This is a genomic window from Saccharothrix sp. ALI-22-I (assembly GCF_001984175.1).
In the GTDB taxonomy this organism is placed as follows: Bacteria; Actinomycetota; Actinomycetes; order Mycobacteriales; family Pseudonocardiaceae; genus Actinosynnema.
The window spans coordinates 1-115,343 of record NZ_MTQP01000051.1 but is presented as its reverse complement, the minus strand read 5'-3'; the positions used below and the strand labels follow the sequence as shown (position 1 = coordinate 115,343).

Below are 115,343 nucleotides of genomic sequence, written 5' to 3'. Positions count from 1 at the left end.
CGCCCGGTCACCGCGCTGGTGCTGGCCAACCTGAAGCGCCAGCTGCGCGACAAGGTCGGCATGTTCTTCATCGTCGTCATGCCGTTCGTGACGATCGTGTTCGTCGGCATGGCCCTGGGCGGCGGCTCGGCGGACGCGAAGCTGCCGGTGGCCGTGGTGGCCGACACCTCGGACCCGGTGTCCGCCGCCGTGCTCGCCGAGCTGGAGTCCGCCGAGGCACTGGACGTCCGGCGCGTTGAGTCCGAGGAGGAGGTCCGCGACGGTGTCCGCCAGGGCGAGCTGGCGGCGGGACTGGTCGTGACACCGGGGGACACCAGCCTCGACCTGGTCATGAACCAGACCAGCGGCAGCGGCATGGCCGCGCGCAGCGAGATCGACGTGGCGGTCGGCAAGGTGTCGGCGGTGCTGGAGGCGACCCGCGCCGCGTGGGCGGCGGGCGCGTCACCGGAGCAGGCCGACACGTACGTCCGCAAGGCGCAAGAGGAGGCGGTGGCGGTCACCACCACCTCGTCGGGTCGCGGGGAGTCCGCCGAGCCGACCGGCTTCGCCTACACCGCGCCCGCGAACCTGCTGCTGTTCACCTTCGTCAACTCGATGGCCGTCGCCGCCGCGCTGGTGGAGAGCCGCCGCATCGGCATGGTCCGCCGCTCGCTGGCCGCCCCGGTGCGGCGGAGCCGGGTGCTGCTGGGCGAGGCGTTGAGCCGGTTCGCGGTGGCGCTCGCGCAGTCCTTGCTGATCATCGTGGTGAGCCGGTTCCTGTTCGACGTGAGGTGGGGCGACCCGCTGGGCGTGGCGGTGGTCGTGGGGTTGTTCTGCCTGATCGCCACGGGCGCCGCGATGCTGGTCGGCGCCCTGGTCCGCTCACCCCAGCAGGCGCCCGCCATCGGTCCGCCGGTGGGCATCGTGCTGGGCATGCTGGGCGGCTGCCTGTGGCCACGCGAAGTGGCCGGCGAACCGCTGAACACGATCGGCTACCTGTTCCCGCACTCGTGGGCGATGGACGCGCTGCTGGCGCTGTCCCGACCGTCGGCGGGGCTGGGTTCGGTGCTGGTCGAGGTGGCGGTGCTGACGGGCATGGCGGTGGTCGTGCTGGGCGTGGCGCTGGCGGTGTTCCAGCGGCGAGCGCTGGAGGCGGTCTAGCGGTCTAGCGGTCCAGCGTCCTGAGTCGTTGATTCGTCGGCGGTACCGGGCGAGGTTGTCGAGGATCTCGTCGGCGGTCCTGGTCCGGACGAAGGGCTTGGGATCGTCGTTCCAGGCGTCGACGTCGGCTTCGAGTCCGGCGACGCCGCGGTGGGCCGGTCCCGAAACACCTTCGCTGCCGGCGTTCACTGGGGAATCACGTGTGCCATCTTCCGCTGGTGTGACCGCAGTTTTGCGGCCGTACGTAAGGGATTCGCATGACTTAGGGTGGAGGTGACGACAGGGGGCGTGGTGTGGCGGACGGCCGGATTCCGACGGCTCGAGTCATGCTCATCGGCGTGGCCGTGGTGTTCGGCGCGGTGTTGGTGCCTGCTGCGATCAACATCGGTACCGGCGGGTCGCTGCCCGGTCCGCTGGCGGGCTTCGAGCCGTGGGCGTGGCCGGCGGTGGGGATGGGGCTGGTTGTCCTGACCGCGTTGGGCGTGCTGGAGTTCCGGCGCTCCAGTGAGTCCGTACGCGCCTACGACCACCCGCGCAACCGGCCAAACGCGTTGGCGCAGATCGAGAACTACGTGACGCGGCGTTTGGGTCAGACGCTCGCCGAACAGCTGCGTCTGACCCTCGCCCTGGAGAAGGTGGAGTCCGCGGTGTTACCCGCGCCCCTGCTGGTCCAGCCTGTGGACGAAGTCGACATGCCGTTGAACGCGGGCATAACCGATGCGTTTGACAGCTTTCAGGAGACCCAGAAATGCGGCGACCTCCGCCGGTTCGGAAATGAACCATGGAGCTACCCGGTCCACCCCAGGAGTGCGCGCGCCCTTGGTCCCCGACACCCTTCCCCATGCCACAGCGAGGAAATCAGGGTGACACACGAGGTTGAACAGGTCGTCAAACCGGCGACCAGCATCGCTGACCGCCCACTGGTGCAGTTTGGTCTGCATCCGACGTGCCCGAAACCATGCCGAATCGGCGTCCGGCCACGGCTCACCACTATTCAATGGTGTCTCCGCCCATCACAGTCCCTCGCCAACATGAATCCGCTGGACCCCTTCGCCATGTGGACGGCTTTCCCGTCCTCGGACTACTACGAGTCCTCCGCCCCACCCTCGGATCGTCAGCGGACATCGCGCCTATCCGCATCCACCGCGACAACAAGCGGTCGATACGGAGATCCGAAGTGGTTCCCACGTTCACTGTGTTTCGATTGTCGGGCGAGGTGCCCGGCTATATCCCCGCGGCATCGTCACGGTTACGCCGCAGACTTTCACCGTGACCTCCCGAACCGGCGACCTGAACCAGCCCAAGAGTTCCCCGGCCACCACGAACACGTGACCGGGTGTGCACCGCGATCCAGCCCATATCCACCGAATTGGAGCTGGCGGGAGACTTAAGGGATGTGACAACACCGGTTCCTCTCGTACACCTTCCCGTCTCGCTTGCCGGACCCGAACCATTCGGCAGTGCTGGCCCGTCCCGGCGTTGTCAGAGCCGCTTTCCGCCCTCTCCGGCGATTCCCGGATCAGGCTGCCCTCAGCTTCGTTATGCTGCTGCGACAGCACAACGGCGTAGGTCTTTCACCTCCGCTCGAAAACACAGCGCCTCGTGGCGCACGAGGTCGCCTTCCCAGTGTCCGGGCACGGCGCGGTCGTCGGCCTCGGCCGGCCGCTCGGTGATCAGGACATCCGGGGTGACGTGTGCCCATGCCTTCTGCCTCGACCTGGCGCGTGGGACCCGCAGAGCCCGTCCTGTGCGCAGGCAGGCGACGAGCTCGCGTTTGAGAGCGCCGCGACCTTCGACTTAGAGGGCTTGGTAGATCGCCTCGTGGCTGATCCGCATGGACTCATCATCCGGGAAGTCGACCGGAAGTCGCTTCACGATCTGCTCGGGGCTCCACGCCTGGACCCAGGCCCGGTCACCGCGATGCGGCTTGTTGCGGCCCTTCCACGTCGGACCGTCGGGACCGCGCACGGCGCCGTCGGCGTCACGGACCTCACCGGACAAGCGCCGCTGGACGTAGTCGCGCAGCCGCCCGTCGGCGACGAGTCTGGCGACCTTGGGGCGCCTGGCACGCCGTTCGGAATGCCACTGTGCCGTCGACGCCTTGTACTCCAGGTCGTAGGTCCGCGTCGAGGCGTTGCGGCGCAGTTCCCGCGAGATCGTCGAGGCGTTCCGGCCGAGCCGCCGGGCGATCGCGCGCACGCCGAGGCCCTGGGCGCGCAGCAGCGCGATGTCCTCGCGCTCGACGAACGACAGGTAGCGGCCGGAGACCGTTGTGGACAGTCGCGGGTTCACCCCGCCAGCGTGACGGAACCACCGGTAGCCGGACCGTCCGGACCGGAAGCTGGGGAACGCCAGTGCCGCGATCTGATGGGCGTCATACATTGTCTCGACCGGCCCACCGCGCCCGCGATCTCGTAGCTGCCGCGGGCGCGACAAACCGCTTCACGTCCATGGCTATTTCATGCCGGCCCCATGCGATGGCCTACCGCAGGTTTACACGTTGCCCATTGCCTCCGCATCGAGTGCCGTTACCAGTACTGATGCCGCTTCCCGTCGGTATCGGCGATGAAGATGACTGCGTCGGTGCCGTCCAACTCCGCCGGGTTCAGCGGGAGGTGGCCGCGCACGATCGGTTCGCCCGTGCCGATCGACGGGGGGAGCGCGGCGCGCAGGGCCTGTGTCGGGAACAGGGCGCGGCGGGTGGTTGCCTCGGCCAACACGCCTTGGAGGGTGCCCGGGGCGCTGTGGGGGTTGGCGTCGGTTGCCAGGAACACATAACGCTCGCCGAGGGCGAGCCCGACGAGCGCACCAGCGCTCGCCCAGCTCACGTCGTTCTCGCCGACCGGCATGTGGGACTGCGCACGCTGGAGGTGCACGTTGTGCGCGAACACCAGGCTTGGCCCGCGTCGCTGCTCCTGGGCGACGATCGCGAGCAGGTTCTCGGCCATCATCTCGGCGCGCAGGCTGAGCAGGGTCGCGATGCGATCGGGTGCGGAGCGGGCCATGGCCGCGTGATAGCGCAGCAGGCCCTGGGCGGTGCGCGCGTGCGCGACGGCGTGGGCGTAGTCGGTCGGGTCGGCGGGGCGCAGGACGGGTGCCGCGCGGCGCAACGTGCTGGCTAGGTCGTCGGCGATGATGCGCAGGGCGCGAGCACGGTCGGAGTCGCCGATGGACGCTGCCGGGTCGAACATGGCCGCCTGGTTCGTCCAGTCCGCGTCCTCGCCGAGCAGCGCGTCGAGGTCGCGGACCGACTCTGGCCGCAGCGCGACGGGCAGGTAGTCGTTGACCGAGGACAGTGCGTGTCGCGGGCTCGGCGCACCGGAGGACTCCACCGGCGCGTCGAAGCCGTGGAAGCGGACCCGGTCCTGCGGCGCACGGCCGGCGTTGTGCGCGCGGAGCCATTCGACGAGTTCACGGTTGCCCGGCACGGCGCCGAACCCGTGGCTGAACCCGGTCGCGAGCACCGCGTCGACATCCCCCGTTCCCCCGGCCACGTAGTCGTCGACAACGGACGCGGCAAAGACATCGGTCTCCAGCACGACCGACCGGTACCCGCGTTCGACGAGGTGACCGAGGAGTTCGTTGCGCAGCAACGGGAACGCCTTGATCCCGTGAGTCGGCTCGCCGAGGGCGAGCAGGGTCGGCGGCTCGGTCCGCGCGGCGAGCAGCTCGTCGACGGCACGGCCCAGGCTTGCCTGGTCGTCGAGTTGGCGGCCGATCCCGCGCAGTGGTGTGGCAGTGGACATGAACACCCCTTCCGAAAGGAACTGCCCTCAACGCTATCGTTGAAGAATCGGTTGAAGCTTCTGCGGCTTCTACCTCGGTCCGATAGGGTTGAAGCCTCAATCGGAGGTGCACGCTGCGACCCATCGACCTGGCCCGGGAACACGGGTTGTCCGCACAGGCGATCCGCAACTACGACGACGCCGGCGTCCTCCCGCCGACCGAGCGCAGCGAGACCGGCTACCGGCGTTACACGCCCCTGCACGCGCAGGCCCTGCGCGCCTTCCTCGCGTTGCGCCGTGGCCACGGGCACCAGCAGGCGGTGGAGATCATGCGTGCGACGAACCAGGGCGACACCGAGTCCGCCTACCGGCTCATCGACGCCGCGCACGTCGCGCTGCTCGCCGAACGCGGCACCCGCACCGAGGTCGCGACGGCCCTTGGCAGCCTGTCCGCCACGACACCCGGGCCGGTCAACGGTCGACCGCTGACCGTGGGTGAACTCGCGCGTCGGCTCGGCGTGCACCCGGCGACGCTGCGCACCTGGGAAACCGAGGGCATCCTGCGCCCCGAACGCGACCGCGCAACGGGTTACCGCGAATACGGACCGGACTGTGTGCGCGACGCCGAGATCGCGCGGCAGTTGCGCCGAGGTGGGTACCTGCTGCGCCAGGTCGCGCAGTTCGTCGAGTCGCTGCGCGAGGCGGGCGGGGCGGACGCGTTGAGCGCCTTCCTCGACTCCTGGCAGGACCGGCTGACCACGCGCAGCCGCGACCTTCTCGCCGGCGCGGCCCAACTCGACGCCTACCTCACCCTGCTCGATCAGACGTAGCGGCGGCGGCCGACTCCATTAGGGGTGATCTTGTTCGGGTGGCTCGCGATGCCCGCCGAACCGGGAATCCGGCGCCGCACTCGCTAGACTCGCCTGGATTCGACCTGGGGGAGCCGATGAACCGTGAGATCCGGTCGCTGGACGACCTGCTTCGCTTGCTGGACCGACTGTTCGTCGATGACAGCGAGTCGACCGGAACAGCCGACCCCGCACAGTGGTGGGACCGGTTCTACGCCGACCGCGACCGCCCGATCCCCTTCTTCGTCCCTGGTGCGGACGAGAACCTGGAGTCTTGGCTGAACCAGGATCTGCTCCGCGGCGGCCGCGCCCTCGAACTGGGGTGCGGGCCGGGACGCAACGCCCTGCGACTCGCCGCCGCCGGGTTCACGGTGGACGCGGTGGACATCTCGTCCACAGCAGTGGCGTGGGCACGGGAACGCGCCGCCCAAGCCGGTGCGGACATCCGATTCCACTGCGCCGACATCTTCGCCGTCGACCTCCCCCACGACAGCTACGACCTGGTCTACGACTCGGGCTGCCTGCACCACCTCCCGCCACACCGCAGGATCAGCTACCTGGCGCTGCTTGAGCGGTACACGACACCCGGCGGCCACTTCGGGCTGGTCTGCTTCGCGGCGGGCGCGGACGGCTCCCGGACACCCGACCTGCAGCTGTACCGGGACGGCAGCCTGCACGGCGGGCTGGCCTACACACCGGACGAACTGCGCCACCTCTTCGACGGCTACACCGAGATCGAACTACGCCACATGATCGAACAACCACCCGACGCCGACCTGTTCGGCGTGCCGTTCCTCCTCACGGCGCTGTTCCAACGACCACATCACCCGTGATCCGCGCGCAACGACCCCGCTCCGCCAACCGGGCCTGCACGGCACCGGCTCGCCGGAGGACCGCCGTTACGACGTCTCGAACAACCAGCCGTAGCCGCGCACGGACGACGTGGGCACCTGTGCCGTGCGGAGGAGCTTCCACAGGAGTACCTGGTTCGCCGTGAGCACTGGGCGGCCGAGGTGTTGTTCCAGTGCGGCGATGACGCCGACGGTGCGGAAACCGTTGCCGCCCACGAAGACCGCCTCCGCGGTGTCCGGGGTGTGCGCGCGGAGCCAGTCGTAGAGGTCGAGCGGGGTGATGTTGCGCTGGTTGCTCGGCAGCACGCACGAACCGTGGGCGATCACGTCGAACCCCTGGTCGGTGAAGTACTCCACGCCGAGCTGGTCGAGTGCGGCGTCGAACCACGGTGGGTTGAACACGGCGATCCGGTCGGCGCCCAGCACACTCAGCGCCTCGACCGCGGCCGGGCACGTCGCCACGACCGGGATTCCACCCAGAGCCCGCAACCGGTCGACGGCCCGTTCCTCCGCGCGGGCGTCGGCGTACGCCGAACTCGTGAACCCGATGCCGATCGCGGCGACGGGTGCGGCGGACAGCAGGCCGACCGCGTCGTCGATGTGCGGCGGCTCCACGAACGCCAGGACCGGCGCGAGCGGGATCGTGGGGGCCATCACCCCGCCCGCACCCATGGCGCCGAACTCCACCCGCGCGGCGTGCACGCCGACGTCCGGGGGTGCCATCGCGCGCAGCTCGGACTCCGGCCCCACGTCGGCGTGCGGGGTCAGCACCCCGATCCGCGCTCTGACGTCCCACCCGTCCGACTGCCACATGGTTCCTCCGGCACGAGATCCTGCCCGTGCCTGGCGGCTCCCGCCCGTCGGCCCATCCGAACGGGTGACGATCCACAGCCGGCGTGGAGTCCGCCGTTGCGGGTGACCGGGCTGGTTACCCGCAACGGTGAACCGTCTTCTGTGAACGCCCCAAGCGTGTCAGGGCGCGCGGTTTGTCGTGATGGTCATGAACGGTGTGGCGGGGTGTCGGTGACCGTGCCGGCCATGGTGATGTCACTGCCGACAGGCTGGTGCGGCGTGAACCGCAACTGGATCTGCTCGGCTGGTTCGGTTTCGGTGTCGGTCACCGTCGGGACCCTGACCTCCCCGATCAACTGCCCCGGCGAGATGAAGGTGACGACGACCAGTCCTGTCGTGGACAACGGCCGGGACGGTAGCGGTTCCTCCCCGTACGTCCGCTGCCGGAACCACTCGGGGTCGATATCGGTGGTGGACAGTTCGGGCCCGCCGGCCGGCGCGACCGGCACGCCGACCAGGAAGACGGACTCGTCGGCCACCTCGGACAGCGTCACCCTCCACGTCAGGACACCGCCCTCGGCGACGTTGTCGGCGACCGGGGTGACGGTGAGCGTCGGCGCCGGGTCGTCGTTGAGCACCGTGAGACCACCCGCGTAGCGACCGGCGACCGTGCCCTGAACGGCTTTCACCATCAGCGCGCGCCGTGAGTTCAAACTCCAGCGGGTGTTGCCGGTGACCGACATCGGAACCTCGATCCGGTGCCGGCCCGGCTGGATCGTCACCAGCCGCTGGGTGAACGTACGGCCGTCCTCGTTGTTGATGAACAGCCGCACCGAGCCGGGGCCGTCGCCGGACACGGTGATCGGAACCTGGACGGTCTGCGTGCCGGAGTCGCCCTCCTCGACCGTCAGCGTCCCCACGTCGACACGCGGCAGCGCGGCCGGTCGGGGGTCCGGCAGGCCGTGGTTCCAGCCGTACGCGTCGATGAGCCACGCCTGTCCGGTGGCGCTGCGCGGGATGAGTTCCAGCGCGGCGATCTGGCGCAGGTCGACGCCGTGCGACGACAGCGGGACGCGGATCTCCTGCGCCCAGCGGGCGGACATCTGTTCGGTGGCCGGCAGCCCGTCGAGCGACACCGAACCCAGCTGCGCGCGGCGTCCGGTCGTGTCGGTGACGGCCACGTCGAAGCGGTTGGCCACGGTGTTCGGCGGGACGATCAGCCGCAGCGCCAGCTCCCGTGCCCCGGCCAGCGAGACCGCCTTGCCGGGACGCACGACCGCCGGCCGGCCCTCGGCCGACCACTCCAGTGCCACGGCGAACCTGCCGGGCTCCGGCGAGATGCCGCGGAACCTGGTGAAGTGCGGCGATCCCAACCGTTCGGCCGGGTCGACACACGAAACGTCAGCGTCGAACCCGGCCTGCGTGCACATCCGCGCACTGCCACCGGCAGTCGTCGCGTCGTCGGGCACGATGAACGCCGACCGCGCGCCGCCGATGGCATGGCCGAGCACACGCGCCGGGTCGGCCGACGGCGCGCGGACGCCCGAACCGTCGAACAGCGGCAGCACGCGCTGGTCACCCGCGACGAACAGGCGTGCGGCCGCCGCGATGTAGGTGGCACCCGCCGTCTGCTGCTGCGCCGCCGTCAGCCGGGTGGCCGTTCCCGGCGAGCACACCGCGTCGGCGGGGGAGTCCGGGAAGTCGTCGAACGCCGGGGCCTCCGCCTGGCCGGGGGTCCACTCGGTGTTGAAGTAGTTGTGGTTCGCGCCGACGAAGTACAGCGCGCTGTGCAGTGCGGCTCCCCGGCTGACTCCGCGGGTCGCGTCCAGGTACATCTGGCCCTGGAGGTCGTTCACATCACCGTCGCAGCCGGGCAGGATCGTCACCGACGGCACGTCCGGCGCCGGGTTGTGCCCGAAGATCGTCGGGCCGATCAGCAGGTCGCCCTTGATCTTCCAGCGCACCGGGCCGTCGTAGCCGCTGCCCGGGGGTGGCGGGGTGATGCTGTCGGTGGCCGCCCGGTTGACCCCTTCGCCGCCACGGGAATGCCCGACCAGGAACACGTTCGCCAGGTCGGCGGCGGGCGACGCGCGGACGATCTCCGGTGCCGAACCGCGACCGGAACCAGCCCAATCCGCCCACTTCGCCAGGTGCGCGCGGACCAACGACGACCGCGCTCCCGCACCCAGCTCGGGGTCTTGGGCGTCCTGCGCGTTGACGCCGTTGGCCGAGATGGACACGGTCACGTAGCCCTGCGAGGCGAGCAGTTCCTGCGCCTGGAGGTAGCCGAGGTGGCTCGGCACCGGCTTGGTGTCCGCCGGGCACGGCCACGACATCAGGATCTCGTCCGGATTGGCGGGGTTGTAGCAGGTGAAATGCCTGCCGTGCAGGAACAACGCCAGCGGGCGCTTGCCGGGCGCGCCTTTCGGCGCCACGACCACGGCCTGCATCTCGATGGGCGTGCCGTATCCCGGAACGGTGATCGGGTCCAGCGCGTACTCCCCGGTGCGCGTCTGGAAGGGACCGGGCTTGCCGGGGTCGACCCCGGCGGCGGGCAGCGGCGCGGGCACGTTCGCGGGCGGCGTCGTGCCCATGGGGCGTAACGGCTCCTCGGCGTCCAGCCGCCTACCCGAAGCCCGGACCTGGAGCCGTTCAACACCACTGATCCGCGGCCCGTCCAGCGTGTACGACCGCAGGTCGACGGACGGCCGTGGCACCCCGAGCAGCCGGTCACCGTCCCAGAACTCGATCGCCGCGTCACCCGGTGGAATCGGGCGGGGCGCCGTCCACACCAGCTGCGAGCCGGTGAACGTCCACCCGGAGGGCGGCGAACCCACCGCCGGCGCGGCCGCCGACACCGGGGTGATCAGAACTGCCATGAGCAGCGCAGGAACCAACAACTTGATCAAACGCATGCGCAATCCCCCTAGAACTGGCCAATGCAGGAGCAGTTCTAGTGTTGTCGGATATCGCGCCACAAGAGACCAAAGGTTGATTTTTCCTCTGATATAATGCGTTCCGTTGAATTCGCGCGCTCGGCCAGAACACCTTGTGGTGTAAGGACAAATCGACACGCCGGCTTGCCGTGGCCGCCGAGCGCCGTCACCGGTGGAACAGCGTCCGCACCGGCACCTGGTTCAACCGCTCGGTCAACTCCTCGTCGAGCGCCTCGACGTCGAGGGTGTCGAGCAGCGCGATCGCCTCGCTCCACTCACCCGCCCCGCTCAGGAACTCGCCGACCGCGATCACCTCGCGTGCGCCGGGCTGCTGCTCTCGCAGGATCGCGCGCACCAGGGACACGGCCTCGCCCAGCCAACTCCCCGAGTCGGCCAGCGCGATCGCGCAGGCGATGCGGTCATCGACGGCCTGGGTGCCGTCGTACGCGACGTCCCGCAACCGTTCCGCCGCCTCGCGCTCGTACCCGTACTCGGCGAGCACGGCCCACGACCTCGCCCAACACCGCGGTCGGACACCTGCCTCGACCGCACGGCGATTCGCTTCGTACGCCCCGGTCGCGCCACGACGACACATCAGTGTGGTCGCGTCCAAGCGATCACTTTCGCGGGCATCCGCGGCGAGCACGACGCCGGCGCACAAGTCGTTCGCGCGTCGCCATTCGTCGATGCGTTCGAGCGCGGCGGCGACCGCGACGGCGTCGGCGGTGCTCCGTGCCGCCGCGGCCAGTTCGTCGAGAACCGTGACTGCTTCTTCGTGGCGGCCGAGCAGGGAGAGGTGTGCGGCCGCGTCGGCCCGATCAGCGGACGGCTTCTCGACCAGCTCGATGAACGCGTGCAGCGCGCCAACGGCTTCGTCGACCAGACCGACGGAAGCGAGGTTTCGCGCCGCGCCGCTGTAGGCGCCGTCGGCCCACTCCCGCGCGGCCAGCACCTCGCGCCAGCCGCCCAACGCGGCGTCGAACTCCGAGAGCCGCAGGAGTGCCTCGGAGGCCTCCAACTTTTCCGCCGGCGGGGTCGACTCGTCCGCGGCGACCTGTCTGAGCACCTCCGCGCAGTGCTCCGGTCGACCGTATCTGACCAGCAGCCCCGCTGCGGTGACCAGGTCGGCTGGTGAGGTGTCCGATCGCTCGATCACGTCGAGTACCACATCGGCGAGTTCGGTCCGGTCGAACTCGTCGTACAACCATCTGCACGCTTGCAACCGCGCGTTGGCCGGCTGTGCTGTGTCGAGTGCGACAGCGCGATGCGCTGCCAGCTGTTCGGCCGGTGACAGGGTGCTCATCAGGATGTTCCGCACCGAGTGGCGCCAACGGGCGGGAACGGTGCTGCGGCCGTTCAACGCGATCACCGCCTGGTGGACCGTGTCACCCCACGTCTCGTGAGGGGTGGATTCGAGTACCTCCATCGCGTCGGCGAGAGGCAGGTCAGGATGGGTGAGGTACTGGAGGCGCGCTACGGTCCGCCTGTTCCCGTGATCGAACTGTGCCAGGGCTCTCGCAGCGTCGAGGCGCTGATCGACGGTGAGATCACGGGAATACGCCCAATGCCGCAGTTGGTCCACCGCCCACTGGTTGTCGGGCAGCCCGGCGAGTCTCTGAACCGCCGTGAGGCGCACAGAGACGGGTAGGGCGGGAGACTCGGCAACTGTCGTTATCGCATCGAGGTCCGACGCGTCCGCCCGAAACCGCCTCAGGGAGTACAAAGCGTAGCACCGGTCGTGAATGGACTGGTGGCGATCGTGGACCACGGCCCGCAGCGGTGCTGTCGCTTCGTCCAAGAGTTCCAGGTCGACCAGTATCATTGCCGCGTCGGACATGCTGCTGACATCGGCGTTCTCAAGAACCTCACGGAGCAGCTTCTTCGCCGCGGCAGGCGCCTTGAGTTCCAACAGCTTGTCCGCCACCACCGCAGGGTTGATCAACCGCCCGGGCAGCCGCGCGAGCCGCAGCAGTTCGTCGACCGGCTCGACTGATCCGTCAACGAAGCTGAGCATGGTGACGGCGTCGATTCGCTCTGCCGTATCCACGGTCGGGTTGTCCCGGATTGCGGCAAGGACTGGCACCAGGTCGATCCCGAGCGCGTCCAGCTCCCTCAACTGCACGATGACACGGAGCCTGAACTCCGCTGTCGTGCGCGGGTCGAGAGCTGCTTCGGACAGCGCGGCGATGGCCTCCCGCCGGAACCCGAGCCGGGCGAGGCTCTCGGCGGCCCAGCTGAAATCCAGCCTGTCGGCGGTGGGATCGCGGAGTACCTGGTGAAGCAGCGCGTGAGCCTCGTCCACCGCTCCCGCGGTGCCCAACGCGTCGGCGCAGCGGTACCTGTGGAAAGCGGAGAGGGTTGATGACGTCGAGATTTGGAGCAGGTGCTCGATACCCAGGGTGCTGTCGTGACGAGCCAGCATGTCGGCCGCCCTGAGCATCCGGTCGACTGAGTGCTCAGCACCGGTCAGGACGTCGAGGATGATCTCGGTCGCCTGTGCCGCTTCGCCAAGGCGGTACAGGCGTTGGGCGACTTCCAGCTCGTAGGGCGGTGACGTCGCGGACGACTCACTCCTGAGCAGCGTCAAGGCTGAGGAACGGAACCCGTGCTCGTCCAACAAGTCCACGGTAGTCAACAGGAGTCCGGGGCTGGCCCCGAGGTCCTGTACTACCAGTCGCAGCTCCGGGAGGACGTCGTTCTCGCCGGCCCGACGATTGATGGTGAGCACGACAATGACGCGTACCAGCGGATTGATGTGTTCCGCTGCGGCGATCCTGTGCAACAGGTCGTCGTCCAGGTGCGGTGCGACCTTCTTGAAGGTCTCGTGCTTCCCGCCGGCGGGCCGGGAGCGCTTCATGATGCCGAGCGAGGTCACCAGGTCCTCGGCGCAGTCCGCGGAGACCCGCACACCGTCGGCGACGATGGCAGCGGCCAGATTGACTTGCATGTCTCCGCGTCGGAGCAGCCAGATGATCGCCTCGGAGAGGTCGGCGCCCTGAAGTGCCCAGACCCCGGCGAGGAACAGGGTGACGTTCTGCTGGTTGGAGCTGATACCCCGTTCCAGGACGAGCCTGCCTTCCTCGTCGGAGGGGGTGTGCATCGCGGCCGTCCGCACCGCCGTGAAGTACTCCTGGAACGTGTGGTGCGTGAACACCAGTTCTCGGCCCTTCCGGCCGACGAGACCGGTGCGGATCAGCAGGTCGCGTACCAGCTCGCGCCACCGGTTGTCGGTGATGCCGTCCGCCGGTTTCCTGGCCGCCAGGTACCCCAGGGCCAGGTCGAGCAACGAGTGCTCAGAGCCTTCGTGCCGGTCCGCGGCCACGCTCGCGATCAAGTGCTTCCGGTCGCCTATGAGGCCGGCCACCACGTTTTCGGCACCGGGGCACTCCCGCAGCATGTCGCGCAGTTGGTCGGTGACCTTGAGCTTGCGGTCCTGTTCGTGGAGGAGTTTGTCGACGAACTCCCGGTACAGCTGCGTTCGCCCACCCGGGAGCGGGCGCTCGGGGTAGTCCACGTACATGGCCCAGGTCATCGTCGCCAGGAGCGGGGTGCGGCACAACTCGTACAGCGAGCTGCCTGACAGTTGGTCGACGAACCGCTGCGCGTCGGCCGACGAGTCGGCCGAGCCGTGCTTGTCGAAGAGCTTGTCGGCGAAGGCGAGCATTTCCTCGGGGTCGAACGGCTGAAGTTCGTACACCGCGTCACCGGTAGCGGCGAATCCGAGTTCCTGTTCGGTGAGCGGGCGACTGGCGATCGCGATCCGCAGGCAGCTGTCCTCGCCCATCGCGTGGGACAGCCGTGCGAGCAGCTTCCGTCGCGACTCCGGGTCGAGCACCTCGTCGATGCCGTCGACGAGCACCAGCCAGTCCACGCCGGGCATCGGCGCCTGGTGCAGGGCGTACGCCGGCAACGGCTCTTTCAGGTAGTCCACCAGGTCCTGGGAGAGCACGGTGGCCACGGCGGAGGCGAGCGGGCCGGGCGTCTCGGCGAGGCGGGTCGCGGACAGCCGCGCCGGGACGAAGTCCGGTGACGCCTCACCCGGCGCGGGCCGCAGCCACTTCCGCGCCGAGTCCGCCACGATGAAGTTGAACAGGCTCGACTTGCCCGCGCCCGGCCCGCCGGTCAGCACCGCGTTGCGGTGCTGCGTCAGCAGCTTCGTCGCGAGCACGGCTTCGAGCTTGCGCTCGCGGTCCCGCTGCTTGTCGTGCTCGTCGTGCTTATCGGGTTCGCGGCGCTCCGCGGCCTTGGAGGTGACCTTCTGCTCGACGTACAGGTCGATCAGCGGCGGCGCGATGTGCACCGGAACCGCGTACGGGAATTCGCGCGCCTGCTTCTCGGCCGCTTGCAGGTAGTCGAACAGCTTCGGCGAGGGTCTCTCCCAACGCCCCGCGACCAGTTGCTCATCGGTGAGCGCGTCGAGCCAGGGGCGGTCGACCAGGCTGCCCAGCTCGGCGGCCAGGATCGGGCCGTACTCCGCAGCGATCAGGGTGGCGGTCACCAGGCGCGCGCCGAGGTCGCTGGAACTGTCCCTCGACGCGCGCACAAGACCGACGACACCACCGGTTCGCCGGTTCAGCACCGGAGCCCCGCTGAGTCCGGGCTGCGCTTGCCCCTGGGACAGCTTGTGCAGCACGGACCCCGCGGACCGGGACGGCCCTTCGTACCGGAACGCGACCGAGTCCCCGGAGCGGTACGGCCCCTTGGGGTAGCCGTAGGCCCACAGGTCGTCGCCGATGTCGACCACATCGCGCAGTTCCACCCACGGCGTCTCCGGGTAGTCCTCGCCGACCACCCGGAGCAGCGCCAGGTCCGGTCCCTTGCCGTCCGCCCACGGCCTGATCCACTCGGGGACCACCCGGAGGTCGAGTTCCCGGCCCTGCCAGCTGCCGCGGACGGACTCGACCCTGGGTGTGCCGGCCTGGTCGGCGACGACGTGCCCGCAGGTGATCACCAGGCCGGGGGCGACGAAGGCACCGGACCCGAGGTCGGCCTGACCTCTGTCCGGGACCGTGATGGCCACCGTGGCGGCCATCAGCTGCCCTTCGAGCCCTACGCCTCCGGCGCCCATTCCGCGACCACCTTGATGTTGGCCTTGGCCGACCCCTTGACCAGGATCGCGGTCAGCTTGCCGGACTCGACGCCGACCTCACAGCCGAACTCCAGGGTGATCTTGTCGGGCTTGACCTTGTCGAACCCGTGGGCGAGGGCGTTGCTGACGGTTTCGGTGATGGCGGACAGCGAGCTGGTGAAACCGTCGAGCGACAGGGCTCGGGCGGAGACTTCCTCCTCCTCGGCGCCCGCTAGCCGGTCCACCTCCACGTACGCGACCTGGTCACCGACCAGGATCTGCACCCGCTCTTTCCGGTTGCCGTTGTCGGACTCGTCCACCATGGGTTTCCTCTCCGCCTGCGCAATGATCACCGCGCGTACGCTGGTAGTCGCCCATCGGGGCTTACGTGTTACAGCCGGTGACCGCAGGAGGCACTGAGCTCGACCGGCACCTCCGTTCGAGGTTCAGTAGTCCGTGAGGTGTGCCTGCGCGGGGGACGGCGTGTCGATTCCGGGTGAACTGCGGTGGCGGGAAGGCTCTTCACCAGTCCGTGGTGCGTCTTCCTCGATCCGGTTGCGTCACACCGCATTCGTTCCGTGACCGCTGCGCGTGGTGCCACCATCGGTGGCGTCTGGTCCGAACGCATCCCTTCGGACTCCGCGGCGTATCGCCGCTCAATCGTGGAGAAGGATCTATGGAAGCGCAAGAAATTTCGGTCGACGTACTGATCATCGGGTCTGGCCCCATCGGTGCGACGTTCGCCTCCAGACTCGTGGACGGCAACCGGAAAGTCCTCATGATCGATGCCGGGGCGCAGCAGTCGGCGCGGTTCGGCGCCCACCAGAAGAACGCCTTCCTGTTCCAGCGCAACATCGACCTGTTCGTCTCGGTCATCCGCGGCCACCTCAGCACCGTGTCCGTCCCCACGCGCGACGACCCGCCGCTGACCCTGGACCCGTCGGCGTTCCGCTTCGACCCCGAGAAGTACCCCGGCTTCATCAAGAACGGCCAGAACCCCGAGCAGAACAAGCACCGCAACCTGGACGCGTGCGCCTCCACCTACGCCGTGGGCGGCATGGCGACCCACTGGACCTGCGCCACCCCTCAGTTCCACGAGAACCTGGAGCTGAACTGGACTTCCGACACCGGTGTGGTGCACCAGTACCCCATCGGCATCGAGGAGATGAAGAACTACTACAAGACGGCCAAGGACATCATCAAGACCAACAGCACCGCCTTCGACGCCTCGGTGCGGCACCAACTGGTGCGCACCGTGCTCAAGGAGGAGGGCTATCCCATCGAAAGCCTGCCGTTGGCGGTGGAACGGCGCACGGACAACCCGGAGTTCGTCACCTGGAGCGGCACTGACACGGTGCTGGGCGACCTGGCCGACCCGGCCGCGCAGGACGAGAACAGGTTCCGCCTGTGGCCCGAACACCAGTGCACCGAACTGGTCATGAACGCCGATCGCACCGAAGTGCAGTACGCCCGGGTGTGGGACCTCAACGACTGGAACAAGGAGTACCGCGTCGTTGCCCAGCACTACATCGTGGCGTGCAACGCCGTGCTGACGCCGCAACTGCTCCACGCCTCGGGCTTCGACGAGGACCGGCTGCCCGCGCTGGGGCGTTACGTCACCGAGCAGCCCATGTCCTTCTGCCAGGTGGTGCTGCACCAACGCCTGGTCGACGACATCAAGAAGTACCTCGATCCGGACTACGACGGTGCGGAACGCATCGACGCCTACCGGAGGGAGCACCCGCAGGACCCCGTGCCCATCCCGATCAACGAACCCGAGCCCAACCTGTGGCTACCGGTGACGGAGAGCACCCCGTGGCACTGCCAGATCCACCGCGACGCGTTCAGCTACGGTGACCTGGCACCGGACGTGGACCCCCGGCTGATCGTGGACCTGCGCTGGTTCGGGCTGACCCGCCCGCGGTCGGAGAACCGCGTGACGTTCTCCGCCACCGTCAAGGACACCTTCGGCATGCCGCAGCCGACGTTCTCCTTCTCCCTCAGCAAGAAGGAGCGGGCGCAGGCCGGCCGGATGATGCAGCACATGACCGAAGTGGCCTCGTACCTGGGCGGCTACCTGCCCGGCTCGGAGCCGCAGTTCGTCAAGCCCGGCCTGCCGCTGCACATCGCGGGCACCACCCGGATGGGGCTCGACCAGGAGACCAGCGTGGTCGACACGTGCTCGAAGGTGCACGGCACGACCAACCTCTACCTGGGCGGCAACGGGCTGCACCCGTCGGGCAACGCCGCCAACCCCACGTTGACCAGCATGGCGATGGCGCTGCGGTCCGCCGAGGCGATCCTCGACCCCCGTTCCTGCCCCTGACCGTGGAGGTTGCCATGTTCGACCCGCAGCGGGTGTTCCTCGGCATCACCCCGACGTGCTGGACCAACGACGACTTCCAGGACGACGACGATCTCGGCCGCGACATCCCCTTCGCGCGGTGCGTGGACGAGATCGCCAAAGCGGACTTCCAGGGGTGCAGCATCGGGCACAAGTTCCCCAAGGAAGTCGACGAGCTCATCCACGAACTCTCCCGGAGACGGCTGAAGGTCTCCGAGCCCTGGGTCAGCACCTGCTTCACCGAAGACAAGTTCGAAGCCACGTTGGCCGAGTTCCGACGCCGGATGAAGTTCGTGAAGAAGGTGGGCGGCCAGGACATCGGGGTCGCCGAGTTCGGCAACTCCATTCACCTCGACCGCGAGGCCGACCTGGAGTCCCGCAAACCCGTGTTCACCGAGGACCAGTGGAAAGCGCTCACCACCGGGCTCAACGTTCTCGGCAACCTCGCCGCCGGCGAGAGTATGCGGCTGTGCTACCACCCGCACATGGGCACCGGTGTGCAGACCCAGGACGACGTCGAGCGGCTCATGCGCGAGACCAACGACAACGTGCACCTGTTGCTGGACACCGGTCACCTGACGTGGGCGGGTGCGAGTGTCGTGCGCCTGATCAAGGACTACTCGCACCGCATCCCGCACGTCCACCTGAAGAACATCCGCGACGAACCGGTGAGCAGCGGCAAGAACCACAGTTTCTACGAGCACGTCAAGGCCGGTGTGTTCACCGTTCCCGGTGACGTCGGGATCGTGGACTTCCCGCAGATCCTGCGGCAGCTCGACCTCGGAGGCTTCACCGGCTGGCTGGTCGTGGAGGCCGAGCAGGGCACCGACCAAGGCGAGCCGCTGGACTTCGCGCGCACGGCCCGCCGCTACCTGAGGCAGGTGACCGGACTGTGAACCTCGGCAACCCCGGCGTCGACTTCGTCCCGCAACTGGTGGACGCCGACCCGAAGGACGGCTACTGGATCCAGGCCGTGGACGTGGACGGTGACGGCCGGCTCGACCTGGTCACCTCCGGTCTGACCACCGGCCGGGTCTCCTGGTACCGCAACCCCTCCGCGCCGAACGGCCCCTGGCGCAAGCACCACATCGCCGATCTGGACAAACCCGTGGCGCTCGACTGCGGCGACATCGCCGGTGACGGTCGCGCCGACATCGTGATCTGCCACGACTACGGCTCCTGCATGTTCGACTGCGGCGAGCACGACGGCAAGATCTCCTGGCTGCGCAACCCCGGCAGCTTCACCGGTGGCGAGCAGTGGGAGCAGTACCCGATCGGCGACCTGGTCGCGACCCACCGGCTGGCCCTGGGTCACTTCACCGGGTCGGCCGAGAGCGAACTGGTGGCACTGCCGGTGGTCGGCCCGGCCGGCGGCGCCCAAGGCGTGGACCAACCCGTCGAGGTGTCGCTGTACCAGAAGCCCGCGGACGTGCTCGGCCGCGAGCCGTGGCCCAGGACCGTGCTGAACGACACCGACTTCCGCATCGTGCACGGCGTGGTCGTCGACCGGTTCACCGGCACGCCCTACCCCGGCCGGGACTCGCTGCTGCTGGCGTGCGAGGAGGGCATCCAGTGGTTCGGACCCGGCGGTGACGGGACCTGGCACCGCCGGCCGGTGCACCCCGGCGCCCCCCTCCAGCCGCCGCCCGCGGGCATGCAGCGACCGTTCAAGGGCAGCGGCAACCTCACCGTCGGCAGGCTGGGTGACAACCAATGCGGGTACATCGCCGCCATCGAGCCCTTCCACGGCAACACGCTCGTCGTCTACACCCGCCGCCCGACCAGCGACGGGCCCGCGGGTGGGGCCTGGCAGCGCACGGTGCTGGCGGTCTTCGGCGACCCGGAGACGCCGGGGCACGCCGTCGGTCACCACATCGTGGCCGCCGACTTCGACGGCGACGGCAATGACGAGTTCCTCGTCGCACTGCGCGGTCCCGCGCCGTGGCAGGGGGTTCTCTACTACAAGATCGATGTGCGGGACGGCTCCGTGGCCCAGTGCACCAGCGCCACCGTCTCCACCCATTCCGCCGCGCGGATCGCGGTCGGCGATTTCACCGGTGACGGCAGGCTCGACTTCGCCACCACCGGCTACTACACAGCGGGGTACTACCTGGCCAAGGACCCGCGGATCATGCTGTTCCTCAACGAGTTCGGCAAACCGCTGTTCACGTCACCCCCCAGGGCGGTCAACGGCTGATCCCGTGTGCCCGTCCTCCCCGCCGGAGGACGGGCACACCCCGTTCCACGAGGAGGCCTGATGGACCGGCGCACGTTGTTCCGGACATCGTGCGAGAAGTGTCGTACGATCCGACTGCACGTAAGTACGGCATGACAAAAGGCGCCCAACTTGACCCGTAGATCAATTGAGCGCCGCGCATTGCCGATGTGTCGTCAAACTCCGTGAAAGATGACTTCTCGTCCTGAGCGAACCGGCGCCGGGCGGTGCGACGACAGCTTCCGCCGACTTTCTGTGGTCCTCCGAAGCACCGACTTTCCATTCGTCGATGACCGGATGCGAAGACCTGCGGCTATGGGAAAGTCGAATAGGCCGCCAACACGCAATCGCACCCCGCGCCGCACGTGCGCCGAAGGGGCGAACCGGCCGCCGAGGTTCGTGGTGACTCGGCGGCCGGTGGGGGTCAGCGGGACTGGAGGGCGTCCACCGCGACGGCCTGGGCGATCACCACGCGGCGGTCGACGTACGGGTCGGCGATCTGGATCAGGTAGTGGTCGCGGACCCAGGTCTTCTTGTCGACGCTGAACACCGGCTGGCCGTTGCGGGTGAAGTCGAAGTGGTAGCGGAACGGGAACGGGATGTTGTTGACGAAGGGCAGGAAGCCCCACAGGCGGCGCAGGACGGCCACGCCCGCGTTGCGCTCGCTGCCGGTGGCCGTCGGCGCGCCCGGCTGGTCGAGGTGCCAGGTGGAGTTCATCAGGGACTTGCCGAAGTCCTTGCGGAACCCGCCGATGGACTGCCCGTTGCCGTCGGTCACGTCGTACCCGCTGCCGAGGTCGATCACCTTGCGTGCGCGGAAGCCCGCGAGCACCTGGTTCTTGCTGGAGTCGGTGTAGATGGTCACCTGCTCCTTGAAGGCCAACCGCTTCTGCTCGACGAACGCCACGAGCTGCCCCGGCTCGCCGCCGTTGTCGGCGAAGATCTCGTAACGGTTCACCATCAAGGTGACCTTTTGGTGCATGTGCAGCACGTTGTTCGCCTGCGAGAGCATCGTCGTCCCCTTGACCTCGGTAGGACCGAAGTTTCTCACGTGCTCGGACGGGCCCATCAAGGCGTGGCTGTTCAGGTGGGATGTGGCACCGCCACGGTGGAGGTCGAGGGCGAGTGGATATTGCGGATGGGCGTGGTTTCGGCAGCGGCGGAGGGGTGGAGTGCGATCATCGGGGTGCCGGTCCGCGGGCGCTGCGGCCCTTGGGTTGAGGGGGCTGTCGTGCGATTCCGCTGTACGAGGCGACACTGGCCGATGCCGAGCGGGCGCTAGGAGCCGACCACCGCCTGACCAGAACGATTCGCTCAAACATCGAGATCGCAACACGAGACCACGACTGACCCACCGTGCTCATCCCGCCATGGCCCACGACGCGATCGCCCAACGTCCGCACATCGGCTACTTGGAGGCTTGGCGCAGGGTCAGTGGTCGGGCAGGACTCCGGTCCAGGTGCCCGGCGGGACGCTCGCTCGCAGCGGCTGCCATGAGCGTGCGTCGTGTCGCACTCTGACGGTGATGCCGTGCTCCTGGCGCGTCACGCGTGCTCCGCGCAGAAGCAGCCGACGCCGTTTCTGATCCAGTCCTGACCGGCCCAGTCCGGGTGCCGCTCGATCATCAGCGCCTCGACCTCCGCGACTATCGTCTCCTGGGTCATGGCCGAGTCGCGCCGCACCCAGGTCTCATCGCGCAGCAGTTCGAGGTAGTCGCGGACATCAGCCAGCAACCGCGAGCCGGAGATGTCGCCGTGGCCGGGCACCACCACGTCCGGGTCGGTCGCGACCAGGCCGTGCATCACGTCGATCCAGCGCGGCCCCGAGACGTCGGTGTCGTACGGCGGGAACCACGGGAAGATCGGGAACTGACCGGCGTCGACCAGGTCACCGGTGAACAGCACGCCCGCGTCGGGGACGGTCACCACCTGGTCGCCCTTGCTGTGGGCGCGTCCGGTGGCGCGCAGCCGCACGACCCGGCCGCCCAGGTCGAGGTCGTACCCGTCGTCGTAGACCACTTCGGGCGCGACCAGTTCGACGTCTTCCAGTTGCCGCGCGATCGGCGCGCCGAGGCCGCGGAACATCTCCAGGTAGCCCGGCCCCTTGCCGGCCAGGTCCGTGGCCTGCGCGGCGTTGACGAGGTACGTCGCCTCGCCCGCGAAGGCTTGCGCGCCGAACGCGTGCTCGGGGTGGAAGTGCGTCGTGGTCAGGTAGAGCTTGCGGCCCTTGGCGTACTCGGTGGCGAAGGCGAGCACCTTCTCGCCGTTGCGCGGGCCCATGCCGGTCTCGACCACCAGCACGGAGTGGCTGCCGCCGATGACGCCGATGTTGGGCACGAGCTCCACCCCGCGGTTCGGGATCACCACCAGGTCGCGGGCGAGTTCCCGGACCTGGGTGATCTCGACGACCGGTTCGTGGGCGAGAGGTTCGGAAGACATGCCCCGACCCTGCGGCCGGCGCGTGCCCGGCGTCCAACACCGATTCCGCACTCCCGATACCGCGTTGGTATCTTCGCTGATCATGGAGTTCCGCCTGCTGCGCTACTTCGTGGCCACGGCCGAGGAACGGCACTTCGGGCGGGCCGCCGCCCGGCTGCACATGACGCAGCCACCGCTGAGCCGGGCGATCAAGCAGCTGGAGAACGACCTGGGCGTCGTGCTGCTGCACCGATCGGCCACCGGCGTCGAACTCACCCCCGCCGGGAACGCGCTGTACGTGGAGGCGCGCACGTTGCTGGAACAGGCCGAGCAGGCACGCGCGCGAGTAACGGCCGCCGCCGGCGCCGTGACGCTCACCATCGGCACGCTCGCCGACAGCGCCGAAGAGGCCGGCACGCGCCTGGCCGCGACCTTCCGCCGTCGCCATCCTGAGGTCTCGATCCGGTTCCGCGAGGCGGACTTCACCGACCCCACCACAGGACTGCGCAACGGCCTGGTCGACGTGGCGCTCACCCGATTGCCCTTCGACGACACCGGCATCAGCACGCGCGTGCTGCGTTCCGACCCCATCGGGGCCGTTTTGCGTGCGGACGACCCGCTGGCCGGCCGCGACGCGCTGTGCCTGACCGACCTCGCCGACCGGCCCTGGTTCCAGCTGCCGGAAGGCACCGACCCGGTCTGGTGCGCCTACTGGAACGGTGCGACGCCCGTCGGCGAGCGGCCCGCAGGCCCGGTGGTGCGCACCGTCAACGAGTGCATGCGGGCCGTCCTCTGGAACGGCACGGTCGGCATCGCGCCTCTCGCCCACGCCCTGCCCGACGGACTGACGTGGGTGCCCCTGACCGACATGCCCCCGAGTTCCCTCGTCGTCGCCTGGGCGACCGAGCACGAGAGCCCCCTGATCCGCTCCTTCACTCACATCGCCGTTGACACGTACCGGTCGGCGCGGCCGTAGTCGAGCCCGTGCGACCGGCGCCGTCGTCCAGGTCAGGTGGTGAGGCGGCGGGCCAGTCGGAGGCTCAGCGCGGTCAGCGTGAGGGTGGGGTTGGCGGCGGGGGAGCTGGGCAGCACCGAGTTGTCGCAGGCGTAGAGGTTGTCGTAGCCGAGGAACTTGAGGTCGGCGTCGACCACACCGTTGCCGTTCTCGCCCATCCGCAGTGTGCCGACCTCGTGGGCGACGCCGCCGAGCCTGGCCTGGGTGAGGTCCAGGTTTTCGCCCATGATCGGTTCGGCGCCGATCCCCTTCAGCACGGTGGCCGCGATGTCCCGTACCTCGTCGAGCAGTTCCGGCGCCAGGGGGTACGGCTGGACGTGGACCTGCACCGGCGCGGACGGGGGTCCGACGACTTGCAGGCGGTTGGTCTCCACCAGCGGCGCGTTGAACAGGAACACGATCTCGCCGAGGGTCGAGTCGCGTTTCAACTCACGGTGCCGGGCGAGGTTGTCCGGGTCGACGTAGCGGCCTTGGTTGAAGTCCGCGCCGAGTTCGACGACCACGTTGTAGGGGTGCCGGTCGACCGAGGTGTCCCGGTGCCGCGACCACAGCTTCGCCGACGCCTGGACGGCCGCGTGCGGGGAGCCGGCCGGCAACGAGAAGTGGGTGTACCAGATGGGGTGGTCGGTGATGCCGCGGCCGATCAGGTCCGCCGGGTCGTTCAGCTGGGACAGCAGCGCGATCTTGGCCGACTCGATGGTCCCGGCGCTGAGCACGACGGCGTTCGCGCGGTACTCCCGCTGTCGGCGTGCCAGCAGGTCGTAGGCGCTGACGCCGACCGCCCGGTTGCCTTCGGTGATCACGCGGTGCACGGCGTGGTTGAGGTTGATGGTCGGAATCCGCTGCCCCGGATCGTCGACCAGCCGATCCTCGCTCAGCAGGTCCGCGGTGGAGAACATCCCGGCGGGAATGGCCAGCGGTGTGTAGCCCTGGTACTGCACCGCGACCGGGGCGTCCAGGTGGTCGAAGTCCGGCAGCAGGCGGTTCAGCAGCTGCCTGGTGCTTTCCTGGTAGGCGGAGCCGATCGGACCGTTGCGGTTGAGCGCGTCCTCGGCCATCCGATACCCGGTGGTCAGCAGGTAATCGCGGACCGGGGCCGGCCAGCCCTGCAACTCCCAGGCGCCCATCCGCGGAATCAGCCCACCCCAGAACAGCGACCGGCCGCCGAGGTTGAACGCCTGCGCGCCTTGGAAGTCCGAGCCGTCGACGTTGGTGTAGTTCTTGATGCTGAAGTCCGGGAACAGCCCCCACACGCTCTTGTCGAACTTCCCCACCCGCAGCCGCCGGGGCAGGTTCGCCACGTGGGTGGGGAACAGCAGCGACCCGGCCTCCAGCACCAGCACGTCCGCGCCGGCGTCGGCGAGTTGATCGGCGAGCAGCCCGCCACCGATGCCGGAGCCCACCACGATCACGTCGTAGACCCGCTGTCCGTCGAGATTCGGTCGGAAGAACCGCTGCTGCACCTCGCCGTTCTCCGTCACGACCGCGGGGAACGGCACGAACTTCACCTGGTCGGGGCCGAACTCGGCCTCACCACCGGCGGTCGGCCGCACGACGAGATTCGGCCCGTCCATCCAGGTCGTGCCGTCCAGCACGAACTTGAACTCCAGCACCGGTCCGTACCGGGCCTCGTCGAGCCGGAACATCCACACGCCGTCCTGGTACACCCCCGGCACGTCAACGGTCCACCCGTCGATCGCGCTGCGCAAAGCGACCACATCATCCGGCACAAACTCATCCGTGCGGAATCGAACAATAAACATGCGGTATCCCCCCTCAAGGTCGACATCCACCAATACCGGACGTTGCCGCACCGCGCGAGGCGAAGGTCTTGTACTGGCCGGTAATCGCACTAATGGGAAGGTTTGGGGATCGCGTCATGGTAGACGCGAAATATCGTCAGCTTTAACCAAGGCGAATGTGTCACCCATCCAGGTGGTCTTGGCGTCCTCACGTTCCGAGGTCATCGGGCGGACGAAAGATGTGGTGCGGGTGGTGAGTGAGATGACGAGCACGAACGCGGCGAGCGCGGTGAGGGTGCGCGCGATGTTGTAGGCCTCCCACCGCTGGAGGATCTCCGCGTAGTCGGCCGGTGGTGCGAGGATGCGCTCATCCCGGATCAGCACGGTCATGTCGTGGCAGGGTGGGCGTCCGGTGGCGTCGATGACCGTTCGGCAGCTGGGAGCGGCTGACCGGGCACGTTGCGGCGAGTCGCGGACGTCGGTATTCGGCTTGATTCGTTTGCAGGGGATCCGCTGGACGACCGGCCGATACATACTGTGCCCACTTCACGTGGTCGTCGACGTGTCGCCGACGCCGGTCGCCGAGTTGCGGCCACGCGGCGATGAGGGGTGACCGATGGTTGCGACGAATACACGCATTCGGCGGGGCGGCATGGCGCCGGTCGTTCAGGCGCGGTTGGCGCTGTGGGTGTTCATCATCGTCAACGTGGCGATCGTCGAGGTCCTGTTCTTCACCGCCGGCGCCGGCAAGAACGAGATCCTCACCGTCGCCAAGTTCTTCGGCCTGCACGCCGCGCTGATCCTGATGTTGCAGTTGCTGCTGGTGGCCCGGCTGCCGTGGTTGGACCGGCGGATCGGCATGGATCGGCTGACGGTGTGGCACCGGTGGGTGGGTTTCACCCTGCTGTGGACGATTCTCACGCACGCCACGATCGTGGTGCTCGGGTACGCGACGTTGGACAACGCGTCGATGGGGAAGACGTTCCTCGCGCTGGCGGGCGTGCCGGCTTCCCTGTTGGGCATGCTCGCGGCCGGCATCATCGTGGTGATCGGGGCCGTCTCCACGCGGTACGTCCGGCGGCGGTTGCAGTACGAGACGTGGCACGGCCTGCACCTGCTGCTGTACGTGGCGTTGGGTTTGGCGTTCGTGCACCAGTTGCGGGAGACGACGACGTTCAAGTCCTCGGCGTTCGCGTTCGCCTACTGGTGGGCGCTGTGGCTGTTCGCCTTCGGCTCGCTGGTCGTCGGGCGGATCGTGGTGCCGTTGTGGCGCAACTCCCGCCACCAGTTCCGGGTCGCGGCCGTGGTGCCGGAGTCACCCGATGTGGTGTCGGTATACGTCACCGGCCGTCACCTGGAGCAGTTGCCGGCCCGGGCCGGTCAGTTCTTCGTCTGGCGGTTCCCGGGGCACAACCACTGGTGGCTGGCGAACCCGTTCTCGCTGTCCGCGGCACCAGACGGTCGCACGCTGCGGCTGACCGCCAAGGCGGTCGGCACGGCCAGCGCCGGCCTGCGGCACCTCAAGGTCGGGGCCCGCGTGTTCCTGGAAGGCCCGTACGGAGCGTTCACCTCGATGCACCGGACACGACCGGGCGTGCTGCTGATCGCCGGCGGCGTGGGGGTGACGCCCATCCGATCCCTGCTGGAGGAGCACACTCCAGGCGACTTCGTCGTGCTCTACCGGGTGCGCGACGAGCGCGACGCCGTGCTGCTCGACGAGTTGCGGCAACTGGTCGCGGCGCGTCGCGGACGGCTGCACCTGCTCACCGGCCGGACCGGGCAGGGAGTGCGGCCGTTCGAGCCGGAAGCCCTGCACCGCCTGGTCCCCGACATCACCGAACGCGACGTGTACGTGTGCGGCCCGCCCGCCATGACATCGGCCGTGCTGAGCGGCTTGCGCCAACTGAAGGTGCCCAACCTCCAGGTGCACGCCGAGAAGTTCAGCATGGCCTGACGAGTGGTTCCGCCGCTCCCGAAACCGGCAGCAGCAGGGTGAACGTGGCGCCGGAGGCGTGTACGAGCCTCCCACCGTCGGCTTCGGCGAGGCTGCGGGCCAGTGCGAGGCCGATGCGTGACCGCCGTGACCGCCGTGGCTCTCGTGACTGTCGTGGCTGTCGGCGCGGCGGGTGAAGACGGGCTGCCCGGGGGTGATGCCTTCGCCTTCGTCGGACACGTCGATCGCCAGCGCATCGCCGAACGCGGCGACGTCGTCGCGGCGCACGTCGCCGTACTCGATGGCGAGACCGGCGGTGACGCGGCCGGTGCCGGGTTCGTCCAGCAGCGTGCCGGGCCGGTCGCGCGCACGGTCTCCGCCTGGGCGGGGTTGCGGTACATGCCGGTCACTTCGTCGCCACGGGAAGTGAGCAGGCGGGCGAGCGGGCGCACCACACTGCCGGCGGCGCCGATCTGGAACACCTTCACGGTGGTCCTCGTCCCTTCCGGGTCAGGCTGCGAAGACCTGGGAGTCATCGGCGAAGGCCTTGAACTCCAGGGCGTTGCCGGCAGGGTCGAGCAGGAACATGGTCCACTGCTCGCCGGTCTGCCCCTCGAAGCGCACGTAGGGCTCGATCACGAACTCGGTCCCGGCCGCGCGCAACCGGTCGGCGAGCTCGTGGAACGCCGGGACGGTCAGGACCAGGCCGAAGTGCGGCACCGGGACGTCGTGGCCGTCGACCGGGTTGTGCACGCGCCGGGAGCCGCCGGGGGCCAGGTGGGTGACGAACTGGTGGCCGTGCAGGTTCCAGTCCGCCCACGTGTCCGAGCTGCGGCCCTGCGGCAAGCCGAGGACCTCGCCGTAGAAGTGGCGGGCGGCGGCGAGGTCGTCGACCGGCATGGCCAGGTGGAACCGGGGGATCGGGGAGTCGAGAACGGTCATCGTGACCTTCCTTCCTGGGCGCGGGCCCGGCACGTCTCCCGGGCCTTTGTAGCAATGTTAACATTAAGACAATAATGCGGAAGTTAACATGACGACCAGCGAGGGAGGGTTCGCAATCATGGGTGACCAGGGCAGGGTGGCTCCCGCCCGCCGCCGGGGGCTGGCCGACGAGGTCGCCGACCGGATCAGGGAGGCCATCTTCAGCGGGGCCTACGCACCGGGCGCGCAGCTGCGCGAAGTCGAGTTGTCCGGCGCGCTGGATGTCAGTCGTGGCCCCGTGCGGGAGGCGCTGCTACGGCTGGAACGCGAGGGGCTGGTCCGCAGCGCCTGGCACCGGGGTGCCACGGTGACGACGCTGTCGCCCGAGGACGTCACCGAGATCGACAGCCTGCGCGGCGCGCTGGAACAGCTCGCCGTACAGCAGTTGGTCGCCCACGCCTCGGACGACGACATCGCGATGGTCGGGAAGACGGCCGACCGCATGGAGCGCGTCACGGACGTGCACGAGATGGTGCGCTGCGACATCGAGTTCCACGACGCCGTTTTCGCCGCCGCCCGGCACCGACGTCTGCAGGAGGCGTGGGAAGCCATCCGCTGTCAGGTCCACCTGTTCCTGCTGACCCGGATCGGCCGCAGCACGGAGGGCTACCTCGCCGGCATCCCGGACGAACACCGCGAACTCGTCGCCGCCCTCCGGACCCGCGACACCGAAACCGCCCTCGAACTCTTCGCCGCCCACCGCCGCCGCGCCGTCGACGTCGTCGCCGGCACCACCGTCCCGAGCTGACTGGGAATCGACCTACCTCACCGGCGTCCGACCGGCGGCACGTCGGTGCTTTCCGTTGTGGTGGCAGGGGCTTTGCGCCGGCGACCCATGGACCCGCCCGGCCGAACGATCGCGACGGTGCTCCGCGCCGACGACGCAGACGTGGGCGTAGGTGCGGCGGGCGCGTAGCTGCGGTGGCGTCAGCCGGCACCGGTCAGCCCGACTCGGCACATGCTCGACAGTCGTCGACCATCACGCTCGACCGTACGGGTGATGGTCGCGGTCAGGCTAACGGGCCGGTGTGTGTGCCGACGTCATCGGGAAACGGGTCCGGGAGTGGGGGCATGGCCGAGAAAAGTGGGCACACCGTACGTATCGGCGGCAACGTCGACGGCCAGGTCGCCGTCGGGGACAACAACGTGCAGTACTCGCACCGGCCGAGGCCGCGCCGGCCGACGTCGCCGAGCTGCGTGCGCAACTGGACGAGCTGCGGGCGCTGATCGACTCGCCGGAGGGCGCCGCCAAGCTGGACGAACTGGAAGAGGCGCTGAGCGGCGACGAGGCGGACGTCGCGACCGTCGAGCACGTGGACGGCTGGTTCCGCCGCAAGCTGCCGAAGTTCTCGGCGGCCGTGCACCGGGTCGTCGTCGGGCCGATCGTGGCCAAGCTCGTCGAGGCGGGCGGCGACGAACTCGTCGCCGAGTTCACCCGGCGGTTCGGCGGGCCATGAGCGACATCCACGTCGGCGGGGACGTGGTCGGCCAGCTCGTCGTGGGCGACCACAACATCACCGTGTGGGCGGAGCAGTCCGTCGTCACGGTGGTGGCGCACGACGCACGCCCGCAGCCCGCGCGCCGACCGTCGATCCGCCTGCTGCCGCGTCGACCAGGGGCGCTGGGCCGCGATCGGGAGGTGGAGGCGGTGCTGGCGGGGCCGCTGGTGCAACTGCACGGGCCTGCCGGGATCGGCAAGAGCACTGTGCTGCGGCTGGCCGCGCACGCCGCACAGGGCGAGGTCGTGTTCCTGTCCGCTGCCCAACGCTCCGTCGACGACCTGCTCCAGGACGTGTTCGAAGCGTGTTACGACACGTCCGGCCATCGACCGTCCACAGTGGAGCTGCGGCGGCTGTTGTCCGGGATGGACCTGCGGCTGCTGCTGGACGGCTTCGCGCCCACCGACACACCGACCTCCGGCAGCACGGCCGGCAAACGCGCCGTGCTGCCGGAGGTCGTGCTCCTCCGACCCGTTCTTCGGCACCCTCGTGGACCCCGACGCGCGGCTTCCCGGCTGGGAGTCGATGGAGGTCATCTGCGCCTACGAGAAGGACCAGTGGTCGCTGCTGTTCGGCGTCTTCCCCGGCCGGGACGACCGTTCGAGCTACGCGTCGACGCAGGAAGTGGACATCCCTGGCACCGACGAGGCGTGGGTCGTGCCGCCGGCGTCGGAGTCGGACACGGGCGTGCTGGTGGTCACGGTGGATGAGCGGACTTGGAAGGTCCAGTTCTCCGGCACGACGGACGATGCGGTCGCGGTGGCGCGCCGGGTGCTGGGCGTCTGACGACCCACCGCGTCACCCCCATCAAGGTGCAGGCCCGGCCCTCACCGGCCTGCACCCGCACGACCACAGTGGCCGCGGCCGTCCCACGTGTCAGCGCCATCTACCCTCCTCGGGAGGAGCGGACGCGGACCACCCGCACCGCCGGCGACAACACGCATCCGGCGGCGTCGTTCGTTGCACGCAACAGATCGGCGGGCTCGATGCGTTTCGGTGTTGGCCTGTTCGCCCTGTCGCAGGAGTGTTCGTGACCTTCGAGGAGTTCGTCGCCCTACGGCTCGGTGCGCTGATCCGGTACGCCACCGTCGTGACGTGGGATTCATACCTGGCCGAGGACATCACGCAGGACGTCCTCGTCCGGGCCCAAGCCCGGTGGTCGAAGATCGGGCAGCTCGACGCGCCGGAGCAGTACGTCAAACGCATGGTGCTCAACGAGTTCCTGTCGTGGCGGCGGCGCAAGGCGGCGCACTTGGTGCTGCTGCCGAAGGAGACCCTAGATGGCGTGGCGCCGCACGTCCCCGACCGCACCGACGCGGTCGACGACCGTGATCTCACCCGTCGACTGATCGCCGGGCTGCCACCGAAGCAGCGCGCGGCGATCGCGTTGCGGTACTACGAGGACCTGTCCGACGAGCAGATAGCCGAGCTCCTGGGCTGTCGAACCGGAACCGTCCGCAGTTATCTCTCACGAGGGCTGGCCGCGCTGCGCGCCGCCCTGCCGGCCGATCAGGTCAGGACCTAGAGGAGTGCAGGTGAACAGCTACATCGAAGACCTGATCCAGGACGCGGTGCGGCGCCAGGAGGAACTCGCCGGCGACCCGGACCGGATCAGGGCGGCGCTGCCCGAGCGTGCCGCCCGCAAGGTCCGCGTGGACCGGACCTGGAGGCTCGCCGCCGTGGGTGCGGCGGCCTGCGTCGCGGCCGCCGTCGCCGTGCCCACCGTCGTCCTGCGCGACTCCGAGGGCGGAAGCGGACCGGCGGCGTCACCCACCGCGTCGTCCACCGCGTCACCGGCGCCCCGCGCGGGCACGTTCCCGTTGCGGTTCCGGCCCACCTGGCTGCCGCCCGGCTTGCCCGAGCGGTCCCGCAGCATCCCGCTCACGACCGGACCGGATGCCAAGGCGAGCACGGTGCAGACCTGGTCGACCGGGCCCGTCAGCGGCCCGAACCTGAGCTTGACCGCCTATCGCTCGCTGGAGGACAGCGAAGCGCCATTGCCTCCCAATGTGGTGGAAGCGCCCGGCGGGAGTACCTCCCCTCGCTTGCGCGACGTCGACATCAACGGCAAGGCCGGCCGCTACGACGGTGACAGCGTGGTCTGGCGGGTCGACTCGGAGACGAGGCTCTTGCTCACCGCGTCGGGGCTCGGCTTGTCCGAGGACGACCTGCTCCGGGTCGCCCGCTCGGTCCGGCCCGACGACACGCGGTTGCACGTCCCACTGCGCGTCGACCGGCTGCCGGCCGGCGTCGCCCCGCAGTTCGCGACCGTGGACGGCGAGTCGCCGACCTCCTGGGAGGCGAGCATCTTCGCGGAGCGGACGTGGGCCGCCTACGTCTCGGTCCGGGTCGGCACGGTCGACCACGGGGCCGCGGGCGAGGCGGTGACCATCGGCGGCCGTGCCGCCCACCTGGCCGAGCTCGACGGCGACACGTCCACCCAGGGCGGGTACCGGACCGACTGGCGGCTGACGGTCGACCTCGGCGACGGCCGCAGGCTCACCGTGTACGGCGGTTCGGGACTGGAATCGTCGGCCCCCGCGTTGACGCGGGAGGACATGATCGGGATCGGCGAGCAGGTCGAGGTCGACCCGAACCCCGACCTGGGCTGGCTCGGCGGCTGAGCGTGTGACCCGGCCGGTGGGTGGAGCTTCCGGCTCCCACCCACCGGCCGCAGCTCAGCGGATTCCGCTTTGCCGGGTGATGGGTCAGTTGAGGAAGTAGCCGAGGCTGCCTTCGCCGGCTTGGCCCTCGCAGTTGACGTCGTAGGACTCCATGTGGTCACCCGTGCCCAGCACCACGCAGCGGTAGATCGGGTGGGTGTCGGGGGTCGGGTTGTCGTAGGCGTAGCCGAGCAGGCCGACCCGCGTTCGGCCTTCGCAGTTCACGTCGTACGAGGTGAAGTTGTCCCAGTTGACCGCGCAGCGGTACAGCGGGTGGGTGCCGGGGGCCTGCGCGGTCAGGAGGCGGCCCAGGGAGCCTTCCGTGACCGCACCCGAGGGGCCACCGGTCGTGGAGCTGAGGTGGTCGGGGGACTTCCAGTAGCGGATCACGGTGACGGTGGCCGGGCCGCCCGGTGCCGATCCGGTGTAGAGCAGGCGGTTCGGGGAGCCGGCGCGCGGATCGCTGATCTTGTTCGGCGTGGTGGCGTTGATCAGCGCCGCCTGCACGGTCGCCGGCGCGTCGGTCGGGTGCGTCGCCAGGTAGAGGGCGGCGGCGCCGGCCACGTGCGGGGTGGCCATGGACGTGCCGCTGATGGTGTTGGTGGCGGTGTCGTTGCTGCTCCACGCCGACGTGATGGCCTGGCCCGGCGCGAACAGGTCCGTGCACGAGCCGAAGTTGGAGAAGGAGGCCCGCGCGTCCCCGCTGGTCGAGGCGTTCACGGTGATCGCCTGGCTCACCAGCGCCGGGCTGTAGCCGCACGCGTCGGCGGTGGAGTTGCCCGACGCGATGGCGTAGGTGACACCAGACGCGATGGAGTTGCGGACGGCCGCCTCCAGCGGAGCGGTGGCGGCGGAGGCCGTCGCGCCCAGGCTCATGTTGGCCACGGCGGGCTTGACGGCGTTCGCGGTCACCCAGTCGACGCCGCTGACGACCTGGGCGAACGTGCCCGAGCCCGCGCAGTTGAGCACCCGCACGGCGACCAGCCGCACGGCCTTCGCCACGCCGTACTGGCTGCCGCCGATGGTGCCCGCCACGTGCGTGCCGTGGCCGTTGCAGTCGGTGTTGGTGCCGTCGATGGCGTCGTAGCCCCACGTCGCCCGGCCGCCGAACGTCGTGTGCGTGGTGCGGATGCCGGTGTCGATGACGTACGCGTGGACGTTCGCGGCCGTCGTGTCGTAGCTGTAGGACGAGTTCAGCGGCAGGTCGCGCTGGTCGATCCGGTCCAGCCCCCACGACGGCGGGTTCGGCTGGGTGTCGAGGGCGTGGACCAGGGCGTCCTGGCTCACCGATTTCACCGCCGGGTCCGCGGCGAGGCGCCTGGCCTCGGTCTCGCTCGCGGCGACGGCGAACCCGCGCAACGCGTGCCGCCACGTGGCGGTCACCTTGCCGCCGTGCTTCGTCGTCAGGTCCGCGGCCTGGACGGCCACGTCGTCCTTCAGCACCACCAGGTAGTGCCCCGGAACCGCCGTGCCCGCCGCCGCCGGGGCGACGTCCGCCTCCGCCGCGGCGGCGGCCTGCGGGGCGGACGTCACCACCCCGACCGCGAGTGCCACGGCGCCGAGTAAGCCTTTCACGCCAACGATATTGCGCTTCACTCAATCCTCCAACGCGTGAGAGTCAGCCGACTGAGGGTGACAGCGCGAACCCGTCGGACCACAGGCGCGCGAGGGGGCGCTGCGGCAGCCCGAAGAAATGCCACCGCTTTGGCTGCGGTACGGCAGTCTGCAAATTTGGCGCGCACAGTGGTGCATTCGGTGGAATGCGTCCACTCGGGACGGTGCCCGCGCGGCTCAGGCCAAGACGGCCGGCTTGAGCCGCTGCTGACCGAGCCCCGCCTGGTCGCGCCGGCGGCGACGGACCCGCTGGCGGACCGCTCGGACCTGCGCCTGGCCGATCTGGCCGGCCGAATCCTGCCCGATGGAACACCGGCCGACCAAGGCGGCCTCCAGCCCGCTCCCACCACGCTCGGCTCCATGCCCCAGGACCTGGCGCAGATCTTCAACCTCGTCGAGCTGGGCAGCATGATCTGGTTCCCGCCCGCCTCGCTCGCACGACGCCACCCCAGACCCGACATCGCCTACCGGACCGAGCGCGCGCCGGGCACTCCTCAGCGAGCGTGCGCACCTGCTCGCTTTCGAGTTCGTAGGCGTGGCGGCTGCCGACGAGGAAGAGGGACGGCGCAGGGGCCGGTCGGGGTGATCGGCCTGCGCGACCGCTACCCCGACACACCCGCGGCGTGGGCGTCGTTCGTCCACAGCGGACCGTGATGCGGTAGGCCGGCTAACGAGCCGTGCGCCTCGCCGATAGTGAGGTATCCGCCGTCTGTGTCGAAGCGAGGTCGTTGGTGGGGTCGAGCCCGCGCCGTGCCCGTGCCCGCCGTCGTTTCCTGGCGGAGTTGCGCCACCACCCGTGGCGCACGACTCGCCGGCTCACGATCTCGCTCGTCACGTGTCTGCGTCATCCCGGCCGGCTGGTCCGGTCGTTGGCCGATCACTTGGCCGCGGCTTGGCGGCATGTTCGCGAGTGGTCGAGCAGGTGGGCGCTCACCGCGTTGTCCGCTCCACGGCCATGGCGGTCGGCCGAACTGGGCGACTCGGAGCTGCGATGGCAGCGGCCCACTCCGATCGCCTCACGGGACCGCGTGTTGCCGCCTTCCCAGGAAGACCACCGGGTCGTCTCCGCCGAACTACGCCCGGACACGCGGAGCGCCATCACCGTGCGCGCGACCGACCGGGCGCACAAGCCCTTCACCTGGGGCGCGTACTGGCTGTCCGCGTTGATCTTCTGCATGGTCGTGCGATGGCACGTGCGCCGGCCGCGCGGACCCGCCGCGATGTTCGAGTCCGTCGCCGGCCGACGCGCTCGCCGAGCCGTCCGCCCCCTGCCCTACCTGGTGTTACTGGCAGGCGCGCAGGCCGTGACCGACGCTGTCCTGCCCGCCGACGCCCCGGTCTGGCCGGTCATCGCCTGGGCGGCGGACGTCCTGCTGTTGAGCCTGGTCGCGTGGGCGGCAGTCCCCGGTGGGCGCCGCGATCGTGCTGTTCGCGATCGGGCCGATGTGGTGGGACGTCCAGCTGTGGGGCATCTGGTGGTGGGTCTGGGTGCTGGGCGCGGTCGCCATCGCCCTGTTCTGGCTGCTGTGGTCCCGGCTGTGGCCGCCGGTGCTCGACCGCCCCTCCGTCGAGACCGGTGACCTGCGGCTGGAGCACCTGCGGCACCGCGCCAAGCAGTGGTACACCGACCGGCCCGCACGTGCGCCGACGCCCACACCCGCGCACGTGCTGATCGCGGCCGGTCCCGGTGGGGCACCCTCGGCCAACATGGCAACCGCCGTCCGGTTCGCCGCCCTGCCCTCGGCCATCGCCGGCGCGGGGCTGTTGATCACCAAGTGGGTCACCTACCCGCTCCTGTCGGTCGACCAACAGGACTCCGTCGTCCTCGGCCTGATCGACACCGTCGCGTGGGAAGTGGTCGAGTGGCTGCTGGCCGCCGCGGCACTCGGCCTCGCCTGGCAGCACCTCCCCGGCCGGCGTGGCCTGGTCAAGGCCCTACCCCTGGTGCTGACCTACGCCACCACGCCCGTGATCCTCTTCTGGGCCACCCGCGCGTCCGACGGCGTCCCCGACTGGGTGCCGCTCGCCGACGTGGCACTGTTCGCGCTGGTGATGGTGTTCGTCGCGCTCCGCCTGGACTTCGCCGCCCTGGACGGTGTGCACGAGGCTTCGCCCCGATCCGGCCGGCTGCACCGGCTGCTCGACGCCTTCGGGCTCGGTGACCTGCCCCGATGGTCTTTCGGACTGATCACCTTCGTCGCGTTGGTCCTGCCGATCTGGACCGCGCTCACCGGCGGTGAGGCGTCGTTCCCCAGCATCGATCCGGCACAGCTCTCACGTCGCTGAGAGCGGTGAGGCCAGGTCTCATGACCCGGGTGTGAATGGTCATGCAGTGTCGTGCATAATTCGGATCGTGTCCAAGGTGCTCACTTCCCTCCCCGCCGACGAGCGCGTCGGCATTGCCTTCTCCGGTGGCCTCGACACCTCGGTGGCGGTCGCGTGGATGCGTGAGAAGGGCGCGGTGCCGTGCACGTACACCGCTGACATCGGTCAGTACGACGAGCCGGACATCGAGTCTGTGCCGGGGCGCGCCGCGGCGTACGGCGCGGAGATCGCCCGGCTGGTCGACTGCCGCGCGGCGCTCGTGGAGGAGGGGCTCGCGGCGCTGGCCTGCGGGGCGTTCCACATCCGGTCCGGCGGTCGTGCCTACTTCAACACCACCCCGCTCGGCCGGGCGGTCACGGGCACCATGCTGGTGCGCGCCATGCTCGACGACGACGTCCAGATCTGGGGCGACGGCTCGACCTACAAGGGCAACGACATCGAGCGGTTCTACCGCTACGGCCTGTTGGCCAACCCCTCCCTGCGGATCTACAAGCCGTGGCTGGACGCCGAGTTCGTCGGCGAGCTCGGCGGCCGCAAGGAGATGTCCGAGTGGTTGCTCGCCCGCGACCTGCCGTACCGGGCCAGCACCGAGAAGGCGTACTCCACCGACGCGAACATCTGGGGCGCGACGCACGAGGCCAAGGCGCTCGAACACCTCGACGCGGGCATCGAACTCGTCGACCCGATCATGGGTGTGCGGTTCTGGGACCCCGCCGTCGAGATCCCCACCGAGGACGTCTCGATCGGCTTCGAGCAGGGCCGGCCGGTCACGATCAACGGCAAGGAGTTCGGGTCCGCCGTCGACCTGGTGCTGGAGGCCAACGCCATCGGCGGCCGGCACGGCCTGGGCATGTCAGACCAGATCGAGAACCGGGTCATCGAGGCCAAGAGCCGCGGCATCTACGAGGCGCCGGGCATGGCGTTGCTGCACGCCGCCTACGAGCGACTGGTCAACGCGATCCACAACGAGGACACCGTCGCCGCCTACCACAACGAGGGCCGCAAGCTGGGCCGGCTGCTGTACGAAGGCCGCTGGCTGGACCCGCAGGCGCTGATGGTGCGCGAGTCGTTGCAGCGCTGGGTCGGCACGGCGGTCACCGGCGAGGTCACCTTCCGCCTGCGCCGCGGTGAGGACTACTCGATCCTGGACACCACCGGGCCCGCGTTCAGCTACCACCCGGACAAGCTGTCCATGGAGCGGACCGAGGACTCCGCGTTCGGCCCGGTCGACCGCATCGGCCAGCTGACCATGCGCAACCTCGACATCGCCGACTCCCGCGCCAAGCTGGAGCAGTACGCCGCACTCGGCATGGTCGGCAGCCCGCAGGCGTCCTTGATCGGCGCCACCCAGGTCACCCCGACCGAGCTGATCGGCGCGATGCCCGAGGGCGGCGCCGAGGCGATCGCCTCCCGCGGCGAAGTCGCCGACGACGAGCTGCTCGACCACGCCGCCTTGGAGGCCGGCAACGACTGACCGGTCGTCGCGTGCCGGGCCGCGCGTCGCGGTCCGGCCGGCTACGATCAAGGCCGGTCTGCCGAAGGGGTCTGTGTTGAGTCGTTCCGGATCGGTCGGGGTGATGCTCCCCCGCGACCTCGAACCCTCGCAGGTGTTGCCGTTCGCACGGCACGCGGACGAACTCGGGTTCGACGAGCTGTGGGTGGTGGAGGACCTGGGGTTTCGCGGGGGCGTCGCCCAGACCGCGGCGGTGTTGGCGGCCACGACCAGCATCCGGGTCGGCATCGGGCTGCTGCCGGTCGGGGCGCGCAACGCGGCGTTCGCGGCCATGGAGATCGCGACGCTCGCCCAGCTGTTCCCCGGACGGGTCGACGTCGGCATCGGGCACGGCATGCCGGGGTGGATGCGGTCGGTGGGGGAGTGGCCGGCCAGTCCGCTGACGTTGTTGGAGGAGTACCTCCGCGCGGTGATCGCCCTGGTGCGCGGGGACGTGGTCGAGCGGGGTGAGTACGTCGCGTTGGACGCCGTGAGGCTGGAGGCCGCGTGCGTGCCGGAGAACGCGCCGCTCATCCTCGCCGGGGTGCGGGGGCCGCGGTCGCTCGCCCTGTCCGGGCGGGTGGCGGACGGGACGATCCTGGCCGAGCCGACGACGCCGGAGTACGCCCGCGCGGCGCTCAAGCACGTCGACGCGCGGCGGCCTCATCGGCTCGTGGGGTACAACGTGGCCGCCGTCCACGCGGACGCGGGCGTGGCGGTCGAGGCGGTCCGGGCCGGACTGGAGTGGATCGGTGAGCCCGACTGGGCGCCGCACCTGGCCCCGCTGCCGTTCGCGGAGGAGTTCGCGGCACTGCGCCGGGAGTGCGGGAGCCGGGAGGAGTTCGTGCGCCGGCTGCCGGAGGAGTGGGTGCGACAGCTCTCGGTGACCGGCACGCCCGAGGACGCGCGGAAACGGCTGGACGAGCTGTTCGCCGCGGGCGTGGACAGCGTCGTGCTCTTCCCCATGGGCGCAGATCCCCTGCAGGCCGTGGAGCAGTTGGCAGCGGTGCTGTAGGGCTTACGACGTGTGCGCCAGGGCGTGCGACGAGAGGGTGTGGGACGTCGTGGCGTCGGCGGGCAGGTAGACGACCAGGCGGTGGTCCTCGTCGCCGGGCACGGTCAGGCTCTCGTAGGCCAGCCGCAGCTCGCCCGCCTCGGGGTGCCGCCACCGTTCGACCCCCGTCCCGGAGGGCAGCACGGCGGAGGCGCTGAAGCGGCGGCCGAACTCGGTGCCCGCGGTGATCGACAGCTCCTCGGCGAGCACGGCCGCCGCGCCGTCGCCCAGGTCGGCCGCGGCACGCAGGGCGCCGGCCCGTTCGTCGGCCACCCGTTCCCAGTCCGGGAACACCGTGCGCGCCCTGGGGTCGCCGAACACGAACCGCGTGAGGTTGGGCTGGTCGGCGTCGAGCAGACCCACCGGCGCGGCCAACCACCGGAAGCCGGCCGTACTGGCGAGCACGTCGCCCTGCGCGTCGGCGACGAACGCGGGCGTGGGCTCCAGCCGGTCGAGCATCGCCAGCACGGTGGGGCGCACCGGAAGCGGGGCGGTCGCCGGGCACGTCATGCCGCTGCCCGCCTTCACCAGCCGGTGCAGGTGCACGCGCTCGTGGGACGAGAGCCCCAACGCATCGGCCAGCGCACCGAGGACCTGCGCCGACGGGTGCCGGTCGCGACCGCGTTCCAGGCGGGTCAGGTACTCGACGCTGATGCCCGCGAGATCGGCCAGTTCGCCGCGCCGCAGGCCCGGTGTGCGGCGACGCGTGCCGGTCGGCAGCCCGACCTCGGACGGGGTGATCGTCTCCCTCCGGGCACGCAGGAACCCTCCCAGCACGTTCATGGTCGCCGAGTCTAGGTCGCGCCGCGCGGAGAGGGTCCCCGCCGGGGCCTCCCTCCGGTGGCCCCGCCGTTCCAGGCTGTGGGGCATGAACATGAGGTACCGGCTCTTCGGCCAGACCGGGTTGCGCGTGTCGGAACTCCTGCTGGGCACCATGACCTTCAGCGACCCCGCCGAGTCGCGGCGCATCGTGGACGCCTACGCCGACGCGGGCGGCAACGTCCTGGACACCGCGTCGGCCTATGGGCCCAGTGAGGAACTGCTCGGCTCGATCGTCGAGCGCCGCGACAGGTTCGTCATCGGCACCAAGTACACGTTGTCGCGTGACGCCGCCGACCCGAACGCCTCGGGCAACCACCGCAAGAACCTGGCGCTGTCACTGGAACAGAGCCTGCACCGGCTGCGCACCGACTACATCGACATCTACTGGGTGCACATCTGGGACCGGCACACCCCGGTCGAGGAGACCATGCGCGCGCTCGACGACGCGGTCCGCGCGGGGAAGATCCTCTACATCGGCATCTCCGACGCCCCGGCCTGGGTCGTCTCCCGCGCCAACACCCTCGCGCAGTGGCGCGACTGGACACCGTTCGCCGGCCTCCAAGTGCCCTACAACCTGCTGAAACGGGACGCCGAGCGGGAACTGCTGCCGATGGCCGAGGCGCTCGGGCTGAGCGTGACCGCGTGGGCGCCGCTCGCGGCCGGCAAGCTGTCCGGCGCCGCCGACGCACCAGCCGGATCGCCGACCTCGAAGCGGGTGGACCCGGCGTCGCTGACCGAGCGCGAACGTGCGGCGGCCAAGGCGGTCCGGGAGGTCGCCGACGAGCTGGGGGTCCGCCCGGCCCAGGTGGCCCTCGCGTGGACGCGCGGCAAGTCCCGTGCGGTGCTGCCGCTGGTCGGCGTGAGCAGCGTCGCGCAGCTCACCGAGAACCTCGGCGCGCTCGACCTCACCCTGTCCGATGACGCGATCAAGCGGCTGGAGGCGGCGACGGAGTTCGAGCTCGGGTTCCCCGGCGACTTCATCGCCGAGTGCGAGCCGTCCCCGTTCGTCTTCGGCGACACCGCGACCAGGGTCGATCCGCGGTGAGGGGGCCGCTCGGGCCACGGTGTCGTGGCCCGAGCGGCGGTCTGGCCTCTAGTTGAACGGGTCGAGCGTGATGTAGGCCTGCTGCGGGTTGCCGTCGTGGACCAGCGACTCGTGCGCGCCGACGTCGTCGAACGCGAAGCCGTACGCCTTGCCGTCGGCCATCTGGGCGTGGATCTTGCGCGAGTAGTGGTTGGTCACCGCGTCCTGGTAGAAGCCGCTGTTCCCGGTGCCGGGCTGGTTCGGGTTGGTCAGCAGCGTGGAGCGGTTGTAGCCGGCGCACAGCGTCCGCGAGATCGGGCCGCGCACCTGGTCGTTCGGCGCGTCCAGCAGCTTGTGGCAGTACTCGGTCCAGTTGAACAGGCCGGGCGACGCCGTGCTGTCAACGTCGCCCGGTGAACCGCTCACAGCCCGTGGCGGCGGCTGCCCATCACGAGCTCGGCGACACGTGCTTCGGACGCGGCGGAGAACGGGTGGGCGGCGACTGCCCACCGGGTGTCCTCGGTGACGAGATCGGCGTTGATCTGGGCTCCCGCCGCGGCCCCCGCCGCTGCGGCGCTACCGACCTGCGCGAGCAGATCGGTGACGTTGCCCGCGAACCACACCCCCGGCACGTCGGTGCGGCCGGTCGCGTCGGTCGGGATGTGCTCGCCGAACCCGGACGGGTGCTCGGCCGGTAGCAGCCCCAGTGCTGCCAGGAAGCCGGCCCGCGCCACCATCCGCGTCGCGACCGTCACCACCTGGAGGTTGACGACCTTGCCGTCGCCTAGTCGCACGCCGACGATCCGGTCCTCGGCGACTTCCAGGGACGCCACCTCGCCGTGCACGACGTTGATGCCCCGGGCTGCCAGTTGCTCCGCCTGCTCGTCGTCGAGCGGCGGCGTGGTGTGGGAGAAGAACGTGACGTCGGCGCTCAGTTGCCGGAACAGCAACGCCTGGTGCACCGCCATCGGCCCGCTGGCCAGCACGCCGATCGCCTGGTCACGGACCTCCCAGCCGTGGCAGTACGGGCAGTGCACGACATCCCGGCCCCAGCGTTCCCGCAGTCCCGGCACGTCCGGCAGTTCGTCGACCAGCCCGGTGGCCACCAGCAACCTTCGCGCGCGGACCGTGCGGCCGTCGGCCAGCGTCACCGTGAACCCGGTGTCCGCGCGCGCCACGGTTTCCACTTCGCCGGACACCACGTGACCGCCGTAGCCGCGGACTTCCGCCCGGCCTCGTTCCAGCAGCTCGGCCGGCGGCATTCCGTCCCGGGCCAGCAGCCCGTGCACGCCCGAGGCCGGGGCGTTGCGCGGCTTGCCACCGTCGATCACCACCACCGACCGCCGGGACCGGGTGAGCATCAACGCCCCGTTCAAGCCCGCGGCGCCACCGCCGACCACCACCACGTCGTAGCTGTCGTTCAACTGATCGGTCACGACGACCACCTCCACGACCACCATGCGAGCCGGTGCACCGAACTGGCAAGCCGTGTTGCTGTTCTGGCAACAAGGAGGCGTGGGAGAGCATGTGCCAGTCCACCCGGTCGGCCAGCAGGGCCGCTGCGGGCAGGCCCAGCGCGCCACCCACACCCAGCGACGCGCTCATCACCGCGGTGGCCGAACCGAGCCGTTCCGGGGGCAGCTCGTCGCGCATGATGCTGATGCCCAGCGGGATGACGCCCGCGGCCATGCCTTGCAGGACCCGCCCCACGACCATGGGCCCGAGGCTGTCGCTCAGCGCGCCGACGACCGAGCCCACGACCAGCAGCGCCAGGCTGATCAGGAGCATCCGCCGCTTGCCGTACATGTCGCCCAGGCGGCCGACGGTCGGCGTGGCGACGGAGGCGGCGAGCAGCGTGGCGGTGATCGCCCACGCGGTGTCCGCCGCCGAGGCGTTCAGCAGTCGGGGCAGTTGCGGGATCAGGGGGATGACGATCGTCTGCATGAGCGCCACGGTGATGCCCGCGAAGGCGAGCACCACCACGACGGTGTTCGCCGCCGGTGGGGCGGACGGGCCGCTGGTGCGGACACGTGCACTGGACATGGCGGGGCCTCCGTCGGGAGGGGGACAGGACTAGAATTAAATCAGTTGATTGACTTAGGCTAATCCTCCCGGTGCCGCCGGGGAGCGCGACGAGGTCGATGTGGAGGAGGTCACCCGTGAGGAAGACCAAGGGCGGGAGGTTGCCCGCGCGGCCGGTCGGCGACCCGTACTCCGCGATCCGTGACTCGCCCGAGCTGCCTGTACGGTGGTGGTCGTGGTGACGGACGTCGGCAGAACCCCGAGGGCGGAGCAGGTAGGAGCCACTCGGCAGCAGATCCTCACCACGGCGGAGCGGTTGTTCGCCGAGCAGGGGCTGTACGCGGTGTCCAACCGCCAGATCAGCGCCGCCGCGGGACAGGGCAACAACGCGGCCGTCGGTTACCACTTCGGCACCAAGGCCGACCTGGTGCGGGCCATCGTGCGCAGGCACACCGTCCGGGTCGAGTTGCTGCGGCAGGAGATGGTGTCCGCCGCCGCCGGGTCGCGGGACGCGCGGGACTGGGTGGCCTGCCTGGTGCGCCCGACCATCACGCACCTGGCGTCACTGGGCGACCCGACCTGGTTCGCCAGGTTCAGCGCGCAGGTCCTGACCGATCCCGCCTTCCGGGAGATGATGTCCGCCGAAGCCCTCGCCGATGTGTCGTTGCGGCAGGTTCTGGACAACCTCACCGAGCTCACGCCCGACATACCGGACGACGTGCGCGCGGATCGCAGCCACATGATCCGTCACCTCATCGTGCACGTCTGCGCCGAGCGCGAGCGTGCCGTCGCCGAGAGCGCCCTGACGCCGAGGTCCACTTGGGACGAGGCCGCCACGGGGCTCATCGACGCGATCACGGGCCTGTGGACGGCCCCGTGCACCGCCGCCCCTCGGCGCTGATCGACCGGTAGCGCGTCGGCCGGAGGTGTCCCCCTCCGGCTCCGCGCGGTGACCGCTGCCCCGTGACGAAGTGGTGCTTCGCCCGTTCGCCACAAACGCGAGGTTCGTTCCTGTTCGCAATCGGTTCATCACGTTGCGTCGCGGCAGGACGTGGGGCATGCTTAAGTCAGTCGATTGACTCAACTCGAATTGATCACTGAGAGGGGCCCGGGTCTCGGAGGACGAGTCCGGCGGGGTGTTCAACAGCGAGATGGCGACGGTGCTCCCGCAGCACGGCGAGGCGCACCAGCAGTGGCGGCGCCTGCTCAACAGGTACTTCACCGCCAAGCGCATGGCCGCGCTGCGGCCCCAGATCGAGGCGATGGCCGACGAGCTCATCGACGCGATGCTGGAGAAGGGGCAGCCGGCGGACCTCAAGGCGGCCTTCGCCTTCCCGCTGCCGGTGTGGGTGATCTGCGAGATCCTCGGCGTGCCGGACTCGGACCGGGACAAGTTCGCCTACTGGTCGGACACCCTGCTCAGCATGACCCGGTACACGCGGGAGGAGATCGGCAAGGCGCAGGCCGAGTTCGGCGCGTACCTGGCGGGCCACGTCGCGGCCAAGCGCCTGAACCCGGGCGACGACCTGCTCAGCGAGCTGATCACCTACACCGACGCCGAGGGCCGGCCGCTGCCCGACGGCATCCTGGTGGCGGCCGGCCAGGGCCTGCTGGTGGCCGGGCACGAGACCACCGCCAACATGATCGCCAAGATGATGGCGATGCTGCTGTCCGACCGGTCCCGCTGGGAGGCGCTGCTGGCGAACCCGTCGCTCGTGCGTTCCGCGTCGGAGGAGGCGTTGCGGCTCGACGTCAACGCCGGGTTCGGCATGCTGCGCTACATCGACGCCGACTTCGAGATCGGCGACACCGTGGTCCCGGCCGGGACGACGGTGGTGTGCAGCATGGCCGCCGCCAACCGGGACGAGAAGGCGTTCGAGCGTGCCGACGAGATGGACCTCGCCCGCACCCCGAACCCCCACCTGTCCTTCGGCGCCGGTGCGCACTCGTGCCTCGGGCAGGCGTTGGCCCGCACGGAGTTGCAGGTCGTCCTCGACGTGCTGCTGCGTCGGCTGCCGACGCTGAAGCTCGCCGTCGAGCCGGCGGAGTTGAAGCGCGTGGAAGGGCTGCTCGTCGGCGGGTTGCAGGGTCTCCCGGCGGCCTGGTGATCACGCTGACCTGGTGATCGCGGTGCCCGGTCCGTGAGGGCCGGGCACCTCCACGACCCCGGACAACGCGGTCGTCCACCTGAGCCGGTCTCGTCGTAATTTGGCGGCGGCGCGAGAACCGCTCGTCCACACTGGTCCGTGTGCTGCTCACCCTGACCACGACCCACCGCCCGGCCACCGCCCTCAGCCACCTGCTGCACAAACATCCCGAACGGGCGCAGTCGTTCACCACCTCCTCGGGCACCGCGCACGTCTTCTACCCGCGCGCGGACGATGAGGAGTGCACGGTCGCGCTGCTGTTGGAGGTCGATCCGGTCGCGCTGGTGCGCGGGCCCGGCAGCACGCTCACCCAGTACGTCAACGACCGCCCGTACGTCGCCGGTTCGCTGCTGACCGTCGCCCTCGGCTCGGTCTTCCGCACCGCCATGAGCGGCCGCAGCAAGAGCCACCAGGACGTGGCCGCCACCCCGATCCCGCTCACCGTCCGCGTCCCGGTCCTGCCGCACCGCCTGGTGGAACGCCTGTTCACGCCGCTCGGCTGGACCACGCGCATCGTCCCCGTCCCGCTCGGGGACGGCGAGGACTCGCGCTACGCCGACGTCACCCTCACAGGCACCCTCACCCTGTCCGACGCCCTGAAGCACCTCTACGTCCTCCTCCCCGTGCTCGACGGCAACAAGCACTACTGGGTCTCCCAGGACGAGGTGGACAAGCTGTTGCGCGCGGGGGAGGGGTGGCTCGGCACGCACCCGGACCGTGAGCTGATCACCACCCGGTACCTGATGCGCAGCCGTCCGCTGGTGCAGTCCGCGCTGTCCCGCCTGGCCGACGTGGAGGAGCTCGAGCCGGAGGAACTGGACAACGCGCTCACCGAGCCGAAGGTCTCGCTGGCCGTCCAGCGCCGCGAAGCGGTCCTCGACCAGCTCAAGCAGGCCGGCGCACGCACGGTCCTGGACCTCGGTTGCGGTGGCGGTGCGCTGCTGCGCGCCCTGCTCGAACACCCCGAGTTCACCCACATCCACGGCGTCGACGTGTCCTCGCGCGCACTGGCCACGGCGGAGCGCAAGCTCCACGTGGACCGGATGTCGGACCGCCAACGCGCCCGGCTCACGTTGCGCCAGTCGTCGCTGACCTACGCCGACCCGGCGCTGAAGGGCTACGACGCCGCCGTGCTGATGGAGGTCGTGGAACACCTCGACCCGGACCGCCTGCCCGCGTTGGAGCACTCGGTGTTCGTCGTCGCGCGCCCGCGCACGGTCCTGGTCACCACGCCGAACGTCGAGTACAACGCCCTGTTCGAGACGCTGCCCGAGAACCAGCACCGGCACTCGGATCACCGCTTCGAGTGGACCCGCGCCGAGTTCGAGGACTGGACGAACGGTGTCGCGCAGCGGCGCGGCTACACCGTGCGCCACCTGCCGATCGGACCGGTCGACGACGAGCGCGGCGCGCCGACCCAGCTCGCGGTCTTCGTTGTGGGGGACGAGAACTGATGGAACTCAAGATCCCGGACCTGTGCCTGGTGGTGCTGGTCGGCGCGTCCGGCTCGGGCAAGTCGACGTTCGCGCGCAGGCACTTCGCGCCGACCCAGATCCTGTCCAGCGACTACTTCCGCGGGCTGGTCGCCGACGACGAGAACGACCAGTCGGCGTCCGGCGCCGCGTTCGAGGTGCTGCACTTCGTGGCGGGCAAGCGGCTGGACGCGGGCCGCACCACGGTCATCGACGCGACGAACGTGCAGCGGGCCGACCGCGCGCACCTGGTCGAGCTGGCCCGCGCGCACAACGTGCTGCCGGTCGCGATCGTGCTGGACACCCCCGAGGAGGTCTGCCTCGCGCGCAACGCCGACCGCCCGGACCGCGACTTCGGCGCGCACGTCGTGCGCCGGCACCGGATGGCGTTGCGCAAGTCGCTGAAGTTCCTCGGCAAGGAGGGCTTCAAGCGGGTGCACGTGCTGCGCACGCAGTCCGAAGTGGACGAAGCGGTCATCGTGCCGGAGAAGCTGCTCAACGACCTCCGCCACGAGACCGGCCCGTTCGACGTGATCGGCGACGTGCACGGCTGCCGCGCGGAACTGGAGGACCTGCTCGTCAAGCTCGGCTACGCGCTGGTGCGTGACGAGGAGGGACGTCCGGTGGACGCCGTCCCGCCGGCGGGCAGGCGCGCGGCGTTCGTCGGCGACCTGGTCGACCGCGGCCCGGACACGCCGGGTGTGCTGCGGCTGGTCATGGGCATGGTGGAGGCGGGTCACGCGTTCGCCGTGTGCGGTAACCACGAGCAGAAGCTGGTGCGCGCGCTGCGCGGCCGGAACGTGCAGCTCAAGCACGGTCTGGCCGAGTCGCTGGCGCAGCTCGCGGCCGAGCCGGAGGAGTTCCGCGAGCGCGTCGAGCAGTTCTGCGACGGCCTGATCGCGCACTACGTGCTCGACGGCGGCGACTTGGTGATCGCGCACGCGGGCCTGCCGGAGAACTTCCACGGCCGGGCGTCCGCGCGAGTGCGCAGCTTCGCGCTCTACGGCGACACCACCGGCGAGACCGACGAGTACGGCCTGCCGGTGCGCTACCCGTGGGCGACCGAGTACCGCGGTAAGGCGACCGTGCTCTACGGGCACACGCCCACGCCCGAAGCGGAGTGGATCAACAACACCATGTGCCTGGACACCGGTGTGGTGTTCGGCGGCAAGCTGACCGCGTTGCGCTACCCGGAGCGCGAGGTCGTGTCGGTCGACGCGCACGAGGTCTGGTACGAGCCGGTGCGCCCGCTCGTCGCGCCCGAGCCGGACCGTGAGCCGGACGTGCTCGCGCTGTCCGACGTCACCGGCCACCGGTTCGTCGAGACGGCCCACCGGGGCCGGATCGGCGTGCGCCCGGAGCAGGCCGCGTCGGCGTTGGAGGTGATGAGCCGCTTCGCGATCGACCCGCACGCGTTGCTGTACCTGCCGCCGACGATGGCGCCGACGGCGACATCGCAGCGGCCGGATGTGCTGGAGCACCCCGAGGACGCTTTCGCCGAGTACCGGAACGCGGGCGTGCGCGAGGTGATCTGCGAGGAGAAGCACATGGGGTCGCGCGCGGTGATCCTCGTGCGCAAAGACCACGGAGGCGTGATCCACACGCGCACGGGCCGTGCGTTCTTCGACCCGCCGTTGGGCGACGAGCTGCTGGCCCGCGTTCGCGAGGAGGTGACCAGGGCCGGTCTGTGGGAGGAGTTCGACACCGACTGGCTGCTGCTCGACTCCGAGCTGCTGCCGTGGAACGCCAAGGCGGCCGGGCTGATCAAGGAGCAGTACGCCTCGGTCGGCGCGGCGGCCACGGGCGCTCTCGGCGTGGCGGTGGACGTGCTCGCGCGGACCGCCGAGCGCGGCATCGACGTCGCCGAACTGTTGCGCCGCACGGAGAGCAGGCTGGCCAACGCCACCGGCTACCGCGATGCCTACCAGCGGTACGTCCGGTCGACCGACGGGCTGGCCGGGATCGGCATCGCGCCGTTCCAACTGCTCGCCGCACGCGGCCGGACGTTCCACGACCGGGACCACCTGTGGCACCTGGACGTGCTCGGCCGGCTCCAGGGCGACCTGTTCACCCGCACCCGGCACCTGGTGGTCGACACGACCGACGACGAGCAGGTCGCGGCGGGTATCCGCTGGTGGGAGGAGCTGACCGCGGCCGGCGGCGAGGGCATGGTGGTCAAGCCGTTGGCGAACCTGGTGCGCGGCGATCGCGGTCTCGTGCAGCCGGGCGTGAAGGTGCGTGGGCGCGAGTACCTGCGGATCATCTACGGCCCGGACTACACCGAGCCGGAGAACCTGGAACGCCTGCGCAAGCGCGGTCTGGGCGCCAAGCGCTCGCTCGCGATCCGTGAGTACGCGCTGGGCCTGGAAGCGCTGGAGCGAGTCGCCCGCGACGAGCCGCTGTGGCGCGTGCACGAGTGCGTGTTCGCCGTTCTCGCGCTGGAGTCGGAGCCGGTCGACCCCCGGCTCTAGACGCGGACCGTGCCGCGTGCCTGGGGACGGCGCGCGGCACGGACGATCGGGTACACGACCACGATCAGCATGGACAGTGCCGGGATCGACCGCCCCAGCACGAACTCGACGAACACGTAGTCGAACGCGGGCACGGCCAGGCACAACGCGAAACCCCACGGCGGCGCGGCCTTCGGCTTGGTCGGTGAGGCCCACGGCGTCCGCTTGAACGGCTTGGCCACCGACAGCCACACCTGGCAGGCCAGCGCCGAGGCCATCAGCAGCGACCCGACGCGCATCAGCAACGGCGAGCCGTCCGGGTGCAGGTTCGGGCTGAGCACGAAGATCCCCACGTACAGCTGGGTGAACGTGATCACGAACTTCGCCAGCACCCACCAGTGCCGGAAGTAACCCCACACGGTGAGCCCGGACAGCATCAGCCCGCTGAACGCCGACGTGGTGGCCATGAACTGGAGCACTTCGACGTCGAGCAGCACCGCCGCGTCGAACGCCGACAGCCGGTCGGGCGCGGACAGCGCGTAATCCACCACGACGAACAAGGCCAACGCCATGAACATCCAGCCCGTGGACGTGACGACGTGCAACCAGACCAGCAACTTCCGGCTCATGAACAACCCCCACTAGTAGCCGCACTACATATAGTACGGCTACTAGTGGGGTGCTCGCTCAGACCCGGCAGGGACTGCCGCCGGGCTCGCCCGGCAACGCCTCCACGTTCGCCTTCGCCTCACCGAGCACCACGTCGGTCAACGCGGTGTCCAGCGCGAACGCCCGCTGCACCACGTTGGTCGGCGTGGTCGTGGTGTTGTTGAGCTGCAACGAACCGATCAACAGCGGGATGGTCAGCGGCGCGCTGCCCACGGTCACCGCGACCCCGTTGATCCGCAGGCTCGCGATCTGCGACGACCCGGCGAACACCGGGTTGAGGTTCGCGTCGCACGTCACCGACGCGCTCGCCTGGATGACGCCCACCTCGATGTTCACCAGCAGGCTGCTGATCCGGGTGTACTCGATCCGGGCGGTGGACACCGCGCCGTCACCGGGAGCCGGTGGCAGGGCGAGCAGGTCGTCCGGGGTCTGCTCGGTCCGCGCGGTCAACGCGTTGGCCCGCACGCCCAGGATGCCCGCGGACAGGTTCACGTTCGCCACGTTGGCGTAGTCGTCCACGCACGGCACGTCCGGCGGGTTGGCGCGCGCCACCACGATCCCGGCCAGGTTCAGCGCGGTCGCCTGGCAGGAGAACACACCGGTCCGCTCCGAGGTCTTGATCCGCAGGTCCGACAGCACCGGGCTGTCACCGGACGGGTTCGCCGTCAACGTCGCCCGCACCTCGATGTACCGGCCGACCCGCGCGAACTCGACCCCGTTGGCCACCGGCGCGAACGCCTCGCCGGCCAGGCCCGCCTCGGTGTCGGACGTGCGCGCCTCCACCGTGATCGAGGTGCCCGGCGGGACGCTGCCCTCCGCCTCGGTGTTCCAGGTGACCGTGCCCCAGGTCTGCCCCGTGACGCCGCCGTCCTGCACCACCGACCACGTGCCGACCGGCGCGGTGATCTCGCCGAGCACCGATCCGGTCATATCGCTGTAGTTGTACGGCCCCGCGCCCTCGCCGAGGTCCACGGTCAGGTCGACCGCGCCGACCGGGAACCCGCCGCCGCCGACCGGACCGGCGTCCGGGTCGATGCGCTGGGCGTTGTTGGTGGTGAGGTTGGTGACCCACACCTTGCCGTTGGTGTCCACCGCGACACCCGTGGGTCCGGTGCCGCCGGGCAGGGTCACGTTTCCGACGTACGTGCCGTCGGTGCGCAGGTGGCCGACCGTGGTCGCGCCGAACAGCGCGTGCGCCACCCACACGTTGCCCTCGCCGTCGACCGCGACGCCCTGCGCGTTCTCGTTGCCGTGGGGGAAGGAACCGAGCACGGTGCCGTCGGCAGCCAGCTTCACGACCCGGTTACCGGCCACCTTGGTGTGCCAGATCTCGCCCGTTCGAGGGTCCATGCCCAGGCCGTAATCGCCGTGCGTGGTGTCCAGGCACGCGCCGCTGTCCGTGCCGGGTTCGTAGCGCAGCAGGTTCGAGCCGTACCGGGCCGACCACAGCGTGCCCGCCTGGTCGACCAGCCCTCCGTAGCCGCCGCAGCCCAGGCTGAACGGCGCGGTCAGCGGTGAGCCGTCGGCGCCGGAGATCTTCTGGTGCTGGGTGTTGGAGCCGCCGGTCCACAGGTTGTTGTCGGCGTCCACGGCGACCGTGCGGGTGTTCGTGCCCGCGACCCGGCTGTAGGTGATCAGGCATTCGTCGGCCGCGGTGGTGACGCCGCCGTTGTTGTCGGCGCCACCCGCGTTGGTCCACGGCCGGATGTCATCCCGACCGCGTGACGTGGCGTACAAGCCGTCCTCGTCGCGGTCTTCGCAGGTGTTGTAGGCGAACGGGCCCTTCAGGTAGTCGCCCGTCGGGTTGTCCGTGCCGTCGGCGTTCACCCTGGTGCCGCCGAGGATCACGCCGACGCGGGTGACCGAGCCCTGCCCGCCCGTCGCCTCGTCCCGGTTGGACAGCCAGGTGTTGCCGAGCTTGTCGACCGTGGTGCGGGACGGGTTGCGCCCGCGCCCGTTCGGCGCGGACAGCCATTCGCCGACGATCGCGCCGGTGTTCACGTCGATGCGCAGCATCGTGCCGCGCGCGGACGCGGCGACGTTGACGAACGGGAAGAACGCGCTGCGCCGGTCGAGTTGCAGTTGGTCGTTGTTCGGGGAGTCGTGGTTGACGTCCTGGAGCACGCCCTGGTCGAAATCCGCGTCCAGCGTGTAGAGCACGTCCTCTCCGGCTACGGGTGCGGCCGACGCGGTCGACGGCAGTCCGACGGGGAGCAGCAGCGCGCCGGCAGCGGCCAACGCGGTGAATCTTCGTGGGTGACGCATGGATCTGCCCTTCCGGGGGTAGGGGATTCGGGGCATTTCCGTCACGTGACAACCGGGTGTCGAAAGCCGATCGGGGCGTGTTACCGGGCCCGGGTAATATGAGTAGACAATTAGGCAGAAATAGGGCCGGTGGTTCATCCCTTTCCGAACACGGCTCACCCCAACGGCCCACCGGCGCGTTCCGGGCGGTGAATGTCGACGTTGCCGGTGACGTCCGACGGCCCAACACCGTGGGCTGACCGGGCGAATCCGGCCGGTACCGGCCGGAGTGCCGTGCGGCCCGCCCGTTAACCCGCGGGCCACCGGGAATTCGCCCACGTCATCGAACAGGTCTCAGTCGGCGTCCCCGGCTTGACAAACGATCACGACGTCCCGAATCCTCCGCTGGTCTGAACGTTTTGCTCGTGCGCGTAAAAACCTTGTCACCCGAGGAAGGTTCGACCCGTGAACCACACCCGAGTCCTGCGGTCGGTCGGCATCGGCGTCACCGCGCTGGCGCTCGTCGCGGCCTGCGGCACGCCACCGCCCAAGGACGGCGCCGCGAGTGACACCCCCGCGGCCACCGCGAAGTCCGCCGCCGAGTTCGGCGGGCTGGACAAGCTCGTCGAGGCCGCCAAGAAGGAGGGCAAGCTCAACGTCATCGCGCTGCCCCCGGACTGGGCCAACTACGGCGAGATGATCAAGGCGTTCGAGGCGAAGTACGGCATCGCGGTCGACTCCGCCCAGCCCGACGCCTCCAGCCAGGACGAGATCAACGCCGCCAAGCAGCTCAAGGGCGGCGACCGCGCGCCGGACGTGTTCGACCTCGGCCTCAACGTGGCGCTGGCCAACACCGACCTGTTCGCGCCCTACCAGGTGCAGACCTGGGCGGACATCCCCGCCGAGCTGAAGGAGTCCACCGGGCTCTACTACGGCGACTACGGCGGCTTCATGTCCATCGGCTACGACGCGGCCAAGGTGCCCGCGCCGACGTCGGTCAAGGACCTGCTCAAGCCCGAGTACCAGGGCAAGGTCGCGCTCAACGGCGACCCGACGCAGGCCGGCGCCGCGTTCTCCGGCGTGGTGATGGCCTCGCTGGGCAACGGCGGCTCGGCCGACGACATCGCACCCGGCGTGGAGTTCTTCAAGCAGCTCAAGGCCGCGGGCAACTTCCTGCCGGTCGACCCGTCGCCCGCGACCATCGAGTCCGGTCAGACGCCGGTCGTGATCGACTGGGACTACACCAACGCCGCGCAGACCGCGAAGCTCGCGGGCAAGGCCGACTGGAAGGTCGTCGTCCCGTCCGGCGCGCAGGTCGGCGCGTACTACAACCAGGCGGTCAACAAGGACGCGCCGCACCCGGCCGCCGCGCGGCTGTGGCAGGAGTTCCTGTACTCCGACGAGGGCCAGAACATCTTCCTCAAGGGCCTGTCGCGGCCGGTTCGAATGGACGCGATGACCAAGTCCGGCAAGGTCGACGCGGACGCGGCGGCCAAGCTGCCGAAGACCGAGGGCGAGCAGGTGTTCCTGACCCAGGCGCAGTCCGACAAGGCCAAGCAGGTGCTGTCCACCACGTGGGCGCAGGCGGTGGGCTGACCGGTGGTCGCACCCGTCACGACCGCGGTCGGGGATGGCCCGAAAGGGGATAGCACCGGGAAAGCCGCCCCCGGCCGCGGGCCCGGTCGGACGTGGTTGGCGTGGCTGGTCGTGGTGCCGTTCCTGGCCTACGTCGGCACGTTCCTGCTCTACCCGACCGTGCTGGTGCTCGCCGGGTCGTTCCAGGACTCGGACGGCGCCTTCACGCTGGCCAACCTGGCCGACCTGACCCGAGGCGTGTACCTCCAGGCGTTCCTGCGCAGCGTGGAGCTGTCCGCGATCACCGCCCTGCTGGGCGCGGTGTTCGGCGCGCTGCTGTCGTGGGCGGTGGCTGTCGGCAAGCCGGAAGGGCTGCTGCGCCGTGTGGTGGTGGCCGGCGCCGGTGTGCTCGCGCAGTTCGGCGGCGTGCCGCTGGCGTTCGCGTTCCTGGCCACGATCGGCTTCCAGGGCTTCGTCACGCAGTTCCTCCGGGACTCGTTCGGCGTCGACCTGTTCGCCACCGGCGCGTGGCTGTTCGAACTGCCCGGCCTGACCCTGGTCTACACGTTCTTCCAGATCCCGCTGATGGTCATCGTGTTCCTGCCCGCCCTGGACGGCCTGCGTCCGCAGTGGAGGGAGGCGGTGGACAGCCTCGGCGGCTCGTCGTGGACGTACTGGCGGCACGTCGGCGGCCCGATCCTCCTGCCCGCGTTCCTCGGCTCGTTGTTGCTGCTGTTCGCCAACGCGTTCTCCGCCTACGCCACGGCGGCGGCGCTGGTGTCGCAGGGCAGCCCGATCGTGCCGTTGCAGATCCGGGGTTTCCTGACCGGCGAGGTGCTGCTGGGGCAGGAGAACCTGGGCAAGGCGCTCGGTCTGGGCATGGTCGTGGTGGTCGGCGTGGCGATGGGCCTGTACGCGTTGTTGCAGCGGAGGTTCGCCCGATGGCAGCGGTGACAAAGCTGACCAGATCGACCGGACGCGCTGTCGCCCGGTTCGTGATCCTGCTGGTGCTCGGCGTGTTCTTCCTGCTGCCGCTGTTCGCGATGGCGGAGTTCTCCACTCGCGGTGCGGGCGGCACGCGCAGCCTCGCGTCGTGGTCGGGGATCGTGGACGACCCGGACCTGGTCGAGTCGATCCTGGTGTCGGTGCAGCTGGCGGTGGCCAGTTCGCTGGTCATGCTGGTGCTGCTGGTGCCGACCATGACGTGGATTCGGCTGCGGCTGCCGAAGCTGCGCCGGCTGGTGGAGTTCCTGTGCCTGCTGCCGGTGGCCATCCCGGCGATCGTGCTGGTGGTGGGCATGGCGCCGCTGTACGCGTGGGTGAACTACTTCCTCGGCGACTCGCCGTTGACGCTGACGTTCGCCTATGCGGTGCTGGTGCTGCCGTTCGCCTACCGGGCCATCGACGCGGGCCTGTCCGCGATCGACCTGAAGACGCTGGCGGAAGCGGCCCGCGGCCTCGGCGCGTCCTGGGGCACGGTGCTGCTGCGGATCGTGGTGCCCAACATCCGCACCGCGCTGATCGGCGCGTCACTGCTGTCGGTGGCGTTGGTGCTGGGCGAGTTCACCATCGCGTCGCTGCTGAACTTCAACACCTTGCAGGTTCAGGTCAACCTGCTCGGCAAGCGCGACGCGGGCGTGTCGATCGCGGTGTCGCTGCTGAGCCTGCTGTTCGCGTTCGTGCTGCTGTTCCTGCTCTCGTTCATCGGCAGGCGTCGGCGGGACACCGCCGTCGAGGAAGGCTGATCATGGGGTACCTGCGACTGGACGGGCTGCGCAAGTCGTTCGGCGGCCAGACCGCGCTCGACGGGCTCGACCTGGCCCTCGCCGAGGGCGAGCTGGTCAGCCTGCTCGGACCGAGCGGCTGCGGCAAGACGACCGCGTTGCGCATCGTCGCCGGGTTCGAGACCGCCGACGCGGGCACGGTCCTGGTGGACGGCCGCGACATCACCGGCGTGCCCGCGAACAAGCGGGACATGGGCATGGTGTTCCAGGCCTACAGCTTGTTCCCGAACATGACCGTGACGCAGAACGTCGCGTTCGGCCTGCGGCTGCGGAAAGCGCCCGACCGGACCGGGCGGGTCGCCGAACTGCTGGAGCTGGTCGGGCTCGCCCACCTGGGCAAGCGGTACCCGCACCAGCTGTCCGGCGGCCAGCAGCAGCGGGTGGCGCTGGCCCGTGCGTTGGCGATCCAGCCGCGCGTGCTGCTGCTGGACGAGCCGCTGTCCGCGTTGGACGCGAAGGTGCGGGTGAACCTGCGTGACGAGATCCGGCGCATCCAGACCGAGCTGGGCATGACCACGCTGTTCGTCACGCACGACCAGGAGGAGGCGCTGGCCGTCTCCGACCGCGTCGGCGTGATGTCGCAGGGCAGGCTGGAGCAGCTGGACACGCCCGCGGTCGTGTACCGGGAGCCCGCGTCGGCGTTCGTGGCGCAGTTCGTCGGCGTGACCAACGCGGTGTACGGCACGGCCGAGGCGGGTGGCGTGCGGCTGGGCGCGTTCCGGTTGGCCACCGACGCGGCCGAGGGGCTGTCCGGTGACGTCAAGGTGATCGTGCGGCCGGAGGACATCGGCATCGCACAGCACAGCGGTCAGGCCAACGGCGCGTTGGTCGGCAACGTGCTGACGCAGAGCTTCCTCGGGCCGGTGACCAGGCTGTCGGTCCGGCTCGACGGCGGTGAGCAGATCGTGCGGGTGGACCAGCCGTCCAGCCGAGCGGCCGACTTCCCGCCCGGCACGACCGTCGCGCTGGACCTCGCGGAGAACAGGCTGATGGTGGTGGAGGCGTGATCCCGGCCTGACGACCCGATGACGGCTCGGCGCGCTCGTGGCGTTCGTGCTTTCCGGACGGCGCGGCGCTACGGTCGGCGCAGTTTCGTCAACCTGAGCCGTTCGGCTTCGGACAACGCCGAATCGGTCAGCACGCGCACACCGCGGGCACCGATCGGCAGACCGTTCACCGAAGTCACCCACCCGGTTGGCACATCGGTGAACAAGGTGACTTCCGGCGCGTCGGCGAAATGGCCGTAACCCAATACCGTCGACCGGCTCACGCCCGATCCGTTCAACACCACGTAATCCTGGTCGGCCAGGGTCGGATCGGTCACCCACGGCACTTCGTCGCCCAGTGCCCAGCCGCCCACGCCGCCGTAGCGCAGCAGGAACGTGCGGGCGTGCTGGATGGTGATCACGTAGTGGTGGTCGGATTCCGACTCGACCGGGACCGGCGTGCGGGCGAAGGTCAGGCCGTAGGAGACGCCCGCCGTGCGCAGGGTGCGGGAGAACGCCGCCAGGTCGCCGCCGCCGGTGCTGATCGCCCGCGACAGCGTGCACCACGCGCCGGTGGCCGTCTGGTTCGGCAGGCGCGCGCCCGGCCACGGGTCCCGAATGGTCATGCCACCCCAGATGAGGCGCACGGCAGGGTGCGGCCAGACATTGTCGCGCTCACCCCGGTAGAGGGTCATGTCCGGCATGGGAATACTCCTCGCGAGGAATTCGTGAAGAGGAATCACGTCGATCCTACTCGCGGTAGGGCCGACCGCGAACTAATTCACCACCAAGGAGTACAGGTCCGCGAAAATGCGGTTTTAAAAGGGGGGATATGCAATGTTCACGGGCGGTGCGGACGAAGGGGCCCGCCGCGACCGCGCGGCGGGCCCCTCCTGGTGTCTCCAACGGCTAGGCCGTCCGGGCTACCTCGGGAACAGGTCCCGGTAGGAACCCTGCGTCTGCACGTTCAACTCGCCGATGCGGACGAACTTCGCCGTCGCGGTCCGCGGGTCGCGGATGTCCAGCACGTCGAAGCCCTTGGCCATGTCGGACGAGAAGATGTAGCCGTTGTAGTAGTACGCCGACCACGAGCCGCCGCCCGCGCCGTTGGGCAGCGGGCCGCGCTCGAACCAGCCGATCTCCTTGGGGTTGCTGGAGTCGGTGAAGTCCCAGATCGAGATGCCGCCCTGGTACCACGCCTGCACCATGATGTCGCGACCCTGCACGGGGATCAGCGAACCGTTGTGCGCCACGCAGTTCTCGGTGTCGGCCTGGGTCCGGGAGATCTTGTAGTACGAGCGGAACTCCAGCTCGCGACCGTCACCGCGACCGGTGATGTCGTAGATGCCGTCCGCACCGCGCGTCGGGCCGATCTTCTCGTTGCACACCGCCGCGCCGCCGCCGCCGAGCTCGTCGGTGAAGACGACCTTGGTGCCGGCGTTGTTGAAGGTGGCCGAGTGCCAGAACGCGAAGTTCACGTTGTCCTGCACGCGGCTGATCTCGCGGGGCTTCTCCCGGTCGGAGATGTCCCACAGCACGCCGTCACCCATGCAGGCGCCGGCCGCGAGGTCCTTCGACGGGTACACGGTGATGTCGTGGCAGCCGGAGGTGGCGCGGACGTAGCCGTCCTCGATCGTGCCGTCACGACCGGGGTTGCCGCCGTCCGGGAACAGCACGGTCTCGGTCAGCAGCGAGGCCGCCGCCGGGTTCTTCAGCGGCACCTTGACGATGGAGATCAGGTCGTGCGGCGGCTGGCAGTCCGGGAAGGTCGCGCTGGGCCCGTACGACGAGACGTACAGGTAGACGTCCTTGCCCTTCTTGTCCGGCACCAGCGTGTGCGTGTGCGAACCGCACTTGGTCTCGACCGCGGCGACGTACTTCGGGTTCTTCTTGTCACTGATGTCGAAGACCTTGATGCCCTCCCACGCGTCCTTGTTGGTGGCGGGGAGCGGCGTGCTGGAGCACGAGTTGTCGCTGCGTGACGAGTCGGTCGACAGGAACAGCAGGTTGTCCTTGACCGAGATGTCGTTCTGCGAGCCGGGGCACAGCACCGTGCTCACGACCGAAGGCTTGTGCGGGTTGCGGATGTCGTAGATGACGAAGCCGTCGTAGTTGCCGTCGTAGGCGTAGCCGCCCTGGAAAGCCAGGTCGGACCACGTGGTGTTGGCCGTGAACGGCGCGGGCTTCGGCAGGTTGGCCAGCAACTTCACGTTGCGGCTGTTGCGGATCTCGTCGACGCCGGGAATGCCGGTCGCCGGCTGTTCCTGGCTGGAGAGCTGGGCCTCCGAGAGGCCGGCCAGATCGGCGTCGTCCGGAGCCGCGGTCGCCTGAGGCGCCCAACTCAGGACCGACAGGCTAAGCGCGAACGCCCCCAAGACCGCCAGCGGCTTCCTCCGCCGTCGGGTCGAATCGCGTGCTTCCACTTCAGGTTCCCCTTCCACCCAGTGCAGGGCCCGCAGTATCGCCCCTTCGCAACGCTAAGGACTAGGCCCATTCGTTGGGAATCTTCTGGCTTTCGGCCGCCGGGACCCGACGGGTACGTTGGCTGCCGACCGGAGGTCTTAGGGGGTAGTGGGATGCGGATCGTGTTCGTCGCGGTGCTTATCGCCGTCCTGGCGGGGTGCACCGCGCAGGCGGGGGACCAGCCGCCGATCATCGCGCCGCAAGGCCCTGGTGAGCAGGCGCAGACGTTGTCGCCGGACGACATCGGCACCGACCGGTGGGTCGCGCCGAGCGAGGCGGACCTGAAGTACGTGGCCCGCATGATCGTGCACCACAAGCAGGCGTTGGACATGTCCGCGCTGGCGCCGGAGCGCGCGCAGAACGAGACCGTGCGCGGTCTGGCCTCGCGGATCTACGACGCGCAGGGCCCGGAGATCGGCGCCATGGAGCAGTGGCAGCGGCAGTTCGCCGAGAGCGCGTCCACGCACGGTCACAGCGCCGACCTGCCGGACGTGGACCACGAGTCCATGCCCGGCATGGCCACCGACGAGCAGTTGGCCGCGTTGAAGGCGGCCAGTGGCGCGGACTTCGACCGGCTCTACCTCCAGCTGATGATCGCCCACCACGAAGGCGCGTTGCAGATGGCGATCGAGCTGCTGTCCACCGGTTCCGACGTGCGGGTCGAGGAGATGGCCAACGACGTGGTCGCGTCCCAGACCGACGAGATCAACCGGATGAAGGCGATCACCATCCCGTAATGGTGATCACGCTGTTCAGGTGAGGAGTACGAGGTCTTCCGACGGCTGGAAGGTCTCCACGGCGTTGCCCGTCACGTGGCGGGCGATGCCGGCGTTGCGCTTGTGCGCCTCCTTGAACGAGTCCGACGCGACCCAGGCGCGGAAGTCGTCCTCGCTGTCGAACTCATTGACCGACACGTACGGCTGGTCCGGGCGGGTGGGGCGGAGCAACGTGCTGCGGCGCAGGCCGGGAACGCCGGGCAGGTAGGTGCGCATGTTGTTCCTGAAGTGCGCCTCGAACTCCTCGGCGCGCTCGGCGGGGACGAACAACCGGTTGGTCGCGACGAACATCCGACACCTCCGTGGTTCCCGACGCTGTGTAGGGAACTATCCCAACGGCGCGTCGGTAAAGCAAGGGTTAGGATGTGGCGCGTGCCCAGGATCAGCGCCGACACCCTGGCGCAGCACCGCGCGAACCGGCTGCGGGACCTGCTGGACGCGGGACGCGACATCGTCGCCTCGGAGGGCGCGGACGCGCTGACCCTCGCGTCGCTGGCCCGCCGCGTCGGGCTGTCGCGGCCGAGCCTGTACGAGTACTTCCGCTCCCGCGAGGAGCTGGTCGCCGCCATCGTGTCCGACGAGCTGCCGGAGTGGGCGCGCAAGCTGGTCGACGCGGTGCGCTCGGTGGACGGCGTCGAGGCCAAGATCGAGGCCTACCTCCGCACCGAGCTGGAGATCATCGCCGACGGCAGCCACAGCGCCGTCGTAGCCCTCTCCGCCCACACACTCCCCGAATCCGCCCGCACCCAGATCCGCGCCGAACACGAAAAGCTCCTGGCCCCCCTGACCGACGTCCTGGCCGAGGCCGACGTCCCCGCGCCCGCCCTCCGCGCCACCCTGATCCACGGCGCCGTCGAAGCCGCCGCCCGCACCCTCCGCCCCGGCGACCAACCCCACAACGAATCAGTGGTCACCGCCCTGATCACCCAGGTCCTACACGGCCTCACCACCTAAACCACCCCCGCGAGTCCAACCCCCAGCCCCCGAGAGTCGAACACTCAACTCGCGCGTGTCCAACCTTCGGAACGCGCGTGTCCAACGTTCAGAACGTGCGTGTCCAACGTTCGGAACAGCCGAATTCAACGCTCAGAACACCCAGCGAGGGTTCAGGGTGGTCTACGGGGGATCAACCGATCGGTTGATCCGAGATCTGGCCCGCCGAGTGATCCGGACGAACGCCGCCGCGACGACGCTGGACGCATGGCAATCATCGAGGTGGTCGACCTCGTCAAGAGGTACGACCAGAAAGTCGCGGTGGACGGCGTCTCGTTCGCCGTCGACGAGGGGGAGATCTTCGGAATCCTCGGTCCGAACGGGGCGGGAAAGACCACGACCGTCGAGTGCGTCGAGGGGCTGCGCTCGCCGGACGGCGGCACCATCAGGGTCGACGGCCTGGACCCGCAACGCGACCGGGCGCGGCTGCGCACCCGCCTGGGCGTGCAGCTGCAGCAGAGCGAACTGCCCGACCGCATCCGGGTCGGCGAGGCGCTGGACCTCTACGCCTCCTTCTACCGCGACCCCGCCGACTGGCGTGAACTGCTCGCGCGCCTGGGCCTGGCCGATCGCGCCAAGACCGAGTACCGCAAGCTCTCCGGCGGTCAGAAGCAACGCGTCTCCATCGCGTTGGCGCTGATCGGCAAGCCCAAGGTGGCCGTGCTGGACGAGCTCACCACGGGCCTGGACCCGCAGGCACGCCGCGACACGTGGAGCCTGGTCGAGCAGATCCGCGACGCCGGCGTCACGGTCGTCCTGGTCACCCACTTCATGGAAGAGGCCGAGCGGCTGTGCGACCGGATCGCCCTGATCGACGCGGGCAGGCTCGTCGCGGTGGACAGCCCGGCCGGGCTGGTGTCCCGAGTGGACGGTGAGCAGCGGGTCCGGTTCCGGCCGACCACGCCGTTCGACGTCGTGCTGCTGGAAGAGCTGCCCGAGGTCTCACAGGTCGAGAAGCACGGACCGCAGCTCGTTGTGACAGGAACGGGCAACCTGCTGCACGCCGTCACGTCCGTCCTGGCCCGCAACCAGATCGTCGCCGCCGACCTGCGCGTCGAGCAGGCGGACCTGGACGACGCCTTCATCCGCCTCACCGGCCGCGCGCTCACGGAGTAGGGACAATGCTGAAGATCGTCAACACCGAGTGGAAGCTGTTCCTGCGCGAGCCGAGCGCGGTGGTGTTCGCCGTCCTCTTCCCGACCATCCTGCTGCTGGTGCTCGGCGCGATCCCCGCGTTGCGCACTCCGGACCCGACTTTCGGCAACCTGCGGTTCATCGACGCCTACGTGTCCACCCTGGTGGTGATCGCGTTGGCGTTCCTGGGCTTGAACAAGCTGCCCGCCACCGTCGCCACCTACCGGGAGAAGGGCGTGCTGCGCCGCTTCTCCACCACCCCGGTCCACCCGGCACGCCTGCTGATCGCCCAGGTCGTCGTCAACCTGCTCGCGGGCGTGATCTCCATCGTGCTGCTCATGCTGGTGGGCCGGTTGGTGTTCGACATCGACCTGCCGCACCACCCGCTCGGGTTCCTGGCGACGTGCCTGCTGGGCATGTTGTCGCTGTCCGCCCTGGGCCTGCTGGTCGCGGCGTGGGCGCCGAACGCGCGGTCCGCGGGTGGCTGGTCGACCGTGGCGTTCATGCTGGTCATGTTCTTCGGCGGCGCGTACCTGCCCCGGTTCCTGATGCCGGAGTTCCTGATCCGCGTCGGCGAGTACCTGCCGCCGGGCGTCGGCGCGTTGCAGGAGTCGTGGCTGGGCATCGCGCCGGACCCGGTGCAACTCGCCGTCCTGGCCCTGATCACGCTGGCAGCCGGTACGGTCGCGGCGAAGTCGTTCCGCTGGGAGTAGGGGGTGCCCGTGACGGACGCGCTGGACACCTGGGAACGGCGGCTGGACGTCGCCGGGCACGCCATCCCGTACTTCGTCCTGGTGCTGACGACCGCCATGTACCTGGTGATCGGGACGGACCCGGGGCAGACCAAGGCGGTCAACGTCGGCATCGCGGTGGCGACCGGCCTGTGGATGCTGTGGTGGTTCACCCTGCACCCCGGCTGGCGCTCCCGCCCCGGTCTGATGGCGGTGTTCTTCGTCGGTGTCCTGGTGGCGTACGCGGTGCTGGGGCTGCGCGACCCGATGTTCGGGTTCTACTCCTTCGCCGGGTACATCTACGCCATCGAAGTGCTGCCCGGCCGGTGGAAGTTGGCCGGGGTGGCGGCCACCGGTGTGCTGGCGGCGACGTCCCTGTTCGGCGGCCTCCCGCCGGCGGAGGTGGGGCCGATCCTGATCTATCTGGCCGTCGTCCTGGTCATCGTGACGATCGCCTCCACGTTCACCATGCTGGGCCACGTCACGACGGAGCAGTCCCGGCGGCGCAAGGAGATGGTCGCCGAGATGGCGGCGATGATGGAGGAGAACGCGGGCCTGCACGCCCAGTTGCTCATCCAGGCCCGGGAGGCGGGCGTGCTGGACGAGCGGCAGCGGTTGGCGCGGGAGATCCACGACACGCTCGCCCAGGGGTTCACCGGCATCATCACGCAGCTCCAGGCGGACGAGAACCCGCCCCGGCACGTCGAAACGGCGTTGCGGCTGGCGCGGGAGAACCTGGCCGAGGCGCGCCGTTCCGTGCACGCCCTCAGCCCGCCCGCCTTGGAGGGCGCGAACCTGCCGGACGCGTTGGCCGAGGTCGCTGCGGGATGGATGGACCAAACGGGGGTGCCTGCGTCGGTGCACACGACGGGTGCAGCGCGCGCTCTGCACCCCGAGGTGGAAGTGACGTTGCTGCGCGCCGCGCAGGAGGCGTTGACCAACGTGGCCAAGCACGCCGGCGCCTCGCGCGTCGGGTTGACGTTGTCGTACATGGAGGACGTGGTGACGTTGGACGTGCGCGACGACGGCGCCGGGTTCGACCCGACGGTGCGGACGGACGGATTCGGGCTGGTCGGAATGCGGCAGCGGGTGTCCCGCCTGGCGGGCGCGCTGGTCGTGGAGTCCGAGCCGGGCGGCGGCACGGCGGTGTCCGCGTCCGTGCCCGCGATCCCGGCGGAGGTTGCCCGGTGATCCGCGTGGTGATCGTGGACGACCACCCGGTGGTGCGCGACGGGCTGCGCGGGATGCTCGCCGGCGCTGGTGACGTCGAGGTGGTGGGTGAGGCGGCGGACGGCGCGGAGGCGGTGACGGTAGTGCGGGCCGTGCGGCCGGACGTCGTGCTGATGGACCTGCGGATGCCCGGTGTGGACGGCGTCACGGCCATCGAACAGTTGCGCGACTTCCCGACCCGTGTGCTGGTGCTGACCACGTACGACACGGACAGTGACGTGCTGCCCGCGATCAAGGCCGGCGCTACCGGGTACCTCTTGAAGGACACGCCCCGGGAGGAACTGTTCCGGGCGGTGCGTTCGGCGGCCAGGGGACAGGCGGTGCTGTCGCCGTCGGTGGCGACCCGGCTGGTGGGTCAGGTGCGGCAGCCTGCGGCGGAGCCGTTGAGCGACCGCGAGGTGGAGGTGTTGGGCCTGATCGCGCGCGGGTGCACGAACCGCGAGGCGGCGGCGAAGCTCTTCATCAGCGAGGCGACGGTGAAGACGCACCTGGTGCACGTCTACGCCAAGCTCGGCGTGAAGGACCGTGCCGCCGCTGTCGCGGTGGCCTACGAACGCGGTCTGCTGGGCGCTTAGGCACCATCGGGTGCCTCCTCGGTCGTGAAGTTATCCATGGCCCCGGAGCTGTCCACAGCCGGCGAAGAAGTTGGTGCGGAGTCCGGGAATTCCGCCGAACCTGGGCTCATGACCAAGGAACTAGCTCATCTTGTGGACCGGCTCCGGCTAGTAGTCGACGCGGTCGGTCCGGGACAGCCACGCGGTGAACGGCGCGTTGTCCTCGCCCGTGGAGATCTGGTGCACCGGCAGGCTCCACGTGTCGCGGGGCCGGCCGAACAACTCGTAGAACTCGCGATCGTCGAACCCGGCCGCGGCGGCGTCGTGCCGGTCGGCGGCGTAGACGACCCGGTCGACCCGCGCCCACAGTGCGGCGGACAGGCACAGCGGGCACGGCTCGCACGACGACACCAGCACGCAGCCGGTGAGCCGGAAGTCGCCCACGGCCTGGCAGGCCGCGCGGATGGCGACGACCTCGGCGTGCGCGGTCGGGTCCAGCGTCGGGGTGACCTGGTTGGTGCCGGTGGCGATCACCTCGCCGGCGCGGATGATCACCGCGCCGAACGGGCCGCCACCTGCGGCGACGTTGCGCGTGGCGAGCTCGATCGACTCGCGCAGCCAGGCGTGGTCGGGGGAGACGGACGTGGTCATGGGGTGCTCCTCAGGGCGCGCGCGTACCGGCCACGACGAGCGTGGTGGGCGTGGCGGGGGCGGGGATCAGGTGCCGGTGATGTGTTCCGGTCGCACGGGCACGCGGGTCAGGGCGAGGCCGGTGGCGGCGCGGATGGCCGCGACGATGGCCGGGGTGGACGAGATGGTGGGTGGTTCACCGACGCCGCGCACACCGTAGGGGGCGTGCGGGTCGGCCAGTTCCAGCACGTCGATGCTCATGGGCGGCATGTCCAGCACGGTGGGGATCAGGTAGTCGGTGAACGACGGGTTGCGCACCTTGCCGCCCGCGGTCTGGATCTCCTCCATCACCGCGAGGCCGAGGCCCTGTGCCGAGCCGCCCTGGATCTGGCCCAGCACGGCCTGCGGGTTGAGCGCCTTGCCGACGTCCTGCGCGCAGTCCAGCTCGACTACTTTCACCAGGCCCAGCTCCACGTCCACGTCCACCACGGCGCGGTGCGCGGCGAACCCGTACTGCACGTGCGCGTTGCCCTGACCGGTCTCCGGGTCGATGGGCTCGGTGGCCCGGTGCCGCCACTCGACCGTCTCGTCGATCACCTCGTCGCCCAGCAGTTCGGCCAGGTCCACCCCGGTGAGGTCCGTCCCGGCGATGTCCACAGCGGACAGGTCACGGCTGGCGGCGAGTTTGGCCAGCTTCTCCCGCACGGCCGCGCAGGCGGCCTTCACCGCGCCGCCGGTCACGTAGGTCTGCCGGGACGCGGAGGTGGAGCCGCCGTTGCCGATGCTGGTGTCCATCGGCAGGATCGTCACCCGCTCCACCCCCAGTTCGGTGCGCACGATCTGCTGCATGATCGTCACCAGGCCCTGGCCGACCTCTGCCGCCGCGGTGTGCGCCAACGCGGCCGGCTCGCCGTTGATGACCTGCAACCGGACCCGTGCGGTGGAGTAGTCGTCGTAGCCCTCGGAGAAGCAGATGTTCTTGATGCCCACGGCGTAACCCACGCCGCGCACCACGCCTTCACCGTGGGTGGTGTTGGAGACCCCGCCGGGCATGTCCCGCAGGTCCACCACGGTCGACAGCGGCGGCATCGGCTTGTCCTTTACCAGCTTCAGCAGCTGCGCGACCGGAGCGGCGGAGTCGATCACCTGGCCGGTCGGCATGACCGAGCCCTCGCTCATCGCGTTGACGATCCGCAGGTCCACCGGGTCCATGCCCAGCGCCTCGGCGAGCTTGTCCATCTGCGACTCGTAGGCGAACCCGGCCTGCACCGCGCCGAACCCGCGCATCGCGCCGCACGGCGGGTTGTTCGTGTAGACGCCCCAGCAGTCGACGGTCACGTTGTCCACGTCGTAGGGGCCGACACCGAGCGTCGCCGCGTTCGCCACCACCGCGCCGGTGCTGGAGGCGTACGCGCCGCCGTCGAGGTAGATCCGCGCCTTGACGTACACGAGCCTGCCGGTGTGGTCCGCGCCGTGCTCGTAGTACAGCACCGCCGGGTGCCGGTGCACGTGGCCGTAGAACGACTCCTCGCGGTTGTAGACCATCTTGGTCGGCTTGCCGGTGTGCAGCGCCAGCAGGCACGCGTGCACCTGCATGGACAGGTCCTCGCGCCCGCCGAACGCGCCGCCGACACCGGACAGCGTCAGCCGCACCTGCTCCAGCGGCAGGCCCAGGGCCGCCGCGACCTGGGCCTGGTCGACGTGCAGCCACTGGGTGGCGATGTAGAGGTCGACGCCGCCCTCCTCGTCGGGCACGGCCAGGCCGGACTCGGGCCCGAGGAACGCCTGGTCCTGCATACCGACCTCGTACCGGCCGGTGACCACGACCTCGGCTTCCGCGTGCTGGTCGCCGCGCCGGACGGGCACGTGCCGCACGAGGTTGCCGCCGGGGTGCAGCGGCGTGTCGTCGGCCGCGGTCTCCATGTCCACGACGGGGGTGAGCACCTCGTACTCGACCTTGATGCGCTTCATGGCGCGCTGCGCGGTCTCCGGGTGGTCCGCGCCTACCAGGGCGACCGGTTCGCCCTGGTAGCGCACGACCTCCTCAGCGAGCACGGGCTGGTCCTTGTGCTCCAGGCCGTACCGGTTCTGCCCCGGTACGTCCTGGTGCGTGAGCACCGCGTACACACCGGGCACCTGCAACGCCTCGGTCAGGTCGATCGAGACGATCCGCGCGTACGGGTGCGGGCTGCGCAGGGTCGCGCCCCAGATCATGTCCTCGTGCCACAGGTCCGAGGCGTAGGCGAACTCGCCGCGCACCTTGAGGTTCCCGTCGGGCCGCTGCGGGCTGGAGCCGATGCCACCGGAGACGGCGGAGGTCAGTTCGGCCGGGGTGAGGCTCATAGCGTCCCCTTCAGTCGCTTGGCGGCGGCACGCAGGTCGCGCGCGAGGTCGGTTTCGGAGGCGGTGCGCAGCTCGCCGTCGTCCACCACGGTCCGGCCGCCCACCAGCAGGAGCTTGAGTCTGGGCTGCGGTCCGAGGACCAGGGCGGCCAGCGGGTCGTCGATGCCCGCGTGGTCGAGGCCGTCGAGGCGCCACACGGCCAGGTCGGCGAGCTTGCCCGGTTCGATCGAGCCGATCTCCCCGTCACGCCCGAGGCAGCGCGCGCCGCCCATGGTGCCCAGCCACAGCGCCTCGCGGGCGTCCAACGCCTTGGGTCCGCCGCGCTGGCGGGCTTGCAGCAGGGCCTGGTGCAGCTCTTCGACCATCCCGCAGGACTCGTTGGACGCCGCGCCGTCCACACCGAGGCCGACCGGTGCTCCCGCGTCGAGAAGGTCGCGGACCGGGGCGATGCCGGTGCCCAGCCGGCCGTTCGACGTGGGGCAGTGCGCGCTGCCGGTGCCGGTGGCGCCCAGCCGCTTCACCGCGTCGGACGACAGGTGCACGGTGTGCGCGAGCCACACGTCGTCACCGAGCCAGCCGAGGCGTTCGGCGTACTCGGTGGGCGTGCAGCCGAACTCGGCCTGGCACTGGTCCTCCTCGTCGATCGTCTCGGCGAGGTGGGTGTGCAGCCGGACGCCCTTGGCGCGGGCCAGTTCCGCCGCGCCGGTCATCAGCTCGGGGCTGACCGAGAACGGCGAGCACGGCCCGACGGCGACCCGGATCAACGCGTCCGGGCTCGTGTCGTGGTGGTCGTTGACGGCCTGTTCGGTGGCGATGAGCGCGGCTTCGGTGTCCTCGACCAGGTTGTCCGGTGGGAGGCCGCCGTGCGACCGGCCGCGGTCCATCGAGCCGCGGATGGCGTGCAGGCGGATGCCGATGCGCTTCCCGGCGTTCACCAGGGCCTCGAACTGGTCGCCGCCTTCACGCGGGTAGACGTAGTGGTGGTCGGCGGCGGTCGTGCAGCCGGTGGTCGCGAGCCGCGCCAGCCCGGCGGAGGCCGCCGAGTGCGTGATCTCGGCGTCCAGGCCGCGCCACACCGGGTACAGCGTGGTCAGCCACTCGAACAGCGTGGCGTCCTGGGCGATGCCCCGGGTGGCCCACTGGTAGAGGTGGTGGTGGGTGTTGACCAGACCGGGGGTGACCAGGCAGCCGCTGCCGTCGATCCAGGTGTGCGGGCCGGTGGGCTTGGGCGCCTGGCCGGGGCCGACCGCGGTGATCCGGCCGTCTTCGATCACCACGTGACCGAACGCGTGCTCGGTGCCCGCGGCGTCCACCGTGGCCACCGCGACGCCGTCGAGGATCGTCGGGGTCATCGGCTCCCGCTCTCCTGGGCGCCGCTTCCCCGGGGCGCAGCCTTCCGGGTGGCGGCCAGGCGCACCGCGTCCAGGATCTTCTCGTAGCCGGTGCAGCGGCACAGGTTCCCGGCCAGCGCCTCGCGGATCTCCGGGTCGCTGGGCTGCGGCACGCGGTCGAGCAGGTCGTGCGCGGCGACCACGAGACCGGGCGTGCAGAACCCGCACTGCACCGCGCCCGCCTCCACGAACGCCTCCTGGACGGGGTCGAGCCGATCGCCGTCGGCGAGACCCTCCACCGTCCGCACTTCGCGGTCCTGCACCTGGCCCGCGGCCACCAGACAGGAGCACACCGGCGTGTTGTCCAGGTACACAGTGCACGAGCCGCACTCGCCCTGCTCGCAGGCGTTCTTCGAACCCGGCAGGCCCAGCCGCTCGCGCAGCAGGAACAGCAGGCTCTCGCCCTCCCACACGTCGTCGGCCTGCCGCGGCTCGCCGTTCACCGTCACGTTGACGCGCATGTTCAGGCCACCTTCCCGGAGTAGTCCTGCCAGGCCCAGCCCAGCGTGCGGCGGGCCAGCACGGAGAGGGCGTGCTTGCGGTACGCGGCCGAGCCTCGCACGTCGTCGATGGGACTCGCGGCCTCGGCGACGAGATCGCCGAACCGGCGTTTCACCGAGTCCAGCAACGGCTTCGGCGACTCCCACTGGTTCGTGGAGGTCAGCTCGGCGGACAGGAACTCCTCGGCGGCCGACGCCCGGCGCGGCGTGGGCGCGGCACTGCCGACCGCCGCGCCGACCCGGTTCTGCGCGGGGTGCAGGGCGACGGCGAACGAGCACACCGCGATCACCATGGCGTTGCGCGTGCCGACCTTGGAGAACTGCTGCGGCGCCCGCGTGGCGGGCACGTGGACCGCCGTGATCAGCTCGTCCGGCTCCAGCGCGTTGCGCTTCACGCCCAGGTAGAAGTCGGTGGCCGGGATGAGCCGGGTGCCCCTGGTGGAGGCGGCCTCCACGGTGGCGTCCGCGGCGAGCAGCACCGGGTGGGTGTCACCGGCGGGTGAGGCAGCGCCGAGGTTGCCGCCGACCGTGCCGCGGTTGCGGATCTGCGGTGAGCCGACCGTGCGGGAGGCCATCGCCAACCCCGGCAGACGCTCGCCGAGCTCCTCGATGATCCGCGTGTACGGCACACAGGCCCCGATGCGCACCGTGTCGCCGTTGTCGCCGTCCGCGTCCCAGGAGCGGAGTTCGGCGATCCGGGTCAGGTCGAGCAGCGCGGCCGGACGACGGTGGTCGAAGTTCAGCTCCACCATCACGTCCGTGCCGCCGGCGATGGGCACGGCGTCCGGGCGCTGCGCCTTGAGGGCCAGCGCCTCGGCGAGGGTGTCGGGGCGAAGGAAATCCATCAGCTACCTCGGTGGGTGGAGTGCGCGGTGTGTGAGCCAGTACACAGACCGGAGTGGGTGATCGGCTACGGCCGCGGCGCATGAATCCCAGGCTCCTACAGCCAGCGGATTTGTGCTTTCCTACAAACACGATCGGGCGAAGGTAAACGATCGAGATGACGTGGAGGAGGCGCGCGTGTTGCTGGTTCGCAGCCTGCTCGGGATGCCCGAACTCCGACTGCGCCTCATCGGTGGCGCCGAGTCGCTGGACAGGCCTGTGACCAGGCTCTACGGCACCGAACTGCCCGACCCGGCCCGCTACCTGTCGGGTGGCGAGCTGGTGCTTTCCGGGCTGTTGTGGCATCGGACGGCGGCCGATTGTGAAAAGTTCGTGGCTTCGTTGGCGGCATCGGGAGTCGCCGCGTTGGCGGCCAGCTCGCCCGATGTCGGGAAATTGCCCGACGCACTGGTCGAGGCGTGCGAACGGCACGGCGTGCCGCTGTTGGAGGTTCCGGTAGACCTGTCGTTCGCGGCCATCACCGAACGCGTGGTGCTGGAGCTGGCGGCCGAACGGGTGGGCGACGCGGGCGCGTTGCTGGGCAGGCACCGGCGGCTGCTGACCGTGGTCGCCGAGGGCGGCGGGTTGTCCGAGCTGGTGGCGGCCGGTGCGGCGGAGCTGGACGCGCCGTGCTGGGTGCTGTCGTGCACCGGCCACGTCGTGGCCGGGCCCGAGCTGCCGGAGGCGGCGGCGCTGGTCCGGGAGTTCCTGCTGGCCGACCGGCTGCCCAGGGTGGTGCGCGGCACGACGTTGCTGCCGGTGGCCGTGCGCGGGGGCTCCCGGCTGACCGCGTGGATTCTCGTCGTCACCGGCGACCGCACGCAGGACGAAGTAGCCGCCGAACTGGCCAGCCTGGTCGGTGTCGAACGGGCGCGGGTCGTGCAGGGACGGGAGATCGAGAACCGCGCGGCCGGGCCGCTGCTGCGGCAGGTGCTCACCGGTGGCGATCTGGCCGCCCGGATCGCGGCCGTCGGCTGGGACCCGGACGCGCCGCTGCGGGTGTTGGCGGCTTCGGTGTCGGACGGACAGCTCCAACAGGCCGTCGCGCTCGTGGAGGAGGTGCTGGCGTCCGTCACACCGCGTTTCCTGGTGGCCGCCGTCGGAACGGAGGTCTACGCGCTGGTGCCGTCCGGATCGTGGACCGAGGGCGTCAGGTCGGCGTTGCGGACGCTGGAGCCCGGCCTGAGATCGACCAGGGTCCTGGTCGGCATCTCGTCACCGGTCGGACACGCCGGGCTGCGCGGCGCGGCGGAGGAGGCATCACACGCGCGGCGGCTGGGCGAGCGCCGAACCGGCCGGACGTGCGTGGTGGCGGGGGAGGAGATCGCCCTCCACCAACTCCTGCTGGCCGGCGTACCGGAAGAACTGCGCCGCTCATTGCGCCGCCGACTGCTGGGCCCCGTGCTGGACTACGACGCCGAACACGGCTCGGACCTCGTCGGCACACTCCGGGTCTTCCTGGACTGCTCCGGCTCCTGGACCACAGCCGCCGGCCGCCTGCACGTCCACGTCAACACCCTGAGATACCGGGTGGGACGGGTCGAACACCTGCTGGGCGTCGACCTGTCCGACTTCACCGAACGCGTGGACCTGTACCTGGCCCTCCAGGCCGGCTGATCGCACCCGAACCGGACCTGGAAAGGGGCCATCCCCGACCCGCCGCCGCGCGGGTCGGGGATGGCTTCTCCCTCACCTCACCTGTTGCCACGGGACGAGCGTCGGACGCTGTCCGGTGGCGAGGAACTCCTCGATCGCGACGGCGAGGTCGGCGACCGGGATCTCGCAGTGGGTGGGGAAGTTGACCCCGGCGTACCGGGGGCGTTGGCGTGGGCCCTCACCGAGGCTGACCCACGAACCGGTGATCACATCGGTGAACAGCATGGCCCCGCGGTCACCGCGCACACCGACCCACACGTGGTGGTCGGGGCATTCCGTGTGCACGAGCGTGGCGTCCTGGGCCACCGTGAGGCGGTCGAGCAGTCGGTGCACGTCCTCGGTTGCGCGCAGTTCGTCCACACCGGACGCGAAGTTGGCCTGGATCATCGTCCTCACTCCCTGCACTTCCGGCCGCTGTTCACGCACTGGACCAGCCGGTTCATGATCTGCTGGCCCATGACGTTGGCGAAGTCGTCGTGGTCGGAGAACGGGTTGTGCTCCTCCTCCGGGAAGGAGTCCACCGCGTACTGGCCGGCGACCTGCACGTCCCGCGGGATGTTGTAGGTCAGGCTGATCCGCAGCTGCGGCACGGCCTTGAAGCCCTTCGGGCACTTGCCGTTCTGGTCCGGCGCGACGATGTGGTCGCGGTGGTTGGCGCTGTCGGTGTTCTTGCCGTCCCAGCAGCTGTTGAAGTCGTGGATGCGCTTGACCTTGCTGCCTTCCGGGCAGATCGGGTATTTGTTGATCAGCACCTTGTCCTCGAACCCGGTGCAGGTCCACGAGTTGCGCGCGTTCTTCGTGCCGTTCGTGGAGACCTTCGCGTCGCCGTAGAGGATCCGCAGGAACTGCGGCATCGCCTCGACCTTGCCGACCGGGCTGCCGCGGAAGGTGAGGTCCACCTGGGGGCGCTGGATCTCGCCCTCGTTGCCGACCAGCTCGTTCTCGTCGCTGGCGCTCTTGCCGTCACCCTTCTCCGGCGCGTCCGCCTCGGCCTGCTTGGCTTCCTCGGCGACCTTGGCGTCCTTGGCGTCGCCGTCCTTCACCGTGCACGGCGCGAGGCGCTGGAGGTTCTGCGGGCGCTGGCCGACGCGGCCCATGGCGATGGCGATCCGGTCGATCGTCGCGGTCCGCTTGTCACGCAGCGGCCCGAGGATGGCGTTGTTGACGAAGTTCGGGTCCTGGACGTTCGCCGAGCTCTTGAGCCGGTTGTTGGCCTCCGAGATCTGGGTCTTGAGCTGTTCGAGGTTGCGGTCGACCTCGGCCTTGGCCTGGCCGGGCACGTTCTTCAGCTGGCGCTTCACGTCCGGGCACTCGACCTCGGCCTCGGCCGGCTGGCCCGGCTGGTCCTCCTCGTTCTCCCGGTCGATCCGAACCACGGGCCAGAAGTAGGTGGACTTGTCACCGTTGCGGCAGGTGGTGTCGGCGGCGGCCAGGCTCTCGTTGGTGGAGTCGGCGTCCGTCGACACGTTGCCCACGTAGTCGTGCAGGTGCTGTGCGCCGTTGCGCACGCCCGGCTGCGCGATGAAGTTGTCCGGGTTGAAGTGGCCGTTCTCGTTGTTGCCGCAGCTCACGGTGAACGTGCCGGTGCTCGCGCCGCGTTGCGGCTGGGGCACTTTGACGTTCGGCTGCTGCTTCGTGATGTCGACGAACTGGGAGATGTCTGCCCCGTCGGCTTGAGCCGCGTCCGGCTCGCCGGCTGTGCTGATCGCGACGGCCAGGCCGATCGTGAGCGCCAACCCGGTCACGCCGGCAGTCAGCTTCGTGCGCCGGGAGAAGCGGTGCCGCCCCTGGTTTCGCGTCATGGATGTGTCACCTCGTCGTAGGTACGCGCATGTCGTGCGTTGAACCCCGACCGCCGGTGGGCGGTGGACACAGTGGCATACGTACCGCTCCCAGTCCGCGACCTGACCGTTACCTTTTCGTTATCGTTGCCCTACCCCTATCTTTGGCGGCGAACGCAGACCGCTACTCCGGCAACCGCCGACCGCTGTCCCGGCGGTCCGCACGACTACGGATTTCCACCCGCTCGGTGCGGCGAGCAATTGGGCTGTTTCTGTGACACTCGAACCACGTTGCGTACACGAGGAGGAGTGCACGTTGGCGGACGGTGTGGAGAACGTGATGTCCGGCACGGCCCACGGCCCAGTCGTGCAGGCGGGCAGCGTCGGGGAGGTGCACTTCCACGCCCCACGCTCGGAACCGGTGATCCCGTACCAACTACCGCCCGCGCCGAAGCTGTTCACCAGCAGGAATCGCGAGTTGGCCGACCTGGACGGCTGGTTGGCGGCGAACGAGGCGCTGGTGGCGGTGATCAGCGGGCCGGGCGGGGTCGGCAAGACCTCGCTCGCGTTGCGTTGGCTGCACGACAGCAGATCCCGGTTCCCGGACGGTCAACTGTACGTCGACCTCGGTGCCGGCGGCCCGGAAGGCCCGATCACCCCGGAAGAAGTGCTGGAGTGGTTCCTGCTCGCCCTCGGTGTCCCAGTCGAGGACATCCCAGTGGGGTTGGCCCGAAGACAGGCCGCGTTCCGCACTCTCACGGCGGACCGCGCGGTGGCCGTGCTGTTGGACGGAGCGGTGTCCGCCGCACAGGTCAGGCCGCTGCTGCCGACGTCGCCCCGCAGCGCGGTTGTGGTCACCAGTCGCTGGCGGTTGAGCGGACTCGCGGTCGACGGCGCCCGGTTCGTGGAGGTCGGCTCGTTCGACGAAAACGCCTCGTTGGAACTGCTCACGCGTGCTCTCGGTTCGCGGGTCACGTCGGAGCCCGCCGCGGCCCAGGAACTGGCCAGGCTCTGCGGCGGGTTGCCGATCGCCCTGTCCGTCGTGGGCGCCCGCCTGTCGACCAGGCCGCGGCGTTCGCTGTCGAAGGAGGTCGGATCCCTGCGCGCGGGACGTCTTACGGCGTTGACGCTCGACGAGGAGGTGTCCGTCGAGGCCGTGTTCGACCTGTCCTACTTGGAGTTGCCGTCGCACCACGCCCGCGTTTACCGGAGGTGCGGCCTCCACCCAGGCGTGTCGTTCGGTGTGGGTGCGGCTGCTGCGGCGGCGGGCGCACCCGAGCCCGAGGTCCGGCCGGTGCTGGAGCAACTGGTGGAGAAGAACCTCCTCACCGAGATCGGCGATGAGCGCTTCCGCTTCCACGACCTGCTCCGACTACACGCCCGCAGCCTCGCGGAGGGCGACCCCGCCGCCGACAGCGATGTCGTGGTGCGCCGCATCGTGGAGTGGTACCTGGACCAGGCGGTGGCGGCCGATCGGACTGCGCTCCCTTCGAGACCGCGGATCGGTCCTCGCTACGGCGAAGTCGACGCCGCGTTCGCCAACCGCGCGGTGGCGTTGGACTGGTTGGAACTCGAGCGCGGCAACCTCGTGGCCGCGGTGCGAGCGGCGGACCACCACGGTTGGGTGGAGTTGGTCTGGCAGCTGTGCGAGGCGATGTGGAGTCTCTTCCTGTACCGGCACCACTACGAGGACTGGGTATACACCCACGAGTTGGCAGTCACCGCCGCGCGCCGGTCCAACGGTCCCGCTGCCGAAGCCCGCATGCGCGTACAACTCGGCTTCGCGTTCATCGGCACCAGCCGGTACGACGAGGCGACGACCCAACTCGCCGAGGCACTTCGGTTGGCGCGGGAGACGGGCGACCTCGGTGGCCAGGCCACCGCCACGCTGCACCTGGGCCGGGTGTTCCGGTCTCGCGGTGACGTCGAAGGCGCGCTGTCCTACTTCCGTGAGGCGCTCACACTCGAAACAGCACTCGGACGCAGTAGGGGTGAAGCGCTCGCACACCGGCGGGTGGGTGAAGCGCTCAACGACCTCGATCACCACGAGGAGGCAGTGGCCGAGTTCGCCGCCGCCGAGGCGATCATGGAAGGGTTGGGATTGGTGCTCGAACTGGCCCGGGTGCGCACGATGCTCGCGGCCCCGCTCCTGGCGTTGGGGCGAATCGACGAGGCGACGCGTTTGCTGCACTTGGCGCTGCCCGTGATGGCCGAGGTTGGGTCTACCGACTACGTAGCCGACGTGCTCCTGACCCTGGCCGACGTGGCGGCCCGCCGAGGTGATCAGGCTCAGGAGCAAGACCACATCAGGGCCGCCGCCGGGGCCTACACCCGTGTCGGTGAGCCGGTACCGGACCGCGTCCGGCAGCGGCTGGTGGAGTAGACCACCACGTCGGCCACTGCAACCCATCGCGTGGTGGCCAACTCGCCGTCCACCACCACGAACCCGTCGCATGGACCGCCCACCACTCGCCACACACCCGGCGCCTCTGTTCGCACGTCACCCCACCACACGGGGCACCCCCACCGGTGACACGGGCACCGCCCGCGCGGGTTCGGGCAGGTCCATGAGGCGGTACATCGTGCGACGGAGGATCGCCCCGGCCTCACCTGGGCACGAGCTGATCGCCTCCGTCATCCCGGACACGACGGCGGCCGAGTCGAGCGCCGGTTCTTCGGGGTCTACCAGCGGCGCTCGCTGGTAGACCAGGTCGGCGGGGCTGCCTTCGCGCAGCAGCCCGTTAGCGAGTGGGACGACGAGCATCGGCTTGCCGAGCGCTGCCGCGTACTGCGTGCATGAGCCGTGGTCCCCGACGACAACGTCCGCCGCGACCAGGGCGGCGCGCCAGCCCTCTTCGGGTGGGATCACCAGCAACCCGTCCGGCAGCCAGGCGCGTACCTGCCTCGCGCCGTGCACGCTCCAGATGTTCGGGTGCAGGACCGCTGCCACCGGGTGACCGGTGTCCCGCAGCCTTCGGTACAGCTCGATGTGCGCGCCGAACGTCGAATGCGGTGTCCACGTCGAGGCGACGACCACCAGCCGCTGATCGGGCGCGACTCCCAGAGCCCGCCGGTAGTGCTCCCGGTACGGCAGGCCCGCAGTCATCCGGTCCAGGCAGATGTCCCCGGCCACCACGGCGAACGGCTCGGCCTCCGGGCAGGAGGCGCGCAACACGTCGAGTTCGCCCATGTGCGACAACACGATCGCCGATGCAACGACCCGCCCGTCCCTGACCAACTGCTCGCGGCTCAGGCCGTGAGCCGGGAGCGCGTACTCGGACCGCGGTCGCAGCCGCGACTTCAGCGCGCCAACCCCATGCGGCAGCACGAGCACCGGCGCGTTCAGCCGGTCCAGCCCGCGGAAGCTCGCCGCGAGCACCAAATCGAACCGGTGCCGGATCGCTTGGTCCCACGGCAGGACGTGGCCGCCCAACCCGCGGGTGAACTCATCCGTGCCGTGCACCGATCCCTCGACGGTGAACAGCACTTGGACCCGGTGGTCCGCTTCGAGCAGCGGCAGCAGGTCCACCAGTCGGGTCCCCGCGACCACGTGCGGGATCACAACGAGCACCACCCGGCACCCCGCCCGCGTCACCCGGTTCCCCGAGCCGAACCCGATCGGTCCGTTCGTCCAGTGATCTCCGATCACGTCGCCCCTCCGGTTTGTCCTGTCGAACCCCGTCGGCACGAGAATCGGCGACCTCCCTGTCGAAGCACTGTGCGATGGTCTTTCAGAACCCTGAACCGCTGTTCACGACCAAGGTGCACGTGCGGTTCCGCAAAGTTGCGGACAGTGCTGTCGACCGTCTGTCAAACACCTGTCAAAACGCAAATAGCAATCCTGCAACGACAATTGCCCGCTGGTCGTGATCTGTACCAGACTTCGACTGGACGTCAGCGAGGGGTGGCGCTGTGACCTGCTTATTTTCGATCTTGGGCCAAACGCGACTGCGCATCGGCTCCCGGCTGGACCAAAGCTGGGCCGCACCGAAGCCACGAGGGATGCTCGGCGCTTTGTTGACCAACCCTGGGAGCTGGTTCAGCACCTCCGAGCTGGTCGAGTGGATGTGGGCGGAAGACGACAAGCTGCCCCGGAACATGGCGCAGACGTTCTACAGCTACGCCGGTCGGATTAGGCAGGCGTTGCTCGCCATGAACGCTGGAGTGGAATTAGAGAACCGAAAAGGTCGCTACCGGTTGACCGCAGCTCGGGCGAACATCGACTACTTCATGTCTGCCCAACTGCTCGATCAGGCGCGCGATGTCCGGGAACCACGTAACGCGGTGCGGATGATCCGCCGGGCGGTGGAGCACTGGGCCGACGACATTCCGCTCGCCGACCTCCCCAGCGAACCAGCGCACTCGTGGCGTCGACTGGCGCGCGAGAACGTCTGGCTTCCGTTGCAGAACGTGCTGTGCGTGAACCTGTTGGCGGACAACGACTTTCGCGGCGTGATCGCCCACATCGACGGACTGCCCGCGGTCGACTCGACGTACCTCGCGCTGGTGATGCGCCGGCTGGAGGCGATGCACGGCCTGCACCTGCGCAGCGAGATGGACGCCTACTACCACACCATGCGCCGTCGGCTTCAGGATGAGTTCGAGGACTCGGCGGCGGCGACGCTCAAGACGTTCTACGAGGGCTTGGCCGAACCCGCTCGGGTGGAACTGCGTGGACCGAGTCGGGTGGTCGGGGCCCCACGACGACTGCCCCACGACGTCGAGGACTTCGTGGGGCGTGACGCCTTGCTGGCCAAGATCGACGCGGTGACGGGGTGCTCGGTGGGCACGCCCCGTCCTGGTGTGGTCCTGCTCGACGGCGTGGCCGGAGTCGGGAAAACCGCCCTCGTGTCGCACTGGGCGCACCAGGTGGCCGACTTGTTCCCCGACGGTGTGCTGCACTGCGATCTCAAAGGGTTCGCACCGGACAAGGCGTTGGACGCGAGTGTCGTGGTCGACCGCTTCCTTGAAGCGTTCGGAGTCGACGTCGACCACCTCGCCACCGCCGACCGGCGGGCACGGCTGTTGGAGTCCACGTTGCAGGACCGCCGGGTGCTGGTCGTGCTGGACAACGTTCGTAGGCTTCCCCAGGTAGCCCCGCTGCTCCCGTTGTTGCGCGACTGCACCGTCCTCGTCACCAGTCGCAATCGATTGCCCGGCCTGGGACCTCGCGCCTTTCCCGTGACGCCGTTGGGTGCGTCCGACGCTACCCGGATGCTCGAAGCCCGGATCGGCGACCGGGCCGTCCGCGACCGCTGCGCGATCGCGGACCTGGTCGCCCTGTGCGGCGGCTTGCCGTTGGCGATAGAGATCGTCGCCCACCGGATCGCGGCAAGCCCTGGTGCGGAACTCATCGAGTTCGTCTCACAGCTGCGAGACGAGCGCCGGCTGTTGGACCTCGGCAACCACGGTGACAGCGGGGACATCAGTTTGAAGACGGTGTTCTCCTGGTCATACCGCGCCCAGGGCGCTCAGGACCGCAGGGCGTTCCGGCTGCTCGGCCTCCACCCCGGGCCGGACTTCAGCATCGACGCGGCGACCGCGATCCTCGGCACCACCAGGTCGGCCGCGCTGGACTGCCTCGAACTACTGGCCTCGGCGCACCTCCTCGAACAGCCCGGTTCCCTCCGTCGCTACCGATTCCACGATCTGCTGCGCGACTACGCCGAGGAGTGCGCGCGAGCGGACGAACCGGAGGAGCAACGCGATCTCGCCGAGCGCCGACTCGTCGACTTCTTCCTGCACACCGCCAAAGAGGCGGACTCGGTGGCGTTCCCATTCCGGAAAGGCGTCGAGGTGAGCGACCCGGTGGCAGGCGTGCTGCCACTCGACTTCGCCCACGACCGGGCGGCGCAGGACTGGTTCATCGAGGAGCGGGCCAACCTCTGTGCCGTCATCGACCTAGCCGCCCGCAGGGGCTTGCACTCCCGCGTCTCACAGATGGCTCACGTGGCCAGCGACATGTTCCGCAGGTGCGGTTACTACGAGGAGTCCCGCTCGATCCTCACCCTCGCGGTCGGCTCCGCACAACTGGAAGGCGACGCCGACGCCGAAGGCGCTGCTTACAACGATCTCGGCCTGGTGTACTTCCAGCAGTCGGCGTTCTTCGAAGCCCGCAAGCACTTCCACCGCGCGAACATGATCGCCCAGTGGATGGGCAGCCAACGCGGCATGGCGGCCTCGTTGCACCTACTGGCTCGGCTCGACATCGCCGAGGGCAGGATCGATGACGGTGTGCTTCGCTACCAGGAGGTCCTGCGCACCGCCCATGAGGCGAGCGATCGCGAGACGGAAGCGGGCACCCTGCACCGGTTGGGTGTGCTGGCGATGACGCAGAACAACCGCGTGGAAGCCGCGAAGTTGCTCCACCGGGCCCTGGACTTGCGGGAACAGCTCGACAACCTGGCTGGTCAGGCCGACACACTGGGCGAACTGGCCGAGCTGCACCGAAGGCAAGGCGAGCTGCGCACCGCGGAGGACTACGTCAGTCGGGCGATCCGTCTGCACATGCACACGAGGGACCAGGCGGTGGCTGCCCGGGCCTGCCTGGTGTTGGCGATAGTCCGACGGGATCGCGGGGACTTGGACGGAGCGACCCACTGCGCGCGTCGCTCCGTCCAGCTCTACGACCGCGTCGGAAATTCCAAGTTCAAGGCCGAGGTCCTGGTGCTGCTCGGTGAACTGAGGTGGGCGGCGAAAGCTCATGCGGCGGCCATGGAGGGCTGGGAGCAGGCGTTGAAGATCTTCACGGACGCCGGTGACCCCCGTGCCGTCACGTTGGCGGCGAAACTCGACCCGTTCGAAGGCGAACGCACCGTGCCCACCGCCAGGAATCCGCGGTGGTTGGACGAGCGTTCCGCAGCGGAACGCGAGACCTGGCAGTTGTGACGCGCACCGAGGGCGCAAATCCGAAGACGGACGTCCGGTTAGCGTCATGCGGAACCGCATTTTTACGGGTTCCCACATATCGTTTGCGTAGGCCGCTGAGCTGGTTCGGGTGACAAGCCGGTTACCGGAGTGGGTCATGTCCAGTCGGTCCCGTTACAGCAAGTGATCACCCGGATGGGCCAGTTTGGGGCATTCAGAGGTCCTTGCCGGACGCGACATCTGCGACTTGATCACGAGAGTTGATCCCACCTGGACGAGGATCACTCGATCGTGTGTAGTTGCCGGTAGTCTTCGGCTGTTCGGGCGACCTGGGGAATTCCACCCCCCATGGGTAGCTGTCGAGGTGCTCTGCAAGGATTTCCACACCCTCCGGTCGGGGCCGGAGGTCCAATCAGAGGACCGAGCGCAAAGGAAACCCCGAGTGAAGCGCGTTCTAGTGGTACTCACCCTTATGGGTGTCGCGGCGAGCCCGATCGGGACCGACTATTGGTCGATCAACAGCGTCGCGACCGATCGCAGGTCGATCGACAGCGTCGGGACCGACTACTGGTCGATCAACCGCGCTGACGAGATCCCGGTGGTCCGCAGCGTCTGACGCCGTGCTCCGGCCCCAGGGCCTCCCTTCGTAAGGGAAGTCCTGGGGCCGCCGGCGGAGTCGACGTGATGAGCCCGGCGACCCTGTCGGTTTGCTGTAGATCCCCTCGGCCTGCTGTGGATCTCTTTCCGCGCGCCGAGGGCTGCGGAACACTCCGGATCGCTCGCTCACAAGCGAAGAAGGAGTGATCATGTCTCGCACACTCGGTGCGTTGGCTGCCTTGGTACTGGGGGTCTCCCTGGTCACCGCGGCGCCTGCCACCGCTGCGCAAGCACACGCTTTCCCGACCGACTTCCCGCTGCCCGACGGCTTCATGCCGGAGGGCATCGCGATCGGGGCGGTGCCGACCGCGTACTTCGGCTCGCGTGCCGACGGGGACCTGTTCCGGGTCGATCTCCGCACCGGGGTCGGTGAGGTGTTCAGCCAGGGACCGGGGACGCCTTCGGTCGGGTTGAAGGTCGACTGGCGCCAGAGGCTGTTCGTCTCCGGTGGCGCGGGTGGTGACGGGAGAGTGGTCGACGCGCGGACGGGAGAGATCCTCAAGTCCTACAAGTTCGCGAGTGACACGAGCACCTTCGTCAACGACGTCGTGGTCACCGACGACGCCGCGTACTTCACCGACTCGCGCAAGGCCGTGCTGTACAAGGTCGCGTTCGGTCGGCACGGTCGGTTGCCGGAGTCCTTCACCGCGCTTCCAATTTCAGGTGATTTCGTCTTGACGCCCGGCGTGAACAACGCTAACGGCATCGCGGAGACCCCGGACGGCAAAGCGCTGTTGATCGTCCAGAGCAACACCGGTCAGCTGCACCGGGTGGACGTCCAATCGGGCGAAACGGCCGTAGTGGACCTCCAGGGCGAGGTGCTCACGAACGGTGACGGGCTGCTGGTCGAGGGCCGCACCCTCTACGTCGTGCAGAACCGGCTGAACACGGTCGCGGTGTTCTCCCTGGCCAAGGACGGGACCAGTGGAAAGCTCGTGACCAAGATCACTGACTCGCGGTTCGACGTGCCGACGACGGTCGCCTCGTTCGGTCACCGGCTGTACCTGCCCAACGCGCGCTTCACCACGCCGCCCACGCCTGCAACGACGTACAACGCTGTTTCCGTTCCCAAGGTGTGAAAATCAGGGGGCCGGTGCGGAGAAGTTCACATCGGCCCCCTGTTCGTAACCTCACCCGACTGGGTAACCTGATCGTCGCGTCGCGCGAGTGATCGCTGCCTCTTCGTAATAATGATCTTCCGGTGTTATCGTCCTGTAGCTGATCGGGTGAAGAAGAGGCAGTGCTCCTAGTGCTGCGCTGACCAGGCAACAGACGAGGCTGCGGAGCGCTGTGAAGCAGAAGAGCACCACGGAGACGAACTACAAGACGATCCGTTCGCGGCTCACCGGTGTCGTCGTCGTCCCCAGCATCGTCCTGCTCATCATGTGGGCGCTGTTCTCCTCGTACACCCTGTTCGACGGCTTCTACCTCCGCGCCGTCGCGGTCGGCGTCAAGGACGCCTCCATCCCGGCCGTGCAGACCTTCGCCGCCCTCCAGAAGGAACGCGAGCTGAGCATGACCGTGCTGAGCCAGCCCGACCGCGGCACCGGCGACCTGGAAGTCCAGCAGCAGAAGACCGACACCGCGGTGACGGAGATGCGCACGGCGTTCGACGAGCTCGCCGCCTCGGCGCCGCAGGAGATCGTCGACCGGATCAACGCGATCAACGTGCTGCTGGACCAACTGCCGCAGCGCCGCGCCGCCCTCGAAGCGGGACGCGCGTCCAAGGCCGAGATTTACACGTACTACAACAGCCTCCTTGACGGTGGTAGCGCGCTGTTCAGCGTGCAAGCCCGCGTGGTCCCCGACCACGAGTCGATGGAAGGCGCCATCACCGCGGTCGAGTACTTCAAGGCCGCAGACTGGATGTCCCGCGCCACGTCACTCGCCTCCAGTGCGCTCGCCGCCGGCCAGTTCACGTCCGAGGAGCACATCGAGTTCGCCCACCTCGTCGGCGCCTACCACGCCTCCTACGAGTCGAACGCCCCCTACGCCCGGCCGGAAGCGCGCGAGCGCTACCAGTTCATGATCGAGGAAGACCGGTGGAAGCGGCTGGTCGAGTTCGAGGGCAGACTGATCCAGAACGGCCCGAAGCCGTCGAACGCCGGGTCGCTGCAGGAGTGGCAGGGCGTCAGCGCCCCGATCAGCGACGAGCTCACGGCGCTGGTGAGCGAGCAGGCCTCCAGCGCGGTGAGCGTGACGATGGCCCGCGGCGAGAGCAAGTTCCGCACCGTGCTGATCGGCAGCCTGGTCGCGCTGCTCGCCGTGATCATCGGCATCCTGATCGCGATCCGCACGTCCAACCGCCTGGTCAACCGCGCCCTGATCACCCGCCTCACGGCGTTGAAGAAGGACTCGCTGGCCCTGGCCCACGAACGGCTGCCCGACATCGTCGACCGGCTCCGCGAGGGCAAGCACGTGGACGTCGAGGTCGAGGTGCCGCCGCTGGACTACGGCAGCGACGAGATCGGCCAGGTGGCCGACGCGTTCAACGCCGCCCAGTACACCGCCGTCGCCGCGGCCGTGAAGGAGAGCCAGGCCCGTGAAGGCGTGAACCGGGTCTTCCTCGACATCGCGCACCGCAATCAGGGCCTCGTGCACCGCCAGCTGAAAATCCTGGACAAGCTGGAGCGCGAGGAGGAGAACCCCGAACAGCTCGACGCGCTGTTCCAGCTCGACCACCTCGCCACCCGCGCCCGCCGCAACGCGGAGAACCTGATCATCCTCGCGGGCGAGCAGCCGGGCAGGCAGTGGCGCAAGCCCGTGCGCCTGCTCGACGTGCTGCGCGCCGCGGTCGCCGAGACCGAGCAGTACGTCAGGGTCAAGGTGAACCCGGTGCCCGACACCGCGCTGGTGGGCGCGGCCGTCGCGGACACCATCCACCTGGTCGCCGAACTCGTGGACAACGCCACCGCGTTCTCCTCGCCGCGCTCCCAGGTGCAGGTGCACGCCAGCGAAGTACCCCAGGGCATCGTGGTCGAGATCGAGGACCACGGCCTGGGCATCAACCCGGAGGACCGCGAGCAGCACAACGCGATGCTGGCCGACCCGCCGGAGTTCGACGCGATGCGCCTTCGTGGCGAGTCCCGGCTGGGCCTGTTCGTCGTGGCCCGGCTGGCCGCCCGCCGCGGCATCCACGTCGAGCTGCGCGAGTCGCCCTACGGCGGCACGTTGGCGCTCGTGCTCATCCCGTCCGCGATCGTCGCGGGCCCCACCACGGCGACCGAGCCGGCGGAGACTCGGCAGCTTCCGCGCCGCACCTTCCACGACATCCCGGAGCAGGGCGACGACTCAGTGCGAGACGCCAGGTTTCCCGACAGTTCCCGAGACCTGGAAGGGTTCTGGGCCCAGGCTGAGGCCGCGGTCAACGAGGATCCCCTTCCAGAGGTCGAACGACTGAGCGGCGGGCTGGACCTGTCGCAGCGCAGCGGCGAGCTGGACCTGCCGCAGCGGAGGCGGGCCACATCCGAGTGGCCCGCGGACGAACCGGAGGGCGCCGTTGCCTCCGGTGAACGTCCCGAACTGCCACGACGGCGCCGGCAGCAGAACCTGGCGCCGCAGTTGGTGCGCAACGATTTCCACCCTTCGCCCGAACCGCTCGCCGAGGTCGATCCGGAGAAATCCGCCGAGAGGGTCCGCAAGGGCCTGTCGGCGTTCCAACGGGGCACGAGTGATGCCCGTCGAACACCTGGTGACGACCTCGAATCCTGACCAGCAGCAGTGGCCGGACGACTGGAAACCGGAAAGGCAACCCGATGAACGACATGGCCAGCCAGCACAATGAACTGAACTGGTTGTTGGAGGACCTGGTCAGCCGGGTGGTCGGAGCCCGGCACGCAGTGGTGCTCTCGGCCGACGGTCTGCTGCTGGGCCGTTCGCCAGGGCTTTCCAAGGACGACTCGGATCACTTGTCGGCGATGGCGTCGGCGTTCCAGAGCCTGGCCCGCGGCACCGGGCGGCACTTCGGTGGCGGCGCGGTGCGGCAGACCATCGTCGAGATGGAACACGCCTACCTCTTCGTCACCGCGGCCGGCCACGGCGCCTGCCTGGCCGTGCTGGGCGAAGAGGACTCCGACATGGGCATGATCGCCTACGAGATGAACATGCTCGTCAAGCGAGTCGGCACGTACCTGTCCTCGGCGCCGCGTGGCAACGCCACGGCGAGCCTGCCCGCCGCCCGAAGGTCCTCCTGATGGCCGGCCGCGAGGACTGGTGGTACGACGAGGCCGCGGGCCCGTTGGTCCGCCCGTATGCGATGGTGCGCGGCCGGACCCGGCCGTTACGGCCGGAGCTGCACCTGGTGACTCAGGTGCGCGCGATGCCCTCGCCGTCGGACCCGGACGCGTTGGCGGTCGAGCACATGGAGATCATGGAGCTGTGCCGGCGGCCGCTGTCCGTGGCAGAGGTCGCCGCGTACCTCGACGTGCCGCTGGTCGTCGTCAAGGTGCTGTTGAGCGACCTCATCCAACGCGGTGACGTCGTGATCCGAGACCCCTCCCGAGTCCCGCAAGTGCCGGACCGGAACCTGCTTCAGGCTGTGCTGGATGGTGTCCGTGGAATCTGAGCGGCCGGGTGGGGAACTCCTCGTCCCCACCCCAGTGAAGATCGTCATCGCCGGTGGCTTCGGCACCGGCAAGACGACGATGGTCAACTCGGTCAGCGAGATACCGCCGCTGCACACCGAGGAGCTGCTCACCGAGGCCGGTGTCGGCGTCGATGACGTGCTGGGGTTGGAGAGCAAGGAGACCACCACGGTCGCCCTGGACTTCGGCCGCATCACCATCAGCCCCGAGGTGGTGCTGTACCTGTTCGGCACGCCGGGCCAGAACCGGTTCTGGTTCATGTGGGACGAGCTGGCGTTCGGCGCGATCGGCGCGGTGATCCTGGTGGACACGCGGAGGCTGGACAGCAGCTTCCCGTCGATCGACTTCTTCGAGCGGCGCGGCATCCCGTTCATCATCGCGGTGAACTGCTTCGAAGGCGCGCACAACTACGAGGTGGAAGAGGTGCGGCGAGCCCTGGACGTCGACACCGCCATCCCGCTCGTGCTGTGCGACGCGCGGGACCGGGAGTCGGCCAAGACCGTGCTGGTGAGCCTGATCCAGCACACGATGGACCGACTCGACGCCATGGCCTAGTTCTCGGTCGTCGCTTCGCAGGGGTCCCCGCCGGGGGTCCCCTGTCTCAATCCTGCCGGCGGGGACCGACAACTGTGGCGCAGCGGGCCCGGCCTGTGGACAACTCCACGTGAGTGCTCAATCGCCGCGGTGGCTTACCTGATCGGGTAACGGGCTCGTGGTCTCCCCGGGGAGACCACGAGCCCGCCCGACTACACCACCGGTTCGAGCCGGCAGTTGAAGTGCCGCAACAGCTTCGGCGCGTGCGTCAACCGGTACCCGGGCACCCGTTCCGGGTCCTTCGCGATCTCCGCCAACGTCTCGCCGACGTACTCCAGGTGGCTCTGCGTGTAGACCCGCCGCGGGATGGCGAGGCGGACCAGTTCGTACGGCGCGGGCTTGAGCAGCTCACCGGTGTCGTCCATCTCGCCCAGGTACAGCGAGCCCAATTCGGCACACCGGATGCCACCCGCCAGGTACAGCTCGGTGGCCAGGGCGAACCCCGGGAACCGACTCGGCGGCAGGTGCGGCAGCAGCCGACCGGCGTTGAGGTACACCGCGTGCACCCCGGTCGGCCGCACGCTGTCCACGCCCGCGGTCCGCGCCAGGTCCGCGACGTAGGCGGTGGCGTCGGCCCGGGCCCGCAGGTACTCCGGGTCGGTCACCTCCAGCAGACCCTGTGCCAGCATCTCCAGGTCGCGACCGGCCAGACCGCCGTAGGTCCGGAAGCCCTCGGTCGCGATCAGCAGCAGCTCGCACTTGGCGCCCAGCTCCGGGTCGCGGACCCCGAGCAACCCTCCCATGTGGACGATGGCGTCCTTCTTCAGGCTCGCCACGCACCCGTCGGCCAGCCGGAACGCCTCCTCCGCGACCTGACGCGGGGTGTGGTTCTCGTAGCCGGGCTCCCGTTGCGTGACCAACCACGCGTTCTCCGCGAAGCGCGCCGCGTCGAGGAAGAACGGCACACCGTGGCGGCGGGCGATCTCGCCCGCCGCCTTGATGTTGGCCATCGACACGGGCTGCCCGCCGCCACCGTTGTTGGTGATGGTGATCAGCACGATGGCGACGTCCTGCGGCCCGGACAGGACGGCGTCCAACGCGTCCAGGTCGATGTCGCCCTTGAACGGCGCGTCGCTGTCGAGGTCCTTGGCGGCCTGGCAGGGCAGGTCCACCGCCTGGCCGCCAAGGATCTCGACGTTCGCGCGCGTGGTGTCGAAGTGCGTGTTGCTGACGCTGACCTGACCCGGCTTGAGCAGGGCGGTGAACAGGATCCGTTCGGCCGCACGTCCCTGGTGGACGGGGAACGCGTGCGGGTAGCCGGTCAGGCCGTGCACCACGTCGCGGAACCGGTAGTAGGAGCGCGCACCCGCATAGGTCTCGTCACCGCGTAGCCCGGCCGCCTGCTGCTCGGCGGACAGGGCGCCGGTGCCCGAGTCGCTGAGCAGGTCGATCGTCACATCGGTAGCGGCGAGGTTGAACGGGTTGTACCCGGCGGCGGCCAGCGCCCGCTCGCGGTGCGGGCGCGTGGTGATCGGGATGGGCTCCACGACCTTGATGCGGTACGGCTCCATCGTGGGCATGGTGGACTCCTAGACAGCCAGGCTGATGATCGAACGCGGCGAGGTCACGTCGTAGGCCTCGGACGAGAGGTAGACGGTGACACCGGGACGGGGCCTGCCCATGCGCAGTGACACGTGGGCGATCAGGCCGACGCCCTCGTCCAGTGGACGGCGGGCGATGGTGCGCAGCGCGTTGTCGAACTGGGTGGGGTCCAGGTCGTACTTCGCCATCACCGCGAGGACCCGTCGCCGGGCCTCTTCGTCGTCGCCCACGTAGTCCCGGATCGGCAGGTACAGGGAATAACCGCTCGGTCCGTCCGCGTCGCCCTCCAGGAACGTGTAGCTGGAAATCAGCGGACGCTTGTCGAACGTTCCGGTGCCGCCGGCGAGTCGGCAGAAATCGGGCACGCCGTCCACATCGACGCCTTGCGCGGCGTTCGCCGCGCGCGTGATGTCGGTTACATTCACCGCGTGGTGCGAGATGTAGGTCTTCACCCGGGCACGCTGTTGTTCGACGAGGTCGAGGGCGAAGAAGGAATATTTGTCAAGTCCCGGCCTGGTGACCGCGTGGTCGCGCAGCACCGGGAAACCGGAGGCGAAACCGGTCCGCTCCAACGCCTCGCGCACCAAACCCTCGGCGGCGGCCTCGCCGCGCACTTCCGGGTTCAAGTAGACCTTCACCGCCGGTGCCTGGGCGGCGCGGAACACCAACGAGTACCAGAAAGTGAAATCCCGTTCCGGTTGTTCCGGTAGGAACAGGTTCCGCACCGCGTCGAAACGGCGGGTGTCCAGGTTCCCGTGTTGCCTCATCCGGTCCAGCGCGGCGAGCGCTGCCGAGGTGTTGGCGGAGCGGGAAGGCCTGGTCGCGGTGGGTTCGACGATCAGGCGTACGACTGGTGGCTCGTCCGCCGCGAACGCCGTCGAGAACTCGACCGGAGTGTGGTCGTCGGCGACGTCGGAGGGCCAGGCCGGGCTGGTGGAAAGGGGGTGCAAACCACCGGGGCCGAGCGCGTCCGCGAGCAGTCCGACGGATTGGGCGGTGTTTTCCGTGATGCCCACAGAATGCAGCAGGGCGCTGAGCTGGCGGCCCGTAAAATCGCGTACTGAAACGTTTTGAGGGTCCAAGGCAGGGTTCTCCTCGTGGGGGGCGAGTCGAAAGTTACGCTAGATGATGCAATCTTGTCCACCAGGCGGCCGTAGCGTGACCTAGGGCACTCTAAAGGCAGGTCGCGGGTCTTGTCGATCACCGAAGGCGTTGGCGGGGACGGTAATCAAGACTGCTCCGAACGGCCTATTGACTAGACCTCCGTCAGTCTTTCGCAGCAATGCGGCACTGTTGTTCGATGACGGATCGTGGCGTTTTGTCGCCGGGCCTGCCCAAAGCTTGGCGGTATGTTCGCCGGCTAATTAACTTCCCGCCATTCGAGACATCTCTGTTAATTGTTCGCCGACTTCTCGGCGTGACTCGCGCGCGCGTTGTGTGGTAGGTGCCCCGGGCATGCGAACGGGGCCGCCGATCACCAGGATCGACGGCCCCGCTCGTGTGTCCCTTCAGGACTCCCGGCGCTCCCGGGACGGCCGGGTCAGGACGCGTAGTTGTGGAACCCGCGTCCGCTCTTCTTGCCCAGCAGCCCCGCGTCCACCATGCGCATCAGCAACGGCGGCGGCGAGTACAGCGGCTCCTTGAACTCCTCGTACATCGACTCGGCGATCGCCTTGGTGGTGTCCAGGCCGATCAGGTCGGTCAGGCGCAGCGGACCCATCGGGTGCGCGCAGCCGAGCACCATGCCGTTGTCGATGTCCTCCGCGCTCGCGAACCCGGACTCCAGCATCCGGATCGACGACAGCAGGTACGGGATCAGCAGGGCGTTGACCACGAACCCGGCCCGGTCCTGCGAGCGGATGACCTCCTTGTGCAGCACCCCGGTCACGAACGCCTCGGCCTTGGCCTTGGTCTTGTCCCCGGTCAGCAGCGACGGCACCAGCTCCACCAGCTTCAACACCGGCACCGGGTTGAAGAAGTGCACGCCGATGACCTGCTCGGGACGGCTGGTGGCCATGCCCAGCTTCATGATCGGGATCGAGGAGGTGTTGGACGCGAAGACCGCGTCGGGATCGATGACGACCTTGTCCAGCGCCGTGAAGACTTCGGTCTTCACCTGCTCGTTCTCCGCGACGGCTTCCACGACCAGGTTCCGGTCGGCGAAGTCGGCGAGGTCGGTGGTGAACCGGATGCGCTCCAGTGCGGCGTCCCGGTCCTCGGCGGACAGCTTGCCGCTGCGCACGCCCCGGCCGAGCGACGAGGCGATCCGTCCCCGCGCCGCCTCCGTGGCGTCCGGGCTGACCTCGGCCACCAGCACGTCCAGCCCGGCCCGCGCGCAGACCTCGGCGATGCCGGAGCCCATCAGGCCCGAGCCCACCACTCCAACACGTTGAATGTCACTCACGCCCCGATCCTGCCAGGGCGGTCGCCGACCGGCACATTCCCGCCCGGTGATCTCGGGGCGGCGGGTGCTGTGGTTTTCCACAGTTGATCAGGTGGCGCTCCTCATGGTCGGCGCTCGTGGCGCTGCCTAGCGTTGCCGGCGTGATGATCAAAACTGCGATTGCCGGCACTGTGCTGGCTCTGGCCAGCGCTTTTCCCGCACTGGACGGGTGGGTGGCGCAAGGCTGGGCGTCAGGTGCGCTGCTGACCGTCGAGGACTCCACCGGCACGCGCGCGGACGCCGCCGGCGAGGCGCGGGTCGGCGGGTACTTCCGGATCGGTAGCGCCACCAAGACCTTCGTCGCCACCGTCGTCATGCAACTCGTCGACGAGGGACGGGTTGGGCTGGACGACCCCGTGGACCGGTACGTGGCCGGTGTGCCGAACGGCGACCGGATGACCGTGCGCCAGGTCCTCAACCACACCAGTGGGCTCTACGACTACGCGCACGAGACGGGCTACTCGACCAACCGGTGGCGCGGCGCGGACCGGTTCCGGACCTACCGGCCGCAGGAGCTGCTGGACGTGGCGTTCGCGCACGCGCCGTACTTCAAGCCGTGGGAGGAGGGGTGGCACTACTCGAACACCAACTACATCGTCGCCGGGATGCTGATCGAGCGCGTGACCGGGCGGATGTACGGCGACGAGGTGCGCTCACGCATCCTGCGCCCACTCGGGCTGACGCACACCATCGTGCCGGGCCAGTGGGCCGGCCTGCCGTACCCGCACGCCCGCGGCTACACCGAGGTCGACGGACGACTGGTCGACGCGACCCTGATGAACCCTTCACTGGACTGGGCCGCCGGCGAGATGATCTCCACCGCCGACGACCTCAACCGGTTCTTCGACGCCCTGCTCGGCGGCCGGCTGACCAGCCAGGCCTCCCTCGCCGCCATGCGGCAAACCAGGGAGGACACCGGCACGATCTTCGCCTACGGCCTCGGTTTGCAGCGCTTCGACCTGCCGTGCGGCCGTTCGGTGTGGGGACACGGCGGCGAACTGATCGGCTACCTCACCTACGCCACCCGCGCCGACGGCGGCCGCCTGGCCACGCTGTCCTACAACCCGTTGCCGCCCAAGGTGCCCGCCGACGCCGTCATCGGGCTGTTCACCTCGGTCTACTGCTGAGTCGGCAGGACGGTCCATCCGGGGAGTCTGCACCTCCGGAGGGACCATGGACGCCAAGCTGCGGGGATGGACGACGCGTTGCCGTTGTTGGCCAAGTACGGACAGGACACCAGGGCGCTGGTCCAGCGGGAACTCGCGGCAGCGTGGAGCAGTTGTACCTGCTCGGCGGGTGCGATGTGCAGGAACTGGCTGGCCTGAGCAGTGGTTGGGCATTGCGGGAGGTGGGGCTGAGCAGGGTCCGGCGGCTCAATGACCTGCTCCCGCTGTCCTTCCTGGCCGGTCCTCGGAAGCTGAACATCACAAACTGCGAGCACTTGTCGAACATCGATTCGGTCGGGCGCTGGGCCGATTCGCTGGAGTACCTGAGCGTGTGGAACTGCGGCACGGTGGACATCGGCCCGGTCGCCGCACTGGGCCGGCTCGTGGAACTCGTTCTGGGGCACACGACGGTGTTCGACCTGCGGCCGTTGGCCGGGTTGCCGCTGTTGGAACGGCTGACGATCAGCTCCGCGCGGGACGCCCGGACGCTCGCACCGATCGCCGGTCTGCCCAGCCTGAGGGAGATCTCGTTCACCGAGGGCAGTCCGGTGAACCTGGCGGCCTTCGCGGGCAGGCGCGGCCTGCGCGTGGCGGTCGAAGGCCGACTGACCAAGGTCATCGGTGCTGAGCTGCTCGGCGAAGGGAGTGTCGTAGTAACTGCAACTACGGATCGCTAGCCGGTGGCGCCGAAGTCCTGGGTCCAGTAAGGCTTGTTGTTCCGGTCCACGGCGTACGCCACACCGAGGTCGCGCAGCTCGCAGTTGACGATGTTGGTCCGGTGGCTTGAGCTGTTCATCCAGGCCCGCACGACTTCTGCCGCGGACGTCTGGCCGGCGGCGATGTTCTCCGCCATCATCCGGTAGTGGTAACCCGCTTCGGTGAGGCGTTGGGCGGGTGTGCTGCCGTCCACGCCGGTGTGGCTGAAGTTGCCGCTGCGTGCCATCTCGTCGTTGTGCCGCTTGGCCGCTGACGCGAGTCGGGGGTTGGGCGCGAGTGCCGGGCAGCCCACGGCCGTGCGCTCCCCGTTCGTCAGCGTCAGGACCTGGTCTACGTAGGTCGGTGCGGCGATGGCGGGGGTGGTCGTGACGATCAGCGCCGCGATGGCCGCGCCGGCCGTGAACGTCCTGGGTGTCATGACTTCTGCTCCTCCTGTTCGTCGGCGCCCCAGTCGGCAAAGGGGTTCCCACTCCCAGGAGAACTTGCGTTCCACGCTAGGTGGAACCGCGGTCACGTCGGGTGGCGGCGAGGGTTGCCACCCGACGTGACCGGGTCAGTCCTTCAACTCCTCCTCCGCTTGCGCGATGGCGGCGAACTCCTCTTCGGGCGCGGAGGCCACCAGGTGGTGTCGGCTGTAGAACCAGAAGTACGCCAACGCCACCACGACGATGCCCGCGGTGATCCCGGCGGCCAGTTCGTCCACGAAGAACGTCGCCACGACCGCCGCCACCGCGAGCACCAGCGCCACACCCGTGGTGACGACGCCGCCGGGCGTCCGGTACGGACGCTCCAACCCCGGCTCACGAACGCGCAGCACGATGTGCGACACCATCATCAGCACGTACGACAGCGCCGCGCCGAACACCGCGATGTTGATCAGCGTCGCGCCGCTCTTCATGACCGCCGCGAGGACGAACCCGATGGTGCCGGGCACGATCAGCGCCAGGTACGGCGTCTTGCGCTTGCCGGTCTTCGACAACCAGCGCGGCAAGTACCCCGCGCGCGACAGCGCGAACAGCTGCCGCGAGTACGCGTAGATGATCGAGAAGAACGACGCGACGAGCCCGGCGAGGCCCACGTAGTTCACGATCTGCGCGAGCACGTTGTCGCCGCCGTAGGCCGCGCGCACCGCCTCGGGCAGCGGGTTGCCGGACGACATCAACGCCTGCGAGCCCGCACCGCCCGGCGCGAGCACGAGGATCAGCGCCGCGAACACCAGCAGCGCCACCATCGCGCCGATGATGCCGCGTGGCATGTCCTTCTTCGGGTCGCGCGCCTCCTCGGCGGCGAGCGGCACGCCCTCGACGGCGAGGAAGAACCAGATCGCGTACACCAGCGCCCCGATGGCACCGGTGAACCCGAACGGCAGGAAGCTGCCGTCCCCGATGTCGAAGAGCTTGGCCGAGTCGAACTTCGGGATCATGCCGACGATGAACGCGATCAGCGCGACGACCGCGACACCCGTGATGACGAACATCAGCCGCAGGGCCTCGCCCACGCCGTACAGGTGCACGCCGACGAAGATCAGGTAGCAGGCCAGGTACACCGGCCACGAGCTGGTGAGCCCGAACAGCCCGAGCGCCTGGACGTAGTCGCCGATGAACACCGCGATGGCCGCCGGCGCCATGGCGTACTCGATGAGGATCGCGATACCGGTGGCGAAACCGCCCAACGGTCCCAGCGCCCGCCGCGCGAAGCCGTACCCGGCTCCGGCCACGGGCAGTGCGGCGGCGAGTTCCGCCAGGCCGAACACCATGCACGTGTACATGGCGCCCATCAGGATGGTCGCGACCAGCAACCCGCCCCAGCCGCCCTGGGCGAGCCCGAAGTTCCACCCGGCGAAATCGCCGGAGATGACGTAGGAGACCCCCAGGCCCGCCAGCAGCACCCAGCCCGCGGCGCCGCGCTTGAGCTGCCGGTGCTCCAGGTACTCGCTGCCCACCTTCTCGTACTCGACGTGTTTGGCCATCTGCGCTCCCTAATGGGTCAGTCGCGCTCCTTTGGAGGGGAGAGTGGCCCGCTTCCCCCGGTGGTGTCAACGGTTGTCCAGCGGAAAGTCACGCGAAGGGTCGAACTCGTGTCCAACGGCCCCACCTCCCGGGCGCCGGTTTCCCGCCGAGGGTGGCGCGGTACACCCGATGGTGTCAGGATGAGCCGTCCAATGGCTCGCTGACATACCTTTGGAGGTACTGCGGATGCTCGCCGTGGAGGAGTTGCGCGTGCTCGTGGACGCCGGGGAGATCGACACGGTGCTGATCGCCGTCGTCGACATGCAGGGCCGCCTCCAGGGCAAGCGCTGCGGCGCGCGCTACTTCGTGGACGAGGTCCTGTCGCACGCCGCCGAGGGCTGCAACTACCTGCTGGCCGTGGACGTCGAGATGAACACGGTCAGCGGTTACGCCATGTCGTCGTGGGAGAGCGGCTACGGCGACTTCGTGATGCGGCCCGACCTGGCCACGCTGCGCCGCGTGCCGTGGCAGGAGGGCACCGCGATGGTCATGTGCGACCTCGTCTGGGAGAACGGCGAGCCGGTGATCGCCTCACCGCGCCAGATCCTCAAGCGCCAGCTGGACCGGCTCGCCGAACGCGGGCTGCGCGCGTTCGTGGGTACGGAGCTGGAGTTCATCGTCTTCGACAACACCTACGAGGACGCCTGGGACCGGGGCTACCGCGGCCTCACCCCGTCGAACCAGTACAACGTGGACTACTCCATGCTCGGCACCGCCCGCATCGAGCCGCTGCTGCGCGCCATCCGCAACCACATGACGGGCGCGGGCCTGTACGTCGAGTCGGCCAAGGGCGAGTGCAACCCCGGCCAGCACGAGATCGCGTTCCGCTACACCGAGGCGCTGGCGACCTGCGACAACCACAGCATCTACAAGAACGGCGCCAAGGAGATCGCGGCGCAGCACGGCAAGGCGCTGACGTTCATGGCCAAGTACAACGAGCGCGAGGGCAATTCCTGCCACATCCACCTGAGCCTGCGTTCGACCGACGACGAGCCGGTGTTCGCCGAGGGCGACGGCATGTCGAAGCTCATGGAGCACTTCCTGGCCGGTCAGCTGGCCGGGCTGCGCGAGCTGACCTACTTCCTCGCCCCGAACATCAACTCCTACAAGCGGTTCGTGCCGGGCAGCTTCGCGCCGACCGCCGTGGCGTGGGGCAAGGACAACCGGACGTGCTCACTGCGCGTGGTCGGGCACGGCCAGTCGCTGCGGTTCGAGAACCGGGTGCCCGGCGGTGACGTGAACCCGTACCTGGCCGTCGCCGCCCTGATCGCGGCCGGTCTGCACGGCGTGGACAACGAGCTGCCGCTGGAGGACGAGTTCGTCGGCAACGCCTACTCGTCCGACCGCCCCACCGTGCCCGCTACGCTCCGTGACGCCGCGTCCCTGCTGGCCAAGAGCGAACTCGCGCGTGACGCGTTCGGCCAGGACGTGGTCGATCACTACCTCAACGCGGCCCGGGTCGAGCTGGCCGCGTTCGACTCGTCGGTGACGGATTGGGAGCGCATCCGTGGTTTCGAACGGCTCTGACTCCGGCAGGCCGCTGATCGGCGTCAGCACGTACCTGGAACGCACGAAGTTCGGCGTCTGGGACGTGGAGGCGGCGGTACTGCACCGGGATTACCTCGACTCGGTGGTGCGCGCGGGCGGCAACCCCGTGCTGCTGCCGCCGGTCGGCACGTGGGACGCGGACAGCATCGGTTTCCTGGACGGTCTGGTGCTGGCCGGCGGCGCGGACGTGGACCCGGCGCTGTACGGGCGGCCGCGCGACCCGCGCACCGGACCGGCGCGGCCCGACCGGGACGTGGTCGAGCTGAACCTGACCCGTGCGGCGTTGAAGCTCGACCTGCCGCTGCTGGCGGTGTGCCGGGGCATGCAGGTGCTCAACGTGGCACTGGGCGGCACGTTGATCCAGCACGTGGAGGGCCACAACCCGGCGCCCGCGGTGTTCGAGCACACCGGGATCGCGGTCGAGGCCGGTTCGGTGCTGGCCGGGATCGTCGGCACGGCCACCACCGTGTACTGCCACCACCACCAGGCGTTGGACGTTCTCGGTGACGGCCTGCGCGTGGTCGCGGGCGCGCCGGACGGCACCGTGGAGGCGGTGGAGCTGCCGGGCGCGCGGTTCGTGCTCGGCGTCCAGTCGCACCCCGAGGCCGACAGCGAGGACGACCGCTTGTTCGCCGCTCTGGTGGGTGCCGCTTCCCGTGGGCACGCATCGCACCGGCACGCATCCCATGGGCACGTTTCGAATCCGGACAGGAGTACTAGGTGACGTCGTTCGACGTGATCAACCCGGCCACCGAGGAGGTGGTCCGGTCGGTTCCGCTGGCCTCGCTGGAGGAGACCGACGCGGCGATCGCCCGTGCGTCGGCGGCGCTGCCCGCGTGGCGTGCGGTCGCGCCCGGTGACCGGGCCCGGCTGCTGCGGCGGTTCGCCGAGGCGGTCGACGGTGCGCTGGAGGAGTTGGCGGCACTGGAGGTGCTGAACTCCGGGCACACCATCGGCAACGCGCGGTGGGAGGCCGGGAACGTCCGCGATGTGCTGCACTACTACTCGGCCGCGCCGGAACGCTTGTTCGGCAGGCAGATCCCGGTGCCCGGCGGGCTGAACGTGACCTTCCACGAGCCGGTGGGCGTGGTCGGCGTGATCGTGCCGTGGAACTTCCCGATGCCGATCGCCTCGTGGGGCTTCGCGCCCGCGTTGGCGGCGGGGAACACGGTGGTGCTCAAGCCCGCCGAGCTGACGCCGTTGACCGCGCTGCGGCTGGCTTCCCTGGCCCTGGAGGCCGGGATTCCGGAGGACGTGTTCCAGGTGCTGCCGGGGGCCGGGCCGGTGGTGGGGCAACGGTTCGTGACGCACCCCGACGTGCGCAAGGTCGTGTTCACCGGGTCCACGCGGGTCGGCAAGCAGGTCATGGCCGGGTGCGCGGAGCAGGTGAAGCGGGTGACGCTGGAGCTGGGCGGCAAGTCGGCCAACATCGTGTTCGACGACGCGGACCTGGAGCGGGCCGCCGCGACGGCGCCGTACGGGGTGTTCGACAACGCCGGTCAGGACTGCTGCGCGCGGTCCCGGATTCTGGTGCAGGCGTCGGTGTACGACCGGTTCATGGAGTTGCTGGAGCCGGCGGTCAAGGGTGTCGTGGTCGGTGCGCCGGGGGACGAGGCCACCGAGATGGGGCCGTTGATCTCGGCCGCGCACCGGGAGAAGGTCGCGTCCTACGTGCCTTCCGACGCGCCGGTGGCGTTCCGCGGATCGGCTCCCACCGGCGCGGGTTTCTGGTTCCCCCCAACGGTGTTGGCACCGGTCGCGCCGGGTGATCCCGCCGCCGTGGAGGAGATCTTCGGTCCGGTGGTGGCCGTGCTGCCGTTCACCGACGAGGAGGACGCGGTGCGGTTGGCCAACGACAGCGACTTCGGCCTGTCCGGGTCGATCTGGACGCGGGACGTGGGGCGGGCGCTGCGCGTGTCGCGGGCCGTCGAGGCGGGGAACCTGTCGGTCAACTCCCACTCGTCGGTGCGGTACTGGACGCCGTTCGGCGGGTTCAAGCAGTCCGGGTTGGGGCGTGAGCTCGGGCCGGACGCGCTCGACTCGTTCACCGAGACCAAGAACGTCTTCATCGCTCACTGATGCTGCGTACTGATTGGATGAGACATGGTTCAGCGACTTGAGGGCCGGGTTGCCGTGGTCACCGGTGGTGGCAGCGGCATCGGCCTGGCCTCGGTGCGGCGATTGGCGTCGGAGGGTGCGCGGGTCGTCGTCGCCGATGTCGACGCGGACGCGGGCAAAGCGGCGGCCGACGAGGTCGGCGGGCTGTTCGTGCAGGTCGACGTGACCGACGAAGAGCAGGTGTCGGCGCTCTACCAGACCGCTGTGGACACTTACGGTTCGGTGGACATCGCGTTCAACAACGCGGGCATCTCGCCGCCGGACGACGACTCGATCCTGACGACCGGTATCGAGGCGTGGGAGCGGGTGCAGAAGGTCAACCTGACCTCGGTGTACTTGTGCTGCAAGTACGCCATCCCGCACATGCTGTCGCAGGGGCGCGGTTCGGTGATCAACACGGCTTCGTTCGTGGCCACGATGGGTGCGGCGACGTCCCAGATCTCGTACACGGCGTCCAAGGGCGGCGTGTTGGCGATGAGCCGGGAGCTGGGTGTGCAGTTCGCCCGGCAGGGGGTGCGGGTCAACGCCCTGTCACCTGGACCGGTGAACACGCCGTTGCTGCGGGAGCTGTTCGCGAAGGACCCGGAGCGGGCCGCGCGGCGGTTGGTGCACGTGCCGTTGGGCCGGTTCGCCGAGCCGGAGGAGATCGCGGCCGCCGTCGCGTTCCTGGCCAGTGACGACTCGTCGTTCATGACGGCGTCGAACTTCCTGGTGGACGGCGGTATCGCCGGTGCCTACGTGACACCGCTGTGATGCCTCTTCAGGACGCGTTGTTCCGCCCCGTGCGGGCGGGCAACGCGTTCGAGGAGACCGTGGAACGGCTCATGCAGGCGATCCGGCTCGGTGTGGTGGGGCCGGGGGAGCGGTTGCCTGCGGAGCGTGAGCTGGCCACCCGGTTGGGGGTCAGTCGGGTGACATTGCGCGAGGCGATCAGGTCGTTGCAGGACGCCGGGTACGTCGAGTCGCGGCGCGGCCGGTACGGCGGGACGTTCGTGAACTCCCCGGTGCCCGTGGCCGCGCCGGACCGCCGGGTCGATCCGGAGGAGCTGGCGGACGCGTTGACGTTGCGGCTGGCGGTGGAGACGGGTGCGGCGGAGTGCGCGGCGGGTCGTGCGTTGGGGGCGGTGGAGCGGCGGAACCTGTTGACGCGCCTGACCGAGTGCCGTGACGCGTCGTTGGAGGAGTACCGGCGCAAGGACTCACGGCTGCACCTGGCCATTGCCGAGGCGACCGGCTCCCCGTCGCTCACCGCTGCTGTCGCGGACGCCCGGACGCGCGTCAACGCCCTACTGGACCGCATCCCACTGCTGGCACCCAACCTGGCGCACTCGAACGAGCAGCACGAGGTGATCGTCACCCACATCGTGGCAGGCGACCCGGAGGCCGCGCGACGGGCGATGGCCGAACACCTGGACGGCACCGCCCTGCTGCTACGCGGCTTCCTGACCTGAGAACCGCTGCAAGATCACTAAATCGTGTGATCCGCGAACCGCGCGTCGGCTTTGGCGACGACCTCCGGCCACTGCGCCTTGAACTGTTCGAACCCCCCGCCGGGTGAAGGACGGCATCACCTCCGTGCCGCCCCGGAAAGTCAGCTCTACCACGCCGGTTGACGGGGGTGCGGGACTCGAAGAACGTAGCCGGTCCGCGTCTGGGGTTGCCGTCGCCGGCTTGGGCTGCGTTTGTGGCCGGTTTGAAGGGTTAGCGGTCTTGGAGGCGGTGGCGTAGGGCTACTGCCAGGTCTGCGGCCACGTCGTGCAGGACGTCGGCGAACGCCCGGGTCGTCTCGGTCCGGTCGCGCGTGGCCACTGCTACCGCCCGTGTGGCTTCCGGGTCGCTGATGCGGATCAGTGCGATGTCGGCGCGAACGGACGTTGCCGCCAGGCCGGGCACCACGGTCACGCCTAGACCGGCCGCGACCAGGCCGAGTTTCGCGGTCCACTCGCGCACTACGAAACCGACGCGTGGGCGCCAGGGTGCGAGGAAGGTCTCCTCCGGGTTCGCGCTGCCGGCGATCCACGTTTCGGCTGCCAGCTGCTCGAAAGCCACCGCCCGCACCCCGGCCAACGGGTGGTCCCGTGCGACCGCCAGCAGCAGCGGGTCGGGCGGTAGGGGGTCCAGGTGCAGGCCGGGGTCGTCTGTCACACCGCCCACGACCGCCAGACCGAGCGTGCCCGCTCTGACCCGGCGTAGTTGGGCGGGTGTCGTGCCTTCCCGTAACGTCACCTCGATCTGTCGGGCACGGCTGATGGCCTGGGGGAGTAGGGCGGCCATCGCGGTGGGGAAGGCGCCTACCCGAAGTCGGCCCGCGACCTGGCCTCGGAGGTTGTCCAGGTCGTGGCGGGCGGCGTCCACGCGGTCCAGGACGGCGTCTGCGTGGCGGAGGAGGACGTGTCCGGCCTCGGTCAGGCGCACGCCTCGGGCGGTTCGCTGGAACAGTTGCGTGCCTGCGGCGGTTTCCAGCGCGGCTACCTGGCGGGAGACGGCGGACTGCGTGTAGCCCAGTCGTTCGGCCGCGCCGGTGAACGAACCTTGTGCGGCCACCTCGCGCAGCACGCGCAGACCGGTCAGGGTGAACTCCGCCATGAGGCATGACTATTGCGCATGGGTGTGGTGTGAGACTGTCGTTTGTCGCATTGGTCGGTGCGGCTTACGTTCGATCGTGTGATCACTTTGGGGCTGTTCGGGATCAACATGGGGCCGTGCGCGGAACCGGACGCGGCCGCGCGGATCGCCGTTCTCGCCGAAGAACTGGGCTACGACACGGTGTGGGCGGGTGAGCACGTGGTGGCGCCTTCGCCGCGCGTTCCGCCGTCGCCGATCGAACCCGATCTGCCGATCCTCGACCCGGTGGTGTCGTTGACCTACCTGGCCGCCGTGACGCGACGGGTGCGGTTGGCGACCGGGATCGTGATCCTGCCCCAGCGCAACCCCGTGGTGCTGGCCAAACAGCTCGCCTCGCTGGACGTCCTCAGCGGCGGGCGGCTGGTGTTCGGGCTGGGTGTCGGGTACGTCGAGCCGGAGCTGCGGGCGGTCGGGGTGCCGATGGCGGGACGGGGTGCGCGGGCCGACGAGTACCTGGCGGCCATGCGGGCGTTGTGGGACGACGAAAAGCCGGAGTTCCACGGGGAAACCGTGTCGTTCTCCGGTGTCGACGCCCACCCCAGGCCGGTGCAGCGGCCGATACCGGTCTTCGTGGGCGGGCACAGCGCGAGTGCCCGTCGACGTGCGGTGCGGCACGCCGACGGGTGGTACGGGTTCATGCTCGACCGGGAGCGGACGGCGGCCCAGGTGGCGGCGTTGCGGGCGGCCGGTGGGGACGGGCTCACGATCGTGGTGAGCCCGTCCGAGCGGTTGGACGCGTCGGTGGTGGCGGACTACGCCGCGTTGGGTGTCGACCACCTGGTGGTGGTTCCCCCGGCCCGGTTCTGGCGACCCGGGGGTCAGGTGGTCGACTTCGAGGAGTTCGTCCGCGCCAACGCGCCCGCTTGACCCGGGCGTCACCCACCCTGCCCAGCCGGTCGATCACCGCACCGGTTCCACCTGCGTGATCAGGTCGCAGTCGATCTCCTCTGGACACCGCGCAAACGCCTGCGGGCGCGGCCGTTCGACGCCCGGCGTTCGACCTCAGCGCTCGAAGTCGCGTCCCGGGAAGCGGTCGGACCCGCGCTCGGACCCGCGCTCGAAGTCGCGTCCCGGGAAGCGGTCGGACTTGCGCTCGTCGAACCGCGAGTGGCCGGACCGGTCGAGCCCGATGCCGGAGCGGCGGTCGCCACGATCGGCGATCGCCACGATCCCGCCGCCGATGACCAGGCCGAGCAGACCGACGGCGACCAGTTGGGTGGCCCGGTGCTTGACGACCCGGACGACGACAGCGCCCTTGCCCGCACGAGGTGGTGCGTAGGCGGGGTCCGGCGCCGATTGCGCGGCGGCAGCCGGTTCGTCGTCGGCGGGACCCGCGCCCGGCTGGGAAGCGGCCTGTTCAGGCGTCGGGTCTGCTGCGGCCGGTTGCGCGGCGGCCGACTGCTCGTCGCCGGGGACCGGGGTGGCCATCGGCGTGGTGGTGCTCGCGGTGGGCTGTTGGATGGCGGGTGGGTCGGCGGCCGGAGGTGTGGTGGGAGTCTGGCCCGCTGGTGAGTCGGGGTTTTCCTGCGGTGGCTTCTGCGGGTCTGACATGGCGGAACTCCTGCTCTCCCGTGCTGTTGAACGTCATCATGCGCGACCGACCTGAGTGGACCCTGATGGTCGGCTGTCGGTCAGCTGTGAAACCCCTACCGTCAGCATGTGTTGACGACCTCGTGATCGTCAGCATATGTTGACGACATGTCCACGATCGCCGATCTAGACCAGGCCGCGCACGGTGCGGACCCGGACGCCGGCCTGCGCGCCGTGGCCCGCCTGCGCCGCCTGGTGGAGCAGTTGGAAGCCCAACACGTCGCCACCGCACGCCGAGCCGGCTGGTCGTGGCGCGATATCGCCACCCGCCTGGGCGTCACCAAGCAGACCGTCCACCGCAAGTACGGCCGAGAGGACTGACCCCGGTGTTCCAAGGCGACCACCCCGACCTGAACCGCACCATCGGCCGCGCCCTCAAACTCGCACTAGACCTCGGCCACCCCCGCACCGGCAGCGAACACCTCCTCGCCGCCCTGTCCGACGGTCCTGCCCCGCTCAACGCCGTCCTGCACCACCACGGCGCCACCACGTCCGCGATCCAGGACGCCGCCCACCTCGCCGCACCACTGGGCGCGGGCGGCGCAGCAGATCGGACCGTCCTCGCACCCCTGGGCGTCGACCTCGACCGACTGCTAGGCGGCACGCCCGCCCTCGATCACCCCGCCGGCCGAGAACCGCTCCTACCGCTAGGCGCGGCAAAGGCACGGAAGCACTGCGCAAGCCTGCGCCCACCCCTCGGCCTGGACGCCCAGGCGTCGTACGAGGCGTCCCTCCGTCTCGCCCTGGCCCGCCGCGAACGCAACCACCGCCCCGAACACCTGGCTTTGGCCCTCACCGCCCTCGACCCAGGCGTCGCATGGGTGCTCAAGACCGCGAACATCGACCGCAAGGCACTCCTGGCCGACCTCGCCGCGACCTTCCCGCCACCCCGCCGCAACCCACTCCTGACCGCCGAACGCCACCTCGGCCACCGAGCCCGCCACCGCGACCTCGTCCGCCGCTACCAGCGCACGACGGGCCGTGAGGTCGTGTCCGCCTCAGCTCTCCCCGCCCTGATCATCGGCTGAGTTCACAAATTTCAGCCAGGCGTCCGGATCGACCTCGGCCCGCCCATCGAGCACGTCCACCGCATACCGGACGATCGCTGCTTGGACTGGGCTGAGGTCGTCAACCGGAACATCGCGCTCACCGTCCCGGACACGGTGGAGAGTCGATGCGAAAGCCTGCCAACCGGGGACCTCCCGGCTCGTGGCCAAGGTTTGTTCGAAGACGAGGTCGGCGGACTGGACAGGGTCGGGGTCGGCGTCACGTGACGCGCGCATGGCCGAGATCACCGGCATCCATTGCTCCACGAACGCGGAGATGTGCTCGGCCACATTGCGTTCCGCGAGCCGGACGACCTCGTCCAACGCCTGTTGACCGTCTGGGGCGCGACGCGGTAGCCGGTCGACCAGGTCGGCCAGGTGCACGCCCTCCACCTCGTCCACGAGCGCGCAGATCCGGTCGAACTCACCCGTCTGTTCGCCGTGCTCGGCCAGTATGACGGAGAGGGGGTGGGCCAGTTTCTCCAAGTCGCGGCTGCCGATCTGGTGGGCGATCACGCTTGCTGCGGCGCAGTGCGCCCAGGCCAGGTCGGTGGTCCAGGAGAGGTTGAAGTACCTGCCGAGGTTGGTATGGCCCGTTTGGATTGTGAGGGGATCGCCGTACGCGTAGTTGATCCGCAGTGCCTCCTTCCCCAGTTCGACGGCGCGGTCGATGTGGTGGAGCATGCTCTCCGCGTCGGCGAGCGCGCCAAAGGTCTTGCCGACCTCGGCCACCCGGTTCTCGCTCTGGAAGACGACCAGGCACTCGCGCAGCAGCTCCACCGCCTCGGTGACACGTCCCAACCCGAGCAGCCCGCTGTAGTCGTTGAAGCGGGTCATCGCCATCTCGCCCGCGCTCGCGCCTCGTCGGCGCTCGGATTCTCGGACCACGGCGTTGAGGTCCAGCGCCCGCTGCCACTGCCCGAGGCTGTTGGCCACGATCGCACCGAGTAGCGCGGTTCGTTCCCTGACACTCCACGGACGTACGCTCTCGCCCGGCCCCGGAGGTTGCTCGACCAGCGTGGCCATGGTCGCGATGTTCTTCTCGACCAGATCCAGGACGTGTGAGCTGCGGCCGAGCAGGTGCATGGCTTTCAGCCGTTCGGTGTCGAGGGTCAGCTGGGTCCATGGTCCGAGACCTGCACGTGTCACGTAGCCGGTGGCGACCCCGACGAGAGCCAGGACGCGGTCGAATTCCCCTTTGTTCTGGTAGAGATCGATCAACGTGCCCGCGATCGACAGCGCCAGGGCGAAGTTCTCGCGTGCCACCGAGATCTCCAGCAGTTCCCGGCACAGGCCTTCCGCTCGATCAGGGTCGATGCTCATCAGGACGACAGCCAGTGGGAAACGGATGTCCAGTTCGAATTCGGTGCCACGAGTGGCCTCCTCCGCCATGGACAGGGCAGGCAACAGGGCGACAGCCGCGGCTCTCGAACTGTCTCGCTCCAACGCTTGCTGGGTCGCACGACTGAGTTCGCTCCAGCGCTGCGTGCGCAGCAGGTAAGGACCGGCGGAGCGCGCGGCATGGCGGACCAGCCCGCCGAGTTGGTCGTTCTCCTGTTCCACTGACGAGCGCAGCGTGTTCAGCCAGAGATCGCCGAGGGTGTTGTCGACCGCCTCGCGGAACTCCGGGCTGGAGGAGGTGCGGCCGGCTTCGGCCACGCCGGGGTGGATTCGGTAGCGAACCTCGTCGTCCAGTGCGACAAGGGCTTGCCGGACGAGAGGGCGCATTGCGGTGTCGATGTCCGGTGGCTGCTCGGAACTGCTTCGACTCCACACGTGTGGCCACGTCGAGCTGACGACCGGCTTGACCCGGTCGACGTCCTCCAAGCAGCACAGGAACCGGAACAGCAGCGCCGACTCCGGTGGCAGGGCGGCGACGGCGGCGCGGGTCCAGGAGTCCAGCACGGCCAAGTACGCGGTGTCGCTCGCGGTGGGGTCGTCGCCGCGCAGGAACGGTTCGAGACGGGTGCCCTGGGCCCGCCAGGTCGCGTCGGCCTCGTCCAGCCGGGTCGCCAACGACTCCCGGTCGGCCGCCCTGCCCTCGGCGAGTTCGAGCAGCTTGGGGTGTCCTTGCACCACTTCCAGCACGCGTGCGGCCAGCTCGTGGTCCGCGTCGATCAACGCGCTCAGGTTCGGCCACTCGCGTGCCAGTAGCACGCTCTCCTGCAATGACAGCGCGTGCACCGGCTCGACCACCACCGAATCCGCCAAACCGGAGGGCCGACGGCGGGACGTGAGGACCAGCCGGGACAGTCCCCGGTGAGCGATCATGGCATCGATCAGCAGGCCCCAGCGCTCGTCGCGCCACGTCCCACGCTCGGTGAGCAGGGACTCGACGTTGTCCAGCACCACCAGCACGCGGTTCTGTTCCAGCGCCTCGGTCAGACCCGGCAGCGCCGCCCGCAACGCGTCGGTGTTGCCGACCAGGTGTGCCAGCTTGAGGCCGGACAGCTGCCGCTCCAACGCCAACGCGAAATCGGTCAACGCCGAGCCGATGTCGTGTCCCTCGGGCGGCGCCGCGTGCCACGCCATCTGAGGGAACGACTCCTCATGGGTGTAGGCCAGCTCCAGCGCGCAAGCGGTCTTGCCCGCGCCCGCCATGCCGTGGAACAGCACACCGGCCCGGCCGCTGCGGGGCGCCAGGGCCGTCGTCGCGCGGGTCATCGGGCCGACCCGGCCGACGAACCGGTCCGGTTGCGCCGGGAACTCCGCCAGCTTCTGCCGTTCCGCCTGGAACACCAGCGGCTGACCGGCGGGTGGCACCAGGCGCAGGTCCTCGGCGCGCGCACCGAACAAGGTCGGCGTCGCGGCGGACAGGGCCGGCGCACCGGGCGTCGGCGGATCGGCGGCGACGCGGGGCAGGGAGAGCGCCAACGCGCGAGACACCGGCTGGCCCTTGCCCAGCACGAGGTCGTAGAACGACCGAGACAGGGCGATGGCGAAGTCGTCCACCACCGGGTAGCGCATCGCCAGCACGGCGCAGTCCAGGCGTCGCACCAGCTCGGTCGCCACGGCGGGCAGCGAGCCGACGTCGTTCACCGCCGCCCGGACCGGGGGCGCGAGGCCCAGCAGGTGCAGGTGTTCGGCGGCGGTCACGGCGGCGGACTCGCAGGCGGACAGCGTGACCAGTTTGATCTGGTCCGAGGCCAGGTCGAGCAGGTCGACCAGGTCCGTGCTGGAGATCAGGTCGTGGCGGCCCGCGTCGTCCTCCAGCACCACGCCCGCCGGCAGGCCGTGGCCGGACAGGTGCACCACGTCCCAGCCCTCCCGCTCCAGCAAGGCGTCCTGCAAACGTTCGCGCGTCGCGCCGTACTGGAGCACGCGCAGCTCGACGGCCTTGTGGTTGACCGCCGCGATCTCGTTCACCAGCCGTGCCAGTGCGTAGCGCTCCTTGCGCAGGTTCAGCGCACTCGCGTCCTCCGGCAGGCTGAACACCGCCAGCATCCGCAGCCGCTGCCCGATCTCCGCCTTGACCACCGGACGGCGCGGCAGGTGGTCGATCACGAACCCGACCCGGTGCCCGGACAGGGGCCGTCCGTCCACCCGGGCCAGCTCCCACGGCCGGTAGGCCAGCGCGCTCGCGGGAGCGGGCACCTCTACCCGGACCGGGCGACGGGCCGCAGCGAGCGCCGGCGCGACCGGGCCGAGCACCCGTGCGGTGATCCAGTCGCCGACCTGGGAGACCAGCTCCGCCTCGTGCGCCAGGCGCCGGTCCGGGGCCGCGTGCCACCTCAGGTACCGGTGCAGGTCGGTGAACGCCTCGAACTGCCACTCCGCCGGGTCCAACTCGACCGGGTGATCGGCGACGAACGCGCCCGCGTCGGTCAGCCGCCACCGCCAGGTGGTCGGACCCGCGTAGCCCAGCACCTCAAGACGTAACAAGCGGACCACTCCATCCGTGTGACTACTCATCGTGACAGTCGGGGGTGGCCGGCGGCCCGTTACCCCGCCCGCGCGGCCGGGTGCGCCGGAAAAGCAGTCGGTGAGCACCGATAACATCGACGGCGAAGGCACCGAACCACACACCGAGGAGTCACCGTGTCCCAGCCACGTCCCGCAGCCGCTCTCGCCCCACCGCGCGTGGTGGTGCCGGCGGGGACTACCGCGGGGACGGCGGTGCGTGAAGCGGGGCTCCCGGGCAAGGGACCGGACGCCGTCGTGGTCGTGCGGGACCCCGAGGGCCATCTCCGCGACCTCTCCTGGACGCCGCAGGTCGAGGTGGAGGTGGAGGCGGTCGCCGCCGACACCGACGACGGCCGCAGCGTGATCCGGCACTCGACGGCCCACGTGCTGGCGCAGGCCGTGCAGCAGCAGTTCCCCGAGGCCAAGCTGGGCATCGGCCCGCCGGTCAAGGACGGTTTCTACTACGACTTCCAGGTCGACAAGCCGTTCACGCTCGACGACCTCGCGGCGCTGGAGAAGCGCATGAAGTCGATCATCAAGGGTGCGCAGCGGTTCAACCGCCGCGTGGTCGAGTCGGTCGACGCCGCCAAGGTCGAGTTGGCCGCGGAGCCGTTCAAGCTCGAACTCGTGGACATCAAGAGCGATGTCGACACGGCCGAGGTGATGGAGGTCGGCGGCGGCGAGCTGACGATCTACGACAACCTCGACCCGCGTTCCGGCGACCGCGTCTGGGGCGACTTGTGCCGCGGCCCGCACGTGCCGACGACCAAGCACATCCCGGCGTTCAAGCTGACCCGCGTCGCCGCCGCGTACTGGCGCGGGAACGAGAAGAACCCGCAGTTGCAGCGCATCTACGGCACGGCGTGGGAGTCGCAGGAGGCGCTGGACGCGCACCTGGAGCTGTTGGCCGAGGCCGAGCGGCGCGACCACCGCAAGCTCGGCGTGGAGCTGGACCTGTTCAGCTTCCCGGACGAGATCGGCTCCGGTCTGGCGGTGTTCCACCCGCGCGGCGGGATCATCCGCAAGGCCATGGAGGACTACTCGCGCGCCCGGCACACCGAAGAGGGCTACGAGTTCGTCTACTCGCCGCACATCACCAAGGGCAACCTGTTCGAGACGTCCGGTCACCTCGACTGGTACAAGGACGGCATGTACCCGGCGATGCACCTCGACGCCGAGTACAACGAGGACGGCACGGTCCGCAGGCCCGGCCAGGACTACTACCTCAAGCCGATGAACTGCCCGTTCCACGACCTGATCTTCCGGTCGCGCGGGCGGTCCTACCGCGAGCTGCCGCTGCGCATGTTCGAGTTCGGCGGCGTGTACCGGTACGAGAAGTCCGGCGTGATCCACGGCCTGACCCGCGTGCGCGGCATGACGCAGGACGACGCGCACATCTTCTGCACGCCCGACCAGGTGCAGGAGGAGCTGAAGTCGCTGCTGTCCTTCGTGCTCGGGCTGCTGCGCGACTACGGCCTGGACGACTTCTACCTGGAGCTGTCCACCCGCAACGACGAGAAGTACGTCGGCTCCGACGAGGTGTGGGAGAAGGCCACCGAGGCCCTGCGCGAGGCGGCCGAGGACTCCGGCCTCGAACTGGTGCCGGACCCGGGCGGCGCGGCGTTCTACGGGCCGAAGATCTCCGTGCAGGCCAAGGACGCGCTCGGCCGCACGTGGCAGATGTCGACCATCCAGTTGGACTTCAACCTGCCCGAGCTGTTCGAGCTGGAGTACACCGGTTCGGACGGCACCCGGCAGCGCCCGGTCATGATCCACCGCGCGTTGTTCGGCTCGGTCGAGCGGTTCTTCGGCGTGCTGACCGAGCACTACGCGGGCGCGTTCCCGGCGTGGCTGGCGCCGGTGCAGGTGGTGGGCATCCCGATCGCGGACGAGCACGTCGACCACCTGATGGCGGTCGCCAAGCAGCTCAAGGCGAAGGGCATCCGGGTCGAGGTGGACGCCTCCGACGACCGGATGCAGAAGAAGATCCGCAACCACACCACGCAGAAGGTGCCGTTCATGCTGCTCGCTGGCGGCAAGGACGTGGAGCAGGGTGCGGTGTCGTTCCGGTTCCGCGACGGCACCCAGATCAACGGCGTGCCGGTGGAGCGGGCGGTCGAGACGGTCGTGGACTGGGTGGCGCGGCGCGAGAACGCCTCGCCCACGGCGGAACTCGTCCAGTGACGAACCGGTACGAGGAGCAGGACGGGGTCGGGGTCCACGACGCGTTGCAGCGGCTGTGGACCCCGCACCGCCTCTCGTACGTGCGCGGTGAGGGCAAGGCGGTCGGCGACGAGCCCGAGGGGTGCCCGTTCTGCCGGGTGATCGAGCTGGACGACGACGAGGGCCTGATCCTGGCGCGCGGCGAGCTGGTGTTCGCGGTGCTCAACCTGTACCCGTACAACCCAGGGCACCTGATGGTGCTGCCGTATCGGCACGTGCCGGACTACACGGACCTGACGGCGGCCGAGACGGCCGAGTTCGCCGCGTTCACCCAGAAGGCGATGCGGGTGATCCGGTCCACCGCCAGCCCGCACGGGTTCAACATCGGCATGAACCAGGGCGTCGTCGCGGGCGCCGGCATCGCCGCCCACCTGCACCAGCACGTGGTGCCGCGCTGGGGCGGCGACGCCAACTTCATGCCGGTGATCGGCCACACGAAGGTCCTGCCCCAACTGCTCGGCGAGACCAGGCAACTGCTCTCCGACGCCTGGACCGCGCAGTAGCCACCCCGCTCACGCGGAGCCCGGTGACCGGGACGATGTTTACCCCGCAACGCCCTGTGCAACGGGACAAGGGTGACTTCGTCGAACACGCCTGTCCCGGTGGCCCATCGGACGATGAAGGTCGATGGGACCGACATCTTCTACCGCGAAGCAGGACCACCGGACGCCCCGGTGGTCCTGCTCCCGCACGGCTACCCCTGCTCGTCGTTCCAGTACCGCGACTTCATGGCCGCGCTCGGCGACCGGTGGCGCCTGATCGCGCCGGACTACCCCGGCTTCGGCTACAGCGGCACGCCGGACCGGACGCGCTTCTCCTACACCTTCGACGGGTACGCCGAGTTCTTGCAGCGGTTCACCGCCGCGGCGGGCTTGACCCGGTACGCCATCTACCTGCACGACTACGGCTCCCAGTTCGGGCTGCGGCTGGCCATGCACGCGCCCGAGCGGGTCGCCGCCCTGATCATCCAGAACGGCGACATCTACGAGGACCAGCACGGGCCGAAGTACCGCCCGCTCAAGGAGTACTGGACCAACCCGACCGAGGACGGGACGGCCAGGCTCTACGCCGCGGTCAGCGCGAACGGCTTCCGCGACGAGTTCGTCGGCGAGATCCCCGAGCGGCTGGTCGACCGGGTCAGTCCCGACCTCTGGACGTTGTCCTGGTCGCTGCTGGGCACTCCCGAACGGCGGCGGAACCTGGTCCACCTGCTCGCCGACCAGGCGAGCACGCTCGACTGGTTCGACCGGCAGCAGGCCTACCTGCGCGAGCACCGGCCGCCGACGCTCATCGTGTGGGGCCCGCACGACGGCTACATGCCGGAGGGTGCCGCACGGGCCTACCTCCGCGACCTGCCGGACGCCGAGTTGCACCTGCTCGACGCCGGACACTGGGCGCTGGAGACGAATCTCGACGAGATCGCCGCCCTGGTGCGCGAGTTCCTCGGCCGCGTCCACACTGACGATAACCGATCCGGTTGATCTGAATAGTGCAATCGTGGAGGCCGTCAGAGGCCGAATGGTTATTCCGATCGGGGCAATCTCAATTGGTGGACCTGTCTTTTTGATAAGTTTTCAACTTTCTCGTGTTCAGTTTGAACGTACGGTGGGGCTGTCTCGTTCAGACCGGGTGACCACGACCGGCTGACGAGAGGTGCACAACCTGTGACGGCCATGACCGAGCCCTCCGCTGTGCTAGGCCTGCCCCCGGATGATCGTCCGCTGTTCCGACGATTCGGCCGCGGACCGAGCGCCACGCCGCCGTTCCACCGGATCCACCACGCCTTCGAGACCCACGCGGCGCGGTCGCCCCACGCGCCGGCGGTGGAGCACGAGGGCAACTGCGTCACCTACGGCGAACTCGACCACCGCGCGAACGTCGTCGCGGCCTCGCTCCTCGACGCGGGTGTGCGACCGGGTGATCACGTCGGGGTGTTCTTAACGCGCTCGATCCCCATGGTCATCGGCATCCTGGCGGTCCTGAAGGTCGGCGCGGCCTACGTTCCGCAGGACGTGCGGATCACGCCACGACACCACCTCGACCACGTCATGCGCACGGCGGGCATCAAGGTCGTCCTCACCACCGGCGAACACGCGCCGGCCGTCACCGCGCCCACCGTCCTGGCGCTCGACACCCTCCCGGACCGCCGCGTCGGGCCACCCCGAGCGGAGAACGGCGAGACCGCCGTCGTCATCTTCACCTCCGGCACGACCGGCGTCCCCAACGGCGTGCGCGTCACCCACGCGAACCTGTGCAACGTCCTGCTCACCGCACCGGGCTCGCTCGGCATCGGACCGGGGGACCGGGTCGCCCAACTGCTCAACATCGCCTTCGACATGGCGGTGTGGGAGATCTTCGGCGCCCTCACCCACGGTGCGACCTCCGTCATCCGCGGCAAGGACATGGCGCAGGCGGCCAAAACCGCCACCGTCCTCATCGCGACACCCGGTGTCTTGTCCACATTGGACCCGAACGGATGTCCCGACGTGCGCGCGGTAGCCGTCGCCGGCGAGCGCTGCCCCAAGCCCCTGGCCGACGCCTGGTCCGCCCAGGCTGCGTTCCACAACGCCTGCGGCCCAACGGAAGTCACCATCGTCAACACCGTGCAGCGCTACGACCCGGAAGTGGGACGGCTGACCATCGGCCGCCCGGTGCCGAACACCACGGTCTACGTCCTGGACCAGGACCTGCGGCCGTGCCGGATCGGCGAGGTCGGCGAGATGTGGGCGGGCGGCGCCTGCGTCACGGCGGGCTACCTCGGCAACGACGTGCTGACCGCGCAGCGCTACCGCCCCGACCCGTTCCTCGGCGGCGACCACCTGATGTTCCGCACCAGGGACCTGGGCCGGTGGACGGCAGACGGCGAGCTGGAGCACCACGGCCGCACCGACGACCAGGTCAAGGTGCGCGGCTTCCGGGTCGAGCTGGACGCGGTCACGTCGGCGCTGGAGACGACCCCCGGCTGCGTCCGAGCGACGACCGTCCTGCACGACGGCGAGCTCGTCGCGTTCGTCAGCCCCGCCACCGTGTCACCGGACGCGGCCAGGGACGCCGTCGCGCGCGACCTGCCGTACTACTGCGTGCCGTCACGAGTGGTCGCGGTGGACGACCTGCCGCTGACCGAACGCGGCAAGGTGGACCGGGACGCGCTGTCATCGCTGGTGACGGTCGCATGACCACCACGCGCACCGACTCGCCACAGCCCCGGCTCAAGCACAAGCTCGCGCTCAGGCTCAGGCGACGCCCGTTCACCCACCACAACCGGCTCGTCGCGTTCGTGGTCCTGGTCAACGTCATCGCCGCGTTCGGCATGGATTCTCTGGGAGCGCTCCCAGATCTAGTGGTGATAAACCTGACACTGGCCGTCCTGATCCGCCAGCAGCACGTGATCAACCTGCTGTTCCGGCTCGCCACCAGCGCACCGACGAGCTGGCCGCTGCGGGTCCGCTGGACGTTGGGCAAGGTCTACCACTTCGGCGGCCTGCACGTCGGCGCGGCGCTGTGCGCCACCGTGTGGTTCGCGGTGCTGGCCTGGGCCCTGTCCGACCCGTTGACGTGGACGATCCTCGCCCTGCTCGTGGCGATGGTCGTGTTCGCCCTGCCTAACCTGCGGGCACGGCGGCACGACGTCTTCGAGAAGGTGCACCGGTTCGCCGGCTGGACGGTCCTGGCCCTGTTCGCCGTCCACTCGTCCCTCCAGCCGGGGTTCGTCGGCTCCACCCAGTTCTGGCTGCTCCTGCTGGTGGTGGCGAGCGTCGTGCTGCCGTGGACGCGGCTGCGCCGGGTGCCGGTGCGGATCGTCCGCCCCTCGCGGCACGTCGCGCTGGTGTCGTTCGACTACGGCGTGACGCCGTTCGCCGGCTCCTCGACCGCGGTGAGCCGCCACCCGCTGCTGGAGTGGCACTCGTTCGCCAACGTGCCGGCCCCCGGCCGCACCGGCTTCCGGCTGACCATCTCCCGCGCCGGCGACTGGACCGGCGACCTGATCGACGACCTCCCGAAGCACCTGTGGGTCAAGGGCGTCCCCACGGCGGGTGTCGGCAACATCGACAAGCTGTTCACCAGAGTGGTGTGGGTGGCCACCGGGAGCGGCATCGGGCCGTGCCTGCCCCACCTGCTGTCCCAGGAGACGCCGTCGCGCCTGGTGTGGTCCACCCGCACCCCGCGCGAAACCTACGGCGACGAGCTGGTGGACGAGATCGAAGCCGTGCAACCGGACGCGATCGTCTGGGACACCGTCCGCGACGGCAAACCGGACCTGGTCGAACTGGCGCTGCGCGCGCACCGCGAGTTCGACGCGGAGGCCGTGATCTGCATTTCGAACAAGAAGACCACCTGGCACGTCGTGGAGGAGTTGGAGGCGCGGGGTGTGCCCGCGTTCGGCGCCATCTGGGACTCGTGAGGAGACTTCCGTGGACTACTCGACCTTGCTCATCGAAGAACAAGACGGCGTCACGACGGTCACCGTGTCCCGACCACCGGCGCGCAACGCGTTGTCCGGCCGGGTCCTCGCCGAACTCGACCACTTCCTGTCCGGCGTGCTCGCCGGTACCAGTCCTTTTGGCCACGCTCCGGCCGGCATCATCCTGACCGGAGCACCAGGTCCGGCGTTCATCGCGGGCGCCGACATCCGCGAGATGGCCGCGATGACACCCGCCGAAGGCGAGCGGTTCGGGATGCTGGGCCAGCGGGTCACCCGGCTGCTGGAGGAGGTGCCGTGCCCGGTGGTCGCGGCCGTGGACGGGTATGCGCTCGGCGGCGGCTGCGAGATGGTGTTGGCGTGCGATTTCGCCTACGCCACCCGGCGTTCCGTGTTCGGCCAACCGGAGGTCGTGCTCGGCCTCATCCCCGGCTTCGGTGGCTGCGTCCGGCTGCAGAGACTGGTCGGACCCGCCATGGCCCGTGAGTTGATCTACACCGGCAGGCACGTGGACGCGCCGGAAGCGCAGCGGCTCGGTCTCGTCAACGCCGTGTTCGACGGCCGCGATGAGATGCTGACCGCCGCACGCGAGGTCCTGCGCCGGATCGCGGGGAACTCCGCGACGGCGGTGTCGCTGGCCAAAGCCGCGGTGAACGCGTCCGGTGGCACGACCGTCACCGCCGGGCTGGCCGTCGAACTCGACGCGTTCCGCGAGGCGTTCACCACCGACGACATGCGCGAGGGGACCGCGGCCTTCCTGGCCAAGCGCCGACCCGTCTTCCCGAGTTCGACTCTTCTGGGCGAGATCCGGGAACCGCTGCTCCACGACTAGCCGAGGAGGTGCGCCATCAACGACAGTCACGTTGCCTTGCTGCGCGCTCTCCACGACGAGCACGCGCCCGCGCTGTGGCGGTACGTGCGCCGGCTGACCGGGGACGACGAGCTGTCCCGTGACGTCGTGCAGGAAGCGCTGCTGCGCGCGTGGCGCAATCCCAAGGTGCTGGAACAGGGGGTGGCGGCCGCGCGCGCGTGGCTCTACACGGTGGCCCGCAACGTGGTCATCGACGAGCGCCGGAGCGCCCGTGCCCGCTGGGAGATCGGGTCGGAGCGGTTGCCCGAACGGGCCCGGTCCGACCCGAGCGACTCGGCCCTGGACGCCTGGCTCGTGGCCGACGTGCTCACCCAGTTGACGCCGGAACACCGGACGGTGATCGTGCGTGCGTATTACATGGGCCAGTCCGTCGCCGAGCTGGCCGACGCACTGGACCTGCCGGAGGGAACCGTGAAATCCCGGCTGCACTACGGTCTGCGGGCGCTGCGGCTGGCGCTGGAGGAGAAAGGGGTCACCGGACGTTGAGCTCGCCAGTCGATCCGTACCGGGACTGGGGTGCCGCGTACGTCCTGGGTTCGCTGTCGCCGGGCGAACGGCGGGAGTTCGAGGGCCACCTGGTCGGGTGCCCGGAGTGCTCCGGTGACGTGGCGTCCCTCGCGGGCGTCCCCGGCATCCTCTCGGCGGTGCCCCGCGACCGGGCGCTCGACCTGCTGGAACCCGTCGCGGACGAGGAGGAGCCGCCCGCCGCGGTGCTGGCCGGACTGATGGCGGTCGAACGGTCCAGACGGTGGCGCGCCCGGCTGTGGCTGGCCGCGGCGCTCGTCGGTGCGGCGTTGTTGGGGGCGGCGGTCGCGATGGCCGTGCGGCCGGCCGCCCCCGACCGGTGGGCCGACCAGCCCTCGTCGTCCACCTCCACGCCACCGCCCGTGCCCGACCTGCCGATGCACCAGACCGTGCCCAGCCCGGTGACGGCCAGCGTCCAGCTGGTGACGGAGCCGTGGGGCACCCGGATCGACGTGCGGTGCTCCTACGCCGTGCCGGCGGACGCACCGCCGATGCCCGTCCTCGCCTACGCCCTGAACGTGGTCACCGCCGACGGCGCCTCGGTGCGCGTCGCGACCTGGACCGCCGGTCCCGGTTCCACCACCCGGCCCATCGCGACGACCGAATTGCAACGGTCCGACATCATCGGCGTCGAGATCAGGTTGCTGCCCGACGAGCTGGTGATCCTGCGCATCGGGTTCTGACCCACTCACCTCCTGCCCAGGTCCGGGACCTGGGCAAACGCAGCTGCGCACCCGTCTGCACGTGCGTTCACATATGTGTCCGCAGGGTGCTCCAGATCACCTCGGCGCGGCGAGTAGACCAGTCTCAGACACCTTGGTGGCCGATCGTCAAGAGGGGTGAGCGTCGATACGGTGCGTTGCATGACCGCACCTGAGCGTTCGCGGCTGGCCCGAGAACGGCTCTCGCGCGAGTTACGAAGGCTGCGCACCGAGGCCAAGATGACCGGCACGGCCACGGCGCGCGCTACCGGGATGAGCCAG

General features: G+C 69.6%; 97 protein-coding genes and 3 pseudogenes (1 of these 100 running past the window's edge). 61 read left to right on the top strand and 39 right to left on the bottom strand.

Going from position 1 to position 115,343, the window contains the following annotated elements:
• On the top strand, nucleotides 1-1,140 hold the 3' portion of the coding sequence (locus ALI22I_RS11560; protein ID WP_077005454.1) for an ABC transporter permease. Its footprint begins 9 nt before the window's first position; only the last 1,140 of its 1,149 coding nucleotides appear in the window; its start codon lies beyond the left edge, outside the window; it ends in the stop codon at nucleotides 1,138-1,140.
• Nucleotides 1,141-1,790: 650 nt separating this feature from the next.
• Here ALI22I_RS11560 and ALI22I_RS50705 read toward each other — a convergent pair.
• The 3 genes and pseudogenes from ALI22I_RS50705 to ALI22I_RS11545 form a co-directional block, all read right to left on the bottom strand.
• Nucleotides 1,791-2,081 (bottom strand): hypothetical protein, encoded by a 291-nt coding sequence (locus tag ALI22I_RS50705; RefSeq protein WP_179118198.1) that lies wholly within the window; start codon nucleotides 2,079-2,081, stop codon nucleotides 1,791-1,793.
• 667 nt (nucleotides 2,082-2,748) lie between these two features.
• Nucleotides 2,749-3,522 (bottom strand): annotated as a pseudogene (locus ALI22I_RS11550) (transposase); the annotation flags it as partial.
• A 146-nt stretch (nucleotides 3,523-3,668) separates the two neighbouring features.
• Nucleotides 3,669-4,886 (bottom strand): erythromycin esterase family protein, encoded by a 1,218-nt coding sequence (locus ALI22I_RS11545; RefSeq protein WP_077005496.1) that lies wholly within the window; start codon nucleotides 4,884-4,886, stop codon nucleotides 3,669-3,671.
• A gap of 113 nt (nucleotides 4,887-4,999) precedes the next feature.
• Between ALI22I_RS11545 and ALI22I_RS11540 the strand changes: the two genes are divergently transcribed.
• Together ALI22I_RS11540 and ALI22I_RS11535 are read left to right on the top strand one after the other, a co-directional pair.
• Nucleotides 5,000-5,695 carry a TioE family transcriptional regulator gene (locus ALI22I_RS11540; protein ID WP_077005453.1) on the top strand — a complete coding sequence of 232 codons (696 nt, stop codon included), beginning with the start codon at nucleotides 5,000-5,002 and terminating at the stop codon, nucleotides 5,693-5,695.
• A gap of 116 nt (nucleotides 5,696-5,811) precedes the next feature.
• Nucleotides 5,812-6,546 (top strand): class I SAM-dependent methyltransferase, encoded by a 735-nt coding sequence (locus ALI22I_RS11535; protein ID WP_077005452.1) that lies wholly within the window; start codon nucleotides 5,812-5,814, stop codon nucleotides 6,544-6,546.
• A 66-nt stretch (nucleotides 6,547-6,612) separates the two neighbouring features.
• Here the strand turns inward: ALI22I_RS11535 and ALI22I_RS11530 are convergent, their stop codons facing one another.
• The 4 genes from ALI22I_RS11530 to ALI22I_RS11515 form a co-directional block, all read right to left on the bottom strand.
• Nucleotides 6,613-7,377, bottom strand: a complete 765-nt coding sequence (locus ALI22I_RS11530; protein ID WP_077005451.1) for a maleate cis-trans isomerase family protein — start codon at nucleotides 7,375-7,377, stop codon at nucleotides 6,613-6,615.
• 185 nt (nucleotides 7,378-7,562) lie between these two features.
• On the bottom strand, nucleotides 7,563-10,271 hold the full coding sequence (locus tag ALI22I_RS11525; protein WP_077005450.1) for a hypothetical protein: 2,709 nt from the start codon (nucleotides 10,269-10,271) through the stop codon (nucleotides 7,563-7,565).
• 187 nt (nucleotides 10,272-10,458) lie between these two features.
• On the bottom strand, nucleotides 10,459-15,360 hold the full coding sequence (locus ALI22I_RS11520; protein WP_077005449.1) for a serine protease: 4,902 nt from the start codon (nucleotides 15,358-15,360) through the stop codon (nucleotides 10,459-10,461).
• Nucleotides 15,342-15,713 carry a CU044_2847 family protein gene (locus ALI22I_RS11515; RefSeq protein WP_143532143.1) on the bottom strand — a complete coding sequence of 124 codons (372 nt, stop codon included), beginning with the start codon at nucleotides 15,711-15,713 and terminating at the stop codon, nucleotides 15,342-15,344. The genes ALI22I_RS11520 and ALI22I_RS11515 overlap by 19 nt, the downstream gene beginning before the upstream one ends.
• Before the next feature lie 323 nt (nucleotides 15,714-16,036).
• On the opposite strand from ALI22I_RS11515, the gene ALI22I_RS11510 reads away from it, so the two are divergent.
• The 3 genes from ALI22I_RS11510 to ALI22I_RS11500 are packed head-to-tail and all read left to right on the top strand — an operon-like array spanning nucleotide 16,037 to nucleotide 19,901.
• Nucleotides 16,037-17,686: a pyranose oxidase gene (locus ALI22I_RS11510; protein WP_077005447.1), complete on the top strand. Its 1,650-nt coding sequence runs from the start codon at nucleotides 16,037-16,039 to the stop codon at nucleotides 17,684-17,686.
• 14 nt (nucleotides 17,687-17,700) lie between these two features.
• Nucleotides 17,701-18,600 carry a myo-inosose-2 dehydratase gene (iolE, locus tag ALI22I_RS11505; RefSeq protein ID WP_077005446.1) on the top strand — a complete coding sequence of 300 codons (900 nt, stop codon included), beginning with the start codon at nucleotides 17,701-17,703 and terminating at the stop codon, nucleotides 18,598-18,600.
• Complete coding sequence (locus tag ALI22I_RS11500; RefSeq protein ID WP_077005445.1) at nucleotides 18,597-19,901, top strand: FG-GAP repeat domain-containing protein; 1,305 nt, start codon at nucleotides 18,597-18,599, stop codon at nucleotides 19,899-19,901. Before iolE ends, ALI22I_RS11500 begins: the two co-directional genes overlap by 4 nt.
• A 442-nt stretch (nucleotides 19,902-20,343) precedes the next feature.
• On the opposite strand, the gene ALI22I_RS11495 is transcribed toward ALI22I_RS11500, so the two are convergent.
• On the bottom strand, nucleotides 20,344-20,931 hold the full coding sequence (locus ALI22I_RS11495; RefSeq protein ID WP_077005444.1) for a hypothetical protein: 588 nt from the start codon (nucleotides 20,929-20,931) through the stop codon (nucleotides 20,344-20,346).
• Between the two features lie 532 nt (nucleotides 20,932-21,463).
• Nucleotides 21,464-22,357: an MBL fold metallo-hydrolase gene (locus tag ALI22I_RS11490; protein ID WP_077005443.1), complete on the bottom strand. Its 894-nt coding sequence runs from the start codon at nucleotides 22,355-22,357 to the stop codon at nucleotides 21,464-21,466.
• An 82-nt stretch (nucleotides 22,358-22,439) separates the two neighbouring features.
• On the opposite strand from ALI22I_RS11490, the gene ALI22I_RS11485 reads away from it, so the two are divergent.
• Entirely contained in the window at nucleotides 22,440-23,312 is an 873-nt protein-coding gene (locus ALI22I_RS11485) for a LysR substrate-binding domain-containing protein (protein ID WP_077005442.1), read from the top strand.
• A gap of 32 nt (nucleotides 23,313-23,344) precedes the next feature.
• Here ALI22I_RS11485 and ALI22I_RS11480 read toward each other — a convergent pair whose 3' ends face one another.
• Together ALI22I_RS11480 and ALI22I_RS50700 are read right to left on the bottom strand one after the other, a co-directional pair.
• On the bottom strand, nucleotides 23,345-25,081 hold the full coding sequence (locus tag ALI22I_RS11480) for a GMC oxidoreductase (RefSeq protein WP_179118197.1): 1,737 nt from the start codon (nucleotides 25,079-25,081) through the stop codon (nucleotides 23,345-23,347).
• Nucleotides 25,082-25,228: 147 nt separating this feature from the next.
• Nucleotides 25,229-25,483, bottom strand: a complete 255-nt coding sequence (locus tag ALI22I_RS50700; RefSeq protein ID WP_077005440.1) for a hypothetical protein — start codon at nucleotides 25,481-25,483, stop codon at nucleotides 25,229-25,231.
• 262 nt (nucleotides 25,484-25,745) lie between these two features.
• Between ALI22I_RS50700 and ALI22I_RS11470 the strand changes: the two genes are divergently transcribed.
• Complete coding sequence (locus ALI22I_RS11470) at nucleotides 25,746-27,047, top strand: ferredoxin reductase family protein (RefSeq protein WP_238598309.1); 1,302 nt, start codon at nucleotides 25,746-25,748, stop codon at nucleotides 27,045-27,047.
• A gap of 489 nt (nucleotides 27,048-27,536) precedes the next feature.
• Here ALI22I_RS11470 and ALI22I_RS11460 read toward each other — a convergent pair whose 3' ends face one another.
• Nucleotides 27,537-27,968 carry a VOC family protein gene (locus ALI22I_RS11460; RefSeq protein WP_077005439.1) on the bottom strand — a complete coding sequence of 144 codons (432 nt, stop codon included), beginning with the start codon at nucleotides 27,966-27,968 and terminating at the stop codon, nucleotides 27,537-27,539.
• A 118-nt stretch (nucleotides 27,969-28,086) separates the two neighbouring features.
• Between ALI22I_RS11460 and ALI22I_RS11455 the strand changes: the two genes are divergently transcribed.
• The 5 genes from ALI22I_RS11455 (at nucleotide 28,087) to ALI22I_RS11435 (ending at nucleotide 32,130) form a co-directional block, all read left to right on the top strand.
• Nucleotides 28,087-28,755: a GntR family transcriptional regulator gene (locus tag ALI22I_RS11455; protein ID WP_077005494.1), complete on the top strand. Its 669-nt coding sequence runs from the start codon at nucleotides 28,087-28,089 to the stop codon at nucleotides 28,753-28,755.
• Nucleotides 28,756-29,035: 280 nt separating this feature from the next.
• Nucleotides 29,036-29,464, top strand: a complete 429-nt coding sequence (locus ALI22I_RS49085; protein WP_143532142.1) for a hypothetical protein — start codon at nucleotides 29,036-29,038, stop codon at nucleotides 29,462-29,464.
• Entirely contained in the window at nucleotides 29,461-30,216 is a 756-nt protein-coding gene (locus tag ALI22I_RS49080) for a hypothetical protein (protein ID WP_143532141.1), read from the top strand. Before ALI22I_RS49085 ends, ALI22I_RS49080 begins: the two co-directional genes overlap by 4 nt.
• A 320-nt stretch (nucleotides 30,217-30,536) precedes the next feature.
• Entirely contained in the window at nucleotides 30,537-31,031 is a 495-nt protein-coding gene (locus tag ALI22I_RS53490) for a SigE family RNA polymerase sigma factor (protein ID WP_238598308.1), read from the top strand.
• Between the two features lie 10 nt (nucleotides 31,032-31,041).
• Nucleotides 31,042-32,130 (top strand): hypothetical protein, encoded by a 1,089-nt coding sequence (locus tag ALI22I_RS11435; RefSeq protein ID WP_077005437.1) that lies wholly within the window; start codon nucleotides 31,042-31,044, stop codon nucleotides 32,128-32,130.
• An 84-nt stretch (nucleotides 32,131-32,214) separates the two neighbouring features.
• On the opposite strand, the gene ALI22I_RS11430 is transcribed toward ALI22I_RS11435, so the two are convergent.
• A complete protein-coding gene (locus ALI22I_RS11430) occupies nucleotides 32,215-33,744 on the bottom strand; it encodes a S8 family peptidase (protein ID WP_077005436.1) in 1,530 nt (509 codons plus the stop codon).
• A 180-nt stretch (nucleotides 33,745-33,924) separates the two neighbouring features.
• Here ALI22I_RS11430 and ALI22I_RS50695 point away from each other — a divergent pair, with 180 nt between their 5' ends.
• On the top strand, nucleotides 33,925-34,437 hold the full coding sequence (locus ALI22I_RS50695) for a hypothetical protein (protein WP_179118195.1): 513 nt from the start codon (nucleotides 33,925-33,927) through the stop codon (nucleotides 34,435-34,437).
• Between the two features lie 223 nt (nucleotides 34,438-34,660).
• Here the strand turns inward: ALI22I_RS50695 and ALI22I_RS49070 are convergent, their stop codons facing one another.
• Nucleotides 34,661-34,960 carry a hypothetical protein gene (locus ALI22I_RS49070; RefSeq protein WP_143532140.1) on the bottom strand — a complete coding sequence of 100 codons (300 nt, stop codon included), beginning with the start codon at nucleotides 34,958-34,960 and terminating at the stop codon, nucleotides 34,661-34,663.
• A gap of 230 nt (nucleotides 34,961-35,190) precedes the next feature.
• Between ALI22I_RS49070 and ALI22I_RS11420 the strand changes: the two genes are divergently transcribed.
• The 3 genes from ALI22I_RS11420 (at nucleotide 35,191) to ALI22I_RS11410 (ending at nucleotide 38,615) form a co-directional block, all read left to right on the top strand.
• On the top strand, nucleotides 35,191-36,069 hold the full coding sequence (locus ALI22I_RS11420; RefSeq protein ID WP_077005434.1) for a DUF6185 family protein: 879 nt from the start codon (nucleotides 35,191-35,193) through the stop codon (nucleotides 36,067-36,069).
• A gap of 67 nt (nucleotides 36,070-36,136) precedes the next feature.
• Nucleotides 36,137-37,582, top strand: coding sequence for an argininosuccinate synthase (argG, locus tag ALI22I_RS11415; RefSeq protein ID WP_077005433.1), 1,446 nt, complete (start codon nucleotides 36,137-36,139; stop codon nucleotides 37,580-37,582).
• A gap of 76 nt (nucleotides 37,583-37,658) precedes the next feature.
• Nucleotides 37,659-38,615 (top strand): LLM class flavin-dependent oxidoreductase, encoded by a 957-nt coding sequence (locus ALI22I_RS11410; RefSeq protein WP_238598307.1) that lies wholly within the window; start codon nucleotides 37,659-37,661, stop codon nucleotides 38,613-38,615.
• A 3-nt stretch (nucleotides 38,616-38,618) separates the two neighbouring features.
• On the opposite strand, the gene ALI22I_RS11405 is transcribed toward ALI22I_RS11410, so the two are convergent.
• Entirely contained in the window at nucleotides 38,619-39,437 is an 819-nt protein-coding gene (locus ALI22I_RS11405) for a helix-turn-helix domain-containing protein (protein ID WP_077005491.1), read from the bottom strand.
• A gap of 85 nt (nucleotides 39,438-39,522) precedes the next feature.
• On the opposite strand from ALI22I_RS11405, the gene ALI22I_RS11400 reads away from it, so the two are divergent.
• Nucleotides 39,523-40,521 carry an aldo/keto reductase gene (locus tag ALI22I_RS11400; protein WP_202970939.1) on the top strand — a complete coding sequence of 333 codons (999 nt, stop codon included), beginning with the start codon at nucleotides 39,523-39,525 and terminating at the stop codon, nucleotides 40,519-40,521.
• Nucleotides 40,522-40,569: 48 nt separating this feature from the next.
• Here ALI22I_RS11400 and ALI22I_RS11395 read toward each other — a convergent pair whose 3' ends face one another.
• From ALI22I_RS11395 to ALI22I_RS11385, 3 genes and pseudogenes are all read right to left on the bottom strand, one after another.
• On the bottom strand, nucleotides 40,570-40,926 hold the full coding sequence (locus tag ALI22I_RS11395) for a beta-1,3-glucanase family protein (RefSeq protein ID WP_238598306.1): 357 nt from the start codon (nucleotides 40,924-40,926) through the stop codon (nucleotides 40,570-40,572).
• Nucleotides 40,923-41,960 carry an NAD(P)/FAD-dependent oxidoreductase gene (locus ALI22I_RS11390; RefSeq protein WP_202970938.1) on the bottom strand — a complete coding sequence of 346 codons (1,038 nt, stop codon included), beginning with the start codon at nucleotides 41,958-41,960 and terminating at the stop codon, nucleotides 40,923-40,925. The genes ALI22I_RS11395 and ALI22I_RS11390 overlap by 4 nt, the downstream gene beginning before the upstream one ends.
• Nucleotides 41,961-42,021: 61 nt before the next feature.
• Nucleotides 42,022-42,543: pseudogene (locus ALI22I_RS11385) on the bottom strand (MFS transporter); the annotation flags it as partial.
• A 205-nt stretch (nucleotides 42,544-42,748) separates the two neighbouring features.
• On the opposite strand from ALI22I_RS11385, the gene ALI22I_RS11380 reads away from it, so the two are divergent.
• The 4 genes and pseudogenes from ALI22I_RS11380 to ALI22I_RS11365 all read left to right on the top strand — a co-directional run bounded on the left by ALI22I_RS11380 (nucleotide 42,749) and on the right by ALI22I_RS11365 (nucleotide 48,612).
• A complete protein-coding gene (locus ALI22I_RS11380) occupies nucleotides 42,749-43,423 on the top strand; it encodes a TetR/AcrR family transcriptional regulator (protein WP_443216926.1) in 675 nt (224 codons plus the stop codon).
• A gap of 205 nt (nucleotides 43,424-43,628) precedes the next feature.
• A pseudogene (locus ALI22I_RS11375) lies at nucleotides 43,629-44,630 on the top strand (cytochrome P450); the annotation flags it as partial.
• Nucleotides 44,631-44,770: 140 nt separating this feature from the next.
• Nucleotides 44,771-46,123 (top strand): 3' terminal RNA ribose 2'-O-methyltransferase Hen1, encoded by a 1,353-nt coding sequence (locus tag ALI22I_RS11370; RefSeq protein ID WP_077005431.1) that lies wholly within the window; start codon nucleotides 44,771-44,773, stop codon nucleotides 46,121-46,123.
• Nucleotides 46,123-48,612 (top strand): polynucleotide kinase-phosphatase, encoded by a 2,490-nt coding sequence (locus ALI22I_RS11365; protein WP_077005430.1) that lies wholly within the window; start codon nucleotides 46,123-46,125, stop codon nucleotides 48,610-48,612. Before ALI22I_RS11370 ends, ALI22I_RS11365 begins: the two co-directional genes overlap by 1 nt.
• On the opposite strand, the gene ALI22I_RS11360 is transcribed toward ALI22I_RS11365, so the two are convergent.
• Nucleotides 48,609-49,220 carry a hypothetical protein gene (locus ALI22I_RS11360; protein WP_077005429.1) on the bottom strand — a complete coding sequence of 204 codons (612 nt, stop codon included), beginning with the start codon at nucleotides 49,218-49,220 and terminating at the stop codon, nucleotides 48,609-48,611. The two genes, ALI22I_RS11365 and ALI22I_RS11360, sit on opposite strands and share 4 nt — an antisense overlap.
• Nucleotides 49,221-49,278: 58 nt before the next feature.
• Nucleotides 49,279-51,525, bottom strand: coding sequence for a hypothetical protein (locus ALI22I_RS11355; protein WP_202970937.1), 2,247 nt, complete (start codon nucleotides 51,523-51,525; stop codon nucleotides 49,279-49,281).
• A gap of 444 nt (nucleotides 51,526-51,969) precedes the next feature.
• Here ALI22I_RS11355 and ALI22I_RS11350 point away from each other — a divergent pair, with 444 nt between their 5' ends.
• The 4 genes from ALI22I_RS11350 (at nucleotide 51,970) to ALI22I_RS11335 (ending at nucleotide 55,870) form a co-directional block, all read left to right on the top strand.
• On the top strand, nucleotides 51,970-53,100 hold the full coding sequence (locus ALI22I_RS11350; protein WP_077005428.1) for an ABC transporter substrate-binding protein: 1,131 nt from the start codon (nucleotides 51,970-51,972) through the stop codon (nucleotides 53,098-53,100).
• Between the two features lie 96 nt (nucleotides 53,101-53,196).
• Nucleotides 53,197-54,033 (top strand): ABC transporter permease, encoded by an 837-nt coding sequence (locus ALI22I_RS11345; RefSeq protein WP_238598305.1) that lies wholly within the window; start codon nucleotides 53,197-53,199, stop codon nucleotides 54,031-54,033.
• Complete coding sequence (locus ALI22I_RS11340; protein ID WP_077005426.1) at nucleotides 54,021-54,824, top strand: ABC transporter permease; 804 nt, start codon at nucleotides 54,021-54,023, stop codon at nucleotides 54,822-54,824. Before ALI22I_RS11345 ends, ALI22I_RS11340 begins: the two co-directional genes overlap by 13 nt.
• 2 nt (nucleotides 54,825-54,826) lie before the next feature.
• On the top strand, nucleotides 54,827-55,870 hold the full coding sequence (locus ALI22I_RS11335) for an ABC transporter ATP-binding protein (protein WP_077005425.1): 1,044 nt from the start codon (nucleotides 54,827-54,829) through the stop codon (nucleotides 55,868-55,870).
• A gap of 68 nt (nucleotides 55,871-55,938) precedes the next feature.
• Here the strand turns inward: ALI22I_RS11335 and ALI22I_RS11330 are convergent, their stop codons facing one another.
• Entirely contained in the window at nucleotides 55,939-56,553 is a 615-nt protein-coding gene (locus ALI22I_RS11330; RefSeq protein WP_077005424.1) for a hypothetical protein, read from the bottom strand.
• A gap of 219 nt (nucleotides 56,554-56,772) precedes the next feature.
• Entirely contained in the window at nucleotides 56,773-58,272 is a 1,500-nt protein-coding gene (locus tag ALI22I_RS11325; RefSeq protein ID WP_077005423.1) for an LVIVD repeat-containing protein, read from the bottom strand.
• Between the two features lie 153 nt (nucleotides 58,273-58,425).
• On the opposite strand from ALI22I_RS11325, the gene ALI22I_RS11320 reads away from it, so the two are divergent.
• Nucleotides 58,426-59,049 carry a DUF305 domain-containing protein gene (locus tag ALI22I_RS11320; RefSeq protein ID WP_077005422.1) on the top strand — a complete coding sequence of 208 codons (624 nt, stop codon included), beginning with the start codon at nucleotides 58,426-58,428 and terminating at the stop codon, nucleotides 59,047-59,049.
• 15 nt (nucleotides 59,050-59,064) lie between these two features.
• Here the strand turns inward: ALI22I_RS11320 and ALI22I_RS11315 are convergent, their stop codons facing one another.
• Nucleotides 59,065-59,379, bottom strand: a complete 315-nt coding sequence (locus tag ALI22I_RS11315; RefSeq protein WP_077005421.1) for an antibiotic biosynthesis monooxygenase family protein — start codon at nucleotides 59,377-59,379, stop codon at nucleotides 59,065-59,067.
• A gap of 81 nt (nucleotides 59,380-59,460) precedes the next feature.
• On the opposite strand from ALI22I_RS11315, the gene ALI22I_RS11310 reads away from it, so the two are divergent.
• From ALI22I_RS11310 to ALI22I_RS11290, 5 genes are all read left to right on the top strand, one after another.
• Nucleotides 59,461-60,042: a TetR/AcrR family transcriptional regulator gene (locus ALI22I_RS11310; RefSeq protein WP_077005420.1), complete on the top strand. Its 582-nt coding sequence runs from the start codon at nucleotides 59,461-59,463 to the stop codon at nucleotides 60,040-60,042.
• A gap of 246 nt (nucleotides 60,043-60,288) precedes the next feature.
• Complete coding sequence (locus ALI22I_RS11305) at nucleotides 60,289-61,197, top strand: ABC transporter ATP-binding protein (protein ID WP_077005419.1); 909 nt, start codon at nucleotides 60,289-60,291, stop codon at nucleotides 61,195-61,197.
• Nucleotides 61,198-61,202: 5 nt separating this feature from the next.
• The gene (locus tag ALI22I_RS11300) at nucleotides 61,203-61,928 is read left to right on the top strand and encodes an ABC transporter permease (protein WP_077005418.1); all 726 of its coding nucleotides are present in this window, start codon (nucleotides 61,203-61,205) and stop codon (nucleotides 61,926-61,928) included.
• Between the two features lie 3 nt (nucleotides 61,929-61,931).
• The gene (locus ALI22I_RS11295; RefSeq protein WP_238598304.1) at nucleotides 61,932-63,137 is read left to right on the top strand and encodes a sensor histidine kinase; all 1,206 of its coding nucleotides are present in this window, start codon (nucleotides 61,932-61,934) and stop codon (nucleotides 63,135-63,137) included.
• Nucleotides 63,134-63,751, top strand: coding sequence for a response regulator (locus ALI22I_RS11290; RefSeq protein ID WP_077005417.1), 618 nt, complete (start codon nucleotides 63,134-63,136; stop codon nucleotides 63,749-63,751). Before ALI22I_RS11295 ends, ALI22I_RS11290 begins: the two co-directional genes overlap by 4 nt.
• Before the next feature lie 147 nt (nucleotides 63,752-63,898).
• Here ALI22I_RS11290 and ALI22I_RS11285 read toward each other — a convergent pair whose 3' ends face one another.
• The 5 genes from ALI22I_RS11285 to ALI22I_RS11265 all read right to left on the bottom strand — a co-directional run bounded on the left by ALI22I_RS11285 (nucleotide 63,899) and on the right by ALI22I_RS11265 (nucleotide 69,439).
• Nucleotides 63,899-64,381 carry a nucleoside deaminase gene (locus ALI22I_RS11285; protein ID WP_077005416.1) on the bottom strand — a complete coding sequence of 161 codons (483 nt, stop codon included), beginning with the start codon at nucleotides 64,379-64,381 and terminating at the stop codon, nucleotides 63,899-63,901.
• A gap of 66 nt (nucleotides 64,382-64,447) precedes the next feature.
• Nucleotides 64,448-66,703 carry a xanthine dehydrogenase subunit D gene (gene pucD / locus ALI22I_RS11280; RefSeq protein WP_077005415.1) on the bottom strand — a complete coding sequence of 752 codons (2,256 nt, stop codon included), beginning with the start codon at nucleotides 66,701-66,703 and terminating at the stop codon, nucleotides 64,448-64,450.
• On the bottom strand, nucleotides 66,700-68,055 hold the full coding sequence (locus tag ALI22I_RS11275; RefSeq protein ID WP_077005414.1) for an 8-oxoguanine deaminase: 1,356 nt from the start codon (nucleotides 68,053-68,055) through the stop codon (nucleotides 66,700-66,702). Before ALI22I_RS11275 ends, pucD begins: the two co-directional genes overlap by 4 nt.
• A complete protein-coding gene (locus ALI22I_RS11270) occupies nucleotides 68,052-68,555 on the bottom strand; it encodes a (2Fe-2S)-binding protein (protein ID WP_077005413.1) in 504 nt (167 codons plus the stop codon). Before ALI22I_RS11270 ends, ALI22I_RS11275 begins: the two co-directional genes overlap by 4 nt.
• A gap of 2 nt (nucleotides 68,556-68,557) precedes the next feature.
• Nucleotides 68,558-69,439 carry an FAD binding domain-containing protein gene (locus tag ALI22I_RS11265; RefSeq protein ID WP_077005412.1) on the bottom strand — a complete coding sequence of 294 codons (882 nt, stop codon included), beginning with the start codon at nucleotides 69,437-69,439 and terminating at the stop codon, nucleotides 68,558-68,560.
• A gap of 175 nt (nucleotides 69,440-69,614) precedes the next feature.
• On the opposite strand from ALI22I_RS11265, the gene ALI22I_RS11260 reads away from it, so the two are divergent.
• Nucleotides 69,615-71,093 carry a PucR family transcriptional regulator gene (locus tag ALI22I_RS11260; RefSeq protein ID WP_143532139.1) on the top strand — a complete coding sequence of 493 codons (1,479 nt, stop codon included), beginning with the start codon at nucleotides 69,615-69,617 and terminating at the stop codon, nucleotides 71,091-71,093.
• A gap of 72 nt (nucleotides 71,094-71,165) precedes the next feature.
• On the opposite strand, the gene ALI22I_RS11255 is transcribed toward ALI22I_RS11260, so the two are convergent.
• Both ALI22I_RS11255 and ALI22I_RS11250 read right to left on the bottom strand, forming a co-directional pair.
• Complete coding sequence (locus ALI22I_RS11255) at nucleotides 71,166-71,519, bottom strand: Imm1 family immunity protein (protein WP_077005411.1); 354 nt, start codon at nucleotides 71,517-71,519, stop codon at nucleotides 71,166-71,168.
• Nucleotides 71,520-71,524: 5 nt separating this feature from the next.
• Nucleotides 71,525-72,934 (bottom strand): DUF1996 domain-containing protein, encoded by a 1,410-nt coding sequence (locus ALI22I_RS11250; RefSeq protein ID WP_077005410.1) that lies wholly within the window; start codon nucleotides 72,932-72,934, stop codon nucleotides 71,525-71,527.
• A 295-nt stretch (nucleotides 72,935-73,229) separates the two neighbouring features.
• On the opposite strand from ALI22I_RS11250, the gene ALI22I_RS11245 reads away from it, so the two are divergent.
• Nucleotides 73,230-75,296, top strand: coding sequence for a tetratricopeptide repeat protein (locus ALI22I_RS11245; protein WP_083751639.1), 2,067 nt, complete (start codon nucleotides 73,230-73,232; stop codon nucleotides 75,294-75,296).
• Nucleotides 75,297-75,413: 117 nt separating this feature from the next.
• Here the strand turns inward: ALI22I_RS11245 and ALI22I_RS11240 are convergent, their stop codons facing one another.
• Complete coding sequence (locus tag ALI22I_RS11240; protein ID WP_238598303.1) at nucleotides 75,414-76,484, bottom strand: hypothetical protein; 1,071 nt, start codon at nucleotides 76,482-76,484, stop codon at nucleotides 75,414-75,416.
• A 431-nt stretch (nucleotides 76,485-76,915) separates the two neighbouring features.
• Between ALI22I_RS11240 and ALI22I_RS11235 the strand changes: the two genes are divergently transcribed.
• The 7 genes from ALI22I_RS11235 (at nucleotide 76,916) to ALI22I_RS11210 (ending at nucleotide 85,575) form a co-directional block, all read left to right on the top strand.
• On the top strand, nucleotides 76,916-79,801 hold the full coding sequence (locus tag ALI22I_RS11235) for an ATP-binding protein (RefSeq protein ID WP_077005408.1): 2,886 nt from the start codon (nucleotides 76,916-76,918) through the stop codon (nucleotides 79,799-79,801).
• Between the two features lie 451 nt (nucleotides 79,802-80,252).
• Entirely contained in the window at nucleotides 80,253-80,396 is a 144-nt protein-coding gene (locus ALI22I_RS50690; protein ID WP_179118193.1) for a hypothetical protein, read from the top strand.
• Nucleotides 80,397-80,586: 190 nt separating this feature from the next.
• Entirely contained in the window at nucleotides 80,587-81,516 is a 930-nt protein-coding gene (locus ALI22I_RS11230; protein WP_077005407.1) for an SMP-30/gluconolactonase/LRE family protein, read from the top strand.
• Between the two features lie 211 nt (nucleotides 81,517-81,727).
• Nucleotides 81,728-84,148 (top strand): sensor histidine kinase, encoded by a 2,421-nt coding sequence (locus ALI22I_RS11225; RefSeq protein WP_077005406.1) that lies wholly within the window; start codon nucleotides 81,728-81,730, stop codon nucleotides 84,146-84,148.
• 44 nt (nucleotides 84,149-84,192) lie between these two features.
• The gene (locus tag ALI22I_RS11220) at nucleotides 84,193-84,630 is read left to right on the top strand and encodes a roadblock/LC7 domain-containing protein (protein WP_077005405.1); all 438 of its coding nucleotides are present in this window, start codon (nucleotides 84,193-84,195) and stop codon (nucleotides 84,628-84,630) included.
• Complete coding sequence (locus ALI22I_RS11215; protein ID WP_077005404.1) at nucleotides 84,630-85,001, top strand: DUF742 domain-containing protein; 372 nt, start codon at nucleotides 84,630-84,632, stop codon at nucleotides 84,999-85,001. The genes ALI22I_RS11220 and ALI22I_RS11215 overlap by 1 nt, the downstream gene beginning before the upstream one ends.
• The gene (locus ALI22I_RS11210; RefSeq protein WP_077005403.1) at nucleotides 84,982-85,575 is read left to right on the top strand and encodes a GTP-binding protein; all 594 of its coding nucleotides are present in this window, start codon (nucleotides 84,982-84,984) and stop codon (nucleotides 85,573-85,575) included. The genes ALI22I_RS11215 and ALI22I_RS11210 overlap by 20 nt, the downstream gene beginning before the upstream one ends.
• Nucleotides 85,576-85,766: 191 nt before the next feature.
• On the opposite strand, the gene ALI22I_RS11205 is transcribed toward ALI22I_RS11210, so the two are convergent.
• The 3 genes from ALI22I_RS11205 to ALI22I_RS11195 all read right to left on the bottom strand — a co-directional run bounded on the left by ALI22I_RS11205 (nucleotide 85,767) and on the right by ALI22I_RS11195 (nucleotide 89,560).
• Nucleotides 85,767-87,134 (bottom strand): tryptophanase, encoded by a 1,368-nt coding sequence (locus ALI22I_RS11205; protein ID WP_077005402.1) that lies wholly within the window; start codon nucleotides 87,132-87,134, stop codon nucleotides 85,767-85,769.
• Nucleotides 87,135-87,143: 9 nt separating this feature from the next.
• A complete protein-coding gene (locus tag ALI22I_RS11200; protein ID WP_077005401.1) occupies nucleotides 87,144-88,238 on the bottom strand; it encodes a tryptophan dimethylallyltransferase family protein in 1,095 nt (364 codons plus the stop codon).
• 458 nt (nucleotides 88,239-88,696) lie between these two features.
• Nucleotides 88,697-89,560 carry a 3-hydroxybutyryl-CoA dehydrogenase gene (locus ALI22I_RS11195; protein WP_179118192.1) on the bottom strand — a complete coding sequence of 288 codons (864 nt, stop codon included), beginning with the start codon at nucleotides 89,558-89,560 and terminating at the stop codon, nucleotides 88,697-88,699.
• Between the two features lie 143 nt (nucleotides 89,561-89,703).
• On the opposite strand from ALI22I_RS11195, the gene ALI22I_RS11190 reads away from it, so the two are divergent.
• The 3 genes from ALI22I_RS11190 (at nucleotide 89,704) to ALI22I_RS11185 (ending at nucleotide 91,442) form a co-directional block, all read left to right on the top strand.
• The gene (locus ALI22I_RS11190) at nucleotides 89,704-90,726 is read left to right on the top strand and encodes a serine hydrolase domain-containing protein (protein WP_083751646.1); all 1,023 of its coding nucleotides are present in this window, start codon (nucleotides 89,704-89,706) and stop codon (nucleotides 90,724-90,726) included.
• Between the two features lie 66 nt (nucleotides 90,727-90,792).
• Nucleotides 90,793-90,924 (top strand): hypothetical protein, encoded by a 132-nt coding sequence (locus ALI22I_RS54605; RefSeq protein ID WP_274522782.1) that lies wholly within the window; start codon nucleotides 90,793-90,795, stop codon nucleotides 90,922-90,924.
• 116 nt (nucleotides 90,925-91,040) lie between these two features.
• Nucleotides 91,041-91,442, top strand: a complete 402-nt coding sequence (locus tag ALI22I_RS11185; protein ID WP_143532138.1) for a hypothetical protein — start codon at nucleotides 91,041-91,043, stop codon at nucleotides 91,440-91,442.
• Here the strand turns inward: ALI22I_RS11185 and ALI22I_RS11180 are convergent.
• Nucleotides 91,439-91,900: a CAP domain-containing protein gene (locus ALI22I_RS11180; RefSeq protein ID WP_077005398.1), complete on the bottom strand. Its 462-nt coding sequence runs from the start codon at nucleotides 91,898-91,900 to the stop codon at nucleotides 91,439-91,441. The genes ALI22I_RS11185 and ALI22I_RS11180 overlap by 4 nt on opposite strands.
• 135 nt (nucleotides 91,901-92,035) lie before the next feature.
• Nucleotides 92,036-93,451: an ethanolamine permease gene (gene eat, locus ALI22I_RS11175; RefSeq protein ID WP_077005397.1), complete on the bottom strand. Its 1,416-nt coding sequence runs from the start codon at nucleotides 93,449-93,451 to the stop codon at nucleotides 92,036-92,038.
• 226 nt (nucleotides 93,452-93,677) lie between these two features.
• Here eat and ALI22I_RS11170 point away from each other — a divergent pair, with 226 nt between their 5' ends.
• From ALI22I_RS11170 to ALI22I_RS55560, 6 genes are all read left to right on the top strand, one after another.
• Nucleotides 93,678-95,018 (top strand): glutamine synthetase family protein, encoded by a 1,341-nt coding sequence (locus ALI22I_RS11170; RefSeq protein ID WP_077005396.1) that lies wholly within the window; start codon nucleotides 93,678-93,680, stop codon nucleotides 95,016-95,018.
• Nucleotides 94,999-95,763 (top strand): gamma-glutamyl-gamma-aminobutyrate hydrolase family protein, encoded by a 765-nt coding sequence (locus ALI22I_RS11165; protein ID WP_077005395.1) that lies wholly within the window; start codon nucleotides 94,999-95,001, stop codon nucleotides 95,761-95,763. The genes ALI22I_RS11170 and ALI22I_RS11165 overlap by 20 nt, the downstream gene beginning before the upstream one ends.
• Nucleotides 95,760-97,118 (top strand): aldehyde dehydrogenase family protein, encoded by a 1,359-nt coding sequence (locus ALI22I_RS11160; protein WP_077005394.1) that lies wholly within the window; start codon nucleotides 95,760-95,762, stop codon nucleotides 97,116-97,118. The genes ALI22I_RS11165 and ALI22I_RS11160 overlap by 4 nt, the downstream gene beginning before the upstream one ends.
• Before the next feature lie 24 nt (nucleotides 97,119-97,142).
• On the top strand, nucleotides 97,143-97,910 hold the full coding sequence (locus tag ALI22I_RS11155) for a 3-oxoacyl-ACP reductase (RefSeq protein WP_077005393.1): 768 nt from the start codon (nucleotides 97,143-97,145) through the stop codon (nucleotides 97,908-97,910).
• Nucleotides 97,910-98,608, top strand: a complete 699-nt coding sequence (locus ALI22I_RS11150) for a FadR/GntR family transcriptional regulator (protein ID WP_077005483.1) — start codon at nucleotides 97,910-97,912, stop codon at nucleotides 98,606-98,608. The genes ALI22I_RS11155 and ALI22I_RS11150 overlap by 1 nt, the downstream gene beginning before the upstream one ends.
• A gap of 167 nt (nucleotides 98,609-98,775) precedes the next feature.
• A complete protein-coding gene (locus ALI22I_RS55560) occupies nucleotides 98,776-98,862 on the top strand; it encodes a DUF397 domain-containing protein (protein WP_443216928.1) in 87 nt (28 codons plus the stop codon).
• Here ALI22I_RS55560 and ALI22I_RS11140 read toward each other — a convergent pair.
• Nucleotides 98,859-99,743, bottom strand: a complete 885-nt coding sequence (locus tag ALI22I_RS11140) for a LysR family transcriptional regulator (protein WP_077005391.1) — start codon at nucleotides 99,741-99,743, stop codon at nucleotides 98,859-98,861. The two genes, ALI22I_RS55560 and ALI22I_RS11140, sit on opposite strands and share 4 nt — an antisense overlap.
• Nucleotides 99,744-99,821: 78 nt before the next feature.
• Between ALI22I_RS11140 and ALI22I_RS11135 the strand changes: the two genes are divergently transcribed.
• On the top strand, nucleotides 99,822-100,649 hold the full coding sequence (locus ALI22I_RS11135) for an LLM class F420-dependent oxidoreductase (protein WP_202970934.1): 828 nt from the start codon (nucleotides 99,822-99,824) through the stop codon (nucleotides 100,647-100,649).
• Between the two features lie 135 nt (nucleotides 100,650-100,784).
• Here ALI22I_RS11135 and ALI22I_RS11130 read toward each other — a convergent pair whose 3' ends face one another.
• Nucleotides 100,785-101,333: a hypothetical protein gene (locus tag ALI22I_RS11130; protein ID WP_077005390.1), complete on the bottom strand. Its 549-nt coding sequence runs from the start codon at nucleotides 101,331-101,333 to the stop codon at nucleotides 100,785-100,787.
• A gap of 147 nt (nucleotides 101,334-101,480) precedes the next feature.
• On the opposite strand from ALI22I_RS11130, the gene ALI22I_RS11125 reads away from it, so the two are divergent.
• Both ALI22I_RS11125 and ALI22I_RS11120 read left to right on the top strand, forming a co-directional pair.
• Nucleotides 101,481-101,693, top strand: coding sequence for a helix-turn-helix domain-containing protein (locus ALI22I_RS11125; protein ID WP_077005389.1), 213 nt, complete (start codon nucleotides 101,481-101,483; stop codon nucleotides 101,691-101,693).
• A gap of 5 nt (nucleotides 101,694-101,698) precedes the next feature.
• Nucleotides 101,699-102,400 carry a Clp protease N-terminal domain-containing protein gene (locus ALI22I_RS11120; protein ID WP_077005388.1) on the top strand — a complete coding sequence of 234 codons (702 nt, stop codon included), beginning with the start codon at nucleotides 101,699-101,701 and terminating at the stop codon, nucleotides 102,398-102,400.
• Here ALI22I_RS11120 and ALI22I_RS11115 read toward each other — a convergent pair.
• Entirely contained in the window at nucleotides 102,371-106,300 is a 3,930-nt protein-coding gene (locus ALI22I_RS11115; protein WP_179118191.1) for a CHAT domain-containing protein, read from the bottom strand. The two genes, ALI22I_RS11120 and ALI22I_RS11115, sit on opposite strands and share 30 nt — an antisense overlap.
• 156 nt (nucleotides 106,301-106,456) lie before the next feature.
• Between ALI22I_RS11115 and thrS the strand changes: the two genes are divergently transcribed.
• The 8 genes from thrS to ALI22I_RS11075 all read left to right on the top strand — a co-directional run bounded on the left by thrS (nucleotide 106,457) and on the right by ALI22I_RS11075 (nucleotide 115,043).
• Nucleotides 106,457-108,505 carry a threonine--tRNA ligase gene (thrS, locus tag ALI22I_RS11110; protein WP_077005386.1) on the top strand — a complete coding sequence of 683 codons (2,049 nt, stop codon included), beginning with the start codon at nucleotides 106,457-106,459 and terminating at the stop codon, nucleotides 108,503-108,505.
• Nucleotides 108,502-109,047 (top strand): HIT family protein, encoded by a 546-nt coding sequence (locus ALI22I_RS11105; protein ID WP_077005385.1) that lies wholly within the window; start codon nucleotides 108,502-108,504, stop codon nucleotides 109,045-109,047. The genes thrS and ALI22I_RS11105 overlap by 4 nt, the downstream gene beginning before the upstream one ends.
• A gap of 114 nt (nucleotides 109,048-109,161) precedes the next feature.
• Nucleotides 109,162-110,025 carry an alpha/beta fold hydrolase gene (locus ALI22I_RS11100; protein ID WP_077005384.1) on the top strand — a complete coding sequence of 288 codons (864 nt, stop codon included), beginning with the start codon at nucleotides 109,162-109,164 and terminating at the stop codon, nucleotides 110,023-110,025.
• Between the two features lie 192 nt (nucleotides 110,026-110,217).
• Entirely contained in the window at nucleotides 110,218-111,720 is a 1,503-nt protein-coding gene (locus ALI22I_RS11095; RefSeq protein WP_077005481.1) for an amino acid adenylation domain-containing protein, read from the top strand.
• The gene (locus tag ALI22I_RS11090) at nucleotides 111,717-112,946 is read left to right on the top strand and encodes a hypothetical protein (protein WP_077005383.1); all 1,230 of its coding nucleotides are present in this window, start codon (nucleotides 111,717-111,719) and stop codon (nucleotides 112,944-112,946) included. The genes ALI22I_RS11095 and ALI22I_RS11090 overlap by 4 nt, the downstream gene beginning before the upstream one ends.
• A 10-nt stretch (nucleotides 112,947-112,956) precedes the next feature.
• Nucleotides 112,957-113,796 (top strand): enoyl-CoA hydratase-related protein, encoded by an 840-nt coding sequence (locus ALI22I_RS11085; RefSeq protein WP_077005382.1) that lies wholly within the window; start codon nucleotides 112,957-112,959, stop codon nucleotides 113,794-113,796.
• A gap of 15 nt (nucleotides 113,797-113,811) precedes the next feature.
• On the top strand, nucleotides 113,812-114,321 hold the full coding sequence (locus ALI22I_RS11080) for a sigma-70 family RNA polymerase sigma factor (protein WP_077005381.1): 510 nt from the start codon (nucleotides 113,812-113,814) through the stop codon (nucleotides 114,319-114,321).
• Nucleotides 114,318-115,043 carry an anti-sigma factor family protein gene (locus ALI22I_RS11075; RefSeq protein ID WP_077005380.1) on the top strand — a complete coding sequence of 242 codons (726 nt, stop codon included), beginning with the start codon at nucleotides 114,318-114,320 and terminating at the stop codon, nucleotides 115,041-115,043. Before ALI22I_RS11080 ends, ALI22I_RS11075 begins: the two co-directional genes overlap by 4 nt.
• Nucleotides 115,044-115,343: the final 300 nt, after the last annotated feature.

Coding starts and splice junctions, on each gene's coding strand:
- ALI22I_RS49080 (WP_143532141.1), top strand. CDS start 29,461: ATGAGCGACATCCACGTCGGCGGGGACGTGGTCGGCCAGCTCGTCGTG.
- ALI22I_RS11235 (WP_077005408.1), top strand. CDS start 76,916: ATGCTCGGCGCTTTGTTGACCAACCCTGGGAGCTGGTTCAGCACCTCC.
- ALI22I_RS11485 (WP_077005442.1), top strand. CDS start 22,440: ATGGAGTTCCGCCTGCTGCGCTACTTCGTGGCCACGGCCGAGGAACGG.
- ALI22I_RS11365 (WP_077005430.1), top strand. CDS start 46,123: ATGGAACTCAAGATCCCGGACCTGTGCCTGGTGGTGCTGGTCGGCGCG.
- ALI22I_RS11140 (WP_077005391.1), bottom strand. CDS start 99,743: ATGGCGGAGTTCACCCTGACCGGTCTGCGCGTGCTGCGCGAGGTGGCC.
- ALI22I_RS11285 (WP_077005416.1), bottom strand. CDS start 64,381: ATGACCACGTCCGTCTCCCCCGACCACGCCTGGCTGCGCGAGTCGATC.
- ALI22I_RS11255 (WP_077005411.1), bottom strand. CDS start 71,519: ATGATCCAGGCCAACTTCGCGTCCGGTGTGGACGAACTGCGCGCAACC.
- ALI22I_RS11390 (WP_202970938.1), bottom strand. CDS start 41,960: ATGGTGGTCGTGGAGGTGGTCGTCGTGACCGATCAGTTGAACGACAGC.
- ALI22I_RS11535 (WP_077005452.1), top strand. CDS start 5,812: ATGAACCGTGAGATCCGGTCGCTGGACGACCTGCTTCGCTTGCTGGAC.
- ALI22I_RS11525 (WP_077005450.1), bottom strand. CDS start 10,271: ATGCGTTTGATCAAGTTGTTGGTTCCTGCGCTGCTCATGGCAGTTCTG.
- ALI22I_RS11210 (WP_077005403.1), top strand. CDS start 84,982: ATGGTGTCCGTGGAATCTGAGCGGCCGGGTGGGGAACTCCTCGTCCCC.
- ALI22I_RS11520 (WP_077005449.1), bottom strand. CDS start 15,360: ATGGGCGCCGGAGGCGTAGGGCTCGAAGGGCAGCTGATGGCCGCCACG.
- ALI22I_RS11130 (WP_077005390.1), bottom strand. CDS start 101,333: ATGTCAGACCCGCAGAAGCCACCGCAGGAAAACCCCGACTCACCAGCG.
- ALI22I_RS49070 (WP_143532140.1), bottom strand. CDS start 34,960: ATGCAGAAGATCAACGCGGACAGCCAGTACGCGCCCCAGGTGAAGGGC.
- ALI22I_RS11270 (WP_077005413.1), bottom strand. CDS start 68,555: ATGCGCGTCAACGTGACGGTGAACGGCGAGCCGCGGCAGGCCGACGAC.
- ALI22I_RS11180 (WP_077005398.1), bottom strand. CDS start 91,900: ATGACACCCAGGACGTTCACGGCCGGCGCGGCCATCGCGGCGCTGATC.
- ALI22I_RS11190 (WP_083751646.1), top strand. CDS start 89,704: ATGATCAAAACTGCGATTGCCGGCACTGTGCTGGCTCTGGCCAGCGCT.
- ALI22I_RS11340 (WP_077005426.1), top strand. CDS start 54,021: ATGGCAGCGGTGACAAAGCTGACCAGATCGACCGGACGCGCTGTCGCC.
- ALI22I_RS11320 (WP_077005422.1), top strand. CDS start 58,426: ATGCGGATCGTGTTCGTCGCGGTGCTTATCGCCGTCCTGGCGGGGTGC.
- ALI22I_RS11300 (WP_077005418.1), top strand. CDS start 61,203: ATGCTGAAGATCGTCAACACCGAGTGGAAGCTGTTCCTGCGCGAGCCG.
- ALI22I_RS11530 (WP_077005451.1), bottom strand. CDS start 7,377: ATGTGGCAGTCGGACGGGTGGGACGTCAGAGCGCGGATCGGGGTGCTG.
- eat (WP_077005397.1), bottom strand. CDS start 93,451: ATGGCCAAACACGTCGAGTACGAGAAGGTGGGCAGCGAGTACCTGGAG.
- ALI22I_RS11545 (WP_077005496.1), bottom strand. CDS start 4,886: ATGTCCACTGCCACACCACTGCGCGGGATCGGCCGCCAACTCGACGAC.
- ALI22I_RS11315 (WP_077005421.1), bottom strand. CDS start 59,379: ATGTTCGTCGCGACCAACCGGTTGTTCGTCCCCGCCGAGCGCGCCGAG.
- ALI22I_RS11250 (WP_077005410.1), bottom strand. CDS start 72,934: ATGACGCGAAACCAGGGGCGGCACCGCTTCTCCCGGCGCACGAAGCTG.
- ALI22I_RS11510 (WP_077005447.1), top strand. CDS start 16,037: ATGGAAGCGCAAGAAATTTCGGTCGACGTACTGATCATCGGGTCTGGC.
- iolE (WP_077005446.1), top strand. CDS start 17,701: ATGTTCGACCCGCAGCGGGTGTTCCTCGGCATCACCCCGACGTGCTGG.
- ALI22I_RS11360 (WP_077005429.1), bottom strand. CDS start 49,220: ATGAGCCGGAAGTTGCTGGTCTGGTTGCACGTCGTCACGTCCACGGGC.
- ALI22I_RS11400 (WP_202970939.1), top strand. CDS start 39,523: ATGAACATGAGGTACCGGCTCTTCGGCCAGACCGGGTTGCGCGTGTCG.
- ALI22I_RS11230 (WP_077005407.1), top strand. CDS start 80,587: ATGTCTCGCACACTCGGTGCGTTGGCTGCCTTGGTACTGGGGGTCTCC.
- ALI22I_RS11155 (WP_077005393.1), top strand. CDS start 97,143: ATGGTTCAGCGACTTGAGGGCCGGGTTGCCGTGGTCACCGGTGGTGGC.
- pucD (WP_077005415.1), bottom strand. CDS start 66,703: ATGAGCCTCACCCCGGCCGAACTGACCTCCGCCGTCTCCGGTGGCATC.
- ALI22I_RS11275 (WP_077005414.1), bottom strand. CDS start 68,055: ATGACCCCGACGATCCTCGACGGCGTCGCGGTGGCCACGGTGGACGCC.
- ALI22I_RS11125 (WP_077005389.1), top strand. CDS start 101,481: ATGTCCACGATCGCCGATCTAGACCAGGCCGCGCACGGTGCGGACCCG.
- ALI22I_RS11405 (WP_077005491.1), bottom strand. CDS start 39,437: ATGAACGTGCTGGGAGGGTTCCTGCGTGCCCGGAGGGAGACGATCACC.
- ALI22I_RS50700 (WP_077005440.1), bottom strand. CDS start 25,483: ATGACCGTGCTGATCCGGGATGAGCGCATCCTCGCACCACCGGCCGAC.
- ALI22I_RS50690 (WP_179118193.1), top strand. CDS start 80,253: ATGGGTGTCGCGGCGAGCCCGATCGGGACCGACTATTGGTCGATCAAC.
- ALI22I_RS11215 (WP_077005404.1), top strand. CDS start 84,630: ATGGCCGGCCGCGAGGACTGGTGGTACGACGAGGCCGCGGGCCCGTTG.
- ALI22I_RS11305 (WP_077005419.1), top strand. CDS start 60,289: ATGGCAATCATCGAGGTGGTCGACCTCGTCAAGAGGTACGACCAGAAA.
- ALI22I_RS11265 (WP_077005412.1), bottom strand. CDS start 69,439: ATGGATTTCCTTCGCCCCGACACCCTCGCCGAGGCGCTGGCCCTCAAG.
- ALI22I_RS11455 (WP_077005494.1), top strand. CDS start 28,087: ATGGGTGACCAGGGCAGGGTGGCTCCCGCCCGCCGCCGGGGGCTGGCC.
- ALI22I_RS11095 (WP_077005481.1), top strand. CDS start 110,218: ATGACCGAGCCCTCCGCTGTGCTAGGCCTGCCCCCGGATGATCGTCCG.
- ALI22I_RS11490 (WP_077005443.1), bottom strand. CDS start 22,357: ATGTCTTCCGAACCTCTCGCCCACGAACCGGTCGTCGAGATCACCCAG.
- ALI22I_RS11495 (WP_077005444.1), bottom strand. CDS start 20,931: ATGCTCTCGCAGGCGAACAACGTGCTGCACATGCACCAAAAGGTCACC.
- ALI22I_RS11330 (WP_077005424.1), bottom strand. CDS start 56,553: ATGCCGGACATGACCCTCTACCGGGGTGAGCGCGACAATGTCTGGCCG.
- ALI22I_RS11220 (WP_077005405.1), top strand. CDS start 84,193: ATGAACGACATGGCCAGCCAGCACAATGAACTGAACTGGTTGTTGGAG.
- ALI22I_RS11355 (WP_202970937.1), bottom strand. CDS start 51,525: ATGCGTCACCCACGAAGATTCACCGCGTTGGCCGCTGCCGGCGCGCTG.
- ALI22I_RS11460 (WP_077005439.1), bottom strand. CDS start 27,968: ATGACCGTTCTCGACTCCCCGATCCCCCGGTTCCACCTGGCCATGCCG.
- ALI22I_RS54605 (WP_274522782.1), top strand. CDS start 90,793: ATGGACGACGCGTTGCCGTTGTTGGCCAAGTACGGACAGGACACCAGG.
- ALI22I_RS50705 (WP_179118198.1), bottom strand. CDS start 2,081: ATGCAGACCAAACTGCACCAGTGGGCGGTCAGCGATGCTGGTCGCCGG.
- ALI22I_RS11150 (WP_077005483.1), top strand. CDS start 97,910: ATGCCTCTTCAGGACGCGTTGTTCCGCCCCGTGCGGGCGGGCAACGCG.
- ALI22I_RS11205 (WP_077005402.1), bottom strand. CDS start 87,134: ATGCCCACGATGGAGCCGTACCGCATCAAGGTCGTGGAGCCCATCCCG.
- ALI22I_RS11335 (WP_077005425.1), top strand. CDS start 54,827: ATGGGGTACCTGCGACTGGACGGGCTGCGCAAGTCGTTCGGCGGCCAG.
- ALI22I_RS11470 (WP_238598309.1), top strand. CDS start 25,746: ATGGCGCCGGTCGTTCAGGCGCGGTTGGCGCTGTGGGTGTTCATCATC.
- ALI22I_RS11100 (WP_077005384.1), top strand. CDS start 109,162: ATGAAGGTCGATGGGACCGACATCTTCTACCGCGAAGCAGGACCACCG.
- ALI22I_RS11090 (WP_077005383.1), top strand. CDS start 111,717: ATGACCACCACGCGCACCGACTCGCCACAGCCCCGGCTCAAGCACAAG.
- ALI22I_RS11170 (WP_077005396.1), top strand. CDS start 93,678: ATGCTCGCCGTGGAGGAGTTGCGCGTGCTCGTGGACGCCGGGGAGATC.